Annotated in this window: 95 protein-coding genes and 5 tRNA genes (2 of these 100 cut by a window edge); 35 read left to right on the top strand and 65 right to left on the bottom strand. The window is 72.1% G+C overall.

Annotated elements, in window-relative coordinates; translation table 11 throughout:
* The 4 genes in view from DNL27_RS05960 to DNL27_RS05945 are tightly spaced (each overlapping or abutting the next) and all read left to right on the top strand, a layout consistent with a single transcriptional unit that may run on beyond the window.
* On the top strand, positions 1-92 hold the final stretch of the coding sequence (locus DNL27_RS05960; RefSeq protein WP_112234988.1) for a pyridoxal-dependent decarboxylase. 1,384 nt of this gene lie to the left of the window's left edge; the window shows 92 of its 1,476 coding nt (coding positions 1,385-1,476); the start codon falls outside the window, past its left edge; the stop codon is at positions 90-92.
* The gene (locus DNL27_RS05955) at positions 89-2,353 is read left to right on the top strand and encodes a GNAT family N-acetyltransferase (protein WP_112234987.1); all 2,265 of its coding nucleotides are present in this window, start codon (positions 89-91) and stop codon (positions 2,351-2,353) included. The genes DNL27_RS05960 and DNL27_RS05955 overlap by 4 nt, the downstream gene beginning before the upstream one ends.
* On the top strand, positions 2,350-4,281 hold the full coding sequence (locus DNL27_RS05950) for an IucA/IucC family siderophore biosynthesis protein (protein WP_112234986.1): 1,932 nt from the start codon (positions 2,350-2,352) through the stop codon (positions 4,279-4,281). Before DNL27_RS05955 ends, DNL27_RS05950 begins: the two co-directional genes overlap by 4 nt.
* Positions 4,278-6,977: a GNAT family N-acetyltransferase gene (locus DNL27_RS05945; RefSeq protein ID WP_112234985.1), complete on the top strand. Its 2,700-nt coding sequence runs from the start codon at positions 4,278-4,280 to the stop codon at positions 6,975-6,977. The genes DNL27_RS05950 and DNL27_RS05945 overlap by 4 nt, the downstream gene beginning before the upstream one ends.
* A gap of 286 nt (positions 6,978-7,263) precedes the next feature.
* On the opposite strand, the gene DNL27_RS05940 is transcribed toward DNL27_RS05945, so the two are convergent.
* The 3 genes from DNL27_RS05940 to ssb all read right to left on the bottom strand — a co-directional run bounded on the left by DNL27_RS05940 (position 7,264) and on the right by ssb (position 10,514).
* Positions 7,264-7,644, bottom strand: coding sequence for a YciI family protein (locus DNL27_RS05940; protein WP_112235774.1), 381 nt, complete (start codon positions 7,642-7,644; stop codon positions 7,264-7,266).
* A gap of 260 nt (positions 7,645-7,904) precedes the next feature.
* Positions 7,905-9,587, bottom strand: a complete 1,683-nt coding sequence (gene ettA / locus DNL27_RS05935; RefSeq protein WP_012398161.1) for an energy-dependent translational throttle protein EttA — start codon at positions 9,585-9,587, stop codon at positions 7,905-7,907.
* A 222-nt stretch (positions 9,588-9,809) separates the two neighbouring features.
* Positions 9,810-10,514, bottom strand: a complete 705-nt coding sequence (gene ssb, locus DNL27_RS05930) for a single-stranded DNA-binding protein (RefSeq protein ID WP_112234984.1) — start codon at positions 10,512-10,514, stop codon at positions 9,810-9,812.
* Positions 10,515-10,748: 234 nt separating this feature from the next.
* Here ssb and DNL27_RS05925 point away from each other — a divergent pair.
* Positions 10,749-10,824 (top strand) — tRNA-Arg (locus DNL27_RS05925).
* Between the two features lie 208 nt (positions 10,825-11,032).
* Positions 11,033-11,629, top strand: coding sequence for a DUF2231 domain-containing protein (locus DNL27_RS05920; RefSeq protein ID WP_239494468.1), 597 nt, complete (start codon positions 11,033-11,035; stop codon positions 11,627-11,629).
* Positions 11,630-11,759: 130 nt separating this feature from the next.
* Here DNL27_RS05920 and DNL27_RS05915 read toward each other — a convergent pair whose 3' ends face one another.
* Complete coding sequence (locus DNL27_RS05915) at positions 11,760-14,831, bottom strand: bifunctional [glutamine synthetase] adenylyltransferase/[glutamine synthetase]-adenylyl-L-tyrosine phosphorylase (protein WP_204360336.1); 3,072 nt, start codon at positions 14,829-14,831, stop codon at positions 11,760-11,762.
* 7 nt (positions 14,832-14,838) lie between these two features.
* Positions 14,839-16,182, bottom strand: a complete 1,344-nt coding sequence (locus DNL27_RS05910; RefSeq protein WP_012398157.1) for a glutamine synthetase family protein — start codon at positions 16,180-16,182, stop codon at positions 14,839-14,841.
* A 189-nt stretch (positions 16,183-16,371) separates the two neighbouring features.
* Between DNL27_RS05910 and panB the strand changes: the two genes are divergently transcribed.
* Positions 16,372-17,211, top strand: coding sequence for a 3-methyl-2-oxobutanoate hydroxymethyltransferase (panB, locus tag DNL27_RS05905; RefSeq protein ID WP_112234982.1), 840 nt, complete (start codon positions 16,372-16,374; stop codon positions 17,209-17,211).
* Positions 17,212-17,361: 150 nt separating this feature from the next.
* Here the strand turns inward: panB and DNL27_RS05900 are convergent, their stop codons facing one another.
* A complete protein-coding gene (locus tag DNL27_RS05900; protein ID WP_112234981.1) occupies positions 17,362-17,538 on the bottom strand; it encodes an SPOR domain-containing protein in 177 nt (58 codons plus the stop codon).
* A gap of 183 nt (positions 17,539-17,721) precedes the next feature.
* Between DNL27_RS05900 and map the strand changes: the two genes are divergently transcribed.
* Positions 17,722-18,618: a type I methionyl aminopeptidase gene (gene map, locus DNL27_RS05895; RefSeq protein ID WP_012398154.1), complete on the top strand. Its 897-nt coding sequence runs from the start codon at positions 17,722-17,724 to the stop codon at positions 18,616-18,618.
* A gap of 97 nt (positions 18,619-18,715) precedes the next feature.
* A complete protein-coding gene (gene ppgK, locus DNL27_RS05890; protein WP_012398153.1) occupies positions 18,716-19,549 on the top strand; it encodes a polyphosphate--glucose phosphotransferase in 834 nt (277 codons plus the stop codon).
* A 328-nt stretch (positions 19,550-19,877) separates the two neighbouring features.
* Here the strand turns inward: ppgK and DNL27_RS05885 are convergent, their stop codons facing one another.
* From DNL27_RS05885 to DNL27_RS05875, 3 genes are read right to left on the bottom strand one after another with little or no spacing between them, the layout of a single operon-like run.
* Positions 19,878-20,783 (bottom strand): Sir2 family NAD-dependent protein deacetylase, encoded by a 906-nt coding sequence (locus DNL27_RS05885; protein WP_112234980.1) that lies wholly within the window; start codon positions 20,781-20,783, stop codon positions 19,878-19,880.
* A 1-nt stretch (position 20,784) separates the two neighbouring features.
* Complete coding sequence (locus DNL27_RS05880) at positions 20,785-21,246, bottom strand: redoxin domain-containing protein (RefSeq protein WP_058954895.1); 462 nt, start codon at positions 21,244-21,246, stop codon at positions 20,785-20,787.
* Positions 21,247-21,284: 38 nt separating this feature from the next.
* Positions 21,285-21,701, bottom strand: a complete 417-nt coding sequence (locus tag DNL27_RS05875) for a DUF3052 domain-containing protein (RefSeq protein ID WP_012398150.1) — start codon at positions 21,699-21,701, stop codon at positions 21,285-21,287.
* A gap of 362 nt (positions 21,702-22,063) precedes the next feature.
* Here DNL27_RS05875 and aceE point away from each other — a divergent pair, with 362 nt between their 5' ends.
* The 6 genes from aceE to DNL27_RS05845 all read left to right on the top strand — a co-directional run bounded on the left by aceE (position 22,064) and on the right by DNL27_RS05845 (position 30,052).
* Complete coding sequence (aceE, locus tag DNL27_RS05870; RefSeq protein WP_012398149.1) at positions 22,064-24,802, top strand: pyruvate dehydrogenase (acetyl-transferring), homodimeric type; 2,739 nt, start codon at positions 22,064-22,066, stop codon at positions 24,800-24,802.
* Between the two features lie 104 nt (positions 24,803-24,906).
* Positions 24,907-26,142 carry a CdaR family transcriptional regulator gene (locus DNL27_RS05865; protein WP_012398148.1) on the top strand — a complete coding sequence of 412 codons (1,236 nt, stop codon included), beginning with the start codon at positions 24,907-24,909 and terminating at the stop codon, positions 26,140-26,142.
* A gap of 91 nt (positions 26,143-26,233) precedes the next feature.
* Positions 26,234-27,145 (top strand): ACP S-malonyltransferase, encoded by a 912-nt coding sequence (locus DNL27_RS05860; RefSeq protein ID WP_112234979.1) that lies wholly within the window; start codon positions 26,234-26,236, stop codon positions 27,143-27,145.
* Positions 27,146-27,207: 62 nt separating this feature from the next.
* Positions 27,208-28,275, top strand: a complete 1,068-nt coding sequence (locus DNL27_RS05855) for a beta-ketoacyl-ACP synthase III (RefSeq protein ID WP_012398146.1) — start codon at positions 27,208-27,210, stop codon at positions 28,273-28,275.
* Between the two features lie 149 nt (positions 28,276-28,424).
* Positions 28,425-28,670 carry an acyl carrier protein gene (locus tag DNL27_RS05850; RefSeq protein ID WP_012398145.1) on the top strand — a complete coding sequence of 82 codons (246 nt, stop codon included), beginning with the start codon at positions 28,425-28,427 and terminating at the stop codon, positions 28,668-28,670.
* A 119-nt stretch (positions 28,671-28,789) separates the two neighbouring features.
* Complete coding sequence (locus DNL27_RS05845) at positions 28,790-30,052, top strand: beta-ketoacyl synthase (RefSeq protein WP_112234978.1); 1,263 nt, start codon at positions 28,790-28,792, stop codon at positions 30,050-30,052.
* Between the two features lie 411 nt (positions 30,053-30,463).
* On the opposite strand, the gene DNL27_RS05840 is transcribed toward DNL27_RS05845, so the two are convergent.
* The 20 genes from DNL27_RS05840 to ftsY form a co-directional block, all read right to left on the bottom strand.
* Complete coding sequence (locus DNL27_RS05840) at positions 30,464-30,967, bottom strand: DUF3145 domain-containing protein (RefSeq protein WP_112234977.1); 504 nt, start codon at positions 30,965-30,967, stop codon at positions 30,464-30,466.
* Positions 30,968-31,173: 206 nt separating this feature from the next.
* On the bottom strand, positions 31,174-32,022 hold the full coding sequence (locus tag DNL27_RS05835) for a tyrosine recombinase XerC (protein WP_305037664.1): 849 nt from the start codon (positions 32,020-32,022) through the stop codon (positions 31,174-31,176).
* A 259-nt stretch (positions 32,023-32,281) separates the two neighbouring features.
* Positions 32,282-33,610 carry a DNA-processing protein DprA gene (locus DNL27_RS05830; RefSeq protein ID WP_112234975.1) on the bottom strand — a complete coding sequence of 443 codons (1,329 nt, stop codon included), beginning with the start codon at positions 33,608-33,610 and terminating at the stop codon, positions 32,282-32,284.
* Entirely contained in the window at positions 33,607-35,166 is a 1,560-nt protein-coding gene (locus DNL27_RS05825) for a YifB family Mg chelatase-like AAA ATPase (RefSeq protein WP_012398140.1), read from the bottom strand. The genes DNL27_RS05830 and DNL27_RS05825 overlap by 4 nt, the downstream gene beginning before the upstream one ends.
* A 350-nt stretch (positions 35,167-35,516) precedes the next feature.
* Positions 35,517-36,749 (bottom strand): hypothetical protein, encoded by a 1,233-nt coding sequence (locus DNL27_RS05820; protein WP_112234974.1) that lies wholly within the window; start codon positions 36,747-36,749, stop codon positions 35,517-35,519.
* Positions 36,750-37,056: 307 nt separating this feature from the next.
* The gene (locus tag DNL27_RS05815; protein ID WP_012398138.1) at positions 37,057-37,491 is read right to left on the bottom strand and encodes a YraN family protein; all 435 of its coding nucleotides are present in this window, start codon (positions 37,489-37,491) and stop codon (positions 37,057-37,059) included.
* 327 nt (positions 37,492-37,818) lie between these two features.
* Positions 37,819-38,544 (bottom strand): ribonuclease HII, encoded by a 726-nt coding sequence (locus tag DNL27_RS05810; RefSeq protein WP_239494467.1) that lies wholly within the window; start codon positions 38,542-38,544, stop codon positions 37,819-37,821.
* Complete coding sequence (gene lepB / locus DNL27_RS05805) at positions 38,541-39,317, bottom strand: signal peptidase I (protein WP_112234972.1); 777 nt, start codon at positions 39,315-39,317, stop codon at positions 38,541-38,543. Before lepB (DNL27_RS05805) ends, DNL27_RS05810 begins: the two co-directional genes overlap by 4 nt.
* A gap of 75 nt (positions 39,318-39,392) precedes the next feature.
* Positions 39,393-40,028 carry a signal peptidase I gene (gene lepB / locus DNL27_RS05800; RefSeq protein ID WP_112235772.1) on the bottom strand — a complete coding sequence of 212 codons (636 nt, stop codon included), beginning with the start codon at positions 40,026-40,028 and terminating at the stop codon, positions 39,393-39,395.
* 65 nt (positions 40,029-40,093) lie between these two features.
* Positions 40,094-40,456, bottom strand: coding sequence for a 50S ribosomal protein L19 (gene rplS / locus DNL27_RS05795; RefSeq protein WP_012398134.1), 363 nt, complete (start codon positions 40,454-40,456; stop codon positions 40,094-40,096).
* Between the two features lie 175 nt (positions 40,457-40,631).
* Entirely contained in the window at positions 40,632-41,627 is a 996-nt protein-coding gene (trmD, locus tag DNL27_RS05790; RefSeq protein WP_112234971.1) for a tRNA (guanosine(37)-N1)-methyltransferase TrmD, read from the bottom strand.
* A gap of 2 nt (positions 41,628-41,629) precedes the next feature.
* Entirely contained in the window at positions 41,630-42,205 is a 576-nt protein-coding gene (gene rimM, locus DNL27_RS05785) for a ribosome maturation factor RimM (RefSeq protein ID WP_112234970.1), read from the bottom strand.
* Positions 42,206-42,332: 127 nt separating this feature from the next.
* Positions 42,333-42,575 (bottom strand): RNA-binding protein, encoded by a 243-nt coding sequence (locus DNL27_RS05780; RefSeq protein WP_041297340.1) that lies wholly within the window; start codon positions 42,573-42,575, stop codon positions 42,333-42,335.
* A gap of 2 nt (positions 42,576-42,577) precedes the next feature.
* On the bottom strand, positions 42,578-43,006 hold the full coding sequence (rpsP, locus tag DNL27_RS05775) for a 30S ribosomal protein S16 (RefSeq protein WP_019308972.1): 429 nt from the start codon (positions 43,004-43,006) through the stop codon (positions 42,578-42,580).
* Positions 43,007-43,198: 192 nt separating this feature from the next.
* A complete protein-coding gene (locus DNL27_RS05770; protein WP_112234969.1) occupies positions 43,199-44,068 on the bottom strand; it encodes a hypothetical protein in 870 nt (289 codons plus the stop codon).
* On the bottom strand, positions 44,065-44,559 hold the full coding sequence (locus tag DNL27_RS05765; protein WP_012398128.1) for an NUDIX hydrolase: 495 nt from the start codon (positions 44,557-44,559) through the stop codon (positions 44,065-44,067). The genes DNL27_RS05770 and DNL27_RS05765 overlap by 4 nt, the downstream gene beginning before the upstream one ends.
* Before the next feature lie 6 nt (positions 44,560-44,565).
* The gene (gene ffh, locus DNL27_RS05760) at positions 44,566-46,131 is read right to left on the bottom strand and encodes a signal recognition particle protein (RefSeq protein WP_112234968.1); all 1,566 of its coding nucleotides are present in this window, start codon (positions 46,129-46,131) and stop codon (positions 44,566-44,568) included.
* A 185-nt stretch (positions 46,132-46,316) separates the two neighbouring features.
* Positions 46,317-46,655 carry a P-II family nitrogen regulator gene (locus tag DNL27_RS05755; protein WP_112234967.1) on the bottom strand — a complete coding sequence of 113 codons (339 nt, stop codon included), beginning with the start codon at positions 46,653-46,655 and terminating at the stop codon, positions 46,317-46,319.
* Positions 46,652-47,968, bottom strand: coding sequence for an ammonium transporter (locus DNL27_RS05750; RefSeq protein ID WP_058954763.1), 1,317 nt, complete (start codon positions 47,966-47,968; stop codon positions 46,652-46,654). The genes DNL27_RS05755 and DNL27_RS05750 overlap by 4 nt, the downstream gene beginning before the upstream one ends.
* A gap of 265 nt (positions 47,969-48,233) precedes the next feature.
* Positions 48,234-49,352 (bottom strand): signal recognition particle-docking protein FtsY, encoded by a 1,119-nt coding sequence (gene ftsY, locus DNL27_RS05745; protein WP_112234965.1) that lies wholly within the window; start codon positions 49,350-49,352, stop codon positions 48,234-48,236.
* Between the two features lie 31 nt (positions 49,353-49,383).
* Here ftsY and DNL27_RS05740 point away from each other — a divergent pair, with 31 nt between their 5' ends.
* Both DNL27_RS05740 and DNL27_RS05735 read left to right on the top strand, forming a co-directional pair.
* Positions 49,384-50,712 carry an MFS transporter gene (locus tag DNL27_RS05740; protein WP_112234964.1) on the top strand — a complete coding sequence of 443 codons (1,329 nt, stop codon included), beginning with the start codon at positions 49,384-49,386 and terminating at the stop codon, positions 50,710-50,712.
* Between the two features lie 91 nt (positions 50,713-50,803).
* Positions 50,804-51,370, top strand: a complete 567-nt coding sequence (locus DNL27_RS05735) for a hypothetical protein (protein ID WP_162627102.1) — start codon at positions 50,804-50,806, stop codon at positions 51,368-51,370.
* A 57-nt stretch (positions 51,371-51,427) separates the two neighbouring features.
* Here DNL27_RS05735 and smc read toward each other — a convergent pair whose 3' ends face one another.
* Entirely contained in the window at positions 51,428-55,072 is a 3,645-nt protein-coding gene (gene smc / locus DNL27_RS05730) for a chromosome segregation protein SMC (protein WP_112234962.1), read from the bottom strand.
* 261 nt (positions 55,073-55,333) lie between these two features.
* Here smc and DNL27_RS05725 point away from each other — a divergent pair, with 261 nt between their 5' ends.
* Genes DNL27_RS05725 through DNL27_RS05715 form a run of 3 tightly spaced genes read left to right on the top strand, consistent with a single transcriptional unit; the run spans position 55,334 to position 60,509 of the window.
* Complete coding sequence (locus tag DNL27_RS05725; protein WP_102613693.1) at positions 55,334-56,359, top strand: 3-oxoacyl-ACP synthase III; 1,026 nt, start codon at positions 55,334-55,336, stop codon at positions 56,357-56,359.
* A 26-nt stretch (positions 56,360-56,385) separates the two neighbouring features.
* Positions 56,386-59,115 carry an alpha/beta fold hydrolase gene (locus DNL27_RS05720; RefSeq protein ID WP_112234961.1) on the top strand — a complete coding sequence of 910 codons (2,730 nt, stop codon included), beginning with the start codon at positions 56,386-56,388 and terminating at the stop codon, positions 59,113-59,115.
* Positions 59,112-60,509, top strand: a complete 1,398-nt coding sequence (locus DNL27_RS05715) for an NAD-dependent epimerase/dehydratase family protein (RefSeq protein ID WP_370447110.1) — start codon at positions 59,112-59,114, stop codon at positions 60,507-60,509. Before DNL27_RS05720 ends, DNL27_RS05715 begins: the two co-directional genes overlap by 4 nt.
* Positions 60,510-60,596: 87 nt before the next feature.
* Here DNL27_RS05715 and DNL27_RS05710 read toward each other — a convergent pair whose 3' ends face one another.
* From DNL27_RS05710 to coaD, 6 genes are all read right to left on the bottom strand, one after another.
* Positions 60,597-61,097: a phosphotransferase gene (locus DNL27_RS05710; RefSeq protein WP_204360335.1), complete on the bottom strand. Its 501-nt coding sequence runs from the start codon at positions 61,095-61,097 to the stop codon at positions 60,597-60,599.
* A 381-nt stretch (positions 61,098-61,478) separates the two neighbouring features.
* Complete coding sequence (gene mutM, locus DNL27_RS05705) at positions 61,479-62,408, bottom strand: bifunctional DNA-formamidopyrimidine glycosylase/DNA-(apurinic or apyrimidinic site) lyase (RefSeq protein WP_112234960.1); 930 nt, start codon at positions 62,406-62,408, stop codon at positions 61,479-61,481.
* Positions 62,409-62,415: 7 nt separating this feature from the next.
* Positions 62,416-63,120, bottom strand: a complete 705-nt coding sequence (rnc, locus tag DNL27_RS05700) for a ribonuclease III (RefSeq protein ID WP_012398115.1) — start codon at positions 63,118-63,120, stop codon at positions 62,416-62,418.
* Between the two features lies 1 nt (position 63,121).
* Positions 63,122-63,325, bottom strand: a complete 204-nt coding sequence (rpmF, locus tag DNL27_RS05695) for a 50S ribosomal protein L32 (protein WP_012398114.1) — start codon at positions 63,323-63,325, stop codon at positions 63,122-63,124.
* A gap of 2 nt (positions 63,326-63,327) precedes the next feature.
* Positions 63,328-63,918, bottom strand: a complete 591-nt coding sequence (locus DNL27_RS05690; protein WP_012398113.1) for a DUF177 domain-containing protein — start codon at positions 63,916-63,918, stop codon at positions 63,328-63,330.
* A 163-nt stretch (positions 63,919-64,081) separates the two neighbouring features.
* A complete protein-coding gene (gene coaD, locus DNL27_RS05685) occupies positions 64,082-64,552 on the bottom strand; it encodes a pantetheine-phosphate adenylyltransferase (protein WP_012398112.1) in 471 nt (156 codons plus the stop codon).
* Between the two features lie 112 nt (positions 64,553-64,664).
* Here coaD and DNL27_RS05680 point away from each other — a divergent pair, with 112 nt between their 5' ends.
* A complete protein-coding gene (locus DNL27_RS05680) occupies positions 64,665-65,906 on the top strand; it encodes an aminotransferase class I/II-fold pyridoxal phosphate-dependent enzyme (RefSeq protein WP_112234959.1) in 1,242 nt (413 codons plus the stop codon).
* A gap of 196 nt (positions 65,907-66,102) precedes the next feature.
* Here DNL27_RS05680 and DNL27_RS05675 read toward each other — a convergent pair whose 3' ends face one another.
* Genes DNL27_RS05675 through thiL form a run of 4 tightly spaced genes read right to left on the bottom strand, consistent with a single transcriptional unit; the run spans position 66,103 to position 71,039 of the window.
* Complete coding sequence (locus DNL27_RS05675) at positions 66,103-66,735, bottom strand: RsmD family RNA methyltransferase (RefSeq protein ID WP_012398110.1); 633 nt, start codon at positions 66,733-66,735, stop codon at positions 66,103-66,105.
* A complete protein-coding gene (locus DNL27_RS05670; RefSeq protein ID WP_239494466.1) occupies positions 66,732-68,993 on the bottom strand; it encodes an ATP-dependent DNA helicase RecG in 2,262 nt (753 codons plus the stop codon). The genes DNL27_RS05675 and DNL27_RS05670 overlap by 4 nt, the downstream gene beginning before the upstream one ends.
* Positions 68,990-69,937, bottom strand: a complete 948-nt coding sequence (locus tag DNL27_RS05665) for a DAK2 domain-containing protein (protein WP_112234958.1) — start codon at positions 69,935-69,937, stop codon at positions 68,990-68,992. Before DNL27_RS05665 ends, DNL27_RS05670 begins: the two co-directional genes overlap by 4 nt.
* Positions 69,927-71,039, bottom strand: a complete 1,113-nt coding sequence (gene thiL, locus DNL27_RS05660) for a thiamine-phosphate kinase (RefSeq protein ID WP_012398107.1) — start codon at positions 71,037-71,039, stop codon at positions 69,927-69,929. The genes DNL27_RS05665 and thiL overlap by 11 nt, the downstream gene beginning before the upstream one ends.
* A 186-nt stretch (positions 71,040-71,225) precedes the next feature.
* Here thiL and DNL27_RS05655 point away from each other — a divergent pair, with 186 nt between their 5' ends.
* Positions 71,226-71,744 (top strand): DUF3515 family protein, encoded by a 519-nt coding sequence (locus DNL27_RS05655; protein WP_112235769.1) that lies wholly within the window; start codon positions 71,226-71,228, stop codon positions 71,742-71,744.
* 91 nt (positions 71,745-71,835) lie between these two features.
* On the opposite strand, the gene DNL27_RS05650 is transcribed toward DNL27_RS05655, so the two are convergent.
* The 6 genes from DNL27_RS05650 to leuC all read right to left on the bottom strand — a co-directional run bounded on the left by DNL27_RS05650 (position 71,836) and on the right by leuC (position 78,549).
* Positions 71,836-72,987: a D-alanine--D-alanine ligase family protein gene (locus DNL27_RS05650; protein WP_012398105.1), complete on the bottom strand. Its 1,152-nt coding sequence runs from the start codon at positions 72,985-72,987 to the stop codon at positions 71,836-71,838.
* The gene (locus DNL27_RS05645; protein ID WP_112234957.1) at positions 72,984-74,054 is read right to left on the bottom strand and encodes an NAD(P)H-dependent glycerol-3-phosphate dehydrogenase; all 1,071 of its coding nucleotides are present in this window, start codon (positions 74,052-74,054) and stop codon (positions 72,984-72,986) included. The genes DNL27_RS05650 and DNL27_RS05645 overlap by 4 nt, the downstream gene beginning before the upstream one ends.
* The gene (locus tag DNL27_RS05640) at positions 74,051-74,857 is read right to left on the bottom strand and encodes a 1-acyl-sn-glycerol-3-phosphate acyltransferase (protein WP_112234956.1); all 807 of its coding nucleotides are present in this window, start codon (positions 74,855-74,857) and stop codon (positions 74,051-74,053) included. Before DNL27_RS05640 ends, DNL27_RS05645 begins: the two co-directional genes overlap by 4 nt.
* 115 nt (positions 74,858-74,972) lie before the next feature.
* Positions 74,973-76,292, bottom strand: coding sequence for a UDP-N-acetylglucosamine 1-carboxyvinyltransferase (murA, locus tag DNL27_RS05635; protein WP_012398102.1), 1,320 nt, complete (start codon positions 76,290-76,292; stop codon positions 74,973-74,975).
* 97 nt (positions 76,293-76,389) lie between these two features.
* Positions 76,390-76,989, bottom strand: a complete 600-nt coding sequence (gene leuD / locus DNL27_RS05630; RefSeq protein ID WP_112234955.1) for a 3-isopropylmalate dehydratase small subunit — start codon at positions 76,987-76,989, stop codon at positions 76,390-76,392.
* Between the two features lie 123 nt (positions 76,990-77,112).
* Entirely contained in the window at positions 77,113-78,549 is a 1,437-nt protein-coding gene (gene leuC / locus DNL27_RS05625; RefSeq protein ID WP_112234954.1) for a 3-isopropylmalate dehydratase large subunit, read from the bottom strand.
* Between the two features lie 151 nt (positions 78,550-78,700).
* Here leuC and DNL27_RS05620 point away from each other — a divergent pair, with 151 nt between their 5' ends.
* The gene (locus DNL27_RS05620; protein ID WP_112234953.1) at positions 78,701-79,513 is read left to right on the top strand and encodes an IclR family transcriptional regulator; all 813 of its coding nucleotides are present in this window, start codon (positions 78,701-78,703) and stop codon (positions 79,511-79,513) included.
* A gap of 27 nt (positions 79,514-79,540) precedes the next feature.
* On the opposite strand, the gene DNL27_RS05615 is transcribed toward DNL27_RS05620, so the two are convergent.
* The 13 genes from DNL27_RS05615 to DNL27_RS05555 form a co-directional block, all read right to left on the bottom strand.
* Entirely contained in the window at positions 79,541-81,205 is a 1,665-nt protein-coding gene (locus DNL27_RS05615; protein ID WP_112234952.1) for a GTPase, read from the bottom strand.
* Positions 81,202-82,956, bottom strand: coding sequence for a dynamin family protein (locus DNL27_RS05610; RefSeq protein ID WP_112234951.1), 1,755 nt, complete (start codon positions 82,954-82,956; stop codon positions 81,202-81,204). Before DNL27_RS05610 ends, DNL27_RS05615 begins: the two co-directional genes overlap by 4 nt.
* 249 nt (positions 82,957-83,205) lie before the next feature.
* Positions 83,206-83,278, bottom strand: a tRNA-Glu gene (locus DNL27_RS05605).
* Between the two features lie 161 nt (positions 83,279-83,439).
* Positions 83,440-83,511 (bottom strand) — tRNA-Gln (locus tag DNL27_RS05600).
* Between the two features lie 151 nt (positions 83,512-83,662).
* Positions 83,663-85,183, bottom strand: a complete 1,521-nt coding sequence (gltX, locus tag DNL27_RS05595; RefSeq protein ID WP_112234950.1) for a glutamate--tRNA ligase — start codon at positions 85,181-85,183, stop codon at positions 83,663-83,665.
* Positions 85,184-85,229: 46 nt separating this feature from the next.
* Positions 85,230-86,003, bottom strand: a complete 774-nt coding sequence (locus DNL27_RS05590) for a fumarylacetoacetate hydrolase family protein (RefSeq protein WP_112234949.1) — start codon at positions 86,001-86,003, stop codon at positions 85,230-85,232.
* 95 nt (positions 86,004-86,098) lie between these two features.
* Complete coding sequence (locus DNL27_RS05585; RefSeq protein ID WP_112234948.1) at positions 86,099-87,196, bottom strand: branched-chain amino acid aminotransferase; 1,098 nt, start codon at positions 87,194-87,196, stop codon at positions 86,099-86,101.
* Between the two features lie 106 nt (positions 87,197-87,302).
* On the bottom strand, positions 87,303-88,382 hold the full coding sequence (locus DNL27_RS05580; protein ID WP_112234947.1) for a 3-isopropylmalate dehydrogenase: 1,080 nt from the start codon (positions 88,380-88,382) through the stop codon (positions 87,303-87,305).
* Positions 88,383-88,735: 353 nt separating this feature from the next.
* Complete coding sequence (metG, locus tag DNL27_RS05575; RefSeq protein ID WP_112234946.1) at positions 88,736-90,289, bottom strand: methionine--tRNA ligase; 1,554 nt, start codon at positions 90,287-90,289, stop codon at positions 88,736-88,738.
* Positions 90,290-90,517: 228 nt separating this feature from the next.
* On the bottom strand, positions 90,518-91,543 hold the full coding sequence (gene ilvC / locus DNL27_RS05570) for a ketol-acid reductoisomerase (protein ID WP_112234945.1): 1,026 nt from the start codon (positions 91,541-91,543) through the stop codon (positions 90,518-90,520).
* Positions 91,544-91,658: 115 nt separating this feature from the next.
* Positions 91,659-92,168: an acetolactate synthase small subunit gene (gene ilvN / locus DNL27_RS05565; RefSeq protein WP_012398090.1), complete on the bottom strand. Its 510-nt coding sequence runs from the start codon at positions 92,166-92,168 to the stop codon at positions 91,659-91,661.
* A 3-nt stretch (positions 92,169-92,171) separates the two neighbouring features.
* Positions 92,172-94,049: an acetolactate synthase large subunit gene (locus tag DNL27_RS05560; RefSeq protein WP_112234944.1), complete on the bottom strand. Its 1,878-nt coding sequence runs from the start codon at positions 94,047-94,049 to the stop codon at positions 92,172-92,174.
* A 268-nt stretch (positions 94,050-94,317) separates the two neighbouring features.
* Positions 94,318-95,289, bottom strand: coding sequence for an NAD(P)-dependent oxidoreductase (locus DNL27_RS05555; protein ID WP_112234943.1), 972 nt, complete (start codon positions 95,287-95,289; stop codon positions 94,318-94,320).
* Positions 95,290-95,453: 164 nt separating this feature from the next.
* Here DNL27_RS05555 and DNL27_RS05550 point away from each other — a divergent pair.
* Positions 95,454-95,529: transfer RNA gene (locus DNL27_RS05550), tRNA-Lys, on the top strand.
* A gap of 268 nt (positions 95,530-95,797) precedes the next feature.
* Here DNL27_RS05550 and DNL27_RS05545 read toward each other — a convergent pair.
* Entirely contained in the window at positions 95,798-96,346 is a 549-nt protein-coding gene (locus DNL27_RS05545) for a MarR family winged helix-turn-helix transcriptional regulator (RefSeq protein ID WP_112234942.1), read from the bottom strand.
* A 242-nt stretch (positions 96,347-96,588) separates the two neighbouring features.
* Here DNL27_RS05545 and bcp point away from each other — a divergent pair, with 242 nt between their 5' ends.
* The 8 genes from bcp to DNL27_RS05505 all read left to right on the top strand — a co-directional run bounded on the left by bcp (position 96,589) and on the right by DNL27_RS05505 (position 104,612).
* Positions 96,589-97,062: a thioredoxin-dependent thiol peroxidase gene (bcp, locus tag DNL27_RS05540; protein ID WP_112234941.1), complete on the top strand. Its 474-nt coding sequence runs from the start codon at positions 96,589-96,591 to the stop codon at positions 97,060-97,062.
* A 111-nt stretch (positions 97,063-97,173) separates the two neighbouring features.
* Positions 97,174-97,255: transfer RNA gene (locus tag DNL27_RS05535), tRNA-Leu, on the top strand.
* 66 nt (positions 97,256-97,321) lie between these two features.
* Positions 97,322-98,917 (top strand): ABC transporter substrate-binding protein, encoded by a 1,596-nt coding sequence (locus DNL27_RS05530; RefSeq protein ID WP_112234940.1) that lies wholly within the window; start codon positions 97,322-97,324, stop codon positions 98,915-98,917.
* A gap of 110 nt (positions 98,918-99,027) precedes the next feature.
* On the top strand, positions 99,028-100,512 hold the full coding sequence (locus DNL27_RS05525; protein ID WP_112234939.1) for a malate:quinone oxidoreductase: 1,485 nt from the start codon (positions 99,028-99,030) through the stop codon (positions 100,510-100,512).
* Positions 100,513-100,771: 259 nt separating this feature from the next.
* Positions 100,772-101,161, top strand: coding sequence for a MarR family winged helix-turn-helix transcriptional regulator (locus DNL27_RS05520; protein ID WP_105590612.1), 390 nt, complete (start codon positions 100,772-100,774; stop codon positions 101,159-101,161).
* Positions 101,162-101,368: 207 nt separating this feature from the next.
* Positions 101,369-102,454: a YihY/virulence factor BrkB family protein gene (locus DNL27_RS05515; protein ID WP_041297336.1), complete on the top strand. Its 1,086-nt coding sequence runs from the start codon at positions 101,369-101,371 to the stop codon at positions 102,452-102,454.
* Positions 102,455-102,834: 380 nt separating this feature from the next.
* Complete coding sequence (locus DNL27_RS05510; RefSeq protein WP_112234937.1) at positions 102,835-103,932, top strand: S-(hydroxymethyl)mycothiol dehydrogenase; 1,098 nt, start codon at positions 102,835-102,837, stop codon at positions 103,930-103,932.
* Positions 103,929-104,612, top strand: coding sequence for an MBL fold metallo-hydrolase (locus DNL27_RS05505; RefSeq protein WP_112234936.1), 684 nt, complete (start codon positions 103,929-103,931; stop codon positions 104,610-104,612). Before DNL27_RS05510 ends, DNL27_RS05505 begins: the two co-directional genes overlap by 4 nt.
* 325 nt (positions 104,613-104,937) lie before the next feature.
* Here DNL27_RS05505 and DNL27_RS05500 read toward each other — a convergent pair whose 3' ends face one another.
* Genes DNL27_RS05500 through DNL27_RS05490 form a run of 3 tightly spaced genes read right to left on the bottom strand, consistent with a single transcriptional unit; the run spans position 104,938 to position 110,694 of the window.
* A complete protein-coding gene (locus DNL27_RS05500) occupies positions 104,938-106,221 on the bottom strand; it encodes a hypothetical protein (protein WP_058954359.1) in 1,284 nt (427 codons plus the stop codon).
* A gap of 10 nt (positions 106,222-106,231) precedes the next feature.
* Positions 106,232-109,471: an AAA family ATPase gene (locus DNL27_RS05495; RefSeq protein WP_112234935.1), complete on the bottom strand. Its 3,240-nt coding sequence runs from the start codon at positions 109,469-109,471 to the stop codon at positions 106,232-106,234.
* Positions 109,468-110,694, bottom strand: coding sequence for an exonuclease SbcCD subunit D (locus DNL27_RS05490; RefSeq protein ID WP_112234934.1), 1,227 nt, complete (start codon positions 110,692-110,694; stop codon positions 109,468-109,470). Before DNL27_RS05490 ends, DNL27_RS05495 begins: the two co-directional genes overlap by 4 nt.
* A 649-nt stretch (positions 110,695-111,343) precedes the next feature.
* On the opposite strand from DNL27_RS05490, the gene DNL27_RS12130 reads away from it, so the two are divergent.
* The 3 genes from DNL27_RS12130 to DNL27_RS05480 all read left to right on the top strand — a co-directional run bounded on the left by DNL27_RS12130 (position 111,344) and on the right by DNL27_RS05480 (position 114,003).
* On the top strand, positions 111,344-111,766 hold the full coding sequence (locus DNL27_RS12130) for a DUF6318 family protein (protein WP_162627101.1): 423 nt from the start codon (positions 111,344-111,346) through the stop codon (positions 111,764-111,766).
* Between the two features lie 338 nt (positions 111,767-112,104).
* Entirely contained in the window at positions 112,105-112,884 is a 780-nt protein-coding gene (locus DNL27_RS05485) for a hypothetical protein (protein WP_112234933.1), read from the top strand.
* A gap of 72 nt (positions 112,885-112,956) precedes the next feature.
* A complete protein-coding gene (locus DNL27_RS05480; protein ID WP_112234932.1) occupies positions 112,957-114,003 on the top strand; it encodes an ADP-ribosylglycohydrolase family protein in 1,047 nt (348 codons plus the stop codon).
* An 80-nt stretch (positions 114,004-114,083) separates the two neighbouring features.
* Here the strand turns inward: DNL27_RS05480 and DNL27_RS05475 are convergent, their stop codons facing one another.
* Both DNL27_RS05475 and DNL27_RS05470 read right to left on the bottom strand, forming a co-directional pair.
* Positions 114,084-114,665 carry a 3'-5' exonuclease gene (locus DNL27_RS05475; RefSeq protein ID WP_112234931.1) on the bottom strand — a complete coding sequence of 194 codons (582 nt, stop codon included), beginning with the start codon at positions 114,663-114,665 and terminating at the stop codon, positions 114,084-114,086.
* A 41-nt stretch (positions 114,666-114,706) separates the two neighbouring features.
* Positions 114,707-115,343: the 3' portion of a phosphotransferase family protein gene (locus DNL27_RS05470; protein ID WP_012398072.1), read on the bottom strand. 224 nt of this gene lie beyond the right edge of the window; 637 of the gene's 861 nt are visible here — the last part of the coding sequence; the start codon falls outside the window, past its right edge; it ends in the stop codon at positions 114,707-114,709.

Below are 115,343 nucleotides of genomic sequence, written 5' to 3'. Positions count from 1 at the left end.
CCGTGGAGGACGTCCGCGAGGTCCTGGACCTGGTCCACACCACCGCCCTGCACCTGACCACCCGCGAGCACACCGGAAAGGCTGTCGCATGACCCCCCGTGAATCCGCCCCGTTCCCGACCGACGACGCCGCGCCATCCCGCGCGGCCCACGCCGCTCCGGACCGCAGCACCCTGGACCGCGGCACGCCGGAGGACCCCCTGGACCTGCTGTGCGTGGGTGTGGGCCCCTTCGGCCTGGGTCTGGCGTGTCTCGCCGACCCCCTGACGGACGTGCGCGCCGCCTTCCTGGACGCCGCGGACGGCTTCGACTGGCACCCCGGGCTGCTCTTCGAGGACGCCACCCTGCAGGTGCCGTTCCTGGCGGACCTCGTGACCATGGCGGACCCCACGTCCCGGTTCTCGTTCCTGCAGTGGCTCAAGGAGACGGGCCAGCTCTACCCGTTCTACGTGCGGGAATCCTTCTACCCGTTGCGGCGGGACTACAACGCGTACTGCCGCTGGGCCGCCGAGCGCGTGCGCGGGGTGCACTGGGGCCACCGGGTCGTGGAGGTCACCCGGCCCGCCGGTGAGGGCCCGTGGTGCGTGGAGGTCGACGCGCACGGCGAGCGCCACGTGTGGTGGGCCCGCCACCTGGTGGTGGGCACCGGCACCGTCGCGCAGCTGCCCGCGCAGCTCTCGGAGGTCTCCGGGGCCACGGTGCACGCGGGTGAGTACCTCACGCGGCGCGAGGACCTCGTGAGCCGGGAGCACGTGAGCGTGGTGGGCTCGGGGCAGTCCGCGGCCGAGGTGTTCCTGGACCTGGTCACTGCCCCGGACGGTCCCGCGGTGGACTGGATCACACGCTCGCCGCGCTTCTACCCCATGGAGTACTCCAAGCTCTCCCTGGAGCTGACCTCCCCGGACTACCTGGACCACTTCCGGTCCCTGCCGGAGGCGGAGCGGGACCGGCTCAACGCGTCCCAGCCGCAGCTGCACCGCGGGATCTCGGACGACACGGTGGACGCGATCCACGAGGCGCTCTACGTGCGCCGCGGGGACGCCCACGCGGCTCCGGTCCGTCTCGTGGCGGCCACCGAGCTGACCGGTGCGTGGCACGAGGCCGGGCGCACGGTGCTGCAGTGGCGCCACACGGAGAACCACCGGGTGCGCGAGACGGTCACGGACGCCGTGGTCGCCGCCACCGGCTACCGCCCGGCGGCCCTGGACTGGCTCGAGCCGGTCCGCGAGCAGCTCGCCCTGGACTCGGCGGGGCGGCTGAGCCCCGAGCGCCACCACCGGGCGAGTGCGGACGGCACCGTGCACGTGCTCAACCACGGGGAGCACACCCATGCCCTCACCGCACCGGATCTGGGCATGGGCGCGCTGCGCAACGCCCACGTCCTGGCGCACGTCACCGGACGCACCCCCTACGCCACCGAGGCGCACACCACGTTCCAGAGCTTCGGGATGATCCAGCAGGCCGCCTCCGTGCCCCGGGTGGACCCCTCCCAGTGGCACGACGGCGCTGCAAGCCTCCGCGCGCAGGGCCGCTCGTTCTCGCTGCGGCCCGTGGACGTGGACGCCGATCTGCCGCTGCTCCACGCGTGGCTCAGCGCCCCGCGCGCCCACGCGTGGGAGCTCGTGGGCGCGTCCCCGGAAGACGTTGCGCGCGAGTACCGCCGGATGGCCGCGGCCCCCGGTGAGGACGCGTGGCTCGTGAGCGAGAACGGTGAACCCCTGGCCCTGCTCGAGACCTACGACCCCGCCCGCAGCCCGCTCGCCGCGGTGTGGCCCGTGCGCGACGGGGACGCCGGTCTGCACCTGTTCGTGGCTCCGTCCACCCGTCCCGTGCCCGGCACCACGCGCGCGGTGATGGCCGCGTCCCTCCGGTTCCTGTTCGCGGACCCGGCGGTGCGGCGGGTGCTCGTGGAACCGGACGTGCGCAACGAGAAGATCCGCGCGATCAACCGGTGGGCCGGGTTCCGCGAGGTCGGCGAGTGCCGGCTGCCGGGCAAGACCGCGTGCGTGAGCGTCGTCGACCGCGCGTACCCCGCCCCCTGGAAGGACGGGGAGGACGACGCCGCCCGCGAGCGCCGCAGTGTCCCCTCCTCCCCGGGCGACGACGTCAGGAACTCGCCCGCTCCCGGCGGCCCGCGCCCCGCGGCCGCAGACAGCCGCGAGCGACGCCCTGCACCGCACTCCCCGGGCGTCGGAAGCCATGGCGCCGAGGACGCGCCCGCACCCAGCGGTCCCCATCCCCCGGCCGCCACCGCCCGGGACGGTTCGGCACCGACCCCGCAGGAGCGGACCGCGCCCTCCACGGCAACCACCCGGCTCGCCGCCGAGCACCGCAGCACGGAGGTGACCCGATGACGGACCTCGGTCAGCGGCAGCACCCGACCGACGGCGCCCGGCGCACCGCACCGCACCCCACGCGGGCGCCCGGCCTGAACCGGGAGGCGGCGCGTGCACTGCAGCGGGACGTGCTGGCCAAGATGTTCTCCGAGTTCAGCCATGAGCGGCTGCTCAGCCCCGTGCCGCATGGCGCCGGGTGGACGGTGGCGGACGCCTCCGGTGCCCCGCGCTGGTTCTTCGAGGCCACCCGGCACCCGCTCGAGCATTGGGAGGTGGACCCGGACTCGGTGCGCCGCCTCGACCCCGAGCACGCACCGGACGGCTGCCCCGGCGACAGCGATGCTGCGTCATCGGCCGCGCCGGGACCGGGCGTGGTCGTGCCCGCGAGCGCGGACGGCCGGGAGACGGGCGGCACCGCGCCGGACGCCCAGCAGGCCGTGCTGGATCTTAGGGACGCGCTGGGGCTCAGTGACGAGATGCTGCCGCTGTACCTGGAGGACCTCTCCGCCACCATGTACTCGATGGCGCGGCGTCGTGCGGCTCCCGCGCCCACCGCGGCGGAGCTGGCCCACAGCGAGCTGCCCGAGGTGGAGCGTTTCCTGGACCGCGGACACCCCGGGTTCGTCGCGAGCTCCGGGCGCGTGGGCCTGGGCGCCGCGGAGGCCGAGGCCTGGGCGCCGGAGGCCGCCGAGCCCACCCCGCTGACGTGGCTGGCCGCGCGCCGGTCCCTGTGCACCGTGTCCCTGGGCGTGGAGCTGGACGACGAGGAGCACGTGCGGCGTCACCTCACGATCGGCGAGCGCGAGCGCTTCCGCGAGGTGCTCCGCGACGCCGGTGAGAACCCGGACGACTACACCGTGATCCCCGTGCACCCGTGGCAGTGGGAGCACCGCATCCTGCCGGGGATGCTCCCGGACGTGCTGCGCCGGGACCTGGTCCTGCTGGGAGAGGGTGACCACCTCTGGCGGGCCCAGCAGTCCCTGCGCACGTTCCTGGACGTCACCGACCCGCACCGGGACTACGCCAAGACCGCCATGGGCGTGCACAGCATGGGTTTCCTGCGGGGACTCTCCCCCGCGTACATGCGCGCGATGCCCGCCATCAGCGACTGGCTGCACACGATTACCGAGCAGGACGAGTTCCTCCGTGAGCGCGGCATCCGGGTACTGCGGGAGCACGCCTCGGTGGGCTACACCGGGGACGCGCACCACCGCAGCGGGGTGCGCTCGGACCACACGAAGCAGCTGGCCGCCCTGTGGCGCGAGTCCCCGCTGCCCCTGCTGGCACCGGGTGAGCACGCCGCGAGCCTCGCCGGCGTGCTGCACACGGACCGCGCCGGGCGCCCGCTGGCCGGGGCGTGGATCGAGCGCTCGGGAGTCCCTGCGGAAGACTGGGTCCGGGCGCTGCTGGACGTGTACCTCGTGCCGGTGGCCCACCTGCTGCTGTCCCAGGACACGGCGATGATGCCCCACAGCGAGAACGTGATCCTGCGGCTGCGCGACGGCTTCCCCGTGGGGGCGTTCTGGAAAGACCTCGGCGAGGAGGTCGCCGTGCTCAGCAACCGTCCGCTGCCCGCAGAGATCGAGCGCGTCCGGGCCGTCACGGACCCGGAGGAGCGCGAACTCGCGGTCCACACGGACGTGCTCGACGGCGTGCTGCGCCACCTGGCCGTGCTGCTGCACACCACCGGGATCCTGGACGAGACGCGGTTCTGGCGGATCGCCGCCCAGTCCCTGGACGAGCACCGCGAGCGGTTCCCCGAGCACTGGCGGGAGCTAAACCTGTTCCGGGAGAGCTTCGCGCACTCGTGCCTGAACCGGCTGCAGCTGCGCAACCCCCAGCGCATGGTGGACCTCGCGAACCAGTCGGAGTCCCTGACCTACGCGGGCCGGCTGGAGAATCCGCTCGCCGCGTTCCGCGACCACACCCGAGGAGGAGTTCGATGATCGAGGGACAGGGATGGCGGGTCTTTCGTGATCCCGCCGGCGTGCCGCACGTCCAGGCCGAGGACCTCACCGCGCTGGCCCACGGCCACGGGTACGTCACCGGTCTGGACCGCGCGTGGTACGCGGAGGTGCTGCGCCGCCGGGCCGAGTCCCGGTCCGCCGAGCTGCTGGGCCCGGACGCGTTCGAGGCGGACGCGCTGAGTCTCGCCGCGGACGTCGTGGGCACCGCGCGGCGCTGGTGGGAGGCGGCGTCGTGGCCGGACCGGGAGTTCTTCGCGGCGTACGCCCGGGGGATCTCGGAGGCGCTCGCGCGGGTCTGGGCCGAGACCCCCGATGTGCGCGAGGCGGGCCTCGCGCAGGAGCCCCCGCGCCCGTGGGACCCGTGGACCCCGATCGCGGTGCACCTGGACGCCCACCTGCTCACCGGCAGCCTCCCCGAGCAGCTCTGGCGACGCCGCGTGCGCCGCGTGCTCGGTGAGGCGTGGGTTCCCGTGCTGGACGCGGAGTCCCCCGCGGGCGCGGGCTCCAACGCGTGGCTCGTCCCCGGGGAGCTCTCCGTGAGCGGCGCGCCGCTGCTCGCGGCGGACCCGCACCGGATCGTCGAGGAGTCCGGGCCCTACCAGCCCGTGTGCCTCTCCGCTCCGGGGCTCCGCGTGCGCGGTCTGGCCCTCGTGGGCCTGCCCGGCGTGGCGCACTTCGGGCGCACCGAGACCGCGGCGTGGGCCATCACCGCGGCCATGACCGCGACCGAAACGCTCACCGAGCTGCCCGTCGAGGCGCGGGACGGAACGTGGCACGTCACGGGCACGGGCGAGCCGCTCGCGGTCCGCCACGCCGTGCTGCGGGCCCGCGACGGTGTGGAGCGGCCCGTCACCGTCCGTTGCTGCGGGGCCGGCTTCGTGCTGCCCGGCACCGAGGCAGAGCAGGCCCTGCTCGACGACGCCGCCCCCGGTGCCACCGCGACCGTCACCGTGGTCTCTCCCGCCCCCGTGCCGGAGCCCTCCCGGGCGCTCGCCGCGTGCCGGGAGCTGCTCGGTGCCCGGACGGCGGAGGACGTGATGGCCGCGCAGTCCGGGTGGGCCGTGCCGTGCAACGACGTGCTCGCCGCGGACTCCGAGGGGCGGTGCCGCCACACGGTGGCCGGGGCGTTCCACGGGACCGCTGAACCACCCCGTGAACCGCGCGGGATCACGGTGCGGGCCAACCAGCGCCCCTCGGACGCCGAGGGCTCCGCGGCGCGACTCGCGTGTGCCTCCCCGCACCGGGCGCACCGGGCGGCCGCCCTGCTCGACGCCGCCGTGGCCGAGCACGGGGTCGTGCGCCACGAGGACCTGCTGGCCGCGCAGCTCGATACCGCGGCACCCCACTGGCCCCGGCTGCTGCGGAGTCTCTTCGCCGAGCCGGTACGCGCCGCCGGGGGCGCGCCCGAGGACGACGCACCCGTGGCGGGTCGCCCCGCCGCGCCCGGGCGACGGCTCTCCCACACCGCCTCCTGGGTGCGGGCCCGGCTGCTCGCGTGGGACGGGGACATGGCCACCGGGTCCACCGTGGCGTCCTGGTTCGCGGTGTGGCGCGACGCGTTCGTGCGCGAACTCGTGGACCGCACCGAGCTGCGCGCGCTGACCGGACCCACGGGCATGCCGGCACTGTGGGACCCGTACCTGGACGGCACCGGACGGGTGGGTCTCGCGGTGGAGAACATCGTCCGCCGCGGACCGGGCCTGGGAGTGGACGTCACCGGGTGCGCCCTGGAGGCCCTGGAACGGGTGGCTGAGCAGCACCTGGGACCGTCCGGGTCCTTGCTGCCCCCGTGGGGGACCCTGCACGCGTTCGCCCCGTGGCGCGCGGACCCCGCCATGACACCTGCCACGCCGGTGGCCGTGGGCGGGGACACCGACTGCCTGCTCGCCGCAGGCACCCTGCCCGGCTCGGGGCCCGCGTGCCTGCGGGTGCCCGCGGCCCGGGTGCTGTGGGACCTCGCCGACCCCGCGGCGTCGTGGTGGATCACCCCCGATCCCGTGGACCGCGGCCGGCTAGACGAGGCCCCCGTGCACCGCTGGGCGCGCGGCGAGATGGACCAGGCGCTGCCGTTCGTGCCCGCGGGAGCGGTGGGCACCCCGGGCAGCGTGATCGACCTCGGCACGATCCCGGCAGACGCGGCGGACGCCGGAGCGCACGCTCGGCTGCGCGCCGTGGATCCCGCGCACGACGCCGCCGTGATCCACGAGTGGGTCAGTGCACCCCGCGCGCGCTTCTGGGGCATGACCGGGCTCACCCGCGAGCAGGTCGCGGAGGTCTACGGGTACCTGGCCGACTCCCCCACCCACCACGCGTGGCTGCTGGAGCTCGACGGGACCCCCGCCGGAATCTTCCAGACCTACGAGCCGCACGCCGATCCCGTGGGTGCCGCTTACCGGGTGGAGCCCGGGGACCTGGGGGTCCACGTGCTGCTCGCGCCCACGCGGCAACGCGCGCCGGGATTCACCGGAGCGTTCGGGCGCGCGGTGCTCAAGCAGATCGTCCGCCACGGCACCGCACGGCGCATCGTGGCCGAACCGGACGTGTCCAACGACCGCGCCCTCGCCCGGCTGGAGGCCACCGGCTTCGAGCTCGGCCCCGCCATCGAGCTGCCGGGCAAGACCGGGCGGCTCGCGTTCCTGCGCCTCGACGGATCAGCCGCCCACGCCCAGGGCTGACGACGCCCGCTGCCCACAGGCGCTGGAGGGTGTGAGCCCACCCCGGTCGTCGTTTGTCGAAGGGTGACCGGGGTGGTGCTGCCGCGGTGGCCGCCCACGCCCCGGGAGCACCGGGCATCGTCGCGACCGGGGACAATGTCGCGATGACCGGACCGTCGTCGTGACGGGGACCAGCCTCGTGCTGGCCGGCCGGGCTGCCCCGGGGCACGAATCCTGGGAGAGGCTCTTTCCGTGCCGCGCCGAGGCTGCCGCTCGCCCGATCGACGTCCGGGGCCGGCCCCCGGACTCACTCCCCGGGGGTCATGACCGGGCGCAGCTCCACGGTGTCCCCGGGGCAAAAGAACGCGGCCGCGAGGTGCTCCGCACGCTCGCGAGACGTGACGTCGATGACGAAGAAGCCCGCGAGGTGCTCCCCGTTCCCGGAGTAGGGTCCGTTGGTGGGAACGGGTTGCCCGTCGTGGACGTAGACGCGTGCGGCGGCCGGGTCGCCGAGCGGGCAGGCGAACACGACCTCCCCGTTCGCCTCCGCCTCGCCCACCACGCGGTCCCACGTGGCGCCGAGCTCGTCCTTCTGCGCCTGCGGTAGGGCCTGGTACTCACGGGTGTGCTCGCTCGTGGGGTGCGCCCACGGCTGCGGGTTCGAGTGGATCAGGATGACGAACTTCACGGCGGTGCTCCTCGTCTCGGTCCAGCGCGGGTGCCGGACGTGCACGGTCCACAGGTGCGCCACTCCAGTGTCCCCGGTGGCCGCCGACCGTGCACGGAACCTCGCACCCCACCGGGCCCGACATGAACGCCACGTGCATCTCATCCGACGACACGATCCCCGCAGCTCCTTGACATTCAGGGTGCTGCGGGGATCGCTGGAACCCGCCCTGGTGCGGGCGGTGACCGGGGCGTCGTCGTGCGGCGGACCGGGCAGAGCCGTCAGTCGCGCGTGAGACGACGGTGCGTGAGGCGCTTGGGCCGAGCGGCGTCGGCGCCGAGTCGCTCCACCTTGTTCTCCTCGTACGCGTCGAAGTTGCCCTCGAACCAGTACCAGGTGTCCGGGTTCTCCTCGGTGCCCTCCCACGCGAGGATGTGGGTGGCCACGCGGTCCAGGAACCACCGGTCGTGGGAGACCACCACGGCGCAGCCCGGGAACTCGAGCAGCGCGTTCTCGAGCGAGCCGAGGGTCTCCACGTCGAGGTCGTTGGTGGGCTCGTCCAGCAGCAGCAGGTTGCCGCCCTGCTTCAGCGTCAGCGCCAGGTTCAGGCGGTTGCGCTCACCACCGGAGAGCACGCCGGCCTTCTTCTGCTGGTCCGGGCCCTTGAAGCCGAACGCGGAGACGTAGGCGCGGGACGGCATCTCCACCTTGCCCACGTTGATGTAGTCCAGCCCGTCCGAGACGACCTCCCACAGGGTCTTCTCCGGGTCCAGGTTCTCGCGGTTCTGGTCCACGTAGGAGATCTGCACGGAATCGCCGATCTTCAGCTCGCCGCCGTCGAGCGGTTCGAGACCCACGATGGTCTTGAACAGGGTGGACTTGCCCACGCCGTTGGGACCGATCACGCCCACGATGCCGTTGCGCGGCAGCGAGAACGAGAGCCCGTCGATCAGGGAGCGGTCCCCGAAGCCCTTCTTGAGGTCGCTGGCCTCGATGACCTGGTTGCCCAGGCGGGGCCCCGGTGGGATCTGGATCTCCTCGAAGTCCAGCTTCCGGGTCTTTTCGGCCTCGGCCGCCATCTCCTCGTAACGCGCCAGACGGGACTTGGACTTGGTCTGGCGGCCCTTGGCGTTGGAACGGACCCATTCGAGTTCGTCCTTGAGACGCTTGGCCTGCTTGGCGTCCTTCTTGCCCTGGATCTCCATGCGCTTGGCCTTGGTGTCCAGGTAGGTGGAGTAGTTGCCCTCGTACGGGTAGAGGCGACCGCGGTCCACCTCACAGATCCACTCCGCCACGTGGTCCAGGAAGTACCGGTCGTGGGTCACGGCCAGCACCGCACCGGGGTAGCTCGCGAGGTGCTGCTCGAGCCACAGCACGGACTCGGCGTCCAGGTGGTTGGTGGGCTCGTCCAGCAGCAGCAGGTCCGGCTTCTCCAGCAGCAGCTTGCACAGTGCCACGCGGCGGCGCTCACCACCGGAGAGGACCTTCACGTCCGCGTCCGGCGGGGGGCAGCGCAGGGCGTCCATCGCCTGCTCGAGCTGGGAGTCGAGATCCCACGCGTTGGCGGAGTCGATCTCCTCCTGCAGCTTGCCCATCTCCTCCATGAGGGCGTCGAAGTCGGCGTCCGGCTCGGCCATCTCCGCGGAGATCTCGTTGAAGCGGTCGAGCTTGGCCTTGATCTCGCCCACGCCCTCCTCCACGTTGCCGAGGACCGTCTTGTCCTCGTTCAACGGGGGTTCCTGCAGCAGGATGCCCACGGAGTAGCCGGGGCTCAGCCGGGCCTCACCGTTGGAGGGCTGGTCCAACCCCGCCATGATCTTCAGGATGGTCGACTTGCCCGCGCCGTTCGGGCCCACGACGCCGATCTTGGCGCCCGGGAAGAACGACATGGTGACGTCGTCCAGGATGACCTTGTCGCCCACTTTCTTGCGGGCCTTGTTCATGGTGTAGATAAATTCCGCCATGCCCTCCAGGCTACCGCGCCGCCGTGCCCCCGCGAGCCACGATCCCGGTGGGCACCGCGGTGGTGTGGCCGGTGCCACCGTGGGCGGGGAGGCATTCCGGCCGGACCCGGAACACCCCCGTGTGTGCGGTGGCCCCGCGGGCTCGCACGCGCCCCGCGAACGGTGCACCCGCTAAAGCCCCCGCCCACCCGGAACGCGTCTGGGCGCTCGGCCGCGGGCCACTCACGAGGCGGCCGCTGCCGGCTCCCTGTCCTCGGACGTGGAGCTCTCCCCCGCGGTGTCCTCGTCGTCCCCACCGGCGTCCCGGGTCCCACGGGTCTCGTCAGTGCCATCGCCGTGGGCTCCCAGACCGTCGAACGTGTGGTCGTCCGCGTCCACGGCGATCACCGCGCCGGAGGTCACGTCCACGTACCCGTCCTCGCTCAGGCCCAGGGACTGCGCGCCCCGGTACCGGGCTCCGGTTCCCGCCTCGTCCTCGCCCCGGACGACGCCGCTCGCGCCGTCCGCGGAACCGTCACCGGTGTCCTCCCGGGCCTGTGCGCCCTCGGCGTTGCCGGAGCGCTGGGCCCGCCCACCCGAACGGGAGAAGTTGGCCGTGCCGAAGCTGAGGTCGTGGCCCACGGCGGCGGCGTCCACCTGGACCACCGTGCGGGGTCCGGTCTCCGACTGCCACTCGTTGATGCCCAGCTTGCCGGTGACCACCACGGGGTGCCCGCAGCGCACGCTGGCCATCACGTGCATCGCCAGGGTGCGGAAGCAGCGCACCGTGTACCAGTTGGTGGACCCGTCCTGCCACGTGTTGCTGGCGGCGTCGAAGCGCCGGGTGGTGGTGGCCAGGCGGAACCTGGCCACCATGGTGCCGTCCTCGAACAGCCGTGACTCCGGGTCCTTGCCCACGAATCCGCGCAGGGTGATGTGCTCGCTCATGAGGTGCTCCTCGTCTCGTGACCTCCCGGGGCGTCCCGGTGCGGTCGGTGAACCCCGGTACGGGGTGCTCCCACTGTCCGGCGCACCGGGGCCGCCGCGAGCGCCGCGCACCGGATCTGGGGAGATCGCCCGGCCGGGCGGCGTCGTTGTCGGGGCTGTGCAGGACGCACCGCACGGGCACGCGCGGCGGGCAGTCGACGCGTTGCTAAACTGGGTGATCGCTGCGCGCGGCACGCCCCAGTAGCTCAGTGGATAGAGCAGGAGCCTTCTAATCTCTTGGTCGGGGGTTCGACTCCCTCCTGGGGCACCACCACGTGTTCGGCGAGCTGGCCTGGAGAACGGCCTCGTCCGTGCGGGACCGTTCTCCCACGGCTCCCGCGCCGTGGCCATGGCTGGATGACGCCGGGGCGGGAGCCACGACAAGTGATGAGGGATCCGCACCGCATCTGCAGGGGTGTTCGCCGAGCCGCGACGGTGCGAAAATGACCTCACACTGTCAGCGACGAGAGGCACCCACCATGACCACGTCCCAGCACGTCCACACCTCCACCACCCCCGAGAGTTTGCTGACCCCGCCTATGCGGGCGCTCGAGAATGCGGGTGCCCTGGATCCCGTGGTCACCGCGGCCGATGCGCTCTCCTCCGTGATCACCGGCAACGAGAGCATTCGCGATCTGCTGCGCGGCAAACGGCTGGGGCACGCCCTGCACCCCCTGATCATCGAGGTCCCCATGGGCACCTGGATGAGCGCCCTCGTGCTGGACACCCTGGGCGGCAGTGACGGCCGCCGGGCCGCGCGTTTGCTCACGGGCGTCGGTGTGCTCTCGGCCGTGCCCTCCGCTCTCACCGGCTGGGCCGAGTACTCGGGGCTGCAGCAGCGCGACAAGCGCGTGACCGTGGTGCACGCGGGGGCGAACGGTGCGGCCGCCGCGCTGCAGGCCGGTTCGTGGTTCGCCCGCCGTGCGGGCCGCCACGGTCTGGGCCGCGTGCTGGCACTGGGTGGCATGTCCGCGGCCGGTCTCGGCGGGTACCTCGGCGGACACCTGTCGGTGTCCCGTCAGGTGGGTTCGCGCGACGCCGCCTACGACGACGGCACCAACGGGCGCGAGCACTGAGGCCGCGGGGGGCTTCCGCCGCCGGCGGTGCACCACCGAACTGCCCGCCCACGGTGACCGAGCGGCGAATGAAGCCCACGCGGACGGGAGGCGACGGCACCGTCGCACCCGTGCGCCCCGTGGGGGCGGCTCAGCGGCCGTAGAACAGCCGCTCAAAGACTGAGCGCGACTGCCGCTTGATCCGCAGGTAGTCCTCTTCGAGCTGGGTCGCGGAACCGGGTTCGTACCCGATCCACCGTGCGACGGCCTCGAGATCCGCCCGCCGGGACGGCACAGAGTCGGAGGCGCGCCCGGAGCGCAGCACGTTGCCGTTGCGGATGTCGGTGGCGAGCTTCCACGCGTGCTCCAGGACGGAGGCGTCTTCAGGCCCCACGAGCTCCGCGGCCACCGCCGCGTGCAGCGCCGGCAGCGTGGACGTGGTGCGCAGCTCGGGAACCTCGTGGGCATGCTGCAACTGCAGCAGCTGCACGAGCCACTCGACGTCCGAGAGACCGCCACGCCCCAGCTTGACCTGCCGCAGCGGATCCGCCCCGCGCGGCATGCGTTCGTTCTCCACGCGCGCCTTCATGCGGCGGATGTCCACGAGCTGACGGTCCGTGAACTCGGCCGGGTACCGGTGGCGGTCCGCCACGCGGAAGAACGCGTGGGCGACCTCCTCCGAGCCAGCCATGTAGCGGGCCCGGGTCAGGGCCTGGGCCTCCCACGTCTCCGCCCAGCGCTCGTAGTACTCCGCGTAGGACGCCACGGAGCGCACCCTCGCACCCGAGCGGCCCTCGGGCCGCAGGTCGTTGTCGATCTCCAGCACGCGCTCGGCCACGATCGGCGGGGTGCACGGCTGCTTGAGCAGCTTGACCATCCGGGCCAGCACGCTCTCGGCGGCAGCCTGGGCGGCCCCCGGCTCCGCGCCCTCCGCGGGTTCGTAGGCGTACATGACGTCCGCGTCCGAGCCGAAGCCGATCTCCCGGCCGCCCTGCCTGCCCATGGCGATCACCAGCACGTGCGCTGGCGCCGGCTCGCCGTTCTCGGTCTCCCACTCCTTCTGGGCCAGGTGCAGCGCGGCCATCACGGTGGCCTGGTCCACGTCCGACAGGCCCCGGACGGTGGCCTCGACGTCGGCGACGCCGCTCGTGTCTGCGAGCGCGATGCGCAGCTGCTCGCGGCGTCGGATCTGGCGGACGGCGCGGATCGCGTCCGCGGGCTCCCGGTGCCGGGAGAGCTGGGAGCGCATCTCCGTGCCGAGGTCCTCGAGGCTGCGCGTGGCCAGGGTCGAGTCGTCCCCGAGCCACGCGGTGGCCTCGGGCGAGACCTCCAGCAGGTCCGAGACGTAGCGGGAGCTGGAGAGAATGTGGCACAGCCGCTCGGCCGCCGCGTTGGAGTCCCGCAGCAGCCGCAGGAACCACGGTGTGGTGCCCAGGGACTCGCACACGCGCCGCAGGTTGAGCAGCCCGGCGTCCGGGTCCACGCCCTCCGCGAGCCAGTCCAGCAGCACGGGGAGCAGCGTGCGCAGGATCTCCGCACGCCGGCTGACGCCGCGGGAGAGCGCCTCGATGTGGCGCATTGCCGCCCTGGTGTCCTGGTAGCCGAGGGCCGCCAGGCGGTCCCGTGCCGAGTCCGTGGTGAGGGTGGTGTCCGCCGGGGCGTTGGCCAGGGCGGCGAGCATGGGCCGGTAGAAGATCCGTTCGTGCATCGAGCGCACGCTGCGCTTGAGCGCGCTCCACTGCTCCACGAGCCGTGCGGCGGTGGGGTGGGAGCCCTCCCGGGCGCCGTCCACCGAGCGGGCGATCACCGCCAGCTCGCGTTCGTCGCGCGGCATCAGGTGCGTGCGGCGCAGCCGGAACAGCTGGATCCGGTGCTCCAGCAGCCGCAGCCACCGGTAGTTGCGTCCGAACTCCTCGGCGTCCTTGCGGCCGATGTAGCCGCCCGAGGACAGCGCGGTGAGTGAATCCGTGGTGGCGCGGGTCCGCACGGTCTCGTCCCCGCGCCCGTGGACCAGCTGCAGCAGCTGCACGGTGAACTCGACGTCCCGCAGCCCGCCCGGGCCGAGCTTGATCTGACGGTCCCGGTCCGCCTCCGGGATGTTCTCGGTGACACGACGGCGCATGGCCTGGACCGACTCCACGAACCCCTCGCGCTCGGCGGAGGACCAGATGAACGGGGCGATGGCGTCCTCGTAGCGCTCCCCCAGCTCGCGGTCCCCCGCCACGCAGCGGGCCTTGAGCAGCGCCTGGAACTCCCAGGACTTCGCCCAGCGCTTGTAGTAGCGCACGTGCGAGTCCAGGGTGCGCACCAGGGGCCCATCCTTGCCCTCGGGGCGCAGGTTCGCGTCCACCTCCCACAGGGCCGGTTCGGGGCCCGTGGCCATCACGGTGTGGGCGAGCACGTGGGCCAGCTCCGTGGCGATCTCGGTGGCCGTGCTCTCGTCCGGGACCTCCCCGGACTCCGCCGGGCGGGTCTCCACGACGTACACGACGTCCACGTCCGAGATGTAGTTCAGCTCGCGCGCGCCGCACTTGCCCATGCCGATCACGGCCAGGCGCACCTGCTCCACCAGCGCCTCGTCCCAGCGCTCGTACGCCTGGGCCCGGGCGACGGCGAGCGCCGCCTCGAGTGCCGCTCCCGCGAGGTCGGCGAGCTGGCGGCCCACCGCAGGCATGTGCTCCACGGGGTCCAGGGCGCCGACGTCGCGCACGGCCACACGCGTGAGCCCGCGCCGGTAGGCGGTGCGCAGGGCCTTCTGAGCCTCCGCGCCCGTGAGCCGTGCCACGGGGGTGTCGGCCTCGGGGTCCGCCCCCACGGACTCCAGCAGCGCGCGCCGCAAGGCCTCGGGCTGCTCCGCGCCCGGGCGGTCCTGCGGGCGGATGTCCAGCAGGTCGAGGTTCTCCGGTGCCCGCAGCAGGAACTCCCCGAGGGCCTCCGAGGCACCGAGCAGCCGGTACATGGTCTCGGCATCCGCGGGATCGCCGTTGATGCGCTCCGCGATCTGCGGGTGCTGCTCGATGAGCCGCACGATCAGCTGCAGCGCGACGTCCGGCGACGCCGCGTGGCTCAGTCCCGTGAGCAGCGCGGCGAGGTCCACGGCGTCGAGCTCTCCGAAGCCCAGCCAGCGGCGCGCGTTGGTGACGTCCGCGAACCCGATGGCGATCAGGTCCTTCGCGGAGATCCTCTCGGCCCGCTCCCGCGCGGTGCCCGCCGTGTCGCTCACCGGGCGCCTACAGGATGCCCAGGTTGGTGCGCAGCTCGTACGGGGAGACCTCCTGGCGGTACTGGTCCCAGTCGCGTCGCTTGTTCCGCAGGAAGTACTCGAAGACCTGCTCCCCGAGCAGCTCCGCCATGAACTCCGACTCCTCGGTGAGCCCGATGGCGTCGTGCAGGCTCGACGGCAGGGGCTTGTGTCCCACAGCGCGGCGTTCAGCGCTGCTCATGGAGAAGACGTCGTCCATCTCCACGGGCGGCAGCTCGTACTCGTTCTCGATGCCCTTGAGCCCCGCTCCCAGCAGCGCCGCGTAGGACAGGTAGGGGTTGGTTGCGGAGTCGATGCCGCGGTACTCGATGCGCGAGGACTGCACCTTGTCCGGCTTGTAGAGGGGCACGCGCACGAGCGCGGAACGGTTGTTGTGCCCCCAGGACATGTAGGAGGGGGCCTCGTCCCCGGCCCACAGCCGCTTGTACGAGTTCACGAACTGGTTGGTCACGGACGTGAACTCCGGGGCGTGGCGCAGCAGCCCGGCAATGAAGTGCCGTCCGGTGTCCGAGAGCCGGAACTCCGCCCCGGCCTCGTAGAACGCGTTGGTGTCCCCCTCGAACAGGGAGAAGTGGGTGTGCATCCCGGAACCGGGGTGGCGGGAGAACGGCTTGGGCATGAACGTGGCGTAGATGCCCTGGGACAGTGCCACCTCACGGATCACGGTGCGGAACGTCATGATGTTGTCCGCGGTCTGCAGCGCGTCCGCGTAGCGCAGGTCGATCTCGTTCTGCCCCGGCCCGGCCTCGTGGTGGGAGAACTCCACGGAGATCCCCACGGCCTCGAGCATGCTCACCGCGCGGCGCCGGAAGTCCTGGACCACTCCGCCCGGGACGTGGTCGAAGTAGCCCTCGTAGTCCACCGGCACGGGTTCACCGGTGCCCGGGTCCAGCTCCGGGGAGCGCAGCAGGTAGAACTCGATCTCGGGCGCCGTGTAGCACGTGAACCCCATGTCCGAGGCCTTGGCGAGCACGCGCTTGAGCACACCGCGCGGATCCGCCGCAGAGGGCTCACCGTCCGGGGTCTTGAGGTCGCAGAACATGCGCGAGGTGGGCTCGTCCTCACCGCGCCACGGCAGCAGCTGGAAGGTCGAGGGGTCCGGCTGCAGCAGCATGTCCGACTCGAACACGCGGGACAGGCCCTCGATCGAGGAGCCGTCGAAGCCGAGCCCCTCCTCGAACGCGGCCTCCACCTCCGCCGGGGCCAGCGCGATGGACTTGAGGGTCCCCACCACGTCCGTGAACCACAGCCGCACGAAGCGCACGTCCCGGTCCTCGATGGTGCGGAGGACGAATTCCTGCTGACGGTCCATGGGTCCACCTCGGCTGGGGTCGGGGGTGCTGCACAGCATTACTCGGCTCCGGCCCGGACGCGACGCCCGGGTGGAACCACCAGGCCACTGTATCCGGCCGCGTCGACATACTGGAGGCGCGTGCGCGGGGCGACCGTGCGGCGTCGTCCCCGGCGGCGAGGGTCGTGCGGCGGCCGGTACGCTGGGACGATGAGCGACACCCAGCCCGCAGCCCCTTCCCTCCCGGACGTGAAGCGCGTGCGGACCGTGCACCTGCAGCGCGCCAAGGACATCGGGGAGAAGTTCTCGATGCTCACGAGCTACGACGTGCTCACCGCCGGGATCTTCGACCGCGCGGGCGTGGACGTGCTGCTGGTCGGGGACTCGCTGGGCAACACGGTGCTTGGCCACGCGTCCACGCTGCCGGTCACGGTGGACGACATGGTCACCTTCGCCGCGGCGGTGGTGCGCGGAGTGCGGCGCGCGCTCGTGGTCGTGGACCTGCCCTTCGGCAGCTACGAGGAGTCCCCGGCGCAGGCGGTGCGCAGCGCCGCGCGGATCATGAAGGACACCGGCGCCCACGCCGTGAAGATCGAGGCCGGCCAGGACCTGGCCGAGCACATGGCCGCGGTCGTGCGCGCGGGCATCCCCGTGATGGGCCACGTGGGCTTCACCCCGCAGTCCGAGCACGCGCTCGGCGGCTTCCGGATCCAGGGCCGGGGTGCGGCGGCGGAGCAGCTGCTGCGCGATGCCCGGTCCGCGCAGGACGCCGGGTGCTTCGCCGTGGTGCTGGAGATGGTCTCCGCGGACGCCGCCGGGCAGGTGGAGTCCGCCCTGCACATCCCCACCGTGGGCATCGGCGCGGGCGGCGTGACCACGGGCCAGGTGCTCGTGTGGCAGGACATGCTGGGGCTGCGCACGGGCACCATGCCGCGCTTCGTCAAGCAGTACGCGGACCTCGCGGGCACCGCGCAGGACGCCGTGGCCCGCTACGTCGCGGATGTGCGCTCCGGCGCCTTCCCCGCGGAGGAGCACACCTACCGGGGCTGAGCCCGTGCGCGGGCGCCTCCCCCGGCGAGCGGGCGCCCGGGCGAACCAGCGCTGCCGCGGGCCCGGGCGCCGTCGTGGACGGCCAGCGCCCGCAGGACCCTGCGCGGGCCGCACGCCCCGGGCCACGACGCCGCCCGCGGGCTCCCCGCGTCAGTCGCCGTTGAAGGCGGCGTCCTCGTCGTCCCACCGCTTGGTGTTCTCCGCGGCGTGCTCCAGTGCCCGCGCGGCCTCCTCACGGGTGCCGTAGGGCCCCATCAGCTGGCGGTAGTCGTCCTTGGGGCCTTCCTCGACCTGCTTGGTGTAGAGGTTGTACCAGTACTCGGCCATGTCCGTCCTCTCTCTCCGCCGCGCCGCGGCGTCTGCCCGCCGGAAGCGGCGGGTGGTGGTCCGCCCGGGCGGAACGAGCCCGGGACCCAAGGTTTAGGCTAGTTGGTGGACCAGGTGTTCGGCGCGCCGCCGCGCAGCCGCATCACGTCATCGCGTGACCGCCCCAGGAGGCATCGACCCATCGTGACCAGCCACAACCTCGCTCCCGCCCCCGGTTCCACCGCCCCGATCGGTGCACTGAGCGCCGGTTCCCTCTCGCCCCTGCGGCCCGTGCCGCGCGGCATCGAGCGACCGGAGTACGTGGGGCGCACCGAGCCGGACGAGGGCAGCGCGTCCAACGTGTACTCCCCCGAGGAGATCGAGCTGGTGCGCGAGGCCGGCCGGATCGCCGCGCGCGCGCTGCAGGCCGCCGGTGCGGAGGCGAAGCCGGGCGTCACCACGGACGAGCTGGACCGGATCGCCCACGAGTACATGTGCGACCACGGGGCCTACCCCTCGTGCCTCGACTACCGAGGGTTCCCCAAGTCCATCTGCACGTCCCTCAACGAGGTCATCTGCCACGGCATCCCGGACTCCACGGTGCTCGAGGACGGGGACATCATCAATCTGGATGTCACCGCCTACAAGAACGGCATGCACGGGGACACCAACGCCATGTTCCTCGTGGGGGACGTGGACGAGGACTCCCGGCTGCTCGTGGAGCGCACGCTGGAGGCCACCAACCGCGCCATCAAGGCCGTACGCCCGGGTCGGCAGATCAACGTGATCGGCCGGGTCATCGAGAAGTACGCCCAGCGCTTCGGCTACGGCGTGGTGCGGGACTTCACCGGCCACGGCGTGGGCCGCGAGTTCCACACCGGGCTGATCGTCCCGCACTACGACGCCGCCCCGTCCTACAGCACCGAGATGGTCCCCGGCATGATCTTCACCATCGAGCCCATGCTGACCCTGGGCTCCATCGCGTGGGACCAGTGGGAGGACGACTGGACCATCACCACCCACGACCGCATGCGCACCGCCCAGTACGAGCACACCATGGTGGTCACCGACGACGGCGTGGAGATCCTCACCCTCCCGTGATCGGGCACCCGCTCCCCGTAAACTCGGACGCAGGGGGTCTGCGGGGCGATCTCGCGGACCCGGCACAGCGTCAGACCGTGAACCGAAGGGACTGTCCATGAGCTCAGGTACTCCGCAGGGTGTCGTCTCGCAGTACGGCATTGGAATCGACATTGGTGGTACCGGCACCAAGGGCGGGATCGTGGATCTCACCACCGGCCAGCTCGTGGGCGAGCGCTTCCGCATCCCCACCCCGCAGCCCGCCACCCCGCAGGCCGTGGCCGGTGTGGTGCGCCAGATCGTGGACGAGCTGCAGTCCCGCCCGGAGGCCCCGGCCCCGGACAGCCACGTGGGCATCGTGTTCCCCGCCATCATCAAGAACGGTGTGGCACTGTCCGCGGCGAACGTGGACAAGTCCTGGATCAATACGGACGTGGACGCCCTGATGACCGAGACCCTGGGGCGCGAGGTCGAGGCCCTCAACGACGCCGACGGCGCCGGGCTCGCCGAGGCGCACTACGGTGCCGGCCGGGGCAAGGAGGGCCTGGTCATGGTGATCACGCTCGGCACCGGCATCGGCTCCGCGATGATCCTCAACGGCCAGCTCGTGCCCAACGCGGAGCTCGGCCACCTGGAGGTCGACGGCCACGACGCCGAGACCAGGGCGTCGGCCGCGGCCCGCGAGCGGGAGCAGCTGCCGTGGAAGAAGTGGGCCACCAAGCGGCTGCAGCGCTACTTCTCCCACGTGGAGTTCCTGTTCTCGCCGTCCCTGTTCGTGATCGGTGGCGGCGTGTCCAAGAACTCGGAGAAGTTCCTGCCGTACCTCGAGCTGCGCACCCCCGTGGAGATCGCCGCCCTGCGCAACAACGCCGGGATCGTGGGTGCCGCCCTATGGGCACAGCAGTGCCGGGACGCACAGGCCGCCAAGCCCGTGATCGACCCCGTCGACTGAACCGAGCTGCCACGGCCCGATGCACGAGGCCCCGCATTCCGTGGAATGCGGGGCCTCGTGCATGGCGGGGCGCAGGCAGGGGATCCGAGATCCGGTGGGCACCCCGTGGGGAGTGTGACGGGGTGCAACGCCCCGGAATGACGCAAGACCCCGGTGGTGTCCGCGGCTTCCCCTCCGCAGACCCCCGGGGTCTCGCACTTGGAGTCTATGCGCTCGCCCTCCCCCGGGCAAGCACCTGATCACGCACGGGTCGGACCCCGCCGCATGGTCCTCACGCGCGGCGTCCGAGGGCCTGACGTCCCGCGTGCCGCGGGGCCCGGGGCGCCCCTCAGGGGCACAGCAGGGCGGCCAGCTCCGTGAGGAACTGCCCCACGGGCGCGTCGATCTTGAGCGCGGCGAGGTCGTCGGCACCGGTGACCCCGTGGTTGACGATCACCACGGGTGTGGCGTCCCGCGCCGCCTGCCGCACGAAGCGGCGTCCCGAGTTCACGGTCAGGGAGCTGCCCGCCACGAGCAGCGCGTCCGCCCGCCCCACCATGCGCCGGGCGAGGGCCACGTTCAGGGTCGTGGCGTTCTCCCCGAAGAACACGACGTCCGGTTTCAGCACCCCCTGGCACACGGGACAGTCCCACACGCGGAACCCGCCCGTGTCCTCGATCGTGGCGTCCGCGTCCGGGGCGTACTCGATGTCGTCCGCGGAGGAGATGCCGTCGTAGAAGCCCGGGTTGAGCTCGTCCAGGTAGCGCGAGACCTGCTCGCGAGGGAACCGCGACCCGCAGGACGTGCACACGACCCACGCGTAGGTCCCGTGCAGGTCCACCACGGCCAGGGAACCCGCCTTCTGGTGCAGCCGGTCGATGTTCTGGGTGATGATCCCGTCCACCACCCCGGCGGCCTCCATGCCCGCCAGCGCCGTGTGCGCGGCGGAGGGGCGGGCGTGGGCCACGAAGTGCCAGCCGTACTGGTTGCGCGCCCAGTAGTGCCGTCGGTTGGCCACGCTGCCCATGAACTCCTGGTACGTCATGGGTGTGCGCGTCTTGGCCCCGGGGCCCCGGTAGTCGGGGATGCCGGACGGGGTGCTGACCCCGGCGCCCGTGAGCACCGCGATCCGCCGGCCCACCAGCAGCTCGTGCGCGGGCTGCAGACCGGCGCGGGCGTCCAGGGCGTGAGGGTCCGGGAAGAGGCTCTCGTCCACCGGCGCCCCGTAGCCGGCACGGATCACGCGCAAGGGCATCTCAGGACCGGGTGAGGTCCGCGAGGACGTCGTGCAGCCGGTCCCACTCGCGGGGCTCGGTCATCTCCGCACGGCTCACGTCGCGGATCACACCCTCGGCGTCCACCGTGACGGTGTGGCGCAGGGAACAGCCCTCCCGCTCGTCGAACACGCCGTAGGCGCGGGAGACCTCCGCGTGGGGCCACCGGTCGGAGAGCAGCTCGAAGTCGTAGGACTCCTGGCGGGCGAAGGCGTCCAGGCAGTAGTGGCTGTCCGTGGAGATGCACACCACGGAGGCCCCGAACTGCTCGAACGTGTCCGTGTGGTCCTGCAGGTGGCACAGCTCGTCGGTGCAGACCGGCGAGAACGCGAACGGGAAGAACACGATCACCAGGGGCGCTCCCCTGTACTCGGCGAGCGACCTGGTCCCACCGTCCTTGGTGGTCAGCGTGAACTCGGGTGCCGGTGTTCCGATGGCGCTCATCTCGCCCTTTCCCGCGGCGCGCTCGGCGCGGCGCACGGTCAGAAGTTGCGTTTGGGGACCAGCCGCGACACGGACCAGTCCGAGGAGACGCGGGCCGCGCTCGTGACGTGCAGCCCGGCGGTGGAGGCGGCCTCCTGGATGTCCGCGGGGGACACGTGGTCGTCGCGTCCTGCCTTGGGAGTCAGCAGCCAGACGACGCCGCCGTCGTCGAGAGTGGTCTGGACGTCCACGAGCTCGTCCACGAGGTCGCCGTCGCCGTCGCGCCACCACAGCACCACGGCGTCCACGACCTCCTGCGCGTCCTCGTCGAAGAGCTCCGAGCCGATGGCTGCCTCGATCCGCTCCCGCAGGTCCGCATCGACGTCGTCGTCGTAACCGAACTCCTGGACGTAGTCGCCGTCCTTCAGCTCCAGTTGCTCCGCAATGCTCTCCTCGGGGGCTTTCGCCTCGCTCACCGTGTCTCTCCTTCTCAGCCGAGTCGCGCAGGTTCCGCGGGTCCGCCGGGCGGCGGAGCGGCCACGCGCTCACCGCGGCGGGACCGCCGACGGTGCGTAATAAAGACAACACTGCTTTAGCCCCACGTTCAAGCCACCGCACGGCCAGCGTGGCAATTCGACCCCCTCCGCGCCCGCGTGTGACGCGCGGCGCGCGCGCAGGTGTGACGTGGAAGACCCTGTTGCCGCGGCCCCCCGGGCCGTAGCCTGTGACACCATGAAAGGACGACGGGAGCGCACTTGTTTCCGCCTACCCGACGCCTGACACACCGCTCCGCCACCGGGGAACCCGAGCACACGGAGCTGACGATAGAGAGGTTCTCGTGTCTTCTGACAGCAATCACCACATTTTGAGCGGGTTGACGAACAATCTCCAGGACGCGGACGCGCAGGAGACCCAGGAGTGGATCGAGTCCTTCGACGCGTTGATCCAGGCGCAGGGAACCGAGCGGGCGCAGTACATCATGCGGGCGCTGCTCCAGCACGCCGGCACCCACTCGGTGGGCGTGCCCATGGTGACCACCTCCGACTACGTCAACACCATCCCTGTGGACCAGGAGCCCGAGTTCCCCGGCAACGAGGAGATCGAACGCCGCTACCGTGCGTTCCTGCGCTGGAACGCGGCGGTGATGGTCCACCGCGCACAGCGCCCCGGTGTGGGCGTGGGCGGGCACATCTCCTCGTACGCCGGTGTGGCCACTCTCTACGAAGTGGGTCTGAACCACTTCTTCCGCGGCCCCGAGCACCCGGGCGGTGGCGACCAGGTGTTCTTCCAGGGCCACTCCTCCCCGGGCAACTACGCCCGTGCCTTCCTCGAGGGGCGTCTCACGGAGGAGCAGCTGGACGGGTTCCGCCAGGAGAAGACCAAGGCCCCCAACGGGCTGCCCTCCTACCCGCATCCGCGCAGCCTGCCGGACTTCTGGCAGTTCCCCACCGTCTCCATGGGCATCGGGCCCATGAACGCGGTCTACCAGGCGCAGTACAACCGCTACCTGCACAACCGCGGCATCAAGGACACCTCCGAGCAGCACGTGTGGGCGTTCCTGGGCGATGGCGAGATGGACGAGCCCGAGTCGCGCGGCGTCCTGCAGCTGGCCGCCAACGACAAGCTGGACAACCTCACCTTCGTGGTCAACTGCAACCTGCAGCGCCTCGACGGCCCGGTGCGCGGCAACGGCAAGATCATCCAGGAGCTCGAGGCGTTCTTCCGCGGCGCCGGGTGGAACGTCATCAAGGTGGTGTGGGGCCGTGAGTGGGACGCCCTGCTCGAGGCCGACCACACCGGCGAGCTCGTGCGCATCATGAACGAAACCCTGGACGGGGACTACCAGACGTTCAAGGCGGAGTCCGGCGGGTTCGTCCGCGACCACTTCTTCGCCCGCTCCGCGGCCACCAAGGAGCTCGTCGCCGACTACACGGACGAGCAGATCTGGAACCTCAAGCGCGGTGCGCACGACTACCACAAGGTCTACGCGGCCTACAAGGCGGCTCTCGAGCACAAGGGTCAGCCCACGGTGATCCTCGCGCAGGGCGTCAAGGGCTACGGCCTGGGCCCGCACTTCGAGGCCCGCAACGCCACCCACCAGATGAAGAAGCTGACCCTGGAGGACCTCAAGGCCTTCCGGGACCACCTGCGGATCCCCATCACGGACGAGCAGCTGGAGGCGGACCTCTACAACGCCCCGTACTACCACCCGGGCCCCGACTCCCCCGAGATCAAGTACCTGCTGGAGCGGCGCAAGGAGCTGGGCGGCTTCCTCCCGGACCGGCCGCACGCGCAGCCGGAGATCACCCTGCCCTCGGACCGTGCGTACGCGTCCGGCAAGAAGGGTTCGGGCAAGCAGATGGCCGCCACCACCATGGCGTTCGTGCGCATCCTCAAGGACCTGATGCGCGAGAAGGACTTCGGCCACCGCATCGTGCCGATCGTCCCGGACGAGGCCCGCACCTTCGGCATGGACTCGTTCTTCCCGACCTCCAAGATCTACAACCCCAACGGGCAGAACTACCTCTCCGTGGACCGCGAACTGATGCTCGCCTACAAGGAGTCCGCCCAGGGCGTGATCCTGCACCCCGGGATCAACGAGGCCGGCGCCACCGCCGCCTTCACCGCCGCAGGCACGTCCTACGCGACCCACGGCGAGACCATGATCCCGGTGTACATCTTCTACTCGATGTTCGGCTTCCAGCGCACCGGGGACGAGTTCTGGGCCGCCGCGGACCAGATGGCCCGAGGGTTCATCATCGGTGCCACCGCCGGGCGCACCACGCTCACCGGTGAGGGGCTGCAGCACGCGGACGGGCACTCCCCGATCCTCGCCTCCACCAACCCCGCGGTGATCCACTACGACCCCGCCTACGGCTACGAGATCGCGCACATCGTCAAGCGCGGCATCGAGCACATGTACGGCACGGGCGACGAGGACCACAACGTCATGTACTACCTCACGGTGTACAACGAGCCGATCCACCAGCCCGCGGAGCCGGAGAACGTGGACGTGGACGGGATCGTCAACGGCATCTACCTGCTCAAGCCCGCCGAGACCGAGGGCCCGCGTGCGCAGCTGCTGGCCTCCGGTGTGGGTGTGCCGTGGGCGCTCGAGGCGCAGCAGATCCTCGCCGACGAGTGGGGCGTCTCCGCGGACGTCTGGTCCGTGACCTCGTGGACCAACCTGCGCCGCGACGCCATGGCTGCCGAGCAGGAGGCGTTCATGGATCCCGAGGCCGGGGCCCGCACCCCCTACATCGCCCAGGCCCTGGCCGGGGCCACGGGACCCGTGGTGGCCACGAGCGACTACGCCTCCCAGCTGCCCGACTCGGTCCGGCAGTACGTGCCGAACGACTGGGCCTCCCTGGGAGCGGACGGCTTCGGCTTCGCCGACACCCGCGCGGGTGCCCGCCGGTTCTTCACCATCGACGCCCACTCGATGGTGGTGCGCACGCTGGAGATGCTCGCCAAGCGCGGTGAGATCGACTGGTCCGCTCCGGCCGAGGCGCTGACCCGCTACCAGCTCGCCAACCCCGAGGCCGGCACGTCCGGCAACACGGGCGGCGACGCCTGAGCCAGCCGCACCACGACGCCGCGTCCGCACCTGCTGCGGGCGCGGCGTCGTCGTCCGTGCGGCAGCCCGCGGAGGGTCCGGGCGCGATCGACTACCCTCGACTCATGCCCACCGAGTCCGCCGGGTCCGCTCCCCGCAAGTCCCGTTCCTCCCGTCGCGTGACCTGGCCGCTGCGCAGCCGGCAGCAGGGGGCACCGCACCCGCGGACCCTGGAGAACCTCAAGGCCAGCACGGGGCAGGTCTCCACCGTGGCGGTGCAGCGGCTGGGGTCCTCGTTGCCCTGGTTCGCGCAGCTGCGCGCGGACGAGCGCTCCGAGCTGGGACTGCTGGCCCAGCGCGGCATCGCCTCCTTCGTACGCTGGTACGAGAACCCCCAGGAACCCGTGTGGGTGCTCACCGAGATCTTCAAGCAGGCTCCCACGGAGCTCACGCGCTCGATCACGCTGCAGAACGCGCTGCAGGTGCTGCGCATCGTGGTGGACGTGGTCGAGGAGAAGGTCCCCGAGCTCGCCCAGCACAATGACGAGGTGGCCCTGCGCGAGGCCGTCCTGCGGTTCTCCCGCGAGGTCGCGTTCGCCGCGGCGGACGTCTACGCCAAGGCGGCCGAGAACCGCGGGTCGTGGGACGCCCGGCTGGAGTCGCTCGTGGTGGACGGCATCCTGCGCGGGGACCACTCGGACTCACTGCGATCCCGGGTCTCGGCCCTCGGGTGGACGGACCAGGGGGACGTCACGGTGATGGTCGGGCGGGCCCCGTCGACCACCGGGCCGGCGGGCGTGGAACGGATCCGCCGCGTGGTGGAGCGTCACGCGGACGAGTGCCTCGTGACCATCCAGACGGACCGGCTCGTGCTGGTGCTGGGCGGGCTCAAGGACCGGGTGCGCTCCCTCACCAAGCTCGCGAGCGTGTTCGGGGACGGGCCCGTGGTCCACGGGCCGCCGGTCGGGTCCGTGTTCGAGGCCAAGCACTCGGCGGACCGCGCGAACGCCGGGCTGCGGGCGGCGTCGGCGTGGCCCCAGGCACCGCGGCCCACCCCCTCGGAGGACCTGTGGCCCGAGCGCGCGCTCAACGGGGACCCTCTGGCGCTGCAGGCCATGGTCGACGCCGTGTGGGCGCCGCTCGCGGCGTCCTCCACCGGGCTCGTGGACACCCTCACCACCTACCTCAGCGTGGGCCACTCCCTGGAGGCCTCCGCCCGGGAGCTGTTCGTGCACGCCAACACGGTGCGCTACCGGCTCCGGCGCGTCAGCGACATCACCGGGTGGGACCCCCTGCTGCCCCGGGACGCGTTCGTGCTGCACTGCGCGGTGCTGGCCGGGCGGCTCAACAGCCGCGCATGACATGGTCTTGTAGAAAAGCCACAAATCCCCTCCCTCGGCTTCGTGCGCCCGGCCAGCCCCCACGAGCCCCGCTCCTTGGTGGAATGAACGGGTGATTGCAGTCGTCTGCCCCGGTCAGGGGTCACAGAAACCAGGATTCCTCAGCGAGTGGCTGTCCGCCCCGGGCGCCACGGAGCACCTCGCGCGGCTCTCCGACGCCGCCGGTCTGGACCTCGCCCACTACGGCACCGAGGCCGACGAGGAGACCATCAAGGACACTGCCGTGGCCCAGCCGCTCATCGTGGCCGCCGGACTGCTGGCCGGCCGCATGCTCGCGCCGCAGCTCGAGGGCCGCGACGACGTCGTGCTCGCGGGCCACTCCGTGGGTGAGATCACGGCGGCGGCGCTGGCCGGTGTGCTCAGCGAGGCGGACGCCATGCGCTTCGTGCGCGTGCGCGCCACGGCGATGGCCGAGGCCGCGGCGGCAACCCCCACGGGCATGGCTGCCGTGCTGGGCGGCACCCCGGACGGGGTGGCCGAGTCAATTGCCGCGGTGGGTGCCACAGCCGCGAACGCCAACGGCGGCGGTCAGGTGGTGGCCGCGGGAACGGTCGAGCAGCTCGACGCCCTCGCCGCGAACCCCCCGGCACGTGCCAAAGTGGTGCGCCTGAAGGTGGCCGGAGCGTTCCACACGGAGCACATGGCCCCGGCACTCGAGCCGCTGCGGGAGCTCGTGCCCGAGCTGAGCGTGCAGGACCCCTCCCACACCCTGCTCAGCAACCACCGCGGCACCCGGGTCGAGGACGGCCGCGCTTTCCTGGACTCCCTCGTGGAGCAGGTGTGCCGCCCGGTGCGCTGGGACGCGTGCATGGACACCATGGCGGAGCTGGGCGTGTCCCGGATCGTGGAGCTGCCGCCGGCCGGCACCCTGGTGGGTCTGGCCAAGCGCGGGCTCAAGGGCGTGCCGGCCCAGGCCGTGAACACCCCCGAGGACCTCGAGAGCGTGCGGAGTACGCTGGCCTGAGAAGGGTGTGATCCACCCGCACCACTCGCTGTGATCTGCACCAGGTTAGGAGTCGGCCTCCCGTGGCGACCATCAAACAGAACATTCCCCACGCCCACACCCGCATCCTGGGCATCGGCGCGTACCGACCGTCCGAGATCGTCACCAACGACGACGTCTGCCAGTGGATCGAGTCCTCGGACGAGTGGATCGTCAAGCGCACCGGCATCCACACCCGCCACCGCGCCCCCGAGGACGTCTCCGTGCTGGACATGGCGGAGCACGCGGCCCGGGAGGCGCTGGAGAACTCCGGACTGACCGGGGAGCAGCTGAGCACCATCATCGTCTCCACGGTGTCCTTCCCGTATCTCACTCCCTCCCTCGCGGCCAACCTGGCCGACCGTCTGGGGGCCACCCCGGCGGCGGCCTACGACATCTCCGCCGCGTGCGCCGGGTACTGCTACGGGGTGGCCCAGGCGGACTCGCTCGTGCGCTCCGGGGACTCCACCAACGTGCTCGTGATCGGTGTGGAGAAGCTCTCGGACGTCATCGACAACCACGAGCGCTCCATCTCCTTCCTGCTCGGCGACGGCGCCGGCGCCGTGGTGATCGGCCCGTCCGAGGTCCCCGGCATCGGTCCCTCCGTGTGGGGCTCGGACGGCTCCAAGTGGGACGCCATCCGCATGACGCACCCGCTCACCGACATCCGCACGGTCGAGCGCGGCGGTCAGCGCACCTTCGCCAAGGACCTCGTGGACCCGGAGACCGGTGAGATGGACCCGGACGCCACCCTGTGGCCCACGCTGCGCCAGGACGGCCAGACCGTCTTCCGCTGGGCGTCCTGGGAAGGTGCCCGGGTGGCCCAGGAGGCGCTCGACGCCGCCGGGCTGGCCCCGGAGGACCTCGCGGCCTTCGTTCCGCACCAGGCGAACATGCGCATCATCGACCAGATGGCCAAGGTGCTCAAGCTGCCCGAGTCCGTGATCATCGCGCGCGACATCGCCGAGGCCGGCAACACCTCCGCCGCGTCCATCCCCCTGGCCACCCACCGGCTGCTCGCGGAGCACCCGGAGCTCTCCGGGAAGCCCTCCCTGCAGATCGGCTTCGGCGCCGGTCTGGTGTACGGCGCCCAGGTGGTCCTGCTGCCCTGATCCTCCCCTCCGGGTGTCGTAGGGTTAGACCGCACACCTCTTGTCCAAGGACCGGCCCGAGCGATCGGGCGGCCCGCGCGGGGGTTCTCCCGAAACCCCGCGGTCACCAGTACGGTTGCACTGCGCGACCTCAACGAAAGGAAGCCGACATGGCGAGCAAAGACGAGATCCTGGCCGGCCTGGCAGAAATCGTGAACGAAGAGACCGGCCTCGAGACCGAAGCCGTGCAGCTCGAGAAGTCCTTCACCGAGGACCTGGACATCGACTCCATCTCCATGATGACCATCGTGGTCAACGCGGAGGAGAAGTTCGACGTGACCATCCCCGACGAAGAGGTCAAGAACCTGAAGACCGTCGAGGACGCCGTCAACTTCATCGACAACGCCCAGGCCTGATGCCCCGGCGCACGGTGGCGGGCCCCTGACCGGGGGCACGCCACCGTCGCCACACCAGGTGGCTGGTTAGCAGCAGCTCCTGGAACACCTGCGATTTCGGACACGAGGAAGTGCAGAACATGTCCCGCAAAGTAGTGGTCACCGGACTGGGCGCCATCACGCCCATCGGTGAGAACGTCCAGGAGACCTGGAAGAGCGCCCTCGCGGGCGTCTCGGGCGTTCACGCCCTCGAACAGGACTGGGTGGAGAAGTACGACCTGCCCGTGCGCATCGGCGCACTGTCCCCCAAGCCGTCCGAGGACGTCGTGTCCCGGGTGCAAGCCAAGCGGCTGGACCCCTCGGGGCAGCTCTCCGTCGCGGCCGCGCGCGAGGCGTGGACCGACGCCGGGTTCTCCGGCACGGACGCCGACACCAGCAACGAGGTGGACCCCACCCGCCTGGGAGTGGCCTTCGGCACCGGCATCGGCGGGGTCTGGACCCTGCTCGACGCGTGGGACACCCTCCTGGAGAAGGGTCCGCGGCGTGTCAAGCCGATGACCGTTCCCATGCTCATGCCCAACGGCAACGCCTCCTCCGTCAGCATGGAGTTCAAGGCCCGCGCGTGCGCCATCACCCCCGTGTCCGCGTGCGCGTCCGGCACCGAGGCCTTTTACCAGGGCTTGCACCTGATCCGCTCCGGCAAGGCGGACGTGGTGATCGTCGGTGGCGCCGAGAGCGCCGTCCACCCCATGACGATCGCGGCGTTCAACTCCATGCAGGCGCTCTCGCGCCGCAACGACGAGCCCGAGCGCGCCTCCCGACCCTTCGACGTGGACCGGGACGGCTTCGTGATGGGTGAGGGTGCCGGTGCCGTGATCCTCGAGTCCGAGGAGCACGCCAGGGCCCGCGGTGCCCGCATCTACGCCGAGCTGGCCGGTGCCGGTCTCAGCGCGGACGCCCACCACATCACCGCGCCCGCCACGGGCGAGGACGGCGGCCCGGCCCGCGCGCTGCGCGAGGCCATGGAGTCCGGGGACATCGCCCCCGCCGACATCAAGCACGTCAACGCCCACGCCACGTCCACCCCGGTGGGCGACGTCCCCGAGGCCGGTGCCCTGCGCGCTGCGTTCGGGGACGCCGTGGACGAAATGGCCGTCTCCGCGACCAAGTCCATGACCGGGCACCTGCTGGGCGGTTCCGGAGCAGTGGAGGGTGTGCTGGCCGTGCTGGCCCTCACCGAACGCACCGCGCCCTGCACCATCAACCTGGAGAACCAGGATCCGCGCATCGACCTGGACGTGGTGACGACCGCCCGCCAACTGCCCTCAGGGGACATGGTGGCCATCTCCAACTCGTTCGGCTTCGGCGGGCACAACTCCGTGGCCGCGTTCCGCTCCGTGTGAGGCGTGGCGGCCCGGGAGCCGATCGCGCGGGGCCCACGGCCCCGGCCTGAGTATTTGCCCCGAGCCGCAGCCCGTGGACGACCGAACCCCGGTGCTCTCCTCAGAGAGCACCGGGGTTCTGCTGTCCTGACGTTGCTCACGGACACCGCCCATGGCGGCGTCGCCGCGGGGTGCCTCCGGATCTCACACCGACAGCAGACCCACGACGCCGCGCCGGTCGCGCCCCTGGACGGAGTGGGGGTCTGGCCACACGAACGGTGCAGGGTCGGCTCAGGAGGGCGAGCCCGCGGGGTCTGCTCGGAGTGACGGAGGGGGCGGAACGGGAAGTCGACCGCGGCCCGGGTGCTCCCCTCGTGCTCGGCGACGGACCGAGCACCAGAGTGCTCGCGGGCCTACCCGCGCGGCAGAGCGTCAGCCGACGCGGTGCAGCCAGCGGACGGGAGCTCCCTCAGCAGCGTGACGGAACGGTTCGAGCTCCTCGTCCCACGCCTCACCCAGGGCGAGCGAGAGCTCACTGACCACGGCGGAGGGGTCGCCCCCGGCGGCCTCGAACGCGTAGCGGATGCGGTCCTCGCTCACGCAGATGTTGCCGGCCACGTCCGTGGTGGCGTGGAAGATCCCGAGGTCGGGGGTGAAGGACCAGCGAGAGCCGTCACTGCCCTGGCTCGCATTCTCGGTGACCTCGAAGCGCACGCGGCCCAGCGTGCGCAGCGCCGACGCCAGCAGTGCACCGGTGCCGGCCCGCCCGGACCACTCCAGCTCCGTCCGCACGCAACCGGGCTCGGCGTTCTGCGGGGTCCACTGCAGATCCGTCCGCCGGTGCGACACGGATTCCAGGGCCCACTGGATGTGGGGGCAGAGCGCCTGGGGCGCGGAGTGCACGTACAGCACACCGCGCGTGGTGGGTGAAGACATAGCCTGTTCCTCCGTCGTGTAGGTACGTCTTCCCCAACGTCCTGCTCGGAGGCCCAGTGCTTGTTCTCCTGGCGCCCGTATGAAGTTGATGGCAGTGCTGGACCGTGCGCCCGGCATGGATTCGAGGCCGTGAGGACGTGCGGTCGGTCTCATTGTCCAGCAGGGGTCTCCGAGGGTCAACCCGGAGATCACGTCCGCGCTGAATGTCAAGCGCGGGGATGGGCCTGGGAGTACGCACGCTTGATCCGTTCCACGGACACGTGCGTGTAGATCTGGGTGGTGGCCACGGTGGCGTGGCCCAGCAGCTCCTGCACGGTGCGCAGGTCCGCTCCCCCGTCCAGGAGGTGGGTGGCCGCGCTGTGGCGCAAACTGTGCGGACCCCGTGCGGAGGTGTCGGGGACATCGTTGAGCGCGTCGGCCACCACGCGGCGGGCCACCCGGGGGTCGATCCGCGCCCCGCGCGCCCCGACGAACACGGCGTCCCCGGCCCGCTCGGTGGCCAGGGCCGGGCGACGGTGCTCCCACACGGCCAGGGCGTCCCCGGCACGTTCTCCGTAGGGCACCCGGCGCTGCTTGTCCCCCTTGCCGGTGATCGTGAGGACGTGCTGGGCGCGGTCCACGTGGACGCGATCGAGACCCACGAGTTCGCTGATGCGGGCCCCCGTGGCGTAGAGCAGCTCCAGCAGCGCCCAGTCCCGGGCCGCGAGCGCAGCGTCGCTCTCCTCCTCGTGCGGGCCCAGGGCGACGTCCCCGAGTGCGTCCAGCATCTCGGCGAGCGCGGTGGCGCCGACGACGTCGGGCAGGTGCCGGGCGGGTCGGGGCCCCCGCAGCCCCGCGGCGGGATCGTGGCGCAGCCCCTGCGTGTCCACGGCCCAGCGGAAGAAGGTGTGCACGGCGGCGATCCCCCGGGACACGGAGCTGCGGGCGAGCCCGCGCTGGTGGCGCTGGGCCAGCCATCCGCGCAGGGCGTCACGGTCCAGCAGGTCCGCGCCGTCGATGCCGTGCTCGAGCATCCACCGGGAGAGGTCCGCGACGTCGGAGGTGTAGGAGCGCACGGTGTTCTCGCTGCGCGAGCGTTCGAGGCTGAGGTGGGCGCGGAACTCGGGGAGGTACGGGGCAAGTGGCCCGACGGGCAGGGTTGAGGAACCGGTGTCCTCTGAGGTTCGTGCCGGGGGACGGTGTTGCGCGGCGTGCTGTGCAGTGCGTCCAGGTCCTGCGGGTCGCTCTGCGGACAGGGCCGGTTCCGTGGGGTGCGGCGCGCCGGTTCCGGAGTCCAGGGGTTGCCACGTCGTGGTCCCGTGGGGGACGTTGCGTTCAGCGCTGATCTGCCCCGGCTCGTCCATGGTGTGAGCCTACCCGCCGCCATCCCAGCATCGAATCCGTGGCCAGCCCGGCGTCCCGCAGGGTGACGAGCCCGGAGAGCACTTCCGCTGGGCTCAGGCCGGAGACCGCGCAGAGGTGGGACGGGTCGGCGTCCCGGTGCAGGGGCAGCGCGTCGAACAGGCGCAGCAGCACCGGGTCCAACGTGTCCTCCGGGCGGCGGTGCCCGAGCCGAGCCTCGCGCGCGAACTCCTCGGCGGCGTCGTTGCCCAGTGGCTCCACCAGCTCCAGCACCTCCGCGCCGTTGCTCACGAGCACGGCGTGGTCCTCCCGGATCAACCGGTGGCACCCGGCGGAGCCACCCACGATCACGTCCCCGGGCACGGCGGCGACGTCGCGGGAAAGACCGGCCGCGTGCCGTGCGGTGTTGAGCGCCCCGGAACGCCATGCGGCCTCCGTGACCACCGTGGCGCACGTCAGGGCGGCGATGAGCCGGTTGCGCTGCAGGAAGCGGTACCTGGTGGGCGCACATCCGAGGGGCACCTCGCTCAGCACCAGGCCCCGCTGCCGGATCCGTTCGAGCAGCTCGGCGTTCGCCGCGGGATAGGCACGGTCCACGCCGCAGGCCAGGACCGCCACGGTGGCCCCGGATGCTGGACCGGTCTCGAGCGCGGCGGAGTGCGCCACGGCGTCGATCCCGAAGGCCCCGCCGGAGACCACGCAGCGGTCCGCCGCCACGAGACCACGGGCGATTTCCCGGGTCACAGCGCCCCCGTACGCGCTGGCACTGCGGGAGCCCACCACGGCCACGCTGCCACGCAGGCACCCCAGCAGGGAGCGGTCTCCCCGGCCCCACAGCAGGATGGGCTGCTGCAGACCGAGGTCCGTGAGCTGGGCGGGCCAGTCCGGGTCCTCGGGGATCACGGTCCAGGCCCCGAGCTGCGCGGTGTGACGCTCCTCCACCCCGGCTTCGGGAACCGGCAGCCGCCCACGCCATGCGGCGAACCGCGCGCCCAAATCAGGAACCCTGCTGCCGGGAAGCTGGTCCTGCGCGGCCGTGGCCAGGACGGAGCGCAGTGCCGGTGTGGGGTGCTCGAGTTCGCAGATGCTGCGCCACAGGACCTCGGGTCCCAGCGCGTGCAGCAGGAGCAGACCGGCCGTGTCGCTGGGCTCGATGAGCCGCGCGAGAGCCATGCGGCACCCGCGGACGTCCCGGACCGTCTCCCGGTGCGGCGTGCGCCCCCGATGCGGGGCGCTGCGCGGGCAGGACACGGGAGGGTCCGTGAACTCGTGGCGGTCCGGCGCGGAGTGCGAGGGGGTCATGACGTCACCGTGGTCTTGAAGTAGAGGGCCAGTTGCACGTGCTCGGGACTCGGAGCCGTGGCTCCGGCGAGGTCCGCGAGCGTCCACGCCACGCGAAGCACCTTCACGAAACCCCTGGCGGTGAGGGTCCGACGGTCCATGGCGGCACGCAGCGGCTGCACCGCGCGCATCCCCGGGGACAGCGTGCGGTGCAGGAGGGCCCCGGGAACGGACGAGTTCAGGCGGCAGCCCAGTGGCCCCAGCCGTTCCTGCTGTGCCGCCCTGGCCTCGGCGACCCGGCGGGCCACGGTGGCGCTGCCCTCCGGGGGCTGCCCCGAGACCGCGCTGAGCTCTTGGTAGGTGACGGCGGGCACGCGCAGCTGCAGGTCCACCCGGTCCAGCAGGGGGCCCGAGAGCTTGGTGAAGTAGCGCCGGCGCTGCACCGCGCTGCACGTGCACGCCTGGCCCGTGCCGCCGGCGTTGCCGCACGCGCACGGATTCGCGGCCAGCACCAGCTGGAAGCGGGCGGGATAGTGGGCGACGGACTGCGCCCTGGCAATCGTGACCGTGCCCGATTCCAGGGGTTGGCGCAGCGCATCCAGGACACGGCGCTCGAACTCGGGGGCCTCGTCCAGGAACAGCACTCCCCGGTGCGCCAGGGAGATGGCGCCGGGTCTCGGCATGCCGCTGCCCCCACCGCACAGCGCGGGCATGGTCACACTGTGGTGCGGTGCCTGGAACGGCGGTCGCCGCAGCAGCTGCGAGCACGGGCCGTCACCGCGCAGCGAGTGCACCGAGGTGACCTCGAGCGAGTCCTCGTCCGGCAGGTCCGGCAGGATCCCCGGAAGCCGTTCCGCGAGCATGGTCTTGCCCGCCCCGGGCGGTCCCACCATGAGCAGGTGGTGACCGCCCGCCGCCGCGATCTCCAGAGCTTGCCGACCCTCCACCTGCCCGACGACGTCCCGCAGGTCACGAACCGGGGTCTCCGCGGTGCCCGTGCTCCCGGTCGCCTCCGCAGGGGGCTCCGCGCAGGACGCGGGCGACGTCGCCCGGGACAGGATCTCGGGGTCCGCACCGAAGTCCACGAGCAGCTGTGCCAGGTGGCCCGCGGACGACACCGAGGCCCCGGAGACCAGCTCTGCCTCGGCCCGGTTCCCCTCGGCCACGACCACCCGGGGGAAGCCCGCGCGCACCGCCGCGAGAACGGCGGGCAGGACACCCCGCACGGGACGCAGGGAGCCGTCCAGCCCGAGCTCCGCGAAGAACACCGTGTCCAGGGGCACGCGCACGACCCCCTGTGCCGCGAGCACGGCCATCACCACTGCGGCATCGAAGTGGGACCCCCGTTTCGGCAGCGTGGCGGGCGAGAGGTTCACGGTGATCTTGCGGGGTGACAGCGGAACCCCCGCGTGGCGCGCGGCGGAGCGGATGCGCTCCTTGGACTCGTTGACCGCCTGGTCCGGCAGCCCGATGATCGTGAAGCCTGGCAGGGACTGCCCGATGTCCGCCTCCACGTCCACCACGTGGCCCTCGAGGCCCACCAGGGCCACACTGCGGGAGCGGGCGAAGCCGTTCACGGGGTGCCCTCCGAGAGGGCGGCGGGCGTGGCGCGGAAGGAAGAAGTCATGCCCCCAGACTGTCTCCCGGGGCCTTCTCCCTGCTATGGCCCGGGGGCACTGTGCAGGCCGCTCGCCGCGGGCCCGCCCGCCGAGCCCGGTGTGGGGTGGCGCAGACAGCCTCGCGTGGTGCGGGGCCGCCGACCACGGCACCGAGTCCGACCCAGGGGCGGCGCCCGGCCCGTTGTCAGGCCCCGCGCCGGACCCAGCCGCAGACATTGCCCCGGGTCGAGGACGAGCCACGTCCCCGGAACGCGCGCAGGCGATGGCGTCGGCCCACGGTCGGCGACGGGTGAGGGTGTTTCCCAACGTCAGGCGGCAGGCACCGTGCTGGACTCGGGATCGGCAACGGGCGAGCAGGACGCCCAGCGTGCCGACCGGGGATCATCCCCTGAGGTGCGCCCGGCATCTGAGGGTGACGTCAGCTCGAGGTCCGAGAGCTCAGGCCCGCTCACCACGTCCGGAGACCCGGGCGGCCGAGGGATCGTGGGTGTCCGGAGCACCACGGCGGCATCCGGGACCGCGCGGGCCGGAGCGCTGCGGGGCTCAGGCCCGCTCGGCACCAGCGGAGACGCGGGGGTGCCGGGAACCGGGGTTCCCGGATCGGGGGTGCTCGGCTGAGACGCCCCTGCGCCGGGCACCACGGGGTCCTCGGGCCCCGGGGTCGGAACCACCGGGTCCGGCACTACGGGGCCGGGCCCGCCGGGATCGGGAACCACCGGCCCGGGAACCACCGGATCCGGAAGGACCGGGCCGGGCACCACAGGCCCGGGCAGCACGGGCCCGGGCGGCACGGGATCAGGCTCGACCGGAGCGGGCACCACCGGTTCCCCCGGTGAGGGCCCCGACGAGGGCTTCCGACCTGCCGTGTCCGGGTCACCGGAGTCGTCGCCGCCCGTGCCGCGTCCTCCGGGGTCAGGGGAGAGGTCGTTGCCCCACGTCGTCCGGCCGTCTGCCCGGTCGTCGGTGGGGTCGCCGCTCGCGTGCCCGGCCCGCACCCGGACGGGCGCGACCTCCCGGTCCCCGATCACCGGGACCAGTTCGAGGCTCGTGAAGTGGTCGGGCACCGCGGCGAGGTCACCCATGAGCAGCGCGCGACCGCGGGCCCCCGCGGCCACGTCGCCCTCAGCGTCGTGCTCGGCGCGCTGGATGCGCAAGCGGAGGTTTTCGGCGGTCTGCGCGGAGAGCAGCGTCCCGTCGGGTGCGCGGTCCTCGCCATCGGAGGTACGGGGCCTCCAGGCCCGCACGGCACGCGCGACGTTCTCGAGCCGGTAAGTCCCGCCGTCGCGGGCGGTGAGGACCAGGCGGCTCACGGTCACCGGTGAGGATCCTCGGGTGTTGTCGATCTCCACGCTCGCGTACGTGGCGCGGGTCACCCCGGCCTCCCGGCGCAGCCGCTCGAGCTCGTGGCCCGGCGGAAGGACCGCGGGCACGGTGATTTTCGCCGTGGCCCCGTTGGGCAGGCCGGTACGGAAGACACCGGGGTGCAGGTCCCCGTCCGCGGCCACCTCGGATGTGGTGACGGTGGGGTCCGTGCCCGGCAACGGACCGGGCTGGGCACAGGAGGTGAGAAGCGCGACCGCCAGGACCGGGACAGCGGCGGAGGGCAGCGTTGCGCGCCACCACGTCCCCGCCCTCATCCGATCCCCCGTCCACCGCCGGACACACTCTGCTGGAACAGTACGGTGGCACGAGACACAGTGAACTGCCTAATGCTTCGTCCACGACCTGAAACATCACGGCCGGAGTGACGGCGCCCGGAGCACCGCCGGGACGGGCCCGGACAGGGCGGTCACTCCCCCGCCGGAGCACGTTGGCCCCGGGGCGGGCGCGCCGCGCACCCGGGTGGGCTCACAGCCAGCCGATGGACCCCACGTGCTCGACCCGCGGGGAGGCGTCGCGGGGCCAGTGGACGGCCACCACGTCCACCGTGGGGACACGCGGATCCCGGTGCTCCCTGGCCCACGCGCGGGCCAGCACGTGCAGCCGGCGCAGCTTCTCGGCCCCCACGGCCTCGCACGGGTGGCCGAAGTCGGCGCCAGAGCGGGTCTTGACCTCAAACACGGTCACGACGCCGCCGCGCTCGGCCACGATGTCGAGCTCACCGCGCGGGCGCCCCGGCCCCGGGGCAGGTCTCCAGTTGCGGTCCCTCACGGACCATCCCGAGCGGGCGAGCAGGTCGGCGATGAGGTCCTCCCCCGCCCGCCCGACGTCCAGAGCGGTGGGTGCGTCGGGGGTCGGAACCGCCGAGGAGCGGGAGTCGGTGGAGGCAGTAAAAGCGGTCATGGCTCCACGGTGGCGGCCCCTCGGCGGTGGTGCAGCTCTGGGCCGGGAGTGTGGAGGACGGATGGCGTGCCCCGCCGCCCCGTCGAGATCGCCCGAATGCCGCCCTCCCGCGTCTCCGGGCCGTCCCTATCCGGACGATCCCCGCTCCGCCGGGTTCCGGACGATCCCCGGTGCGCCGGGTTCCGGACGATCGCCGGTGCCTCCCCTCGCCGAGCCGCGCCAGAGCGACGTCGAAGCGGTGCCAGAATGAGGCCAGAACGGGGCCAGAACCGCGCCAGAAAGGCGCCGGAGCGCTGCCGGAGCAGTGCCGGTGCATCCCCGGGACCGTTACGAGACGCCCAGGTTCCAGCTGCGCCGGTGGTGCCGCGTGGTGCCGTGCGTGACAAGCGCCGCCCGGTGGGCCGCACTGCCGTAGCCCTTGTTGGCTCCCCACTCGTAGGCGGGGTGCTCCTGCCCGAGCTCGACCATGAGCGCGTCGCGCTCGACCTTCGCCACGATCGACGCCGCGGCCACACTCACGCACCGGGCGTCCGCCTTCACGAGGGTCCGCACGACCGGCGGCAGCGCCACAGGGTCCTCCTCCTGGCCGAGCACGGCGGGGGCCTCCAGCCAGTTGTGGGACCCGTCGAGGATGAGTGCATCGACCGGGGTTCCACCGGAGGTCACGGCGGCCAGCGCCCGCAGCCCCGCCAGCCGCAGGGCCGCAGTGATGCCCAGGGCGTCGATCTCGTGCGGCTGCGCGTGGCCCACCGCAGTGCCCGCGGCCCAGGTGGCCACCCGTGGCGCCAGGACGGCACGCCGCGCAGCGCTGAGCGCCTTGGAGTCACGCACCCCGTCCCACGCCGGCACGGAAACCGGCGCGGGGTCCGGGGCGGCGGCGTCGTGCCCGGAACCGGCGAGCAGGCGGGGGACATCGAGGACCACGAGGCCCACGCTGGCGGGTCCCGCGAGGGCGCCGCGACCCACCTCGTCCATTCCGGCGACGAACCGGGCACCCGAGCTGGCCAGCTCGGTCTCGAGGTCCAGTCCGGGCCGCGGACGCGCGGGGCTCACCGGCTGCCGGGCGCGGGGACGTCCTCGAACGTCTCCTCGGGGTTGTGCAGGAACTGGAAGCGGTCCAGCGGCCATGCGATCACGAAGGCCGTGCCCACGATGTCCTCCTCGCTCACGAACTGCGTGTTCGTCTCGATGTGGAACCGCGAGTCCGCGGACGCGTTGCGGTGGTCGCCCAGCACGAACACCTTGCCCTCGGGCACGGTGACGTCGAAGGGGAAGTCGGACGGCGCGGCTCCGGGGTAGAGGTAGGGCTCGTCGAGGGCCTTGCCGTTCACGGAAACCTTCCCGGACGCGTCGCAGCACGTCACGTGATCCCCGCCCACGCCGATCACGCGCTTGACCAGCGCCTGCTGGCTGCTGTCCGGGAGCAGGCCCACGAACTCCATGCCCCGGCGCACCGGGTTCGTGCGCGCGGCCGGGGCCTCGGGCAGCCAGCCCTGGGTGTCGTCGAAGACCACGATGTCACCACGGTCCACGTGCCCGGTGCGCGCACCCAGCACGTTGACGAAGATGCGGTCGTCCAGCTCCAGGGTCTGCTCCATGGAGCCGGACGGGATGTAGTAGCCGCGCACGAGGAACGTCTTGGCCACGAACGCGATCACCACCGCCAGCACGGCGACGATGAGCACCTCCTTGACGGCACCCCACGCGGAGCCGGGCTCGGAGCCCACCCCACGACCGCGACGCCGCGCGGCGCGGGAGCCCTCGGAGCGTGCGGACCCCGCGGGGTCGGGGGTGCCGGCGATGCCTGGATCCTGCTGCTCAGCCACTGCGCATTCCTTCTGTCGGTTCTCCCGGTCCGTGACCGGGGAGGTCGGGCCCGCGGTCGTGGGCGCCCGGTGGGCTCAGTGCTCGAGCGGGCGTGCCCGGTCCAGCGGCCACACCACGCGCTCGGCGGTGCCGACGATGCGCTCGGTGCGGATCAGTCCCCCGCCGGGGGCGCCCAGCAGGGAGCGGGAGTCCACGGACACGCTGCGGTGGTCGCCCATGAGCCACACGCGCCCCGGGGGCACGTGCACCGTGAACGGGATGTCCGACGGCGCATCCCCAGGGTAGACGTAGTCCTCGTGCTGGGGCTGGCCGTTGACAGTGAGCAGCCCGTCCGGGCTGCAGCACGCCACGGTGTCGCCGGCCACGGCCATCACGCGTTTGACGTACACGGTGTCCGAGCCGCGCAGCCCGAGCCACTGCCCGAGGGTGTCCACGGCCTGGCGGTGCCAGGGGTCGGAGGAGTGCAGGGGGTCCAGGGAGCCGCGGCCGTCGAAGACCACGAGGTCACCGCGCCGGGCGTCCTGCCCCGAGCTGAGCTTGTCCACGAGCACCCGGTCCCCGCCCTCGAGCGTGGGCTCCATGGACCCCGAGCCCACCCAGTAGACGTCCAGCACAAAGCCGCGCACGAGGGCGGCCACCACGAGGGCCGTGACGAGTGCCGCGGCCACCACGCGCAGCCACCAGCGGCGCGCGGAAACGGGCCTGCTCACGGCGGAGGACCCGGCAGCTGCCGGGCCCTCCGCGTGTTCCGTGTGCTGTGGCACCCGGTTGAGTCCTACTTGCTCGAGGCGCTCGACTCGCGCTTCTCGCGGATGCGAGCAGCCTTGCCGTGACGGTCGCGCATGTAGTACAGCTTGGCGCGGCGGACGTCGCCGCGGCTCACGAGCTCGATCTTGTCGATGATCGGAGAGTGCACCGGGAAGGTGCGCTCCACGCCCACACCGAAGCTGACCTTGCGGACCGTGAAGGTCTCGCGCACGCCGGAGCCCTGACGGCCCATGACGAAGCCCTTGAACACCTGGACACGGGAGCGGTTGCCCTCCACGATGTTCACGTGCACGTTCAAGGTGTCGCCGGGACGGAAGTCGGGGACGTCGTCGCGCAGGGACTTGGCATCAAGCTGATCAAGAATGTTCATGATGTGACTCCTCGTGATCGCCGCAGGTCTCTCACGTGTGGTTCGCGCGCCGCCCCGCGGGGTGGCAACGCTCCAGGTTCCGGGACAGGACGTGAAGTGGCCGTCCCGGGTGGTGCGCCGTTGGTCGCTCTCCCCCCTGCGGCAGGGGCGTGCCCGACGCACACACAGCCGCCCATTATGCCATATCGCGCGCGTGCTCCGGAGCCTGTTCCGACGGCGCGGGTGAGCACCGCTGCCACTGCCCGTCGCGCACGGTAAAGCCCTCCGCGGCCAGCACGGCGAGGTCGGCGCGATCCAGGGTGGCGGGGTCCAGGGCGAGGACCATGTCCGGGCGACGCCGCGCGGTGCGCTCGAGCTGCTGGTCCCGCCGCCAGCGCGCGATCCGCCCGTGGTGCCCGGACAGCAGCGTGTCAGGCACGGTGCGCTCGCGCCACTGCGCGGGCTTGGTGTACACGGGGTACTCCAGCAGCCCGCCCGTGTGCGACTCCTCGTCCAGGGACTCCGGGTTGCCGATCACCCCGGGGACCAGCCGGGTCACAGCCTCGACCATCGCCAGCACCGCGACCTCTCCCCCGTTGAGCACGTAGTCCCCCAGGCTGAGGGGGCGCACGCGCACCTCGTCCCGCGCCCACTCGATGAAGCGCTCGTCGATGCCCTCGTAGCGCCCGCACGCGAAGACGAGGTGCTCCTCCTCGGCCAGCTCGTAGGCGATCTCCTGGGTGAACACCTCCCCCGCCGGGGACGGCACCACCAGCACGGGCCGCGACGACGCCGCACGGCCGGCTCCAGGCGTCCCACCGGTCCGCGCGTGGTCCGGGGCGGCGGTGCCCTGGGCCGCATGTCCCGGCTGCGCGGCGTCGTCGTCGGAAGTGTGAGGGGTGGCCTGCTGTGCGGAGGTGGACGTGGCCGCCGTGCTGCCCGAGCGGGCGGTGGTGTCCGAACCCGCCCGGAGCACCGATTCCAGTGCCCGCGCCCACGGCTGGGGCTTCATGACCATGCCCGCGCCGCCACCGTAGGGGGTGTCGTCCACCGTGCGGTGGCGGTCCGTGGCGAACTCGCGCGGATCTGTGACCTGCAGCTGCAGCAGGCCGTCCGTGACGGCCTTGCCGATCAGGGAGAGCTTCAGGGGCTCAAGGTACTCGGGGAAGATGCTCAGGACGTCGATGCGCATGCTCACTCGCCCTCGCCGAGCTCGAGCAGTCCGGGGGGCGGGCTCACGAGCACGAGACCGCGGTCCAGGTCCACCTCCGGGACGATCTCTTCGACGAACGGGACCAGCACCGTGCGCCCGCCGCCCTGCGGGGTGATCTCCAGCAGGTCCTGCGCGCTGCCCTGGATGAGCGCCTTGACGGTGCCGATCCGGGCCTCGCCGCGGGTGAGGTCCACGGCCACAAGGCCCAGGAGGTCATCCTGGTGCCACTCGTCGTCCTCGAGCGGGAGGTCCGCGACCTCCGCGAAGAGTTCGAGACCGCGGGCGGCCTCGGCGGCGTTGCGGTCCGAGATCTCCTCGAAGCGCGCCACGAGGACGTCCTTGTTCCACCGGTGGCCCGTGACGGTGAGGCTCTGCACCGCGAGCGGCTCGCGAGCGTCCGCCGCGGACCCCTGGCCCCGCCGACCGCCCCGCGCCTGCTGGACGCTGAGCACCGAGCCCGGCGCGAAGCGCGCCTGCGGATCGTCCGTGAACAGCTCCACGGTCACTTCACCCCGCACACCGTGCGGCTTCCCGATCCGGGCGACCCGAACGCTCATGTCTTCTCCTCGAGGGACGTCCTGCTGACTGCTGCGCGGTCCGTGACCGGGGACCGCTGCCGGTATGCACACGGCCCCCGTTCTCCTGCGAAGGGAGAACGGGGGCCGTGAGGGGTGCCGCGTCCGCTCAGCGGCGGCGGTCGGTGTCGACCACGTCCACGCGGACGCTCTCGCCGGAAGCCAGTGCCGAGACGACGGTGCGCAGGGCCTTGGCCGTGCGTCCCGAGCGTCCGATCACGCGACCCAGGTCATCCGGGTGCACGCGCACTTCGAGCGTCTCCCCGCGACGGTTCTCGCGCGAGCGCACGGAGACGTCCTCGGGGTTGTCCACGATGCCGCGGACCAGGTGCTCGAGAGCTTCGGCGAGCATGCTCACTCGGCCTTCTCGGCGTCGTCCTCTGCGGGAGCGGCGTCCTCGGCGGGTGCCTCCTCGGCCTTCTCGGCCTTGGGGGTGATGGCCTCGGGGATGATCACGGAGCCGTTGTCCGGGGCCACGAACGGGGTCTTGCCCTCGGGCTGCTTCAGCGTGCCCTCGGCACCCGGCAGGCCCTTGAACTTCTGCCAGTCGCCGGTGATCTTCATGAGAGCGAGCACGGCCTCGGAAGGCTGCGCGCCCACACCGAGCCAGTACTGCACGCGATCGGACACCAGGTTGATGTACGAGGGGTTCTCGGTCGGCTGGTACACGCCGACCTCCTCGATCACGCGACCGTCGCGCTTCTTGCGGGAGTCGACGACCACCACGCGGTAGCGGGGATCGCGGATCTTGCCCATACGCTTGAGACGAATCTTGACTGCCACTTGTGTGGTTACTCCTGTTTCGAATGGAATCGGTCACCGCACACGCCGGCCCGTGGGGCGGGCAGCACGTGGGTGTCCTGTGGACACGAAGACACGCGCGGTGAGAGGGTCCGCACGGTTCGAGTACCCGTCCATTGTGCCACAGGTGTCAAACCGCACCGACCGGACCGCGAGCCGTCGCCGCGGGGTGGGTCAGCGCTTCTTGCGCCCGCGCACCGATGCCCACAGGGCGGTCTGCAGAGCGGCGTCGGAGAACATCAGGGCCGATGCCGAGCCAAGGGCCCTCGAGCCGCGTCCACCGCGCGCGGCCAGCGCCGCGAGTCCGGTGCCGAGAGCCAGCTCGACCCCACCCAGGGCGAGCAGCAGCGCGGGGCGGCGCACGTAGGCGCGCTGGATGCGGGAGAGCACGTCCGCACCGCTCGGTTCCACGCTCGCGGAATCCAGCAGGGACAGCCCCGCGCGGCGCGGCTCGTACACGGCCACACCGGTGACCTCGTCGAGCTCGTGCTGACCCTCCACGATCTTCGCCGCGATCACGGGCAGGCCCAGCAGCTGCAGCACGGACTCCAGCAGCAGCGCGGAGCTGGGCGTGCGCGCGTAGTTCCCGAGCCGGGCCGTGGCCGCGGGATCCAGGTCGCACAGGGACGCGATGGAGGCAACCGACCGTGCAGCCACCCTGAGGTCCGTCGCCCCGGGATCCGTGGCATCGTGGTCCACTGCACCGGTGGGCTCGGGCTCGTCGCCGGACCACGTGATGGTGGTGTCCCGGGCCAGCTCGGCGAGCTGGGAGCCCCAGTCCCGGTGCGCGTCGAGGGCCGTGACGGGCGGGTGGACGCGCAGCCGACGCTGCGCGCCGTCGGAGAAGACCTCCACCGCGATCCGCGAGGGGTCCCCGGCGGCGGCCACCGCAGCGGCGTCGACGCCGGGCGGCAGCACGACCGCGGACCACCCGTCCCGGGAAACCGCGGTGAGCGGGGTCCCGAGCGCGGAGGCCACGAACGGCAGTCGCGGTGCGTCCGCGCGCACCAGCACCACGGTGCGGGGGGCGGGCCGCTCGGTCATGAGCGGGAGCCCCCGTCCATCACGCGCTCCACCACGGTCCCGGACTCGAGGGCCTCGATGGCGGCCCGCAGGTGGGCGGCCATGCCCGGGCTCATCACGGTTTCCAGGTCCTCGGGAGCCACCCAGCGGTAGGACAGCAGCTCCTCCTCCTGGACCGTGATGGGGGTGTCCGAGGGCACGCGGCCGCCGTCGTAGAGGAACGAGACGGAGTCCCCCCACATGCCCATGGACACGCCGTGGGTCACCGCGATCAGACGGCCCTCGGGGAGGTGGAGGCCGACCTCCTCGACCACTTCCCGGAAGCACCCGGTGCGGGGATCCTCCCCCGCCTCCACCGTGCCGCCGGGCAGGGTCCAGCCGTCCTTGTAGTTGGGTTCCACCGCGAGCACCCGCCCGTTCTCGTCACGGATGACCGCGGCCGAGGCCAGCCGCCGGGTGGGCAGCGTGGCGATGAACTCGCGCAGCTCGTCGTCGGGGAGGTACGAACCCATGGATGCCTACTTTCCGAGGAACTTCTCGAAGCCCTTGGGCAGGTTGAGCGACTCGGCATCCAGGTCCTTGCCCTGGGCGCCGAACGCGCTGCCCTTCGCGGCGGGCTTCTGCCCGGACGCCAGGGCCGCCTGCTCCTGGGCGCGCTTGGCGGGGTTGCCCGAGCGCGAGCCCTTCTTCTTGGCCTTGCCCTTCTTGGCGGCGCCGCCGCGGCCCATGCCGGGGATCCCCCCGGGCATGCCAGGGACGCCCTGGCCGGAGGCCAGGCGCTTCATCATCTTCTGGGCCTGCGCGAAGCGCTCCATGAGCTGGTTGACCTCGGAGACCGTGACGCCGGAGCCGTGGGCGATGCGAGCGCGGCGGGATCCGTTGATGATCTTGGGGGCCACACGCTCGTGCGGGGTCATCGAGCGCACGATGGCCTCCACGCGGTCGATCTCGCGCTCGTCGAAGTTCTCCAGCTGCTCCCGCATGCCGGCGGCGCCGGGCATCATGGCGAGCATCTTCTTCATCGAGCCCATCTTGCGCAGCTGCTGCATCTGCGCCAGGAAGTCCTCGAACGTGAAGTCCTCCTGGTCGGTGAACTTCTTGGCCATCCGCTCGGCCTCGGTCTTGTCCCACTGCCGCTCGGCCTGCTCGATGAGCGTGAGGACGTCACCCATGTCCAGGATGCGGGAGGCCATGCGGTCCGGGTGGAACTGCTCGAAGTCGCTGACGCCCTCGCCCGTGGAGGCGAACATGATGGGCTTGCCGGTCACCGCGCGCACGGACAGGGCCGCACCGCCGCGGGCGTCGCCGTCGAGCTTGGAGAGCACCACGCCCGTGAAGTCCACGCCCTCGTCGAAGGCCTTGGCGGTGTTCACGGCGTCCTGGCCGATCATCGCGTCGATCACGAACAGGACCTCGTCCGGGTCCACGGCGTCGCGGATGTCCCGGGCCTGGTTCATCAGGGCCTGGTCGATGCCCAGGCGTCCGGCGGTGTCCACGATCACCACGTCGTAGAGCTTGGAGCGCGCGAAGTCCACACCGTCCCGGGCGACCTTGACGGGGTCCCCCGTGGGGTCGTCGGACTCCGAGGTGGCACCGGGCTCCGGCGCGAACACGGACACGCCCGCGCGCTCGCCCACCACCTTGAGCTGGGTCACCGCGTTGGGGCGCTGCAGGTCGGAGGCCACCAGCACGGGCTTGTGGCCCTGGTCCGTGAGCCACTTGCCCAGCTTGCCCGCCAGGGTGGTCTTGCCGGCACCCTGCAGACCCGCGAGCATGATCACGGTGGGTCCGGTCTTGGCCAGGTTGATCCGCCGGGTCTCACCGCCGAGGACGTTCTGCAGCTCCTCGTTGACGATCTTCACGACCTGCTGGCCGGGGTTCAGCGCCTCGGAGACCTCCGCGCCCAGCGCGCGCTCCTTGACGATCGCGGTGAACTCCCGCACCACGGGAACGGCCACGTCCGCCTCGAGCAGGGCACGGCGGATCTCCCGCACGGTGGCGTCGACGTCCGCCTCCGAGAGCCTGCCCTTGCCGCGCAGGTTCTTGAAGGTCGCTGTGAGCCGGTCGGACAGTGAATTGAACACGGGGTGGTCGCTGCTTTCGTCTGACAACGGATGAATTCAGTGTCCCAGGTTAGCAAGCGGGCGCGGGCCCGCGCGCACCGAACGGCGGCCCCCGGTGCGGGGGCCGCCGTGGGCTGCCCGTGGCCGCGGCACGGGCGGAGCGGTCGTGCGTGGCCGGGGCACGGGGCCGCCGGCCGCACGGGGGCTCAGAGGGCGACGTCGCCCAGTTCCCCGGTGCTCACACGCACCGTGTGCTCCACGGGGGTGACCCACACCTTGCCGTCGCCCGGTTCACCGGTGCGCGCGGCGCTGACGACCACGGTGACGATGTCCTGGGCGGCGTCGTCCTCCACCACGGTCTCGATGCGCACCTTCTCGAGCAGGTCCACGGTGTACTCCGCGCCCCGGTAGACCTCCCGGTGCCCGCGCTGCCGGCCGTAGCCGTGCACCGTGAGCACCGTCATTCCCTGCACCCCGTAGGCCTCCAGCGCGTCCTTGACGTCGCTGAACTTCTCGGGGCGCACCACTGCGGTGATGAGTTTCACTGGTTGCTTCCTTTCGTGGTGGGCACGGGGGCTTCGGCGGTGCCGGGCAGCGCCCGGTGCGGGGCCTGGCCCGCGAAGTAGCCGGTGGCCTCGTCCTTGAGCGAGTAGGCGGACTCGGCGTGCTGCGTGAGGTCCACCCCGATGACCTCGTCCCGGCGCGTGATGCGCAGACCCATGGTGGCCTTGAGCGCCAGGGCGATCACCAGCGTGAGCAGCCCGGTGTAGAGGGCAACGAACGCCGTGGCCGCCAGCTGCGTGCCCATGAGTCCCCAACCGCCGCCGTAGAACAGGCCGGGGCGGCCCTCGGACGGGATCGCGAGGAACCCGAGGGCCACGGTGCCCACGATGCCCGAGACCAGGTGCACGCCGCACACGTCCAGCGAGTCGTCCAGCCCGATCCGGTACTTGAGGCCCACCGCGAGCGCGGAGCACACCCCGGCCACGGCCGAGAGGGCGATCGCGCCCAGCGGCGTGACGTTCGCGCACGCCGGGGTGATGGCCACCAGACCGGCGACGACGCCGGAGGCCGCCCCGAGCGACGTCGCGTGCCCGTCCCGGATCCGTTCGGTGAGCAGCCACGCGAGCATGGCGGCGGCCGGGGCCACCAGCGTGTTCGCCCAGATAAGCGCCGCCTGCTCCGCGGTGGTGGCGGCCCCGGCGTTGAAGCCGAACCAGCCGAACCACAGGATGGCCGAGCCGAGCATCACGAGCGGGAGGTTGTGGGGGCGCTGGCCGGAGTCCCGCCCGAAGCCGCGGCGGGCACCGATCAGCAGGATGAGCACCAGGGCCGCGATGCCGGCGTTGATGTGCACGGCCAGCCCGCCCGCGAAGTCGATGGGCTCGCCGAAGATCCTCCCCAACGCCCCCGTCTCGGAGAACAGCCCGTCACCCCACACCATGTAGGCCAGCGGGAAGTACACCAGGGTGACCCACACCAGGGTGAACACCACCCACGTGCCGAAGCGCGTGCGGTCCGCGATCGCACCGGAGATCAGCGCCACCGTGATGATCGCGAACGTCACGGAGAAGTTCGAGCCCAGCAGGTCCTCCGAGCCGATCAGCCCGGCCAGCCCGGCGTGCGTGAACGGGTTGGCGGTGAGCCCTCCCAGCACGGGGTCCCCGCTGAGCATCGAGGCGCCCCACAGCACCCACACGATGCTCACCACGCCGAGCGCCGCGAAGCTCATCATCATCATGTTCAGCACGCCCTTGGCCCGGGTCATGCCCCCGTAGAACAGTGCGAGCCCCGGGGTCATGAAGAACACCAGTCCCGCGGCCACCACCATCCACACGTGTCCGGCGGTCAGTTCCATCCGGATCACCTCGTCCCTGTCTCGTGCGGGCACATCGTTTGCGCCCCTGGGAACAGTCAAGACACCCGGTGTTACCGGTGAGTTGGCCAGGGTGTAACAAGCGTGTTTCGAATGCGTCGATCGTGTGACGCACACGTTAAACCGGGGTGCCGCATCTCACATGGTGGGCACGGGCGGGCCCCGGGGAACGGTCCGCACAGTATGACGGCGCCCGCCCCCGGGTAGGGAGCGGGCGCCGTCGTGGTCCGTGCGTGGCGGCTGCGCGTCAGTCGATGATCGCGTCCACGAACTGCTCCGCGTTGAACGGGGCGAGGTCGTCCGGGCCCTCCCCCAGGCCGATGAGCTTGACGGGCACGCCGAGTCCGCGCTGGATGGCCACCACGATGCCGCCCTTGGCGGTGCCGTCCAGCTTGGTCAGCACGATGCCGGTGATGTCCACGGCCTCGGCGAAGACCCGCGCCTGGGTCATGCCGTTCTGCCCGGTGGTCGCGTCGATCACGAGCAGCACCTCGTCCACCGCGGCGGCCTTCTCGATCACGCGCTTGACCTTGCCGAGCTGGTCCATCAGACCAGCCTTGTTCTGCAGCCGGCCGGCGGTGTCCACGAGCACGACGTCGGACTCGTGCTCGATCCCGGCCCTGACGGCGTCGTAGGCCACCGAGGCGGGGTCCGCGCCCTCCTGCTCGGAGCGCACCGTGGGCACACCCACGCGGGAGCCCCACGTCTCGAGCTGGTCCGCGGCCGCGGCGCGGAACGTGTCCGCGGCACCGAGCATGACGTCCTTGTCCTCGGCCACGAGCACGCGGGCGAGCTTGCCCACCGTGGTGGTCTTGCCCACGCCGTTGACGCCCACCACGAGCACCACGGCGGGCTTGCCGGGAGCGGACTCCGTGCGCAGCGAACGGTCCAGGGTGGGGTCCACGAGCGCGAGCATCTCCTCGCGCAGCATGGCCTTCAGCTGCGAAGGGTCCTTGGTGCCGTCCACGCGCACGCGCTTCTTGAGGTTCTCCACGAGCTCCAGGGAGGCGTCCGTGCCGAGGTCCGCCATGAGCAGCGTGTCCTCGATCTCGTCCCACGTGTCCTGGTCGATGCGCTCGCGCGAGAGCAGCACGAGCAGGCCCTTGCCGAGAACGTTGTTGGACTTCGCGAGCCGACCGCGCAGCCGCGCCAGGCGACCACGGGCGGACTCGGGGCGCTCCAGGGTGCTGACGGGGCGGTCCTCGACCACCTCGCCCTCGTCGAGGCCCGGGACGTCGTCGATGTCCCGGGTGTCCTGGTACCCGCCCTTCGGGGCCTTGGGCCTGCGCAGCAGCAGCACGCCGAACACCACGAGCAGCACCACCACCGCGGCGGCTATCACGATCCACATCAGTTCAGGAGTCATCACCCGTCTAATCTCCCATAAACTGCCAGGCGTGTCCCACCCCTCCCCGCGCGCTCCCGGCTCCGCCGACGACGACGCCGCACGGCCCGTCCCGGCCTCCTCTCCCCCTCCGTACGCCCCCGGTTCCACGGCCCCGGCACCCGACCGTGGCGCACCTGCCGCGCAGAAGGTCCCCGAGCCCATCAAGGTCCTGATCGCGGCGGCCTTCGTGATCGCCCTGGGCTACGGCCTCGTGGCCCCGGTGCTGCCCCAGTTCGCCGCGAGCTTCGGCGTGGGCGTGGCCGCGTCCTCCGCGGTGATCAGCGCGTTCGCCCTGTGCCGGCTCGTGTTCGCGCCCGCGAGCGGTGCGGTGGTCAACCGCATCGGCGAGCGCCCCACGTATTTGATCGGGCTGATCGTGGTGGCGCTGTCATCCGCGGCCACCGCGTTCGCGCAGACCTACTGGCAGCTGCTCGTGTTCCGCGGCCTCGGCGGGATCGGCTCCACCATGTTCACGGTGTCGGCGATGGGGCTGATCGTGCGGCTCGCCCCGCGCACGATGCGCGGACGGGTCTCCGGCTACTACGCCACGGCGTTCCTGCTGGGCGGGATCCTGGGTCCGGTGCTCGGCGGCTTCCTGGCCGGGCTGGGCATGCACGCACCGTTCCTGATCTACGCGGGCGCCCTGGTCGCCGCGGTGCTCGTGGTGTGGCTGCGGCTCAAGGACGAGACCCTCGGGGCCAAGCGGACCGGTGCTGCCCAGCCGCCCATGCGGGTCCGCGAGGCGCTCGACGCCGGCGCGTACCGTGCCGCGCTCGCTTCCAGCTTCTCCACGGGGTGGACGGCCATGGGAGTGCGCGTGGCCCTGGTGCCGCTGCTCGCCGCCCAGGTGGTGGGCGAGGGGCCCGCCGTCGCCGGTCTCGCGCTGGCGCTGTTCGCGGTGGGCAACGCCGCCGCTCTCACGGTCACCGGGCGCTTGACGGACCGGCTCGGCCGCAAGCCCCTGGTGCTCACGGGTCTGGTGGTGTGCGGGCTCGCGACCATCGGCGTGGGGTTCAGCACCTCCGTGGTGGCCTTCGCGGTGCTGTCCCTGCTCTCGGGCGTCGGTTCCGGAACGCTGAACCCCGGCCAGCAGGCGGCAGTGGCGGACGTGATCGGCCCGGACCGCGCGGGCGGCAAGGTGCTCTCCCGGTACCAGATGTGCGCGGACGCCGGTCAGATCGCGGGCCCGGTGATTGCCGGGGCGCTGGCGGACGCCGCGGGCTTCGGCTGGGCCTTCGGGGTGTCCGGGGCGCTCATGCTGCTCGCCGCGCTCGCGTGGCTGCCGGTGCGGGAGACGCTGCCGGAGGCAGCACGCACGGGCACCGGCACGAGAGGGTGAGGACATGACGAGGACGAGGCCTTCACGGTCGAGACGAACGGTGTACTGGCTGGCGGCGTGATTCATCGGCTACATCGTGCTCACCCCCCTCATGATCTTGGTGTTCCGGAGCCTGGACTTCCCGCTGCTCGTGGAGCTGCTGATCCTCGCCACCATGGTGCTGCTGGTCTTCGTGGCGCTGCGCTGGGTGATCCTTCCCCGGCTCGCCCGCAAACCCTCGCGGTATGCCAGGACCGCGCGGACCGACGAGTGGTCGTCCCCCCAGGCACCTGCGGCGGCACTCGCACTCATCGAGGAGTCGCTGCGTGAGCACGATCCGAAGGTGCGGACGCAGATCGACGAGCCCGTTGGCGAGCTCCGCACATCCTTCGGCTCGGACGCTGTGTTCCGCTTCAAGGGCTCGGGCTCGCGGAAGGGCTGGGCCGCCCTGCCGCTCGCGGCGACGTTCCGTGTGGCACCGGACGGGGAGGGGTCGCGGGTCATCGGTGAGATCCGTGACGACTTCGGCTGGAGCGTCGTCGAGCCCCCGCAGTTCGTGGCCACCGAGGTGAAACACCGCGCGGCCACTGTGCTGCGTCGCGCCCGCGAGGTCACCACCGAGACGGAGACCACGGCCGGGACCGGGGCCAGCACGGAGTCCCCGGACCACCGCCGCTGAGGACTGAGTCTCTCGGGTGACACCCGGACGAGGCGTCGTCGCCCTCGGCCCGTGCCCCTAGCGCAGCTCCGAGAGCTGCTGGCCCACCACCAGGCTCACCCCGTCCCCGCGCATCGACACCCCGTAGAGGGCGTCCGCGATCTCCATCGTGCGCTTCTGGTGGGTCACGATGATCAGCTGCGAGCTCTCCTTGAGCTGCTCGAAGATGGTGAGCAGCCGGCCCAGGTTGCGGTCGTCCAGGGCGGCCTCCACCTCGTCCATCACGTAGAACGGGGACGGCCGGGCCTTGAAGATGGCCACCAGCAGCGCCAGGGCGGTCAGCGAGCGCTCGCCGCCGGAGAGCAGGGAGAGCCGTTTGATCTTCTTGCCCGCGGGGCGCGCCTCCACCTCCACGCCGGAGTTGAGCAGGTCGTCCGGGTCCGTGAGCCGCAGCCGACCCTCGCCCCCTGGGAACAGCGTGGCGAACACGGACACGAACTGCTCGGCGGTGTCCCGGTAGGCCTCCGCGAACACCTCCTCCACGTGCTGGTCCACCTGGCGGATGATGTTGCGCAGGTCCGTGCGCGAGTTCTTGACGTCCTCCAGCTGGGTGACCAGGAACCTGTGCCGCTCCTCGAGGGCCGCGAACTCCTCAAGTGCAAGCGGGTTCACCTTCCCCAGCGCCCTGAGCTGCTTCTGCGCCCGCTGCAGCCGGGTCTCCTGCTCCTCCCGGCGGAACGGGGTGCCGGGATCGGTCATGCTCGGCAGGGCGAGCTGCACGGAGCCACCGGACTCCTCCGCGGTCTGGGCGGACTCGATCGCGGCGTCCGCGTCCGGCACCGGCAGGTGGGGACCGTAGTGGTCCACCAGGAAGTCCGGCGTCATCCCGAGCTCCTCGAGCGACGTGGCCTCCAGCCCCTCCAGCCTGGCGCGGCGCTGCGCGAGGTCCAGCTCCGCGCGGTGCAGCTTCTCCGTGAGCTCGGCGAGCTCCGCGCCCACGCGGTCACGCTCGGTGCGCAGCCGCTGGGCGGCCTCGTCCAGTCCGGCGCGGCGCGTCTCGATCTCGTCCCGCTCGGCAGCGGCCTCCCTGGCCGACGCCTCTGCGGACTCTCGCAGGTGCGCGGCAGCGGTCTCGACGGCGCGCGCCACGGCGGCCTGCACCCGGCGCCGTTCGGCACGCCGGGCCGCCTCCGCGCGTGCCGCTCGCTCGGAGCGCGCCGCCCGTGCCTGGGCCTCCGCGCGGGACACGATGTGCCGGTGCTGCTCCTCGAGCCCGCGCAGCGCGAGCCGCGCCTGCGTCTCGGCCTCCCGGGCCGCCTTGGCGCGCCCCTCGGCGCGGTTGCGCTCGGCGGTGGCCTCGAGCTGCTCCCGTTCGAGGCTCTCCTCGTCCCCGGTCTCCACGGCCTCCGAGCGCCGCAGCGCCTCGTCCAGCTCGGCGGCACGCCGCGCGAGCCGTTCCTCGGCGGTCGTGAGCACCTCCCGGCGCCGTGCCAGCTCGGAGTCCGCCGACGACGCCGTGGCCTCCGCCCTGCTCGACGCCGCGCCTGCCGCGGCGGCCTCCTTCTGCGCACGCTGCAGGTCCCGGGTGGCCTCACGCGCCTCCTGGACGGCGGCCGTGCTCTCCTGCTCGGCGCTCCGGGCGGCCTCCGCGGCGCCCTGCGCCGCCGTCTCCAGCGCGGCGGTCTCCGCCTCGGCCTGGTCGAGCAGCGCCATGATCTCGAGGTTGCCCGCCGCCTCCGTGGCCCCGCCCTGCACTCGGTGCCCGCCGTAGACGTCCCCGTCCCGGGTGACCGCGCGCACGCCGTGACCCGCGTTGCCGAGGGCGCGAGCGGCGTCGAGCACGGTGAGCGCGGCGGAGGCGTCCGGGACCAGGACGGTGGTGGCCAGCTCGGCACGCACGGCGGCCAACACGCGGTCCGCGGCCGCGGCGTCGTCTGTCACCGCGGCAGACAGCACCTCCCGCGCGAGAACGCAGCCCTCCGGCAGTGCGAGCTCCGGGAGCCCCGACGCCTCCGCCGCGTCCGCGACCAGCAGGTGCACCCGCCCGGAACCGGCATCGGCGAGGTGCGCGAGGATCCGTGCGGCGCCCGTGTGGGAGGCCACCGCGAGCGCGTCGGACCACGGCCCCAGTGCGGCGGCCACCGCGCGCTCCCATCCGGGGGCCACGCGCACGGAGCGGGGGACGTCCCCGAGGACGGGCACCACATCCGCCACGGAGGCGGAGCCGTCCGGCTGGCGCAGGGACTGCCGCAGGGTGTCCAGGCGCACGGTGTGGGTGTGCAGCTCGCTCGCGGCCTGCTGCCGCCGGGCATCCGCGGCGCGGGAGCGCGCTCGGGCGGCGTCGGCCCTCTCCTCGGCGTCACGGGCGCGCTCCGCGGCCTGCTCAGACCGGGCCGCCGAGCTCTCGGCTGCCTCCTGCAGGGACGAGGTCTCAAGGCGGGCCCGCTCCGCGCGCTCCACCACGTCCGAGATCTCCCGGCGCACGCGGTCCACGTCCGCCTCCGCCGAGCCCACCCCGGAGCGCGCCGCGGTCACGGCGGCCGCGAGCCGCGCCTGACCCGCGCGCCGGTCCGCGGCCTGCCGCACGAGCTCCGCCGAGTGCTTCTCGGCGGCCCGCGCCTCGTCCTCGGCCTCAGCGCGGGACTGCTGGGCGCGCTCCAGACCCTGCTGGGCCTCGGTGACCCGCTCGGCCAGCTGCCCGGCCTCCGCACGGGTGCGCGCGGCCTGCTCCTCCAGGGCGTCCGCGTCCCGCCCCTGGGCGGGGGCCTCCTCGGTGCTGCCCAGCAGTCGACGCCGCTCCTGGGCCAGCGCGGCCAGGGCGCGGAAGCTGTCCCGTACCGTGCTCAGCTCGTACCAGCTCGTGCGCGCCTCGTTCAGTGCCGGCGCGGTGCGGGCGGCGGCCGCCTCGGTCTCCTGCAGACGACGGGCCAGCTCTGCCGTGGTCTTCTCCAGCTCGTCACGACGCCGCCGGGCCCCGGCACTGGCCTCCTGGTCCGTGTCCATGCCCGCACGGGCGGCCACGACGTCGTCCGCGAGCAGCCGGGCGCGGGCGTCCCGCACGTCGTACTGGATGCGCCGGGCCTTCCGGGCCGTGCGGGCCTGGCGCCCCAGCGGCGTGAGCTGGCGCTCGATCTCGCCGGTCAGATCCTCCAGCCGGTCCAGGTTGGTCTGCACCGACTCCAGCTTGCGGAGGGTCTTCTCCTTGCGGCGGCGGTGCTTGAGGATCCCGGAGGCCTCCTCGATGAACCCGCGGCGGTCCTCCGGGGTGGCCTGCAGGATCCGGTCCAGCTGGCCCTGGCCCACGATCACGTGCATCTCGCGGCCCAGCCCCGAGTCCGAGAGCAGCTCCTGGATGTCCAGCAGGCGGCACGAACGGCCGTTGATCGCGTACTCGGAGCCGCCCGAGCGGAACAGGGTGCGCGAGATGGTGACCTCGGAGTACTCGATCGGCAGGGCGCCGTCGGCGTTGTCGATGGTCAGGGACACGTGCGCGCGGCCCAGAGCGGAGCGGGCGGAGGTGCCCGCGAAGATGACGTCCTCCATCTTGCCGCCGCGCAGGGACTTGGCCCCCTGCTCCCCCATGACCCACGCGAGGGCGTCCACCACGTTGGACTTGCCGGAGCCGTTGGGGCCCACCACGGCCGTGACACCCGGTTCGAAGTGGAACGTGGTGGCGGAGGCGAAGGACTTGAAACCACGCACGGTGAGGGTCTTCAAGTGCACGCGGGGGAACTCCTGTGGTCGGCGGGGGTGACCCCTGAGTCTACCCGGCGACCGGTCCGCGACCCCGGTCCGGAAACGGGTGGCGCGGTGCGGGTGGCGCACCGGCCCGGGAGCGCGGCGGCGGGCGCGGGGCGCTGATGGTGCTGTCAGATTGGGCCGCTAGACTGGGCCGGTCCAGCCCGCTTGTTCACCCGAGCGCCGAGGTCCATCACACGATCGATTCCTTGACGGTACGGGTGGCGTCTGATCGAAAGCGCCACATTGACCGGTAACTCCACCATCAGAAACCGAAACGCCGCCGTCCTGTCGGTGACCAGGACGGAAGCGGACGTGGTGATCCCCTCCACCCGGTTCGATGAGGAGTTGGCCCACACGTTCAAGCGGCTGCGGCTTCCCAAGGGGCTTCTGGAGCGCCTTGCGGGTATCAAGGAGCGCCGTGGCTGGGCACCCGGGCGCCACTTCACGGACGGCGCCACCGAGGCCGGGCAGGCGGCACTGGAGCAGTCCGGGATCCGGCCCGAGCAGATCGGGCTGTTCATCAACGCCTCGGTGACCCGCGACAACTACGAGCCCGCGGTGGCCGTGGGCATCCACGAGCGCCTGGGCCTTCCCAGCTCCGCCCTGAACTTCGACATGACCAACGCGTGCCTGGGCTTCGTGAACGCCCTCACCGTGGCGTCCTCGATGATCGACGCCGGTGCCATCGAGTACGCGCTCGTGGTGGCGGGCGAAGACCCCTCCCCGTGGCACGAGGCCGCGATCGCCCGGCTGCGCGAGGACGACATCACCCGCGAGCAGGTGGTCCAGGAGTTCGCCACCCTGACCCTGGGCTGCGGTGCCGCGGCCGCCGTGGTGGGTCCCGCGGACCGCCACCCGGACGGCCACCGGATCGTGGGTTCCGTGACCCGTGCCGGCACGGAGTTCAGCCGGCTGTGCATCGGCGGCGGGGACGGGATGTTCACGGACGCCACCGGGCTGCTCAACCACGGTGTGGGCCTCGTGGTGGAGGCCTGGCTGGACGCGGAGCGCGACGGCTGGGACTGGCGGGACATGGACTCCTACGTCACCCACCAGGTGTCCAACTCCCACACCAACAAGCTCATCGAGGACATGGGCATCGACGCCGCCAAGGTGCCCCTCACGTTCCCCTACTGGGGCAACGTGGCCGCCGCCGCGCTGCCCATGACCCTGGCCCTCGAGGCCGAGCGGCTGGAGCCCGGGGCGCGCGTGCTGTGCCTCGGCGTGGGCTCCGGTCTGAACACCACGCTCATGGAGATCGCCTGGTGAGCGCCCCGCACCCCGCAGGAGGATCCGTGTCCCCGCAGCACTCCGGCGCCGAGCGCCTGCCCTTCACCGAGACCCCCCTGCCGGGCATCAACCCGGCGTGGTCCACGGTACTCACCGTGGCCTCCACCGCCCCGGTCGAACCGGTGGCCGGGCGCAGGCGCCGATGGCACGTGCTGGACAACCGCGAGCAGCTCGAACGGGCGGGGCTGCGCCCGCGCGGCGTCATCCTGGCCGTGCACGGCAACCCCACGTGGTCCTACCTGTGGCGGGACGTGCTGCGTGCCGCGGCTCACCCGCAGCGCCCCTGGCGCGTGGTGGCCGTGGACCAGCTGGACATGGGCTTCTCCGAGCGCACGGGACTCTTCCGCCGCCTCGAGGACCGCGTGCACGACCTCGGCGACCTCACCGCCGCCCTCGGACTGGACGACGCCGGGCTGCCGGTGGTCACGCTCGCCCACGACTGGGGCGGGCTGATCTCCCAGGGCTGGGCCCAGGAGCACCCCGCCATCCACGCGGCCACCGTGCTGACCAACACCGCGGTGCACCACGACAACGCCGAGCCCATCCCCTCCGCGCTGCGCCTGGCGCTGAACAGGGCGGTGCACGAGCCCCTGACCTCCGGGAGCACCGCGTTCCTGGACACCACGCTCGCACTGTGCGACCCGGCGGCCTCCAAGGAGGTCAAGCGCGCCTACAAGGCCCCCTACGGCTCCCGGGAGCGCCGCGAGGGCATCGCCCACTTCGTCGCGGACATCCCCGCCCCCGAGGACCACCCGTCCCACGCCGCCTACGAGCGGATCGCCGGGCGGATGAGCGCGCGCGAGGTCCCCACGCTGCTGCTGTGGGGCACCGGGGACCCGGTCTTCCAGCAGCGCTACCTGGACGACCTCATGCGCCGCGCCCCGCACGCGGACGTGCACCGCTTCGAGGGCGCCAAGCACCTGCTGCCCGAGGCCCGGGACATCGCCACCCCGCTGTTCACGTGGCTCGAGGAGCGCTTCGGGGACGCCGAGCCCGTCGTCGAGACCCACCGCGAGCAGCGGGCCCGCGGCCGCGCCGCGTTCGTGCCGTTCTTCGCGGAGCTGGACGCGCGGCGTCGTGACGACTCCCCCGCCGTGGTGGACATGGGTCCGGTGGCCGCCACCGTGGACGGTTCCGCCCCCGCACTGGACGTCGAGCGCAGCGTGAGCTGGGCGCAGCTCTCCGCCTCCGTGGACCAGCTGGCCGTGGCGCTGCTGCGCACCGGGGTGCGTCCCGGGGACCGTGTGAACCTCATGGTGCCGCCCGGGTCCATGCTCACCACCCTGATCTACGCGTGCCTGCGGATCGGCGCGGTGATCGTGGTCGCGGACCAGGGGCTCGGGCGCAAGGGCCTGACCAGGGCGCTGCGCGGCTCCTCCCCGCGCTGGTTCATCGGCATCCGCAAGGCCCTCGTGGGCGCGCGCGCCCTCGGCTGGCCGGGCACGCGGATCGCCGCGGACGCCCTGGACCCGGTGTCCAAGAAGCTGCTGGGCGTGGCCCACACGGTGCCCGAGCTGATGGACTCCGTGACCACGGTGAACCCGGACGAGATCCCCGCCGTGGACCCGGACGCCGAGGCCGCCGTGCTGTTCACCTCCGGCTCCACCGGCCCCGCCAAGGGCGTGGTGTACACGCACCGGCAGATGGCCGGGATGCGCGACACCATCCGGGACACCTACGGGCTGCGCGCGGGCACGGGCCTCGTAGCGGGCTTCGCGCCGTTCGCCCTGCTGGGCCCCGCCCTCGGCGCGGCCTCGGTGACCCCGGACATGGACGTCACCAGCCCCAAGACGCTCACCGCCCGAGCGCTGGCCGAGGCCACCATGGCCATCCACGCGAGCGCCGTGTTCGCCTCCCCGGCCGCGATCGCCAACGTACTCGCCACCGCGGACGAGCTCTCCCCCGCCGAGCGGGACGCCCTGGCGCGCGTGGAGCTGATGCTCTCCGCGGGCGCCCCGATCCCCGAGGAGCTGCTGACCCGGCTGCAGGAGCTCATGCCCGCCGCCGAGCTGCACACGCCCTACGGGATGACCGAGGCGCTGCCGCTCACGGACGTCAGCCTGGACGTGATCCGCGCCGCCCGCGAGGACGCCCAGGCGGGCGTGGAGGGCGCCGGGGGCGGCGTGTGCGTGGGCACCCCCGTGGAGGGTGCCGAGCTGGGTGTGCTGCCCCTGCGCGCGGACGGTTCCGTCTCCCCGGAGATCGTCACCACCCCGGGCGTCACCGGTGAGATCGTCGCCCGGGCACCCCACGCCAAGGACCACTACGACCGGCTGTGGATCACCGAGCGCGCCTCGGACGAGACCCCAGGCTGGCACCGCACGGGCGACGTCGGGCACTTCGACGCGCGCGAGCGGCTCTGGTACGAGGGCCGGCTGGCCCACGTGATCACCATGTCCGACGGCCCGGTCTCCTCGGTGGCCGCCGAGCACGCCGCGCAGACGGTGCCCGGCGTGGGCCGCGCCGCCGTGGTGGGTGTGGGCCCCGCGGGCTCCCAGTCCGCCGTGGCGGTCGTCGAGACCGATCCGCCCGCGAGCATCCCGGCCCTGGCCTCCGCCGAGCTGAGCGAGCGCGTGCGCGCCACCGTGGAGTTCGCCACAGGACTGCCCATCAGCGCCGTGCTGGTGATCCCCGAGCACCCCACCGACATCCGTCACAACTCCAAGATTGACCGAGCCGAATTGAGTGACTGGGCCGAGCGCGCCCTGGCCACCGGAAAGCTGAGTGCACTGTGAGCGACGATCCCCGCGACACCTCCGCGCAGCCCGGGCGCACCGGGCGCCACCGCGCTCCGGCCGCCGACGACGCCGCCCGCCCGGCTGCGGCGTCCCGGCCCACCTCCTCGGCGTCCTCGCCGTCGTCCGAGCCGTCAGCCCGGCCCAGCTCCCCGGACGCCGGCGACGCCGGCTCCGTGCAGACCGCGGACCCGGACCGCGGCGGTGCCACGGTGACCCACGGCGAGCTCGACGGCACGGGCCGCACCGTCCTGGTGACGGGCGCGTCCGGGATGCTCGGCGGCGACGTCGCCCGCGTGCTGCTCGCGCGCGGCTGGAAGGTGCGCGTGTTCCAGCGCGGCCACGCTCCCGTGGCGGAACGCGAGGGCGTGGACGAGGTGCTCGGCTCGGTGACCGATCCCGAGGACGTGGCCCGCGCGCTGGACGGCGTGGACGACGTCGTGCACCTGGCCGCCAAGGTCTCCTTCACCGGGGACTGGTCCGAGTTCGTGCGCGTCAACGTCACGGGCACGCGCATCCTGCTGTGCCAGGCGCAGAACGCCGGGGTGAAGAACGTGGTGTTCGTGTCCTCCCCCTCCGTGGCCCACACCGGGGTCTCGATCGAGGGCGCGGGTGCGGAGCCCGCGGACCCGCAGAAGGCGCGCGGCAACTACGCCCGTTCCAAGGCCGCGGCCGAGCTGCTGGCCCTGAGCATGGACGGGCAGCGGGACCTCAAGGTGGCCGCCGTGCGCCCGCACATCGTGTGGGGCCCCGGGGACACGCAGCTCGTGGAGCGCGTGGCGGACCGTGCGGCCGCCGGGCGCATGCCCAACCTGGACCACGGTGCCGCGATGATCGACACCACGTACATCGACAACGCCTCCGAGGGCATCGTCCGGGCGCTGCAGCGCATCGACCACGTGCACGGCCGGGCCCTGGTGCTCACCAACGGCGAGCCGCGCCCCGTGGGCGAGCTGATCGCCCGGATGTGCCAGGCCACCGGCTCCCCCGCGCCCACCCGATCGGTCCCGGGCAAGGCGGCACGCCTCGCGGGACGCGTGATCGAGACCGTGTGGCCGCACCTGCCTTCCAAGCTGCGCGCGGGCGACGGCGAGCCGCCCATGACCGAGTTCCTCGCCGAGCAGCTGTCCACCGCGCACTGGTTCGACCAGCGCGAGACCCGTGAGCTGCTGGACTGGACGCCGTCCGTGAGCCTGGACGAGGGCTTCTCGCGCCTGGCCGCGTACTACCAGGACCACCCGCGCCCGCACCAGCACACCGGTTCGGTCTCCCTGGAGCGCGTGGAGGACGTCGCGGACGAGCAGCGCGCCCGTGCGGAGGACTCCTCCGTGGCCTCTGACCGCACGACCGGCAATGCCACCACGGACCTGCAGAGCGTGCGCTCGGTGCACTGAGCCCCGCCCACGGACGGTGCCCCGGGCCCACCCGGGGCACCCTGGGCGAGGTTCCAGAGTTCCCTGTAGTACCCGATGCGCTGCGGATCAGGCTCGACCCCCGTAGGCCCTCCAGAAGACGGACTCGTCGTAGGCGCGGTAGTTCCAGGCCAGGGACATGGACATGACGGACAGATCGGCCCACCGATCCGCCACTCCAAGGCGTCCAAGGTCGACGTGGGCGAGGAACGACCCGTCCCTCGCGGGCAGCGTGTTCGGGGCACAGGGGTCTCCCTGGCAGAGGACCAGCCGATCAACATCCGGAGCATCACCGAGAACTCGCGCGTCAGCACCCGCCAGGCGGATCCGGGAGTCGACGTCCCACGCGAAGGGGCAGTCGTCAACGGCCACGTCGTGCAGTTCACGCAGTCCGGTGCCGAGGGCCTGCAGCGCTGTGTCCGGGTGCTCCCGCCATCGTGCTGAGACCGCAGACTCGCCGGGCAGAGCTTGAGTGAGAAGCACCTTCTCGCCCCCGTCGGCGATGAGCTCCACCACGGTGGGCGCAGGGTGGCGGCCCTGTATCCACCGCATCCGCTCCGCTTCGTCCACGAGCGACTCCCCCGACCCGGACGGATTCCACTTGGCGTAGTCGTCGGCCGGGCTCCCGGGACCACCGCTCGCCACGGTGAACGTCAGACCGCCGACCCCGTTCTGTCACACCGCGCTGGCGCACGCCTCGGAGAGACCGCGGGCAGCCAGGACTCTGCGCAGGAGATCGGGCAGCGCCGGGTTGACCGGAGGCGGCCCGGCAAGATCGGAGGGAACACCCCTGGCTCACAGTCTGCCGGACACACCAGGGGTCACGGAGGAGAACCGTTTTGACGGGCCATGGCACCGCGCCCGTGGACAGCGCGGGCAACCACGGCATGAGCGGCTCGCCGAGGAGTCCCGCTCGATCAGGGGTGAGCGGGTGCTCATGGGTGGGCCTCCTCAGACCCGCGCCCGCCGCGGCTTCCTCTGGCACCGCGAGCACCGGTACGAGGAACGGTTCGCGAACTGCTCGCGCACGATCACACCGTCCAGGCCCGCAGCCTCGCAGCGCGGGCACGGCTGCCCGGCCCGGCCGTAGGCGTTGAGCGAGCGCGAGAAGTACCCGGACTCCCCGTTCACGTTGACGTACAGCGAGTCGAAGCTCGTGCCGCCCGCCTCCAGAGCGCGGCGCATGACCTCCTGGCACGCCGCCACCAGCTCGCGGGTGCGGGGCGCGGTCATCGTCTCGGTGGGGGCGGCCCAGTGCAGCTTGGCGGCCCACAGGGCCTCGTCCGCGTAGATGTTGCCGATCCCCGAGATCAGCCCCTGGTCCAGCAGCGCACGCTTCAGGCCCGTGCGGCGGCGTCGCAGGGCGATGTGGAAGGCGTCCACGTCGAAGAGCGGGTCCAGGGGGTCGCGCGCGATGTGCGCGGCGTGTTCCGGCACCGTGCCGTGACCGTCCGTGGTGGGCACGAGCGGGTCGAGCAGCATGCCTCCGAAGATCCGCTGGTCCACAAACCGGGCCTGCTCCGGGAGAGCGGCACCGGCGTCGTCGTGGGCCGGAGAAAGCGCGAGGCGGATGCGCTCGTGGCGCGGCTGCGGCTGGTCCGCGGAGGCCACCAGGAGTTGGCCGCTCATGCCCAGGTGCACGAGCAGCGCCTGGGACGGCTCGCTACCGGTGTGCTCGCGCAGCGGGAGCCACAGGAACTTGCCGCGCCGCTGCGCGGACTCCACGGTCAGCCCGGCCAGGCGCTCCTGGAAGTCCAGGACACCGGCCGTGTGGCGGCGCAGGGACCGGGCGTCGAAAACCTGAACGGACTCGACGGTGCGGCCCACGACCCAGCGTTCGACGCCGCGGCGGACCACCTCGACCTCGGGGAGCTCGGGCACCGTGCGTTCAGCCCTTCGCGGGGAATCGCGCGGCCAGCGCCTCGCACGCGTTGGCGGCGGCGGCGCGTTCGGCGGCCTTCTTGGAGGTGCCCTCCCCGTGGCCGAGCACGTTCCCGTCCACCACGGCGTCCGCGGTGAAGTGGCGTTCGTGGTCGGGGCCGGTGCCCTCCACCTCGTAGCGCACCGTGCCCAGACCGTGCTGGGCCACGAGCTCCACGATGTGGGTCTTCCAGTCCCGGCCCTCGTGCAGCACGCGGGTGTCCTCGAGCAGCGGGACCATCATCCGCAGCACCAGGTCACGGGCGGGCACGGGCCCCAGGGACTCGTACACGGCGCCGATCACGGCCTCCGTGGTGTCCGCGAGGATCGAGGCCTTGTCGCTGCCGTGGGTGCGGACCTCGCCCTTGCCCAGGCGGATGTGCGGACCAAGGCCCAGGGAACGGGCCACACCGGCCAGCGCGCGGGCGGAGACCACCGAGGCGCGCAGCTTGGCCAGGCGCCCCTCGTCCCACTCCGGGTAGCGGTGGTAGATCTCGTCCGTGACCGCGAGCTGCAGCACGGCATCCCCCAGGAACTCGAGGCGCTCGTTGTGCACCTCCCCCGGGTGCTCGTACGCGTAGGAGCGGTGCGTCAGCGCAATGCGAAGCGTCTCGGTGTCGAGATCGACACCGAGACGCTCAAGCAGTTCGCCGGGATCCGGCAAAGCGGTCACCTTACGCGTCAGCGACCTTGCGGCCCTTGTACTCGTAGAACAAGGGGGTGCCGGCGGAATCGGAGACCAGCTTGGCCTGGTGCGGCAGGCTGTAGCTGACCTTGCCGTTCTCCACGGTCTTCACCAGTTTGGGGGCCTGAGCCTTCCACTGGGACCGGCGCATCCGGGTATTCGCACGGGACATTTTCCGCTTGGGAACAGCCACGGCTATCTCTCTTCTCTCGTGTCGGTTGTCGGCTCCGACGGTTCAGGGTCCTCCGAGTCGGTCAGCAGCCCTGCGAGGGCGGACCAGCGGGGATCCTTCACGTCGTGGTGGTGGTTCGGGTCGTTCTCGAGCCGTGCGCCGCACTGGGCGCACAGGCCCGGGCAGTCGGCCCGGCACACCGGTTGGAACGGCAGCTGTGTGATCACTGCGTCCCGAAGCATCGGTTCGAGGTCGATCTCCTCGTCCCGCACCTCATACACTTGCTCGTCCTCGACGTTCTCGTCGCCCTGCGGGGACGGTTCGAAGACGAAAAGCTCCTGCACGTCGACCGGTAGTTCGTAGTCGATGGGATCGAGGCATCTGCTGCACTCCCCGTGAACACTGACGATCACGGTTCCGGAGACCAGGATACCGTCGTGGACGGATTCCAGGCGCAGCTGCAGCTCCATGGGCGCGCCCTCGGGCGAACCGATGAGCGCCGTACCGAAGTCCTTCGGTGCGGGTGCCTCGACCTCCAGGGTGTCCATGGTCCCCGGGCGGTGTTGCAGCTCCCTGACGCTGTACGCGAGGGCTGAACTGTTGCGGTGATTCACGGAACTCCTGGCTAACGACACTGGCCGACAGAACATCCTAGCACGCGGCGGCCCCGTGGATCATCCCGGTGCCCTGCCGCGCGCGGGCCGGGCACGGCGTCGTCGTCCGCGCATCCCACCCCGGCAACGACGCCGCCGGGGGCCCCGCGCACGGTGCGGCGCGTCACTCGTCCTCGAGGGCGCGCAGCACCTCGGGCGGCACGAAGGACGTGACGTCCCCGCCGAGGGCGGCGACCTCCATGACCAGGGACGAGGACACGTGCAGCAGCGAGGGCTCCCCGGGCAGGAACACGGTCTCCACACCGGTCAACGAGCGGTTCATGGTGGCCATGGGCAGCTCGTAGTCGTAGTCGGCGCCGTTGCGCAGGCCCTTGACCAGCGCCACGGCCCCGCGACGCTCGGCGTAGTCGGCGATCAGCCCGGACTCCAGCGGTTCCACGACCACGGCGGGATCGTCCGCGAAGACCTCCCGGACCAGCTCGATCCGCTGCGCCTCGCTGAAACGGTGGGTCTTGTTCGGGTTGGTGGACACCGCCACCACCACCTCGTCGAACAGCAGCGTGGCACGGCGGATGACCGCGCAGTGACCGAGGTGCAGGGGGTCGAAGGAACCCGGGCAGATGGCGCGTCGCATGGGCCCACCCTAGCGGCCCCGGAGCTCCCGTGGGGCCCGCTCCTGAGGCCACGGGAGGGTGCGCTCCGCCCGGACCGGGATGCCGCGGGGCCGGAGTTCCTAGACTGGGTCCATGACATCCGCAGCTGAGAACATCTCCTCCCCCACGTCCACGGCCCGCGCGCCCTGGCAGCGCATGGCCGCCGGCGGAGGGCTGCTGGACGCCGCCGGGGGCCTGCGCTCCACGGTGTTCGAGGAGATGACGGGCCTGGCCCGGCGCACCGGGTCCGTGAACCTGGGCCAGGGTTTCCCGGACTTCGACCCGCCGCAGCCGATGCTCGACGCCGCGGCGGCCGCCCTGCACGCCGGTCACCACCAGTACGCCCCCATCATCGGGGTCCCCGCCCTCCGGGAGGCGATCGCCGCGCACCAGGGCACCCACTACGGTCTGGACCTGGACCCGGACACGGACGTGCTCGTGTGCGCCGGGGCCACCGAGGGCGTCACGGCGGCCCTGCTGTCCCTGCTGCAGCCCGGCGACGAGGTGGTGCTCTTCGAACCGCGCTACGACCTCTACGGTGCTGTCGTGGAGTTCGCGGGCGCCACCGCGGTCCCCGTGCCGCTGCTGCCGCCCACGTTCACCCCGGACCCGGACGACGTGCGCGCGGCGTTCTCCCCGCGCACCCGCGCCGTGGTGCTCAACGACCCCCACAACCCCACGGGCACGGTGGCCTCCCGGGAGTTCAAGGAGCTCCTCGTGGAGCTCGCCACCGAGTTCGACGCCGTGGTCATCACCGACGAGGTCTACGAGCACCTGCACTTCGACGGCCCCCACCGGCCGCTGAGCACCCTCCCCGGCGCGGCGTCCCGCACGCTGAGCGTGTCCTCGGCGGGCAAGACGTTCTCCGCCACGGGGTGGCGCGTGGGCTGGGTGACCGGACCGCGCGAGCTGCTGCGCGGCGTCGTGGCCGTGAAGACCTACCTCTCCCACAGTGCGGCGGCCCCGCTGCAGCACGCGGTTGCCGAGGCCCTCGCGCTGCCTCCGCAGTTCTTCGAGGGCCTGCGGGAGGACTACCGCGAGCGCCGGGACGTGGTGGTGTCCGGGCTGAGCGCCGCGGGCCTCACCCCACCCGAGCCGCGGGGCACGTTCTTCGCCGTGGCGGAGGTGAGCGACCACTACCCCCTGGCCGGTGTCAGTGACGCCGCGGGGCTCGCCCAGCACTGGGCGGAGCACGCCGGCGTGGTGGGCATTCCGGTCTCCGCGTTCGCCGGCCCCGCGAACCAGGCGCTGTACGCGGACTGGCTGCGGCTCGCATTCTGCAAGCGCACGGACGTGCTGCGCGCGGCAATGGCGGGGCTGGTCGCGGCCGTCTGACGCCCGCCGGGCCCTGAGCGGGGGCATGGGTCTAGGCCCCACAGCAGCCGGGGCAGCACGCGCCAGATCGAGCGTGAGCACCGCGGCGCTCCGCCTGGCGATGCCTGCAGCCTCGGGAGACGGTCCCGCAGTGCGCACCCCAAGGTTGCAGCGGAGCCCCGGTCGTGGGCGGCAGTGCCTGTCCGTCGGCGGCCCGTCAGCCGCGCGCGGCCTCGTCCTCCGCCCCGTCTTCCGTGGTCGTCGTGGCCGACTCCGGGGCCGATTCCTCGTCCGCCTCCAGGTACCAGATGACGGTCTCCCCGTGCGCGCTGCTCTCGAAACGCCGCAGGCCCCGCGGCCACACCGGCTCCTCGGTGCGCGCGGAACGCTCGACCGCGACCACCCCGCCCGGGCCCAGCCGTCCCCTGAGCAGGGACAGCATCCGCACGAGCTCCTCGTTCTCCAGGGGGTACGGCGGATCCGCGAGCACGAGGTCCCAGCGGTGGAACGGGGCCCGGCCCAGGTAGCCCGCGACACCGGCGTGCACGGTGGTGATCTTCGTCCCGGGGCACGACGCCGCCAGCAGCGCCGCGTTCTCCCGGCACACCCTGGCCGCGGCCCCGGCCTTCTCCACGAGCGTGACCGTGGCGGCTCCCCGGCTGGCGGCCTCCAGACCGAGGGCCCCGGAGCCGGCGAAGAGGTCCAGCACGCGGGCGTCCTCGCACATCCCCCACGCGTCGAGCCGCCCGAACAGGGACTCCTTGACGCGGTCCGTGGTGGGCCGGGTGGCCGAGCCCGGCACGGCCTTGAGGTGCTGTCCTCCGGCGCGGCCGGCAATGATGCGTGTCATCCTCGCTCCAGAAATGCTTGTCGGTCCTCGTCCAGCACACGCCCGATGCTCTCCCGCAGCACGGGGTGGTCCGTGAGCTGCGGGTCCTCGCGGACCACGGCCTCCGCGGCGGCCCGGGCGCGGGCCACGAGGGCCTCGTCCCGCAGGGCACCCACCCAGCGCAGCCCGGAGCGGCCACCGGACTGCGAGGCCCCGAGGATGTCCCCCTCCTTGCGCAGCTTCAGGTCCGCCTCCGCGAGCTCGAAGCCGTCCGTGGTGGCGGCCACCGCGTCCAGGCGGGCCCGGGCGGGGTGCTCCGACGCCACGCGGGTGACCAGCAGGCACGTGCTCGCGTGCTCACCACGCCCGATCCGGCCGCGCAGCTGGTGGAGCTGGGAGATCCCGAACCGCTCGGGGTCCACGACCACCATGAGCGTGGCATTGGGCACGTCCACGCCCACCTCCACCACGGTGGTGGACACGAGCACGTCGATCTCCCCGGCGTCGAACGCCGCCATGGTCTCGGCCTTGGTCCCGGCGTCCTGGCGCCCGTGCAGCACCGCGGTCCGCGCGGAGCGCAGTTCGGGCTGGGCCGCCACGAGCTCCGCGAGCCACGCAACGGTGGCGGGTTCCGGCTCCTCCGGCTGGGCCTCCAGGGAAGCGCACAGGGACGTGAAGGGCGGCAGGGCGGCGTCGTCGCCGATCTTGGGGGCCACCACGTAGACCTGCCGCCCGGCGGCGACGTGCTCCGCCGCGAGCGTCCAGACCCGGCGTTCCCACGAGGGCCCGTGCTCCGCGAGGCCCACCACGTGCGTGGCGATGGGGCGGCGGCCCCCGGGCAGCTCGCGCAGGGTGGACACGTCCAGGTCCCCGAACACGGTCATGGCCACGGTGCGCGGAATGGGGGTGGCGGTCATCACGAGCGTGTGCGGGGTGCTGCCGGCCTTGCCCCGCAGGGCGTCGCGCTGCTCCACGCCGAAGCGGTGCTGCTCGTCCACCACGGCCAGCCCGAGATCCGCGAACTGCACCGTCTCCTGGATCAGGGCGTGGGTGCCCACCACGATCCCGGAGGCCCCGCTCGCGATGTCCAGCAGGGCCTTGCGTCGGGCGGGCACGGACATGCTGCCCGTGAGCAGGGTGACGCCGGTGGCACGAGGGTCCCCGCCGAGCACCCCGGGTTCCGCGAGGGGCCCGAGCGCGGAGGTGATCTTCTCGTAGTGCTGGGTGGCGAGCACCTCGGTGGGAGCGAGCATGGCGGCCTGACCGCCGTTGTCGACCACCTGCAGCATCGCCCGCAGGGCCACCACCGTCTTGCCGGACCCCACGTCACCCTGCAGCAGCCGGTTCATGGGGGCGGTTCCGGCGAGCTCGGAGGAGATCTGCTCCCCCACTTCGCGCTGCCCGGGGGTGAGCTCGAACGGCAGGGACGCGTCGAAACGGGCGAGAATTCCGTCCGCGCGCGGCGGACGCGGATCCGCCGGGTGGGACGCGTGCTCCGCACGGCGGCGCACGAGCTCGGTCTGCAGCACGAAGGCCTCCTGGAAGCGGAACCGCCGCTGCGCCCGCTCGTAGGCCTCGACCGTCTCGGGCAGGTGCAGGTCCCGGTAGGCCCGGCCCAGGGGCGGCAGGTCCTCCGCCTTGCGCAGCTGCGGGGAGAGCGGGTCCTCGAGCCCGTCCAGGTCCACGGTGAGCAGCAGCTGCTGCACGGCCTTGCCGATCCGCGGCGTGGTGAGCTTGCCGGCCTCCGGGTACACCGGAATGGGCAGCAGCTCACCGCTCTCGGACGTGGACCCCGCCACGGCGTCGGGGGTGTCCACGGGGGCGTAGTCCGCGCCCGTCATGGACAGCTCGCCCCGGTAGAACTCGGGCTTGCCCGTGAACAGGGCCAGGGACCCCACCGGGAGGTCCTTCTGCGCGGAGTAGGCGTTGAAGAACGTGATCTTCAGCTGCGCCCCGGAGTCGTCCGCGACCACCACGTCAGTGAGGCTGCGCCGGGGGTCGCTGCGCATCCGGCGGGTGCTGGAGGACTCCACCCGGGCCACGAACGAGGTCCGCTCCCCCGCCACGAGCTCCGTGAGCGCCTGGATCCGGCCCCGGTGGATGTAGCGCCGCGGCGCGTGGTCCAGCAGCTGGCCCACGGTGGTGATCCCGAGGTCCTTGGCGAGCAGGGCCACGGTGGAGCGCGGGGAGGTGCCCGGGATCCAGCGCGTGAGCGGCTGGTCCAGGAGCCCGGCGAAGGCCGGCAGCCCCGCCTCCCCGGCAGCGCTCGCGCAGCTCACCGGGGCTCCGCCGTGAGGGTGGTGACCGTGACGTTGCGGGCCGACCCGCGGGCGCGCATCAGCTCGAGGGCCGTCTCCGGGTCCGCCACGTGCACGTGCACCCGCCACGTGTAGCCGACCTCGTGCTCGCCCACCGCGCTGACGATCACACTGTGCCCGGCGTCGTCGAGCTCGTGGCGCAGCTCCGCGGCGTCCAGGGCGGAGAGGTCCATGGTGCCCATCACCTCGTAGCCCTCCTGGGGGGCGGAGGCCGTGGCCGAGCGGGGGTGGGTGTGGTCCCGGATGATCTCCGCCACGGGATCTGCGCCCGAGTCCTCCCCGCCCAGTTCGCGCCGCATGGCCGTGAGGATGATGAGCATCCCCAGGGCCCCGGAGTCCACCGTGCCGCGCTCGGTGAGCACGGGCAGCTGGGAGACCGTGTGGACCACGGCGCGGGCGGTGGCGGTGACCATGTCCTCCAGCCACTGCGCCAGCTGCTGGTTGGAGCCGTCCGCGGAGGTCTCGGGCACGGGAACCTCGCCCGCGGCCTCGAGCACCGAGATCACGGTGCCGGGCACGGGCTCGGTCAGCGCGGAGGAGCACCTGACCCGGGCGGCCGTGAAGCCGTCCCTGAGCTGCTCCGCGGTGAGCCGGGAGCTGCCCTCCACGGCGCCACCCAGCGCGGTGAGCGTGAGCGCGGCGAGCATCCCGGAGTTGCCGCGGGCCTCCTCGAGCGCGGCCTGACCCGCGTAGAGCAGCAGCTCCCCGACGTCCCGGCCCTCGATCAGGTGCCCGGCCTGCGCGGCGCAGCCCAGGGTGGTGGTGAGGTTGGCCCCGGTGTCCGCGTCCGCCACGGGGAACACGTTGAGGTTGTCCAGCACGTCCGTGTGGCGGCGCAGGTCCCGGTGCGCGGCGTCGAGCCACGCACGCACCTCGGTGGTTGAGGAGCCGGGCTTATGGCTCAAAGTGATCCCATCCTTCAACGACGTCGCGTCCGAACCACTGCGCGGGGCTCCGCCCGGCAACGGTCACGGCGGGTCCGGAGGCCGCGTCCCGGGGCTGCTCGCCCCGGTGCCCGCCGCTGCCGTGCGGTGCCCCCGGGGGGCCGGCGGGCGCACACGAGCCTATCGCACGGACCCCGGGAGGCAGCCGGGAATCCACAGGCAGCACCGCGAGCAGGCCGTGGTCCTCCCCGCCCGTGAGCACCCACTGCCACGGGTCCGTCCCGGCGGCGTCCGCGGCCCGTGCCAGCCGTGCGACGTCGGGTGCCAGGGCGTCCGGGTCGAGGTCGATGCGCACACCGCTGGCGCGGGCGATCCGGCGGGCGTCCCGCAGCAGGCCGTCCGAGACGTCGAGCATGGCCGTGGCCCCCGCGCGGGCAAGAGCGGGCCCTGCGGGAACGGGGGGTTGCGGACGCAGCTGCGCCTCCACCAGCATGCGTCGTTCGGGGCCGGTGAGGGCGCCCGACGCCTCCGGGACGGCCCCCTCGAGGACGGCGAGACCGGCCGCGGCGAGGCCCAGCACCCCGGCGTGCACGAGCACGCCCCCGGCTCCGGCCCCGCTGCGCAGCACGGGCGCTGTCTCGCAGCGCCCCAGCACGGTGGCCGTGATGGACAGCTCCGCACCCCGGCCGAGGTCCCCGCCCACGAGCGCGCACTCCCAGGCTCCCAGGGACTCGAAGGCCCGCGAGAGACCCCGCGCGAAGTCGGTGACCCAGGCCACCGGGGTGTCTCCGGGCATGGTGAGGGACACGACCACGGCGGTGGGAACGGCCCCCATGGCCGCGACGTCCGCGAGGTTCTGGGCCGCGCACTTGTGACCCAGGTCCGCACCGGTGGTGCGCACACCGTCCGGCCACACCGCCCGGAAGTCCTGGTCCACGGTGAGCGTGTCGGTGGTCACCACCACGCGCCCCCCGGGTGTGTCGACCACCGCGCAGTCGTCCCCCGGCCCGACCGCCACGTGCGGACCCTCGGTGGTCGCCACCGGGAGGAACGCCTCCAGCAATCTGCCCTCACCCACCTGGGACACCGTGGGGCCCGGATCTCCCGCGTGCTCGTGCGTCATGGCTGCACCATAACCACCCGTTCCGACGCGCACACGCACCCCGATCCCACCGTGGCGACAGGCGCGGTCAACTATCCTGGGGCCATGCTCATGCCGCCCCCGCACACCGTCCCGTCCGCCGCGCCCACCGTCTCCGAGGAGGCGCCGCACCCGTCGACGGCTGGGCGACGAGGGGGCGTGTCGCGCATGGCCGGGTGGGCGGCGTCGTCCTCCCGGGCACGACGCCGCCTGGCCGCGGGCGGGGCGGCCCTCACGAGCGCGCTCGTGCTCACGGGGTGCGGGTCCGCCGTGGCCGTGGACGGCGCGCCGGACGGGGCCAACCCGGACTGTGCGCCCGTGATGCTGGCCATGCCCGCGGACGTCAGCGGGATGGCGCAGCGGGAGACCTCGAGCCAGGGCACCACCGCGTACGGGGACCCCTCGGCCATGATCGTGCGCTGCGGCGTGGCCGAACCGGGGCCCACCACGCAGCCGTGCACCGACGTCAACGGGGTGGACTGGCTGATCTCCGAGGTCCCGGACCAGAAGAACCAGTGGCGTGCCGTGACCTACGGCCGCTCCCCCGCCGTGGAGGTGCTCTTCGACGGGGACCGTGTGCCGTCCTCCACCGCGCTGGTGGACACCGGATCGGCCGTGCAGAACATCGCCCAGACCCGCCAGTGCGAGTCCGTCAAGGACACCCTGGACCAGCAGGGCCGCTCCTGAGCCCTAGCCTGGTACGCCGTTGCGCTCGCGGCGCACGGCGCCCGCGCGGACCGACATGCGCCGGCCCAGGTCCCCCGACCGGGGGCGCGGCTCAGCGCAGGCCCACGGGCCGTTCGAGCGCGAGGGTGATGAGCTCGTCGATCAGCGCGCTGTAGTCGATCCCGGACGCCGCCCACATGCGGGGGTACATGGAGATCGGGGTGAACCCGGGCATGGTGTTGATCTCGTTGATGAGCACCCGCTCGTCCGCAGTGACGAAGAAGTCGCAGCGGGAGAGCCCCTCGCCGTCCACGGCGTGGAATGCGCGCACGGCGTCCCGGCGCAGCGTGTCGATCACGTGCTCCGGCAGCCGCGCCGGGCACGAGAGCGTGGCGCCGTCGGACTCCACGTACTTGGCCTCGAAGTCGTACAGGGCGTGGCCGTGCACCTCGATCTCCCCGGGCAGGGACGCCCGTGCCTCGTCCGTGCCGTGCCCGCCCAGCACGGCGCACTCGATCTCCCGCCCGTCGATGCCGGCCTCGACCACGAGCTTGAGGTCGTGCTCGCGCGCGGTGGCGATCGCGGCGTCGAGCTGGGAGGGCTCGTCCACGCGGGTGATGCCGAAGGAGGAGCCCGCACGCGCGGGCTTGACGAACACCGGGAAGCCCAGCTCAGCGACGGCCTCGCGCACACCCAGCGGGTCGGTGCGCCACGTGCGGTCGTGCACCACGGTGTACGGGCCCACCTCCAGCCCAGCGGCCTGGAATGCGAGCTTCATGAAGTGCTTGTCCATCCCGATCGCGGACGCGGCCACACCGCAGCCCACGTAGGGCAGGTCCGCGAGCTCGAGCATGCCCTGCAGGGTGCCGTCCTCGCCGAACGGCCCGTGCAGCAGGGGGAACACGGCGTCGATGTGGCGCCCGCGGGACAGCGGGGCCCCGTGCTCGGAGGTGTCGTGGATCAGCAGCCGGCTGTCCCCGGTCTGCAGCGGCAGACTCACGCGGTGGACGCCCACGGGCAGCTGCGCCATGGGCTGATCGTCCAGCAGCGCCTCGAGCTCCTCCTGGGAGCACAGGAACCACGCACCGTCCGTGGAGATCCCCACGCTCACCACGTCCCAGCGGTCCCGGTCGATCGCGCGCAGCACGGACCGGGCTGTGATGAGCGAGATGGAGTGCTCGGACGAGCGGCCGCCGAAGACCACCGCGATGCAGGGCTTGTCGCCCTCAGCCGTGGCCTCCGGGGTCTCGTGGGTGGTGCTCATGCGTGGTTCCCTTCGGATTTCAGGTCTCGACCCAGCAGTCGGGGGGCGAGTTCGTGCACGGGGGCCTCACCCCGCAGCACCCCCACCACGGCCTCCGTGATGGGCATGTCCACGCCGTGGCGCCGCGCGAGCTCCAGCACGGCCGGGGCGGACTTGATGCCCTCGGCGGTCTGGGTCATGGCGTCCTGCACCTGCGCGAGGGTCAGGCCCGAACCCAGGAGCCTACCGGCCGTGTGGTTGCGCGAGAGGGAGGACGAGCACGTGGCCACGAGGTCCCCCATGCCGGAGAGCCCGGACAGCGTGGCGGTGCTCCCGCCCAGGGCGAGGGCGAGCCGGGTGGTCTCCGCGAGCCCGCGGGTCATCACGGAGGCCTTGGAGTTGTCCCCGTAGCCGCGGCCGTCGCAGATGCCCACGCACAGGGCGATCACGTTCTTCACGAGACCGCCGATCTCCGTGCCCACCACGTCGGTGTTGGTGTACGGCCGGAAGTAGGGTGCGGCGCAGCAGCGGGCCACCCACGCCGCGGTCCCGTGCTCCGGGGCGGCCACCACGGAGGCCGTGGGCTCCTCCCGGGCGATCTCCATGGCCAGGTTGGGCCCGGAGAGCACACCCGTGCGCCGCGCCCACTCCAGCTCGGGGACGCCCGTGCCCTCCGCGAGCACCTCGGCAACCACCTGGGTCATCCGCAGCCCGGTGCTGGACTCCAGCCCCTTGGCCAGGGACAGCACCACGGCGTCCGGGGCCACGTGGGGTGCCGCGAGCTCGAGCTGCGCGCGCAGCGACTGCGCGGGTATCGCGGCGACCACGAGCTCGGCGCCGTGCAGGGCGTCCGGCAGCTCGCTCGAGTACGTCAGGGCCGCGGGCAGCTCGATCCCGGGCACGTAGCGCTCGTTGCGCCGCTCGCGCGCCATGCCCGCCATGGCCTCCGGGTTGCGGCCCCACAGGCACACGGTGCGTTCGGCACCGGCGTCCACGGCGGCGTCGGCGAGCACCTTGGCGAACGTGGTGCCCCACGAGCCGGCGCCCAGCACCGTGATCTTCGCCGGGCCCCGTCCGGGGGCGCTCACGGCGCCACGCTTCCGCCGGCGTCCCCGAGATCCTCCGCGGGTGCGTCCTCCCCGGTCGACGACGACGCCGCACGCCGCCCCCGCGGGTCCATCAGCTCCGGGGGTGCGGGCTCGCTGCGCAGCTCACCCAGCAGGCCCGCGACCGCGTCCATGATCGCGGAGGTGGCGAGCGCGAGCTCCTCCGACGAGGGGTGGCCCGGGTGGCGCAGCCCGCCGGGCACGAGGTCCTCGGCGTCCAGCGGCGCCCCGATGATCCCGTGCACCCGCTTGGGCGGGAAGAGGTCCACGGTGCGCTTGCCCTGCGGATCCCGGTAGAGGATCTCCTGGTCGCCCCAGTGGGCCACGGGCACCACGGGCACCCCGGCCTGGAGTGCGAGCCGGGCGGCCCCCGTGCGTCCGCGCATGGGCCACATCCGCGGATCCCGGGTGATGGTGCCCTCGGGGTAGACGATGATCGCCCCGCCGCTGCGCAGCTCCTCGAACGCGGCGGTCAAGGAGTCCTTGGCGCGCGAGGTGCCCCGGTAGACGGGCACCTGGCCGATCCGGCGCAGCAACGCCCCGAGCACGGGCACGCGGAACAGCGACTCCTTGGCCAGGAAGCGCGGCATGACCCCGGCCTTGTACACCGGGTAGGCCACCGTGATGGGGTCGATCTCCGTGAGGTGGTTGGCCACCACCACGAAGCCCCCCGAGGCCGGGACGTTCTCGGTCCCGCGCCACCGCGGTGTCGCGAGACACCTGTAGACGGGGATCACCATGGCGGCGATCACGCGGAACGTGGATCGCTGGGAGGTCCTGCTCATGCGGACAACCACTCCTCGGGCGACGGTTCGCGGACACGGCGGGACGCCCACGCGCGGGGGACGACCCGTGGGAGGGCCCGCGGTGCGCGGGCCCGGGAACGGGTAGGGGCGGGACTCACCGCTCGGCGACGTCGAAGGTCGCGCCCAGCCCGCTCAGCTTGTCCGTGAAGTGCTCGTAGCCGCGCTTGATGAGCTCCACACCGGTCACGGTGGACACGCCCTCCGCGGAGAGCGCGGCGATCAGGTGGGAGAAGCCGCCGCGCAGGTCCGGGATGTTGATGTCCGCGGCGTGCAGCGGGGTGGGCCCGGAGATCACGGCGGAGTGCAGGAAGTTGCGCTGCCCGAAGCGGCACGGCACGGAGCCCAGGCACTCGCGGTGCACCTGGATCACCGCACCCATCCGATTCAGGGCACGGGTGAAGCCGAAGCGGTTCTCGTACACGGTCTCGTGCACGATCGACACGCCCTTGGCCTGGGTCAGCACCACCACCAGGGGCTGCTGCCAGTCGGTCATGAACCCGGGGTGCACGTCCGTCTCCACGATCAGCGGGTTGAGGTCCCCACCGGGGTGGAAGAAGCGGATGCCGTCCTCCCGGATGTCCAGACCGCCGCCCACCTTGCGGAAGGTGTTGAGGAAGGTCATCATGTCCGCCTGCCTGGCGCCGGCCACGAAGATGTCGCCCCCGGTGGCCAGGGCCGCCGAGCCCCACGAGGCCGCCTCCATGCGGTCCGGCAGGGCGCGGTGCACGTAGCCCTGCAGCTCGGGAACGCCCTCGATGCGGATCACGCGGTCCGTCTGCACCGTGATGAGCGCACCCATCTTCTGCAGGATGGCGATCAGGTCCATGATCTCGGGCTCGGTGGCCGCCCCGCGCAGCTCGGTGTGGCCCTCGGCGCGCGTGGCGGTGAGCAGCACCTGCTCGGTGGCGCCCACGGACGGGTACGGGAGGTCGATCTTGGCGCCCTGCAGCCCGTGCGGGGCGCTCATGCGGATCCCGGACTCGAGCTTCTCCACCTTGGCGCCGAAGTTGCGCAGCACCTCCAGGTGGTAGTTGATGGGGCGGTCGCCGATCCGGCAGCCGCCGAGGTCGGGGATGAACGCCTCGCCCAGAGCGTGCAGCAGCGGACCGCACAGCAGGATGGGGATCCTCGAGTCACCGGCGTGGGCGTCGATGTCCGCGTGGCGGGCCCGTGTGACGTTGGTGGGGTCCAGCGTGAGCTCGCCCAGGGCGTCGTCCCGGGTGACCTCCACACCGTGCAGCGCCAGGAGGTCCGTGACCACCTTGACGTCCTTGATCTCCGGCACGTTGCCGAGCGTGGACGCGGTGGAGCCGAGCAGCGCGGCGACCATGGCCTTGGGGACGAGGTTCTTGGCGCCGCGTACCGTCACCTGACCCGACAGCGGAACTCCGCCGGTGATGCGCAAAGAAGTCATGACCTACCGATCTGGGGGAAGTGAGCTCCCGCGCGCGGAACACGCACGGGACCTCGACATTCTACCGGCCCGCACGGGTGCACGGTCCAGCCGCCGCTCAGGATCGTGCGGGAAGGGTCGTGGGCTTGAACGACGGGCGAGCCCCCTCGTACGCCTCGATGTCCTCCTCGTGCTGCAGGGTCAGCCCGATGTCGTCCAGGCCCTCCATGAGGCGCCAGCGGGTGTAGTCGTCGATCTGGAACGGGACGCTGACACCCCCGCAGGCCACGGTGCGGGACTCGAGGTCAACCTCCAGTTCCACGCCCGGCTGCTCCTCCATGAGCTTCCACAGCAGCTCCACGTCGGACTGCTCCACCTGGGCGGCCAGCAGCCCCTGCTTGCCCGAGTTGCCGCGGAAGATGTCCGCGAAGCGCGAGGAGATCACCACGCGGAAACCGTAGTCCCGCAGGGCCCACACGGCGTGCTCGCGGGAGGAGCCGGTGCCGAAGTCGGAGCCGGCCACCAGCACCGAGGCGCCCTCGTACTCGGGGCGGTTGAGCACGAACTCCGGGTCCCTGCGCCAGCCCGCGAACAGGGCGTCGTCGAAGCCGGTCTTGGTGATCCTCTTGAGGTAGACGGCCGGGATGATCTGGTCGGTGTCCACGTTGGACTGCCTCAGGGGTGCGCCCACTCCGCAGTGGGTCGAGAACTTCTCCATGCTGGGTCCTTTCGGGTGCGCGCGAGCGTGCGCGCGGGGGTGCTGGCGGGGTGCGCGTCGACCGGGTGCGGTGACACGCTGCGGCGGCCGTGCGGCGGCGTCGGCGGTGCCGTGCGCGCCGGCTCAGGCCACCGGGTCGAGGTCGGAGGGGGCGCTCAGCGTGCCGCGCACCGCCGTGGCGGCGGCGACCACCGGGGACACCAGGTGGGTGCGCCCGCCCTTGCCCTGGCGGCCCTCGAAGTTGCGGTTGGACGTGGAGGCGCAGCGCTCCCCCGGTGCGAGCTGGTCCGGGTTCATCCCCAGGCACATCGAGCAGCCCGCGAAGCGCCAGTCCGCGCCGAACTCGCGGAACACCCGGTCCAGCCCCTCGGCCTCGGCCTGCAGCCGCACCTTGGCGGAGCCCGGGACCACCATCATGCGCACGGTCTCCGCCTTGGAACGGCCCTTGAGGATCTCGGCCGCGGCCCGCAGGTCCTCGATCCGCGAGTTGGTGCACGAGCCCAGGAACACGGTGTCCACGGGGATCTGCTTCATGGGGGTCCCCGCCTGCAGCCCCATGTAGCTCAGGGCCCGCCGGGCGGCGTCCTTGGCGTCGTCGTCCCCGGCGTCCTCGGGGTCGGGGACGGCCCGGGACAGCGGCACGCCCTGACCCGGGTTGGTTCCCCACGTGACGAACGGCTCGAGCTCGTCCGCGTCGATGACCACCTCGCGGTCGAACTGCGCGCCCTCGTCCGTGCGCAGCCCGCGCCAGTACTCCACGGCGGCGTCCCACTCCTCGCCCTGCGGCGCGTGGGGGCGGCCCTGCACGTAGTCGAACGTGGTCTGGTCCGGAGCGATCATCCCGGCGCGGGCACCGGCCTCGATGGACATGTTGCACATGGTCATCCGTGCCTCCATCGACAGCGAGCGGATGGCCGAGCCCCGGTACTCCAGCACGTAGCCCTGTCCCCCGCCCGTGCCGATCTTGGCGATCACGGCCAGGATGATGTCCTTGGAGCTCACCCCCGGCTTGAGGGTGCCCTCCACCGTGATGGCCATGGTCTTGAACGGGGCCAGCGGCAGCGTCTGGGTGGCCATCACGTGCTCCACCTCGGAGGTGCCGATGCCGAACGCAAGCGCCCCGAACGCGCCGTGCGTGGAGGTGTGGGAGTCACCGCACACCACGGTCATCCCGGGCTGGGTCAGCCCCAACTGGGGGCCCACCACGTGCACGATGCCCTGCTCGGCGTCACCGAGGGAGTGCAGCCGCACGCCGAACTCCTCGCAGTTGCGGCGCAGCGTCTCGATCTGCTTGCGGGAGGTCTCGTCCGCGATGGTGGAGAAGATGTCCTCCGTGGGGGTGTTGTGGTCCTCCGTGGCGATCGTGAGGTCCGTGCGGCGCAGTCCGCGCCCGGCCAGGCGCAGCCCCTCGAACGCCTGGGGGCTGGTGACCTCGTGGAGCAGGTGGAGGTCGATGTAGAGCAGGTCCGGGTGTCCGCCCTCGCCGCGGCGGACCAGGTGGTCGTCCCACACCTTCTGCGCGAGCGTGCGCGGTGCGGCCGTCTGCGTGGTGGTGCTCATCTCATCACTCCTGCTCGTGCATGGCTGCCCTGCCGAGGGCGAGGTGGGTCCGCGGGGTGCGCGGGCTCGTGAGGACCATCGTCACGAGTGCGCGGCGCGTGCGCCACCCCGGGGACTTGCTTCTCGCATTTTGAGACTGCAGTATCAAAGCATGGACACGCCGCATGCGATCGACCCGACCGGTGCCCCCCTGGGCTCGCCCCTGGGCGGCCACGGCACCGGCTCACGGCTCAGCGAGAAGTCCTCGCACTCCTCCTCCGGGGTGGGGGTGATCGACAAGGCCTCCCTGATCCTGGACGCCCTCGAGGCCGGTCCGGCCTCCCTCGCGGACCTCGTGGACGCCACGGGCCTGTCCCGGCCCACCGCGCACCGCCTCGCCGTGGCGCTGGCCCACCACCGTTTCGTGGGCCGGGACGTGCAGGGCCGCTTCGTGCTGGGCTCCCGCCTGGTGGAGCTCGCCTCCGCCGCGGGCGAGGACCGCCTGATCTCGGCCGCCGCGCCCGTGCTGCTGCAGCTGCGGGACAGCACGGGTGAGTCCTCCCAGGTGTTCCGGCGGCAGGGCGAGTGGCGCGTGTGCGTGGCCTCGGCCGAGCGCCCCATCGGGCTGCGGGACACCATCCCCGTGGGCACGCAGCTGTCCATGAAGGCAGGCTCGGCGGCGCAGGTGCTCGTGGCGTGGGAGGACCACGCGCGGCTGATCGAGGGACTGCAGCACGCCCGGTTCTCGGCCACCACGCTCGCCGGGGTCCGGCGCCGGGGCTGGGCCCAGTCGATCGGCGAGCGCGAGGCCGGCATCGCCTCGGTCTCCGCCCCGGTGCGGGGCCCGTCGGGGCGGGTGATCGCGGCGGTCTCGATCTCCGGGCCCATCGAGCGGCTGTCCAAGCAGCCCGGCCAGAAGCACGCGGACGTGGTGGTCCAGGCCGCGCGCCAGCTCACGGAGGCGGTGCGGGTCAGCGCCGCGTGAGCCCGCCGCCCGTCCCGCACGCCGCTCTCAGGCCACGGACGACGCCGCCCGCTCGAGCCCCGCGGTGAACTCCCGGTGGGCGGCGAGCTCGTGCTCAACCGGCACCTCGACCTCCGCGTGGGCGGTCTCCCGCACGGAGCGCAGCAGGCGGCGTCGTACCGTGCGCGCTCGCGCCCGGGAGGCCAGCGAGGCGAGCACCGCGCCCGTGAGCGCCAGGAACAGGGCGAGCGCCACACCCGCCGCGACCATGAGCGTGGGCACGGGCAGCGGGAAGCCCTCCACCGTGGGGGGCGGCGGGAGCTGGAGCTGGAAGTAGTCGGCGAGGAACAGCCCCAGCAGCCACAGCAGACCCAGCACCGTGACGGCCATGGCCAGCCACTGCAGCACGTCCACGGCGATCCACCACCACGAGGCGCTGCGGGCCGAGAACCTGGTGCGAGCCACCGCCTGGTCCAGCGCATCGGGCAGGCGCTGCTCGTGGCGCCGCGCCGCACCGCGCACGCTGCGCCGCCACGGCTCCCCCGCACCGCGGGAGACCTCGTCCGCGAAACCCCGCACGGCGGAGTCCGCCGCGGCCTTCTGGGACGCGTTCATGGGCGGCAGGGACGTGCGGTGCACGCCCGGGTCCGCGAACTTGTCGTGGCTCTCGATGTGCAGCCGCTTGAGCGGGTCCTTGCGGAACCGGGAGAGCCAGCGCGTGGCGATCCACCCCGTGTGCCTGCCCGCGCGCAGCCGGTAGGAGCGCGCGGCGGCGTCGGCCACCATGTCGATGCCCGCGGCACGGGCGAGGCCCTTGGTGAGGCGCTCGCTCGCCGCCGGGTCGATCCCGTGCGGATCGCCCTCGCCCGCGGCGCGTGCCAGCTCCTCGGCCGCGTGGACCACGTCCGCCTCGAGCCGGGCTCCCGCGGCGGCGCGCCCGGCCGCGACCTCGTGGATCCGTCCCCGCAGCTCGGCCACCCCGTCCCCCGTGCGCGCGGAGACCGCCACCGGAGCGCTGGGGCCGGTCGCGGGCAGCCCGTCCTGGGCCAGCAGCTCGCGCAGCGATCCCAGCACGGAGGGGACGTCGGCCGGGGCGAGGCGGTCCGCCTGGTTGAGCACCACCATGGTCACGGCGCCGTGGCGGGACAGCGGCTGCACGAAGTCCTGGTGCAGCACCGCGTCCGCGTACTTCTGCGGGTCCACGACCCACACGACCACGTCCACGAGCCCCACCATGCGCTGGACGATGTCTCGGTGCTCGCGGGTCACGGAGTCGAAGTCCGGCAGGTCCAGCAGCACCAGACCGCCGGTGGCCGTCCCGGCACGGCGGCCGCGCCCGGTGGCCACGCTCAGCGCCGGGCCCACCACGTGGCGGTCCGCGACGTCCAGCCAGTCGAGCAGCGGGCGGCTGCCCTCGTCCCCCCACACGGCGGCCAGGGGCGACGAGGTGGTGGGCCGCCGCACCGCGGTGCGGGCGAGGTCCTGGCCCACCACGGCGTTGAAGAGGCTGGACTTGCCGGAGCCGGTGGCCCCGAAGAAGCCCACCACCGTGTGGTCCGCGGACAGGGCGCGGCGCTCCCCCGCGCGGTGCAGCACCTGGCGCGCCTGCTGGACCGCGGCGTCGTCCAGCCGGCCCTGCGCGATCTCGGTGGCCTGGGCGAGGCCGGTGATCCGTTCGGAGAGCGAGGCCGCGCCGCGCGCCCGGGGGCTCACAGGGCCTCACTCTCCCGGCGCACGCGCTCGGCCGCGGCGCGCAGCTGCTCCGCGGAGGGGTGCTCACCGAGCTCGTCCACGGTGTCCAGGAACATCCGGGCCCGGCGCTCCAGCAGCGCGCGGATGCGGGTCTCGAGGTTGCCGCGCGCCTGCTCGCTCATGCGCCGCACGGCGTCCTCGCCGAACACCGCCTCGAGCAGCTTGGTGCCCAGCACCCCGGAGCCTCCCGCGATGCCCACCTCGAGCCCCGTGAGCCCGCCGGTGGTGGAGAACACGGCGATCATCAGGATCACCGCCAGCGCGTTGACGCCCAGGGACATCGCGCGGGCGCGCGTGCGCTTGCCGGCGCCCTCCTGCTGGATCATGAGCATCACGTCGGACTGCCACGCCCGGATGCTCTCCGCCACGTCCGCCGGGAACTCCGGCGGCAGTGCGGCCACGTCCCGGCCCGCGAGCAGCACCTGTCCCGCGGGCTCGTCCCGCCAGCGCCGCTCGGTGAGCTCCGCGGCCCGCGCCGTGCTCTCCACGATCACGGCCTGAAGGCCCGTCTCGATGGCCTCCTCCACGCGCACCTCGGGTGCGGGCCTGCCCGTGAAGAACGCGGTCATCCGGTCCCGGGCCCGGCCGATCCCGGCCTCGAGACCGCGGAAGAACTCGCCGGTGCCCACGAAGTCCTGCCAGCGGGCGAGGACCTCGCCGCGCAGCAGGGTGCCGTCGCGCGTGGAGTCGACCACCGCGCGCAGGGCCTCGTCGAAGGACGTGGTGACCTCCCGCCGCAGGTGCTCCTCCGTGCGCTGCTGGGCGGCGGCCGCCTCGGCGGTGCGCTCGGTGACGTGCGCGAGCTCGCGCACCGCACCGCCCAGGGTGCGGGCGGCGATCTCCGAGCGGGCGGGCGCGTCCGCACCGAGCGTCGCGAGCCAGTCCCGCAGGGGTTCCACCGCGGCCCGCGGCAGCATGCCCAGCTCGTTGAGCGGGGACTCCTGGACCACGAAGACGGGCGCGTCTCCCAGACCCTCCGCGCCCAGCATGCGCCGCAGGTCCTCCTCGATCTCCGCCGCCGACGCCGCCTGGACCCGGTCCAGCACGACCGCCACGGTGATGTCGCGCCCCGCCGCGCTGCGCAGCAGCTGCCACGGCACGGCATCGGCGTAGCGGTTGGCCGTGGTCACGAACAGCCACAGGTCCGCAGCGGAGAGCAGCTGCGCCGCGAGCGCCCGGTTGTCGTCGGAGACGGAGTCCACGTCCGGGGCGTCCAGGATGGCGAGCCCCTCGGGGATGCTCTCGTCCCGCAGCAGCACGAGGGACCCGGTGTCCTCCACGGGACCCCCGCCGGGTGCGGTGCCCGCCGGCGTCTGTGCGGAGTCCGTCAGGGTGCCGCGGACGCGCGCGAGGTGCGGCAGCACGCGCTGCGTGGTGAACGCACCCGCGTCACGGGGGTGGTGGATCAGAAGCGGCCGGCGGGTGGTGGGGCGGATGGCGCCGGAACGGGTCACGGGGTGGCCCACCAGGGCGTTGACCAGCGTGGACTTGCCCGCGCCGGTGGAACCGCCCACCACGGCCAGCAGGGGCGCGTCCAGGGAGCGCACGCGCGGGAGCACGTAGTCCTCCAGCTGGGCCACCGCGCGTGCGGCGTCCTCGCGCTGCTGCGGTGCACTGGCCGTGGCCAGGGGCAGCGTGGTGGCCCGCAGCAGGTCCCGGGTGTCCTGGAGCGCGTCGAGCAGCGGCACGGTGGAAGGGGTCTCGGTGTTCACACGGTCATTGTGCCAGGGCTCACCCTCACTGGGTGTGCCGCGCGGTGTGCGCGCGACGTCGGGCGGCCTGGGGGCCACGCGGTGCGGGTTCGAACAGCACGGGCCCGGGCGGTCCGGGCGCGTGCGGTCTGGGCGCGTGCGAAGTGGGCCCGCGCGGCGAGGATCCGGCGCGCTCGGGGCCCGACCGTGTGAAAAACCCCGGGCATGCGAAAAGCCCCGGCTTCCGAGGAAACCGGGGCTTTCACTGCGTGACCCCAGCGGGATTCGAACCCGCGTTACCGCCGTGAGAGGGCGGCGTACTAGGCCGCTATACGATGGGGCCGTGTACTTTCTCCGATGGTCTGGACGACGTTCCTCGTCCTGACCCGCGTTGACGCACCAAACAGTAACATCAACGCTGTTGTGGTCCAATTTCACCGTGGTGACCGGAGGACCAACCGTGCTGACACCAGAATCGGCGTGAACGCCGTGTTCTGTGAAGCGCTGGGATACCAGGACTCGAACCTAGAATGACGGTACCAGAAACCGTTGTGTTGCCAATTACACCATATCCCAATGGTTCTGCTGCCCGGCGGGCTCTCGCGGTGCCGCGCAACGAGCAACAACTATACCCACTCGGGGCTCGGGTGCCAAACCCGCCGCCGTGGAGAGGTCCCGGCGCGAACCGGGAGCCCTCCACGACGGCGGGCGGGCGGCGTGGGGTGCCTCAGTTCGCGGCGAGCTCGGCGCGCAGGGCGGCGATGCGGGCGAGCGAGGACTCCCGTCCCAGGATCTCGAGGGACTCGAAGAGCGGCGGGGAGATCCGCTGGCCGGACACCGCGGTGCGCACGGGGCCGAAGGCCAGTCGGGGCTTGATGCCCAGGCCGTCCACGATGGCCTCGCGCAGGGCGGTCTCGATGGCCTCCGCCGTGAAGTCGTCGAGGGGCTCCAGCGCGGCCAGGGCGGCGTCGAGCACCTCGGGGGCGCTGTCCTTGAGCTGCTTGGCGGCGTCGGGGGCCACCACGATCTCGTCGTCGCCGCGGAACAGGAAGCCCAGCAGACCCTCCGTCTCCCCCAGCAGGTTCATGCGCTCCTGGACGAGCGGGGCCGCACGGTCCAGGATCTCGTTCTCACGCGGGGTGAGGGTCTCTCCCACGAGGCCGGCGGCGCGCAGGTACGGGACCAGCCGGTCGCGGAAGTCCTGCGGGTCCAGCATGCGCACGTGGGTGCCGTTGATGGCTGTGGCCTTCTTCACGTCGAAGCGGGCGGGGTTGGCCAGCACGTCGTGGATGTCGAAGTTCGCCACGAGCTGCTCGACCGTGAAGATGTCCTCGTCCGCGGACAGGGACCAGCCCAGCAGCGCGAGGTAGTTGAGCAGGCCCTCGGGGATGAAGCCGTTGTCCCGGTGGTGGAACAGGTTGGACTCGGGATCCCGCTTGGACAGCTTCTTGTTGCCCTCCCCCATCACGTACGGCAGGTGTCCGAACTCGGGGATGAACTCGGCCACACCGATGGCCACGAGCGCGCGGTAGAGCGCGATCTGGCGCGGGGTGGAGGAGAGCAGGTCCTCCCCGCGCAGCACCTGGGTGATTCCCATGAGGGCGTCGTCCACCGGGTTCACCAGCGTGTACAGTGGCTTGCCGTTGGCCCGGGCCACCACGAAGTCCGGCACGGAGCCGGCCTTGAACGTGATCTCCCCGCGCACGAGGTCCGTGAAGGAGATGTCCTCGTCCGGCATGCGCAGCCGCAGCACGGGCTGGCGGCCCTCGGCGCGGAACGCGGCCTTCTGCTCGTCCGTGAGGTCGCGGTCGTAGTTGTCGTAGCCGCGCTTGGGGTCCTCACCCTTGGCGCGGTGGCGCTGCTCGACTTCGTCCGGGGTGGAGAAGTCCTCGTAGACGTACCCGCTGTCCACGAGCTTCGCCAGGACGTCCTGGTAGATCTCGCCGCGCTGGGACTGGCGGTACGGCTCGTGGGGTCCACCCACGTTCACGCCCTCGTCCCACGTGATCCCGAGCCAGTCCAGGGCGTCGAGGATCTGCTGGAAGCTCTCCTCGGAGTCGCGGGCGGGGTCGGTGTCCTCGATGCGGAAAACCAGGGTGCCGCCCGTGTGGCGGGCCCACGCCCAGTTGAACAGGGCGGTGCGGATCAGACCCACGTGCGGGGTGCCCGTGGGTGACGGGCAGAAGCGCACGCGCACGGGTGCATCGGCGGGGACGGTGGGGTGCAGAGTGGAGGCGTCGTCAGTCATGATGAGCCCATTCTACGGGTAGCGCACCCGTGGCCCCGGGCGGATGCTACCGGCGCAGTACGGTGGTGAGCTCGCCGATCCCCTCGATCTGCACCGAGAGCCGGTCCCCCTCGTCCACGGTGCCCACCCCGGCCGGGGTCCCGGTGAGGATCACGTCCCCGGGCAGCAGCGTGAACGCCTCGGACACGTAGGAGACCAGTGTGGGGACGTCGAAGATCATGTCCTGGGTGCTGCCGTCCTGCTTGAGCTCACCGTTCACGGACGAGCGCACGGACAGCGCGGAGGTGTCCAGCTCGGTCTCCACCCACGGGCCCAGCGGGCACGCGCCGTCGAAGCCCTTGGCCCGGGCCCACTGCCCGTCGCTGCGCTGGGCGTCGCGGGCGGTGAGGTCGTTCGCGGCCGTGTAGCCGAAGACGACCTCGGGCACGCGCTCCACGGGCACGTCCTTGCACATGCGCCCGATCACCACGGCCAGCTCGGCCTCGTAGGAGACCTCCTCGGTCCACGCCGGCAGCGTGACCGGGTCCCCCGGGCCGGAGACGGCGGTGTTGGGCTTGAAGAACAGCAGGGGCCGGGTGGGGACGTCGTTGCCCATCTCGGCCGCGTGCTCGGCGTAGTTGCGGCCCACGCACACGATCTTGGAGCGCGGGATCACCGGGGCCAGCAGCCGGGCCTCGGAGACCGCCACGGTGCGTTCGAGCTCCTGGACCCCCACGTAGAACGGGTCCCCCGAGAGGTAGCGCAGGGTCTCCTGCCCGGGCTCCCCGTGGACGGTGCCGTAGTGGATCTCGTTGTCGTGTGTGAACCGTGCGATGCGCATGCACACAGGCTACACAGCCGCCCCCGGTCCGTTCACGGCGGACCGGGGGCGGCTGCAGGGTCCAGGGCCGGCGCGGGCCCGGAGGCGGGTTCGACTCAGACCAGGCGGGTCAGCCAGCCGTGGGTGTCCTCGGCCCGGCCGGTCTGCACGTCCAGCAGCTGCTGACGGATGGCCATGGACACCTCACCGGGCTTCTCGTCCTCGGAGCCGATCACCTCGTCGTGGCTCAGCAGCCGGCGCACCGGGGCGATCACGGCGGCGGTGCCGCACGCGAAGACCTCGGTGAGGTGCCCGGAGCTCTTGCCCTCGCGCCACTCGTCCAGGGTGAACGCACGCTCCTCGACCTGCAGTCCGCGGTCCTTGGCGATCTGGATGACGGAGTCGCGGGTGATGCCCTCCAGGATGGTGCCGGTGAGCTCGGGCGTGACCAGGCGACCGTCGTCGAAGACGAAGAACACGTTCATGCCGCCGAGCTCCTCGACCGCTCCCCCGCGCTGCTCGTCAAGGAACAGCACCTGGCTGCAGCCGTGGGCGTCGCCCTCCATCTGGGCGATCAGCGACGCCGCGTAGTTGCCTCCGCACTTGGCGGCACCCGTTCCGCCCCTGCCCGCCCGGGCGTACGTCCCGGAGAGCCAGATGTCCACGGGCTCCACCGTGCCGAAGTAGTTGCCCGCCGGGGACGCGATCACGGAGAATAGCGCCTCCTTGGAGGGGCGCACCCCCAGGAACGGCTCGGTGCCGATCATGAACGGGCGCAGGTAGAGGGACTCGCCGTCCCCGGACGGCACCCACTTCCGGTCCTGGGACACGAGCTCGCGGATCGCGTCCACGAAGGTCTCCTCCGGCAGCGCGGGCAGGGCCAGGCGCTGGGCGGAGCGGTTCAGGCGCGCCGCGTTGGCCTCGGGGCGGAAGGTCCACACGGAGCCGTCCTCGTGGCGGTACGCCTTGAGACCCTCGAAGATCTCCTGGCCGTAGTGCAGCACGGAGGTGGAAGGGTCCAGGCTGAGCGGGCCGTAGGGCTGCAGCCGGGCGTTGTCCCAGCGGCCCGTGCCCTGCTGCACGTCACCCTGCCAGTCGATGCAGATCATGTGGTCCGTGAAGAACTTGCCGAAGCCCGGGTTCTGCAGGACGGCCTCACGCACCTCGTCGGTCGCGGGGTGCGGGTTGAGCTGCCTGACGAATTCTGTGCTCACGGTGGTTCTCCTTCGAGCGGGTTGCTGTGTCCGCGAGCCGGGGTGACGGCGCGGACGTGACGTGTGTCTCACCAGTATGCAGGGCGGCGGGGTTCGCGCCGGACAGCTACGCGCCCAGGCGCGCCACCACGTCGTCCCCCACCTGGGAGGTGGACCGCGCGGTGGTGCCGTGCTCGCGCAGGTCCTCGCGGACGGCGCGGTCGATGCGCGCGGCGAGCTCCGGGTGGCCCAGGTGCTCAAGCATCATGGCCCCGGCCAGGATGGCCGCGGTGGGCTGGGCGGTGCCGGTCCCGGCGATGTCCGGGGCCGAGCCGTGGACGGGCTCGAACATGGACGGCGCGGTGCGCTCCGCGTTGATGTTGCCGCTGGGCGCGAGACCGATTCCGCCCGTGACCGCGCCGGCCTGGTCCGTGAGGATGTCCCCGAAGAGGTTGTCGGTGACGATCACGTCGAACCGCGCCGGGTTCGTGGTCATGAAGATCGTGGCGGCGTCGATGTGCATGTAGTCCACCGTGACGTCCGGGTAATGCTGCCCGATCTCGTCGACCGTGCGCTGGTAGAGGCGGCCCGCGTTGACCAGCACGTTGTGCTTGTGCACGAGCGTGAGCTTCTTCCGGTCCCGGCTTTGCGCCAGCTCGAACGCGTAGCGCACCAGGCGGCGGACGCCGTGGGCCGTGTTCACGGAGACCTCCGTGGCGATCTCGTGCTCGGTGCCGGTGCGCAGGGTTCCACCGTTGCCCGCGTACAGCCCCTCGGTGCCCTCGCGGACCACCACGAAGTCGATGTCCCCGGGCTCGGCGAGCGGACTCGTGGTCCCCGGGTAGAGGGTGGCCGGGCGCAGGTTGATGAAATGGTCGAAGCCGAAGCGCAGCTTCAGCAGCAGGTCCCGCTCGAGGATCCCGGAGGGCACCCGCTTGTCGTTGGGGGCGGCACCCACGGCTCCGAAGAGGATCGCGTCGTGGGCGCGCAGCCGTTCCATGGTGTCGACGTCGAGCACCTCGCCCGTGGCCAGCCAGTGCTCGGCCCCCAGTGGGTACTCGGTCCTCTCCAGCGTGACACCCGCGGGTGCGGTCACGGCATCGAGCACCTTGACGGCCTCGGCCACCACCTCCGGGCCGATCCCGTCCCCGGGCAGGACGGCGATGGAGTGGCTGCGGGGACTCTCGGCTGCGGTGGTTTCACTCATGCGCCCAGGCTAGGGCCGTGATGCACCGAACATCCACATGATGAACGCTCGTTCCGCATGGTGAGACGGCAGGGCGGTCCCGGGGGGGGGGGACCCTCAGATGCCCCGCCGGGTTGACGACGACGCCCGCTCGCGCTGCGCGGACGCGGCACCTGCGGATGCGGTGCCGTCCATGGATGCGGTGCCGCGCGCGGGCACGGCCCCGTCCACGCGCAGAGTTCGGACCGCTCGCCGAGGCCCTCCTCCATGGCGATCGGCTGGATCCCGTCCCCGCGTGGAGTTCGGACCGCCCGCAGGCTGCCCCACCCCACGCAGGGTTCGGAGGTGCGCAGAGCTGGGACCGCGAGCGAGGCTCAGTCCGCGAGCGCCGCCGGCTCCTCGTAGCGCGGGAACACACCGCTGGGCTTGGGCAGCACCGTGCCGGGAGCCAGGCGCGTGCCCAGGGCGGAGAACATCCGTGCCTCGCCCTCGGGCTGGCCCAGCTGCTCCAGCAGGCGGGCCATGGAACCGGGCATCACCGGCTGCACGAGCACGGCCACGATGCGCAGCACCTCCGCGGTCACGTACAGCACCGTGGCCATGCGCTCGGGATCGGTCTTGCGCAGCACCCACGGCTCCTGCGCCGTGAAGTAGCGGTTGGCGGAGGCGATCACACGCCACACGGACTCCAGCCCGCGGTGGAAGGCGAGAGCCTCGAACGCGGACCGGTACTCGGCCACCACGTCCTCGGCCTGGGCGAGCATCGCGAGGTCCTCCGCGGTGAACTCCCCGGGCTCGGGGACCTCGCCGCCCAGGTTCTTGGCGACCATCGACAGGCTGCGCTGGGCCAGGTTGCCGAGGTCGTTGGCGAGGTCCGAGTTGATGCGCCCGGCGATCGCGTCGTGCGAGTAGTTGCCGTCCTGACCGAAGGGCACCTCGCGCAGCAGGAAGAACCGGAGCTGGTCCAGCCCGTACTCCTCGACCATGGCGTGGGGGTCGATCACGTTGCCCACGGACTTGGACATCTTCTCGCCCTGGTTGAACAGGAAGCCGTGGGCGAAGACCTTCCGGGGCAGCTCGATCCCCGCGGACATCAGGAACGCCGGCCAGTACACGGCGTGGAAGCGGGCGATGTCCTTGCCGATCAGGTGCACGGACGCGGGCCAGAACTCGCGGAACAGGGGTGCGTCCGTGTCCGGGAAGCCCAGCCCGGTGAGGTAGTTGGTCAGGGCGTCCACCCACACGTACATCACGTGGTCCGGGTTGCCCGGCACGGGCACGCCCCAGTCGAAGGTGGTGCGCGAGATCGAGAGGTCCTGCAGTCCCCCGCCCACGAAGGACGCGATCTCGTGCGAGCGGGTCTCGGGCTGCACGAAGTCCGTGCGGTACAGCTCCAGCAGGCGGTCCTGGTAGCGGGAGAGCCGGAAGAAGTAGCTCTCCTCCTCGGTCCAGGTCAGCTCCGTGCCGGTGCCGATCGAGTAGCGCTGCCCGTCCGCGCGCACTTCGGTCTCGTCCTCGGCGTAGTAGGCCTCGTCCCGCACGGAGTACCACCCGGCGTAGGTGTCCAGGTAGATGTCACCGTTCGCCGCCATCCGCCGCCACAGCTCCTGGGACGCGGCATAGTGGTCCTCGTCCGTGGTGCGGATGAAGCGGTCGTAGCCGATCTGCAGCTCGTCGTCCATCACGCGGAAGCGCTGCGAGTTGGTGTCCGCGAGCTCGCGCGGGGTGACGCCCAGCTTCTCCGCGGTCTGCTGCATCTTCTGGCCGTGCTCGTCGGTGCCGGTCTGGAACCGGGTGGCGAAACCGTCGAGGCGCTTGAAGCGCACCAGGGTGTCCGCCGCAATGTGCTCGTAGGCGTGGCCGATGTGCGGCGCCCCGTTCGGGTAGGAGATGGCCGTGGTCGCGTAGAAGGGGGTCTGCTCAGTCACCCCTCCACTCTATCGACACGCGCCCGTCCTCCCCGCCCGCTGCTCCGCTGCGCGCCAGCGCCGGACCCGGCGCCACCGCTTTCGACACCCCTGGGTTCGGCGCCACCGCGTTCGACTACGCCGGGTACGACGACGCCGCGGTGCGCGTCCCGTGGGAGGCGCACCGCGGCGTCGTCGTGGGGTGTGGCCTGACCCGCCGCCGCGGGCGACGGGTCACGCGGGCGCGGATCAGCGCGCGGCGGTGCCCTCGGTGTAGTCGGCGTCCGTCTGCTCCCACGCGAACAGCGAGCGCAGCTTGCGGCCCGTGGTCTCGATGGGGTGCTTCTCCTCCTTGGCGCGCAGCTCCTTGAACTCCTTGGCGCCGGAGGCCTGGTCCTTCATGAAGCGGTCCGCGAAGGCGCCGTTCTGGATGTCCGCGAGGACCTCCTGCATGCGCTCCTTCACGGAGGGGTCGATCACGCGGGGGCCGGAGACGTAGTCGCCGTACTCGGCGGTGTCCGAGATGGACCAGCGCTGCTTGGCAATGCCGCCCTCGACCATCAGGTCCACGATCAGCTTGAGTTCGTGGAGCACCTCGAAGTACGCGATCTCGGGCTGGTAGCCGGCCTCGGTCAGGACCTCGAAGCCGTACTGGACCAGGTGGGACATGCCGCCGCACAGCACGGCCTGCTCACCGAAGAGGTCCGACTCGGTCTCCTCGGTGAAGGTGGTCTCGATCACGCCGGCGCGGGTGCCGCCGATGCCCTTGGCGTAGGACAGGGCGAGCTGCAGAGCGTTGCCGGAGGCGTCGACCTCCACGGCCACCAGGTCCGGCACACCGCGCCCGGCCTCGAACTCGCGGCGCACGGTGTGGCCCGGGCCCTTGGGAGCCACCATGGCCACGTCCACGCCCTGGGGCGCCTCGATGTAGCCGAAGCGGATGTTGAAGCCGTGGGCGAAGAAGATCGCGTCGCCCTCCTCCAGGTTGTCCTTGATGGACTCCTCGTAGACCTGCGCCTGGACCTGGTCCGGGGTCAGGATCATGATCACGTCCGCCTCTTTGGCGGCCTCCGCGATGCTCATCACCTGCAGCCCCTCGGCCTCGGCCTTGGCGCGGGATTTCGAGCCCTCGTTGAGCCCGATGCGGACGTCCACGCCGGAGTCGCGCAGGTTCAGGGCGTGCGCGTGGCCCTGGGAGCCGTAGCCGATGATCGCCACGGAGCGGTTCTGGATGATCGAGAGGTCGGCGTCGTCGTTGTAGTAGATCTTTGCCATGAGCTTGCTCTGTCTCCTTGGGTAGCGGGTGGGGTTCTTGCGGGCCGCGGCGCCGTCGGACGGGCACCGCGGCCGGGTCTCGTGGGCCCGTTCGCCGGCGCGAACGGGCGGTGGGTCAGTGCCGCAGGGCGCGGTCGGACATGGACTTGGGGCCGCGGCCCAGGGCCACCGTGCCGGCCCGGACAATCTCCCGGATGCCGAAGGGCTCCAGGACATCGAGCAGCGCGTGGATCTTGTCCCGGGAGCCCGTGGACTCGATCACCACGGACTCGGTGGAGACGTCCACGATGGTGGCGCGGAACAGGTCCGCGGCCTGCGTGACCTGCAGCCGGGTGGAGGCGTCTGCACGGACCTTGACCATGATGTGGTCCCGCTGCACGGAGGCCTCCGGAGCCAGCTCCACGATCTTGATCACGTTGACCAGCTTGTTCAGCTGCTTGGTCACCTGCTCCAGCAGCTCGCCGTCCGCGTCCACCACCACGGTGATCCGGGAGATCCCGGGCAGCTCCGTGGGGCCCACGGCGAGCGAGTGGATGTTGAAGGCGCGGCGGGCGAAGAGCCCGGCCACCCGGGTCAGCACGCCCGGCTTGTCCTCCACCAGAACGGAAAGAGTGTGTCGGCTCATCGATCAGTCCTCCGTCTTCCACTCGGGAGTCATGTTGCGGGCGATCTGGATCCGGTCGTTGGAGACCCCCGAGGGGACCATGGGCCACACCATGGCGTCCGCCGAGACCACGAAGTCGATCACCACGGGGCGGTCGTTGATCTCCAGCGCCTGTTGGATGGTGGCGTCCACGTCCTCGTCGCGCTCGCAGCGCAGGGCCGCGCACCCGTAGGCGTCCGCGAGCTTCACGAAGTCCGGGATCCGGCGGGAGTTGTGACCGGTGTTCAGCTCGGTGTTGGAGTACCGGCCGTCGTAGAACAGGGTCTGCCACTGCCGCACCATGCCCAGCGAGGAGTTGTTGATCACGGCCACCTTGATGGGGATGTCGTTGATCACGCACGTGGCCAGTTCCTGGTTGGTCATCTGGAAGCAGCCGTCCCCGTCGATGGCCCACACCACGCGGTCCGGCTGGGCCACCTTGGCGCCCATGGCCGCGGGGACCGCGAAGCCCATGGTGCCCAGCCCGGCAGAGTTCAGCCACTGCCGGGGGCGCTCGTAGTCCACGAACTGGGCGGACCACATCTGGTGCTGCCCCACCCCGGAGGCGTACACGGCCTCGGGTCCGGTGAGGGCGGAGATCCGCTCGATCACGTGCTGCGGGCTGCCGTGGCCGTCGTCGGTGCGGGTGTACCCCAGGGGGTAGGTCTCCCGAAGCGAGTCCAGGGCCTGCCACCACGTGCTCAGGTCCGGCGCGCCGGTCTCCTCGAACTCCTGGCGCACGGCCTGGGTGAGGTCCGGGATCACCGTGGCCAGGTCCCCCACGATGGGCACGTCCGCGAGCCGGTTCTTGGAGATCTCGGCGGGGTCGATGTCCGCGTGGATCACGGTGGCATGGGGGGCGAACGTGTCCAGCTGCCCGGTCACGCGGTCGTCGAAGCGCGCACCCAGGGTGATCAGCAGGTCCGCCTGCTGCATCGCGTAGACCGCCGGCACCGTGCCGTGCATCCCGGGCATGCCCAGGTTCTGGCGGTGCGAGTCCGGGAAGATCCCGCGGGCGGTCAGCGTGGTGACCACGGGGGCTCCCGTGAGCTCCGCCAGCTCCATGAGCTCGGCCGGGGCGTCGGCGCGCATGGCCCCGCCGCCCGTGTACAGCACCGGACGCTGGGCCTCGGCGATCAGCCGTGCGGCCTCCTTGATCTGCTTGGAGTGGCCCCGAGTCACAGGACGGTAGCCGGCGAGCTCCACGTGCGGCGGCCAGCTGAAGGTCATCTCCCCCTGCTGGGCGTCCTTGGCCACGTCCACCAGCACCGGGCCCGGGCGGCCCGTGGACGCCAGGTGGTAGGCCTCGGCGAGGACGCGCGGGATCTCCTGCGCGTCGGTCACCAGGTAGGAGTGCTTGGTCACGGGCATGGTCATGCCCACGATGTCCGCCTCCTGGAAGGCGTCGGAGCCGATCGAGGAGCTGGCCACCTGGCCCGTGATGGCCAGCATGGGGATGGAGTCCATGTTGGCGTCGGCCAGGGCCGTGACCAGGTTGGTGGCTCCCGGCCCCGAGGTCGCGAGGCACACCCCCACGCGGCCCGAGGCGAGCGCGTAGCCCTCCGCGGCGTGTCCGGCGCCCTGCTCGTGGCGCACCAGCACGTGGTTGATCTTGTCCGTGTCCAGCAGGGGGTCGTACGTGGGCAGGATCGCCCCGCCGGGCAGCCCGAACACGTCCGTGACACCGAGCATCTCGAGCGAGCGGATGATGGCCTGCGAGCCCGTCATCTGCTCGGGGGCGACGGCGTCGGCGGCCGTGCCGGTGAGACGCACCCGGTCCGAGTCCGCGGACTGGGCCGTGGGTCCGGACGGCGTGCGCCGCTGGGCCATCACCGCCGGTGAGATCGGCTGGTCCTTGCTCATGGTGCTGTGTCCTTTGCGTGCGTGGTGGCGACTGTGCCGGTCGGGGTGGTGTCCGGCGAGGGGCGGGGGTGGTGCCCCGGTACATGAAAAAGGCCCTGTCCACGGGTTCCGTGGGCCGAGGGCCTTGGCGGTGTGCGCGTCGAAGCTCCTCAGGCCGGTCGTCCGATGAGGACGACCAGTACGAGGTCCCGAATGATGCGCTGTGCCGAATTCATGACCTCATCGTGTGACGCAGCCAACCCCCGTGTCAAACTGCGGACACCCCGTCTCACATCGTGAAACCCCCGCGCTTCACCAGGAACTGCGGGGCGCGCCCCTGCCGGATCAGCTCCAGCTGCTCCAGGATCAGCCGCCGGACGCGCGGCCGGTAGGACACGTTGGAGCCGCCCACGTGGGGCAGCACGATGGAACCGGCCGCGCCCATGAGCGGGTGGTCCCCCGGGAGGGGCTCCGGGTCCACGACGTCCAGGGCGCAGCGCAGCCGGCCCGCGAGCACCTCGGAGGTCAGGGCGTCCGTGTCGAGCACCGGTCCGCGGCCCACGTTGACCACCAGGGCGTCGTCGGGCAGCAGCCGCAGCAGCCGCTCACCCACGAGCCCCGCGGTGGAGTCGTTCAGGGGCAGCGCGAGCACCAGGATGTCCGTGCGGGGAAGGATCCCGGGCAGCCCGGCGATGCCGTGCACGTGGCCGGAGGCGTCGTCGCGGGCGGTGGAGGCCACGCGGGTGAGGTCCACCTCGAAGGGCTCGAGCCGTGCGGCCACCGCACGCCCGATCTCCCCGACCCCCACCAGGGTGACCCGGGAGTCGGCGACGGCGCGGGAGAAGAAGGACCTGTACACGCCCTCGTGCTGCTGCAGCACGGCACGGTCCAGGTGGCGCTGGGCGGCAATGATGAGCCCCAGTGCGATCTCCGCCGTGCCGGCCGCGTGCACCCAGCCGGCCGCGGCGAGAGCGGTGCCGTCCCCGAGGAGCTCGGGCACGCCGTCGTAGCCCGTGGACTGCAGCTGGAGCAGGCGCACGTGCTCCAGGACCGAGGGGTCCCTGCGCCAGCGGCTGCTGTAGTAGGGGGCCACCGCGATGTCCACGTCCTCCCGGGCGCAGCCCTGCGGCTCCCCCTCCAGGTCCCACAGCACGCACCGGAAGTCCTCGGTCACGGCACTGATCTCGTCGAAGAGCCGCTGCTCGGGGAGCGAGATCACGCGCAGCGGGGACGAAGGGGCACGGGAGGTCGAGTCGCTCATGGGCCCGATTCTACGGTGGGCGGCCCCGCACGGACGCCGCCCGTGAGCCGCCCCCACCCCCTCGGAGACCGGATTTGACTCCCCCCGCCGGACTGCTAAAGTTGTCTCTCGTTGCGAGGGAGAAAGCAACGGCGAGAGCCGGAGCAACCACCCGAACAGCACCCGCGCCTCTAGCTCAATTGGCAGAGCAATTGACTCTTAATCAATGGGTTCAGGGTTCAAGTCCCTGGGGGCGCACCACCTGGAAGCCGGATCGCTGCACGCGGTCCGGCTTCCGTCATGTCCGGACACCATCCGGTGCAGGAACCGCGTGCCGTTCGACCGCGAACGCCACCGTTCTGTGCAGCGCGGGTGGGGCCCCAGACGGGCGGCACGTCTCGGCGCGCCGGTGCAGCGCAGCGAAGGGGCGGAATGCGCGGGCGAAAACTGTCGCGACCCCGCCGTGGTGGAAGAGACTCGCACCCGGGGCGTGGCCACGGCGGTCAGTGCGATGCCGCGGCGGCGCCGGTCAACGAGCTGCGGTGCCCCGCCCCTCAGTCTCCTGAGCCCCGGCACCTCGGGCGCCAGCATCCTGAACACCGGTCTCCCCCGAGGCGTCCGCACCGCACGCGGTACGGTCCTCCTGGACCTCCATGCGCCACCGTGCACCGCCGAGGGTCGAGATGATCTCCATGAGCCGGCACCGGAACTGCTCGTCCGAGCCGTCATCCCCTCCGAGCAGGTCCTGCTCGATGCTCGCGGCGTCCGCGAGCACCTGCTCCCCCGCCGGCGAGATGCTCACCACGTGGGAGCGGCGGTCCCGTTCGCTCCGGGACCGGGTGACGTGGCCGTGGGACTCGAGCCGGTGCAGGGTCTTGCCCATGGTCTGCGCCTGGACCCGCACCTGGTGGGCGAGCTGGGCCTGGGTCATGCTGCCCTCGCAGCGCAGGACGTCCAGTGCCATGACTCCCGCGTGGGTCACCCCGAGCGAGGCGAGCTCCTCGTTCCACGCGTGCTCCACAAGTCGTGCCGCCGTGGACAGCAGACGGTTCGTGGGCCACGGGTTCCTGTGGGGCATGTGCTGATTGTATCCACTCGGTGTGCTTCGGTTGCATTACAGTACAGTGGCGATTTAGTCAACTCCGGGCGGGTGCACACCTCTCGGCGTCACCGTCGGTGTCGCGCCGCTGCGGCGCCCGGCACGCCCCCGCGTGCGGAGCATCCCCCGTCCCGGACGTGACAAGCTCGTCCTGCACCCCTGCACTGTACGCGAGGACGCGTCCATTAGGGAACATCTGTCACCAGAGGAAGGACCCCACCATGACCTCTCGCCTGAGCCCCGGCGACACCGCCCCCGACTTCACCCTCCCGGACGCCCACGGCGGGCACCTGTCGCTGGCCGACCTGCGGGGCGAGCGCGCCGTCCTGCACTTCTACCCGCGGGCCGCCACGCCCGGCTGCACCACGCAGGCCTGTGACTTCCGGGACAGTCTGGCGTCCCTCGGTGCCGCCGGGTACCGGGTGGTCGGCATCTCCGCGGACGCCCCCGAGGCCCTCGCCCGCTTCTCGACCGAGCACGACCTCGGCTTCCCCCTGCTCTCCGACCCGGACCACCGCGTGGTCGAGGCCTACGGGGCGTGGGGCGAGAAGAAGAACTACGGCAAGGTCTACGAGGGCCTGATCCGCTCCACCGTGGTGCTGGACGAGCACGGCACGGTGGACCTCGCGCAGTACAACGTGCGCGCCAAGGGGCACGTGGCCAAGCTGCGACGGGACCTGGGGCTGGATTCCTGAGGCCGCGGCGTCGTCGTCCCCCGCGAGCACCCGCGGCGGGCGCGCCCCGACTGGTTAGGATGGGGGACGATCTCGGGGCCGCGGGCGCTCGCCCGCCCGTGCCCCAGGACTGCGCGAGTGGTGGAACTGGCAGACACGCAGGATTTAGGTTCCTGTGCCCCAGGGCGTGCGGGTTCGACTCCCGTCTTGCGCACGACGACGCACGGGGTGCCCGACACCGCCGGGCACCTCGAGGAGACGGCGGCAGAAAGGGCGTGCGGTGATCGCTGAGAACGCTTTCGGGCGGCGCACGTTCCTGGCCGCCGCGGGTCTCGGCCTCGCGCTGGCCGGGTGCGGCGAGCGCGGCGGCAGCCCGTCGGTGCCGAACGGCACGTTCGTGCTCGCCCACGCCGCGGCGCCCACCGGGCTGGACCCGTCCCGGCAGAACTCGCAGGAGACCTCACGGATCTCCACGCAGATCCTCGAGGGCCTCGTGAGCGCGGACCGTTCCACGGGCGAGCCCGCGCCAGGACTCGCCGAGTCCTGGGAGATCGCGGACGACAAGCGCTCCGTGACGTTCACCCTGCGGGACGACGTCCGCTTCCACGACGGCACCGAGCTCGACGCTGCCGCGGTCAAGGCCAACTTCGACAAGTGGCGGGCGCAGGCCGAGTCCGGCGAGCCGTGGGCGCACCGCAGCGCGTTCGCCACCACCTTCCGCCACGGCTACACGGATCCAATGGTGTCCACGTCCTACGCCAGCGTGGAGGTCCGGGACGAGCGCACCGTGGTCCTCACGCTCACCCGCCCGTACAGCCCCCTGCTCTCCGCGCTCACGCAGCCGGCCTTCGGCATCGCCTCCCCCGGCAGCATCGAGGCGGGCACCGAGGACGAGCACCCGGTGGGCACGGGCCCGTTCCGCTTCGACTCCGCCTCGGGGACCTCTGTGAAGCTGGTGTCCAACGAGCGCTACTGGGGGGACCTCGGCCAGGTGGGTTCCCTGGAGATGCGGGTGATCCCGGACGCCGAGGTGCGCTGCGCGGCCCTGCTGGGCGGAGAGGTGGACGCGTACGACCTGGTCGGCCTGGACGACTTCGCCCCCCTCGCCCGGGAGGGCGTGCAGGTGCTCTACCGGGACCCCTACGCCGTGTCCTACCTGGGGCTCAACCAGCGCGTGCCGGCCCTCAGGGACGTCTCCGTCCGCCGCGCCGTCGCCGCGGCGATCGACCGCCGCGCCCTCGCCACCTCCCTGTTCCCCAACGGCACCAACGTGGCGGACCAGTTCGTGCCCGCGCGCTTCAACGTCAACGGCGAGCACCTGCAGCTGCCGGGCTACGACCCCCAGCACGCCCAGGACCTGCTCCGGGGCAGCGCGTACAAGGGTGAGCGGCTGAGGTTCTGCTACCCCCGCAACACCTCGCGCATGTACCTGCAGGAGCCGGAGCGCGTCTACGCCCAGATCTCCGCGCAGCTCACGCGCGCGGGATTCCGCATCACCCCCGTGCCCGTGGACTGGGAGGACGGCTACGTGGAGACCGCCACCGACCCCGGGGCGGACCACGCGCTGAGCCTCCTGGGCTGGAGCGGCAGCTTCCGGGACCCGGACAGCTTCATGGGGCCCCTGCTGGGCTCCTCGCAGGCACGGCTGGGCTGCGACGACGCCGGGCTGAGCACCGCGGTCAACCGCGCCGCCGCCATGGCCCAGGGAGATCCGCGCACCGCGTCCTACAAGGCACTCAACGACCGCGTGTCCGAGGTGGTCCCTGCGGTCCCGCTGTCCCACCCCGTCTCCGCGGTGGCCGTGAACTCCCGCGTGGTGAACTTCCCCCTGACCTCCACGGGCTTCGAACGGTTCAACGAGATCCAGCTCTCCTGAGGCGCCCGAGGCCCCCGTCGCACGTTGGGAGTTGGCCGGGGCTGGGGATACCCTGGACGACGAACACCGGGGCGCAGTGCCGCGCCCACCCTGCACGCACGGGAGAAACAGTGACATCACCTCAGCCCACCGAAACCGCCGACGTAGTCCTCGTGGGCGCCGGCATCATGAGCGCCACGCTGGCCACGCTGCTCAACGACCTCCAGCCCGAGTGGAGGATGCTCGTGCTGGAGCGCCTGGACGCCGCCGGGCTCGAGAGCTCCAACGCGTGGAACAACGCCGGCACCGGCCACTCGGCCCTGTGCGAGCTCAACTACGCCCCGCAGGCCGCGGACGGCACCGTCAGCGCGGAGAAGGCGCTGACCATCAACGAGCAGTTCCAGGTGACCCGCCAGCTGTGGAGCTCCCTCGTGGAGAACGGCACGCTGGAGGACCCGAACACCTTCATCAACCCCGTGCCGCACGTGTCCATGGTCTTTGGCGACGACCACGCCGACTACCTCCGGGCCCGCTACGACGCGTTCAAGCCCAACAAGCTCTTCGAACGCATGGAGTTCACCGAGGACCGCGACCTCATCGCCCAGTGGGCGCCCCTGACCATGCACGGTCGCGGCGCCGGACGCGTGGCGGCCACCTTCGCTCCCGAGGGCACGGACGTGGACTTCGGCGCGCTGACCAACCAGCTGCTGAACCACCTGCAGGGCCGCAACATCACCGTGGAGTACGGCCAGGAGGTCACCACCCTGGACCGCCAGAGCGACGGCTCCTGGCTCGTGTCCGTGGTGGACCGCCTCAACAGCGACAACAACCGCGTGATCCGCGCGGGCTTCGTGTTCCTGGGCGCGGGCGGCGGCGCCCTGCCGCTGCTGCAGAAGTCCAAGATCAAGGAGGCCAAGGGCTACGGCGGCTTCCCCGTGTCCGGGCTGTTCCTGCGCAACACGGATCCCACCGTGACCGCCCAGCACAACGCCAAGGTCTACGGCCAGGCCTCCGTGGGAGCCCCGCCCATGTCCGTGCCCCACCTGGACACGCGCTACGTCAACGGCCGGCGCGCCATCATGTTCGGCCCGTACGGCGGTTTCAAGCCCAACTTCCTCAAGCACGGCTCCCTGCTGGACCTGCCCAAGAGCGTGCGCGCGCACAACCTGTACCCCATGACCCGCGCGGGCATGGCCAACCTGGACCTCGTGAAGTACCTGGTGGGCGAGCTGACCAAGACCCGTTCGCAGCGCATCGACGCCCTCCACGAGTACTACCCCACCGCGGAGGAGTCCCAGTGGGAGCTGATCGAGGCGGGCCAGCGTGTGCAGGTCATGAAGTCCGATCCCCAGAAGGGTGGCGTGCTGCAGTTCGGCACGGAGCTGGTCACCAGCGCGGACGGCTCCATCGGCGCGCTGCTGGGGGCCTCCCCCGGTGCCTCCACCGCCGTGCCGATCATGCTGAACCTGCTGTCCAAGTGCTTCCCCGCCAAGATGTCCGAGTGGGAGCCCCGGATCAAGGAGCTCATCCCCGCCTACGGCCGCAAGCTCAACGACGATCCCCGCCTCGCGGACGAGATCATGGGCCACACCGCCTCGGTGCTCGGCATCAAGTAGCACCCAGACCGACCGTCTCCACGCGGGGGTCGTTGCGCATCGTGCGCGACGGCCCCCGCGTCGTCGTGTGCCCCCTTGGGTGGACAGACCCGGGTGGTCCGGCCAGAAGTGTGGACACCCACGGCCGGAAATGCACGGGGGCGCGCTCGTAACATGTAGATAACGTTCATAGGGGGTGAACGTTGCTACTAGGGGGAAATGTATGTCGTCAAGGGGGAGTATCGAGGCGTGGGATGCTTTGAGCCGCTGTCATGTGTCGGTGACCCGGCAGCTGCAGCGGGACGTGGACCTGCAGGGCCTGTCGCGCCGTGAGTTCGAGGTGCTGGCCACGCTGCACGGCGCCGACCGCGGCGGGCTCAGACTGCGGGACCTCAACAGCCACGTGCTGCTGACGCAGTCCAGCCTGTCCCGGATGCTCGAACGCCTCGAGAACAAGGGCCTCGTGACCCGCCGCCAGGACTCGCAGGACCTGCGGGGCGTGCGGGTGGCCCTGACCGAGGCCGGGGGCCGGCTCTACGAACGGATCTCCGCGGACAACGACCAGAAGGTCGCGGACGTCATGAGCACCGCTCTCGACGCCCAGGAGATCAGAGTGCTCACGCGGCTCAGCGAGCGCATACACCAGTACGCGCTCTCGCTGTCCCGCTGAGCGCCGGCTCGGCCCGCAACGGGCCGGCCGGGCCCGAGTCCCGTCCGCTCACCGCCCACCCGCGCCGCACTGCGGCACCGCACCGCGCCCGTGAACCGTTCACGGGCGCGGTGCTGCATCCGGAGGTGTTCGAGGGACCGCGGGGCGGGAAGTCAGTACACTGCTCGGAGCACCTGCGTCCAGCAGACACCCCTCGAGAGGACCCCCATGACCGACCAGCACCTGGAGTCCACCGCGGCCCGGGACGACGCCGCGCCCCACCCGGACCACGACTCCAAGCCCGACTCCCCCGGCAAGCTCAAGGGCCAGTCCTGGGGGTACGTGTTCAAGCGCGCGCTGTCCGAGTTCACCAAGGACGGCTGCACCGATCTCGCGGCGTCCCTGACCTACTTCGCCGTGCTCTCCGTCTTCCCGGCCCTGCTGGCGCTCGTCTCGCTGCTGGGCGTGTTCGGCCAGGGCGAGGCAACCACCAAGGCCATCCTGGACTTCCTGAACCAGTACGCCCCGTCCGCGCTCGTGGAGCTGCTCTCCGATCCCATCTCCCAGCTCACCACGCAGTCCGGAGCGGGACTCGCGCTGGTGGTCGGCATCGTGGGCGCCCTGTGGACCGCGTCCGGGTACACCGGGGCGTTCTCCCGGGCCCTGAATCGCATCTACGAGGTCTCCGAGGGGCGCCCCTTCTGGAAGCTCAAGCCCGTGATGCTGCTCGTCACCCTGATCGTGGTGCTCATCGTGGCCGCCGTGATGGTCATGGTGCTGCTCTCTGGCGACCTCGCCCAGACCCTGGGTGACGCCGTGGGGCTGGGCTCCACCGCCGTGACCGTGTGGAACTGGGTCAAGATCCCCGTGGTGCTGCTCCTGCTGGTGCTGCTGATCGCCATCCTGTTCTACGCGACCCCCAACGTGCAGCAGCCCAAGTTCCGCTGGATGAGCCCCGGTGCGGCCATCTCCCTGGTGTTCATGATCGTCGCCGGTCTGGCGTTCGCGTTCTACGTGGCGAACTTCGCCAAGTACAACGCCACGTACGGGGTCATCGGCTCCGTGATCATCCTGCTGCTGGGGCTGTGGATCATGAACAACGCGCTGCTGTTCGGGGCTGAGGTGGACGCCGAGCTCGAGCGCGGCCGCCAGCTGCAGGGCGGGATCCGCGCCGAGGAGACCATCCAGCTGCCCCCGCGTGACACCGCCCAGGTGGAGAAGCTGCGCGCCAAGGAGGAGAAGCTCGAGGCCGAGGGTCGCAAGATCCGGCTGCACACCGAGCACGTGGACTACTCCAAGCCCTCGCAGGACTGACACCCGGCCGGTCGGCCCGCCACCCACGCGGTGCGCCGACCACGGACGGGGCGTGACAGGGGCCCGCACGGTCGAGACCGTGCGGGCCCCTTCGCGTGTCCCCGGGGGTGTTTCCCCGAGCGCCCGCCGCCTCGGGAGCGGGTTGGCGCCCGCCCCGGGCTTTCGCGTGCACCGGGGCCCCTCGCGTGCCAGGCCCTCCCGCGCACCCTGGGCTTCTCGCATGCCAGGTGCCCCCGCGTGTCGACGCCGCCCGGTGCCGGACCCGGGTCGGCCGCGGTGTTCGCCGGTCGGCGAACCGCGCGGGGCCCGGGTGCCGCGAAACCGGGCACCGCGCATACTGGGAGGGACAACCAACCGAGCACCCTGACGGAGGCAATCGCATGCACAAGGTCAAAGGCGTAGTGGCGCTGGAGAAGGACGCCCCGGCGTCCGTGGAGACCATCCTGGTCCCGGATCCGGGGCCCGGGGAGGCCCTCGTGGACGTCCTCACGTGCGGGGTGTGCCAGACGGACCTGCACTACAAGGTGGGCGGTGTCGGGGAGGACTTCCCGTACCTGCTGGGCCACGAGGCCACCGGCGTGGTCAGCGCCGTGGGTGAGGGCGTCACCGAGGTCTCCGTGGGCGACCACGTAATCCTCAACTGGCGGGCCGTGTGCGGCGAGTGCCGCGCGTGCCGCCGGGGTGAGCCCTGGTACTGCTTCGACACCCACAACGCCACGCAGAAGATGACCCTTGAGGACGGCACCGAGCTGGAGCCCGCGCTGGGGATCGGCGCGTTCGCCGAGAAGACCCTCGTGGCCGCAGGCCAGTGCACCCGCATCGAGACCCCCCTCGAGGACGAGCAGTACGCGGCCGTGGGTCTGCTGGGCTGCGGCGTGACCGCGGGCATCGGCGCGGCCATCAACACCGGCGCCGTGAAGCGCGGGGAGTCCGTGGCCGTGATCGGCTGCGGCGGTGTGGGCACCGCGGCCATCGCGGGTGCCGCACTGGCCGGCGCCACCACGATCATCGCCGTGGACGTGGACGACGAGAAGCTGCGCACCGCCCAGCGGCTCGGCGCCACGCACACCGTCAACTCCCGCTCCGCGGACGCCGTGGAGGGCATCCGCGAGCTCACCGGCGGGTTCGGGGCGGACCTCGTGATCGACGCCGTGGGTGTCGCGGACACCTTCATGCAGGCGTTCCGGGCCCGCGACCTCGCGGGGCGTGTGGTGCTGGTGGGGGTTCCGAACCCGGGCACCACGGTGGACCTGCCGCTGGACGAGGTGTTCTCCCGGGGAGGCTCCGTCAAGTCCGCGTGGTACGGGGACACGTTGCCCTCCCGCGACTTCCCGATGCTCGTGGACCAGTACGTCCTCGGTCGTCTGGACCTCGACGCCTTCGTGTCGGAGCGCATCGGCCTGGAGGACGTCGAGGCGGCGTTCGACACCATGCGCTCCGGCAAGGTGCTGCGCTCCGTGGTGGAGCTGGCACGGTGAGCGCCCACCCGGAGACCGTCCTCACCGATCCCAGCGGTGGCGTGACCGTCCAGAAGTGCGTGACCGAGGGGACCTTCAACCTCGACGGCGGCTGCTGGGAGGTGGAGAACAACGTGTGGATCGTCGGTGGCGCCGCCGAGTGCGTGGTCATCGACCCCGCGCACGACCCGGACGCGGTGATCGCCGCGGTCGGTGAGCGCACCGTGACCCACGTGCTGCTCACGCACGGCCACGACGACCACATCAAGGCCGTCCGGGACTTCGTGGAGCAACTGGGCACGGACGCCCCGGTGCTCATGAGCCACGAGGACCTCATGCTGTGGCATGACGTCCACCCGCAGGGTCCCGAGCCCGAGCCGCTGCACGACGGTCAGCAGCTGGTGACCGGGACCGTGGAGTTCACGGTGCTGGCCACGCCGGGGCACTCCCCCGGCTCCGTGGTCTTCCACGCCCCGCAGCTCGGGGAGCACGGCGTGATCTTCACCGGGGACACCCTCTTCCAGGGTGGTCCGGGCGCCACGGGACGCTCGTACTCGGACTTCCCCACGATCATTGCCTCGATCGAGAAGCGGCTCCTCACCCTCCCGGAGGACACCCTGGTGCTCCCCGGGCACGGCGACGCCACCACCGTGGGCGAGGAGAAGCCCCACCTTGGCGAGTGGATCGCCCGCGGCCACTGAGCCGACGCCGACGCGCCCCCGAGCGCGTCGGCCCGACCACCGGCCGGGTGGCGTTCCGGGCGTTGCCCGACGACGCCGCCGCGGAACCGCCGAGCGAGAACACGGTTCCGCGGCGGCGTCGTGCTGTGCGGAGGGGTTGGGCTGGGTTGTGCTGAGTGGTTGAGCTGGGCGCTGACGTCGCGGGGCAGTTGAACCCGCCGGATTGGTAGGGCCGGGCAGGGTGCTTGAGCCGGGCATCGACGTCATGCGGGGCGCACGCGTGCGCGGTGGCGTGACGCCGCGGCGGCATCGTGCCCAACCGCGGAGTGGCTCGGGTACCGGCCGCTCAGATCCTGGGATCGGGGCCGGGGGTGCGTCGCAGTCCGTAGCAGAACACGAGGGCGGACCCCAGCAGGGCCATGGCGGCGGCCACGGGGATCATCGCCGCGGACATGTAGTCCCACCGCACCCCGAGGTACGCGCACACGATCAGCCCCACGGCCGTGGCCGCGCCGGTGGCGATGTTCATGAGGGCCACGAGTCCGAGGTAGCCGCGGGCCATGTCCACCTGGCCCGCGCAGCTGTGGATGCACAGCAGGCACGGGCCGGAGAAGAAGCCGACCGCCATGAGCACCAGGGCGTAGCCGAGCGCGCCGGAGGGCCCGGACAGCAGCATGGAGGTCAGCAGCGCGCCGGTGGCCACGAGCACCCACATGTTGGCCGCCGTGACCCGGTGCCGGAAGCGCACGGCCAGCGTGGAGCCCACCGCTGCCCCGAAACCGAGCAGCGCGTACATGACCCCCATGCTTTCCACGGTGTCCAGGGACACCGAGTACACCGCAAGGCAGCCCTGGGCCGCGCCCAGCAGCGCGTTGAGTGCCGCGATCCCGTAGAGCACCCCGTGGCGCAGCCGGAACGCGGTGCGCCGCTGCGCGCGGGTGGGCCAGTGGTCCTGGCGCCACAGGTGCACGGGCATGTTGGCCTGCGGCTGACGCGCCGAGGGGTGCAGCACGAACAGCAGCATGATGAGCACGGACAGGATCGCCGAGGCCCGCAGCACGGACGAGGGGCCGGCCAGCACCGCCAGCAGTCCCGTGAGCGCGGCGCCGAGCACGGTGGCCAGGGCCTCGTTGACGGATTCGCGCCGCATCGCGGCCCCGAAGGCCCCGGGGCGCTCTTCCCCGGCGAAGACCGACGCCCACCGCAGTCGCGCGGCGAGGCCCATGGGTGCGAGCGACAGGCCGGCCACGAAGAACGGGGCGAACTGGCCCGCGGCGTCCCAGGTGGTGGAGACCGCGCTGACGTCCACGCGGGAGAGCTGCCACATCACGATGCCCTGGATCACGGAGATCGCCGCGAGCGCCCACAGCCGCCACCGGACCGTGGCGAACACGGCCATGCCCAGCCCGCACACGGCCATGCCCAGACACAGGGCCGCGGCCCCGAGCGCCGCGGCCCACGCAGAGGAGGCCGAGACGGCGAGCCACGTGAGCACGCCCAGCGGGGCCATGACCTGCGGAAGGCGCAGCAGCAGCGTGATGGTGCTCAGCTGGAGGTCGCTGCCGATCCGTCCGACGCGGGGAGCCCGGGCTGCGGAGGACGGCGCGCGGTCACGGGTGGTGGAGTTCACGAGCGTCAGCCTACGCGGGAGACCACGGGTCCGCCTCGATGCCGAGGTGGGAGCCCTGGGGGGTCTTAGTCACGACCAGTTGCGTGTCGATCCGCTGCTTCATCTCGCTGACGTGGGACACCACGCCGATCACCCGTCCGTCACGGCGCAGCCCGTCGAGGGTTTCCAGCACCTGCTCCAGGGTCTGCTCGTCCAGGGAGCCGAAACCCTCGTCCACGAACAGCGTGTCGATGTCCCGGCCACCGGCCTCCGCCCGCACCACGTCCGCGAGCGCGAGGGCCAGCGCGAGGGAGGTGAAGAAGGACTCACCCCCGGACAGCGTCTCGGTGCCGCGGCGCACACCGGTCCAGGAGTCGTCGATCTCGAGGCCGAGCCCCGACTTGCCGCCGCCCCGGGTCTGGTCCGTGTGCACCAGGGTGAAGCGGCCGGAGGACATGCGGCTGAGGTGCTCGGAGGCCACGGCGGCCACCTGCTCGAGCTTGGCCGCGAGCACGAACGAGGTCAGGGTCATGCGCAGGGAGTTCTCGGAGGACGTGGCGGTGGCCACGTCCGCGAGACCGCCGAGCGTGGCCGCGCGCTCCCGGATGCCGCGGTGGCGGGTGTCCTGGTCCGGGATCTGGCTCGCGGTGGCGGTGATGTCCTCGACGAGGGCGTGCAGACCCCCGAGCTGCCGGGTGAGCCGGTCACGCAGCATGTCCAGATCGTCGCGCGCGAGGGCCGCGCGGGCCAGGGCGGCGTCGGAGAGTTCCTCGCGTTCCGGCCCGTCGAGGGCCGCGGCGCGGCGCATCTCCTCCGTGGCGAGCTCGGCGTCGAGGGCGGCGGCATCCCGCTCGTGGGCCTCCCACCAGGTCCGGAGCTCCCGGGCCTCCCCCGGTTCCAGCAGTGCGCGGGAGACGTCCGCCGCGCCGTCGAACGGTGAGGCGGACACCGCGCGTTCCAGAGCGTGCGTGCTGAGTCGGGCGTGCTCCCGGGCCTGCTCGTGCGCCCTGTGGGCGCTCTCCCAAGCGTCGAGGTGCTCCAGCAGCTGCTCGGCGTGCTCCAGGAACCGCGGGGCGTCCCTGAAGCCTCGCAGGCTCTGCGCGAGCTGCTCGCGCTCACGGTCGCAGTGCTGCGCCGCCGCGTCCACCCGGATCCGTGCGCTGGCGGCCTCGGCACTCGTGCTCGCAGCACGTTCCTCCACCTCGGCGAGCGTCTCGCGCCCCGAGGCGACCGCGCGGGCGGTGCGCTCCGCCCGCTCGAGCCGCGCGACGAGCTCGGTCTCCTCCTCGGCGGCCCGCCGTGCGCGTTCCACCACGGCGTCGAGATCCTCCTCCGCCCCGCGTCCCAGGGCCTCGGCGGCGGCGTGCTGGGCCCGCTGCCACGTGGCGTGGGAGGCATCCGCGGTGTCCTGTGCGGCGTCCCGTGCGGCCCGGGCACGCTCCAGGTCCGCCACCGTGACCTCGTCACCCGGAGTCGCGGTGGCCGGTTCGGGGTGGCACGTGGAACCGCACACCGGGCACGGTGCCCCCGGTGCCAGCTCCTCGGCCAGCGCCGAGGCCGCGTGCTCGAAGCGCAGCGCCTCCAGCCGCTCCACGTGACGGGCGGCCTCCCGGCGGGCGGTCTCGTCCCGCTCGTAGTCCCGGCCCCGCTGCTCCGCCGTGGCCCTGGCGTGCTCGTAGTCCCGGCTCGCCTCCACCGCGGCCCGTGCACTGCGGGCCCGCTCTCGCACGAGGGCTTCGTCCCTGGTGTCCGAGCGCAGCTGCTCCAGGTCGTGCTCCCGTTCGGCGAGGGCCACGCGTTCGCCCTCCATCCGCTCCCGCAGCTGCTGCTCCGCCCCCTCCAGCTGCTGCAGGTGCCGGGTCTCGCGCTCCATGTCGGCCCGGTCCCGCTCCAGGGCCCCGGCCCGTTCGACGGCCCGGCGGGCCGCCTCCCGCGCGGCCACGGCGGCATCGCGCAACGACGCCGAGAACGTCCTCGCCGCCAGCTGCTCGTCCAGCAGCGGGGCGTGCTCCGCCAGCACCTGGCGGCCGGAGCGCCCCGGCGGGCTCTGCGGGGCGAGTTCGGTGCGGAGATCGCTGACGCGCTGCGCCGCCTCCGTCTCCTCCCGGGTGGCCGTGCGAGAGGCCTGGACGACGTCCTGGAGCTGGTGCGCGGCGTCGTGCTCCTGCAGCGTGCGGGCGGCGTCCTGCGCGCGCTCGTGCTCCTCGGACAGTTTTTCGCGCCGTCGGGTGAGGCTGTCGAAGTGGTCCAGCCGTTCCCGCGCGGCCTCGAGCCCGGCGGCCCTGCGCTGGGCCACCGTGAACTCCTCGGCGGCCCGCTGACGAGCGCGGTCCACCGCGTCCAGGAGCGCACCACCGGCCCCGGCGAGGTCCGCCCACCGGGCGGTGACGTCGCGGGCATCCTCCGGACCGCGGCCGTCGTCCTCACTGCCCGTGGCGCTCGGGGTCTCCCCCGTGGGGTCCGTCCACTGCGCGGGCCCGTCCGATGGCCCGGTCTCGTCCACCGCCTGTTCCCGCGGCGCCCACGACGCCGCCGGGGTCCCCTCGACCTCGTCCCGGGCTCGAGCGGGCAGCTCCTCCACGGCCGCGAGCAGCCTGGCGCGGAAGCGTTCCAGCAGCTCCTCGGTGCGCTGCGCCTCGGCGTCCGCGTCCCGCAGCTGCTGCTTGGCGTGATCCGCCCGGGCCTTGAGCTCGTCCTGGATCCCGGCGTACACATCGGTGCCGAACAGGGTTTCCAGCAGCTCCTCCCGTTCCTTGGACCCGGCCTGCAGGAAACGGGCGAAACGACCCTGGGGCAGCATCATGACCTGGGTGAACTGCTCGCGGGCCAGCCCGATCGCGTGGTGGATCTGCTGCCCCACGTCGTCCGGCCGGTAGCCACGCTCCACCCACTGGCCCTCGACCGACTCGCGCAGCAGCACGGTGGCGTGGCGTTCGGTCCATCCCGAGGCGGCGCGCGAGGAGGGCTCTCGCCACGCCGGCGTGCGGCTCACGTGCCAGCGGCGACCCCCGGCCGAGAACTCGACGTCCACCCGTGGCCCGGTGTGGGGGTCGGCGTGGTCGCTGTGCTGGGCCTTGCGTCCGCCCTTGGCCGCCGCGGTGGGTCCCGCTCCGTAGAGCGCGAAGCAGATCGCGTCCAGCACGCTGGTCTTGCCGGACCCCGTCTCCCCGTTGAGCAGGAACACCCCGGCGCGGTTGAGACGCTCGAAGTCCACGACCTCGTGGCCGGCGAACGGCCCGAACGCCGTGATCTCCATCCGGTGCAGTCTCATCGCCCGGCTCCCTTCTCGCACACGGCCGCCACCGCGTCGTCCAGCTCGGCGCCCTCGGACGGCGAGAGCGACCGGCCCCGGACGTGGTCGTAGAACCGGGCGCACAGCTCCCCCGGGCTGGCGACACCGGCGACTCGTGCGCTGTAGCCCAGCGGGGTGGCGGCCCGGCCCCCCTCCGGTTCCCAGCGCAGCTCCACGGTGTGGGGGAACCGGGTGCGGACCCGTTCCATGGCCGCGGCGGGGCGTTCGGCGTCCGTGAGCACCACCTGGCACCAGGCGTCCTGGGCACGGGTGTGCTCCGGCTCCGTCAGCAGCGCGTCGAGCTGTCCCCTGAGCCGGGCCAGGCGCATCCCGGACGCGTGGTCAAGGGGCGTCACCCCGTGCACGCCGTCGGACCGCACGTCCACGAGCCACGCACCCTTGGAGTGCTCCGCCTCCGAGAACGAGTAGGCCACGGGCGATCCGCTGTAGCGCACGGTCTCGGTGACGCGCTGCCGTCGGTGCAGGTGGCCCAGGGCGGTGTAGTCGTGCTCCGCGAAGATCTCCGCGGACGCCGTGCCCAGTCCGCCCGAGTCGACCACCCGCTCCGAGTCGGTGGGCTCGGCGCCCGTGACGAAGGCGTGGGCCATCGCCACGGTGGGGACCCCGGGACGGTTGCGGGCGTCGTCGTCGATCCGCGCCGTCACCGCACCCAGGACACCCTGGTGGGTGGGTGCACAGTCCAGGAGGGGCGCGGCGGCGCGCGGTTCGAGGTAGGGGATGCCGTAGACGGCCACCGTGGCGTCCTCCGCGGCGGCGACGGGGGAACCGGCGGAGGGCTCTCCCGCCGGCACTGCGCCCCGGGACACCGTGAGCCGACCGTCGCGCTGCGTGAACAGCACCGGCCGCCATGCGTCCTCAAGTGTGGTCAGCAGGTGGACGCCGCCATGGGACATGATCTGCGACCCGAAGCCGAGACGGGCCGGGGAGTCGTGGTTGCCGCTCGTGAGGACCACCTGGGCCCCGGCCTCACGGATCTCACCCAGTGTGCGGTTGAGCAGCTCCACCACCTCCGTGCGGGGCTGGGCACGGTCGTAGACGTCCCCGGAGACGAGCACCACCGAGACGTCGTACTCACGGACCCACGCGACGATCTCCGTCATGGCCCGAGCCTGGACGTCCAGGATGTCGACCCCGTGGAACGTGCGTCCCAGGTGCCAGTCGGAGGTGTGCAGCATCAGCATGGGCTCACCGTAACGGGGCCCTCGGACATCCACGAGCGGATCGGCACCCGGTGCAGATCGGACACCGGGCCGTGAGGGCAACGCCCCCCAAGTCCATGATTATGCATCGTTTCCAGGGCGCGGACGCCTGAAACATGATGAATTCTCCGCGGTGGTTGCGCCGTCGGCACCCCGCTGACCTGGCGTCATGCATGTGCATGTTCTCCGTCGTCCACAATTGCGCGAATGCGCCCCCTGCGGCGAGCGTTCCCGCTCTATGCTCTGGGAAATGTCCGGTGCATCACACCGGGTCCGCGACGCAGGGAGTTCACGGCACATGCAGCACGCACGGTCCGCACGAGTGGGGGCACGCGCCCTGGTAGTCGCCGGAGTCGCGGCACTCACGCTGAGTGGCTGCGGGGGTGGCCCCGCGGCGGACGGCTCCGTCTCCCCCCAGCCCACCGCGTCCAGCGCTTCCTCGCACGACGACGCCGCCTCGCCCAGCACCCCACCCGCCTCTGCCAGCGCCTCCACCACGGGATCGTCGTCCCCGCTGCCCGAGGACTGGCGCCCCCAGGAGCCCACCGTTCTCGCGACGGGCCAGAAGGTCCCGGACGACTACGAACCCGCCACCCTGGAGCATCCCGCCCGCAACGTGCCGAAACCGGTGATGCCCAAGGAGGCCGCGCAGGAGACAGAGGCCGGCGCGCAGGCGTTCCTGAACTACCGGGCGGATGCGCAGTGGTACGCAATGCAGACCGGGGATACCGCCCCCGTGCGCGAGGTGACAGCTACAGAGTGCGCGAATTGCACAGAACAATTTGATGATATAGATGAGCTCTATGAGAGCGGCGGCTGGGCTGTTGGGGGCTGGGAAGCCGTCAAGATCCCCGAGGGGAGCTTTCAAAAGCGAGCAGATGGAGGCTACAACTTGCCGGTATCTGTTGACAGCATGGGTTCGATGACCGTGGTTAATAAAGCCATTTCAGTGCGGCAAGAGCCCTTTAAGCGAACCGACCTCATCGATATCTATGTAGATTTCCGAGATGGCAAATGGACTCATGTCACTGCTTCACCAAGGGGATCATTGTGACCACCTCCCCCGATGATCGCAGGCACTCTCAGTTACTACTCATCGTAAGCGTGATTCTATTTATCTCAATCGCACTCCCTGGATTTTTTACTTCGAGAATGGCATTCGCATCCCAGGAATACCTAACTGGCGGCAGTGGATTAATTGGAGACTTCAACGGCGTTGAGCATAGAGCTAAGGGGCAGGGCGCGGATATCGCACTTAGCTTGAGAATTAAACTCTACGCTGGCACTACACCGAAAGGAACGCACCAAGCGGGCAATGGCTCCGGTGCTATCGGTGCCGCATGGGACCCCGATACCGACCCGGCGTTCCAGAAGGCCCTCAGGGATCGCCTGATGTCGAATGACGACTCCATCTTCTTCAACGCCCGCCTCATGGATACGGCCAAGAACCGGACCACGTACGGCCTGCAGGACCCGTGCACGGGTGAGAAGGGCGCCGCCCTGCGCGGGTGCCGCTCCCAGCAGGAGTGCACAGACGATTCCGGTGCGGCCGGCGTGAACATGGACATCGTGGTGGGCGGGGCCTCGGACGGTCAGCGATCGGCACGCGGCACGCAGATGTGCGTGTCCAACGCGCAGGCGGACGGCGCCGGGGAGGACGGCTTCGTGCCCCTGCCCGTCTTCACCATCCAGGACTTCCAGCGGCTGGCGGTGGCGCCCGCGGAGAGCCACGTGCAACCCGCACCCGACACCCTCAAGAACATGAACACCAACGTGTACGCGGTGGCCCAGCCCCAGACGTTCACCACCACCCTGGGCGGGTACCCCGTGTCCGTGCGCGCCTACCCCGTGCAGTACACCTGGAACTACGGCGACGGGGCCACCCTGGGCCCCACTCCGCTGACGGGCGCTCCCCTGGCCGACGGTCAGTGGGACGTTCCCACCGACACCTCGCACGTGTACCGCTCCACCGGTGACTTCTCCGTGGTGCTGACCACCTCGTTCTACGGCGAGTACGACATCGCCGACACCGGGTGGCAGCCGGTCATGGGCTACAACCAGGTCACCTCGCCCCCCGTGGGACTGAGCGTGTGGCGGGCCACCGTGCACAACGTGGCGGACGACTGCAGGATCAACCCCTCGGGCGTGGGCTGCCCGGGCTCGACCCGCTGACCCGTGCCGTCCCCGGCCGTGCCGTCTCTAGCCGTGGCTACCCCCGGCCCGCGGGCTTCCTAGACTGGGCCCATGACACGTGAGCACTCAACCGAACTGCTGGACCGAGACCACGGGCTGGACGCGGCGTCGGACTCCTATCCGGGGTCGGTGCGCGGCGTGGTCCTGGCCCCCTGGGTGGCCTCCGGTGGTCCGGGGCCCGACCAGTCCACCCAGCTGGCCGCCCGCACGGTCAGCGCACTGAACGAGGTGGCCCGCTGGGCCGCGGACGGGCAGAACGCCGATCCCACCGCGTGTGCGTGGTTGGCGTACCTGCGCTGGGCGGTCGAGAACGGCGCGCGGCTGCCAGAGGATGCACCCCACCCACCGTCCGACGGCTTCGACCGGGAGCACCCCACTCTCGCCGCGCCGGGTGAGCACGGCGGGGACACGTTCGATGCGCTGACCACCGGTGCTCTGGGCGAGGTCATGCGGCCCGTGCTGCCGCTCGCCGCCAGCCCCGAGCTCCTGGCCCGCACCGCCCCCTACGGTGTGCTGCCGGGCATCGGCTGGAAGCCTCTCGTGGCCCTCGCGGTCGATTCCGCGGCCATCACCCACGGCAGCCCGGAGGCCCAGACCGCCGCGGTGGGCATGGCGCTGGCGGTCCACGCCGCGGTCCGCGCCCGTGCGTCGGGGGCGGAACTGCGTGAGGTGGTGGCCGAGACCGCCCGCGTGTGCGGCCTGCTCACCCGCCCCGCCCCGCACACCCTGGACCTGCTGCACGCGTGCACAAACCCCGGGTCGCGCCGCGCACTGCTGGACCCCGCAGAACCGGCCCCCGCACCGGAGCACGCCGCGTCCACCGCCCTCGTGCGCGGACTGGCCGCCCTGCTCGAAGCGGCCGCTGGCACGGACGCCACGGCGCAGCACTCCGGGGACGACGTCGCCCGGTGCGCCTCCGACATGCTGCCCGGGCACGACACGGTCCAGGCAGCCGCGCGGGCCGTGACCACCACCGTGGCGGCCGCGCGCTGGGGACTCGACGGTCCTGGGGAGTCCGCGCAGGCCCCGGTGGCATTTACAACCCGCTCCGAGCTCCTCACGCTGGCCAAGACCTGGCTCTCACTCTGGCGGCCGTGACCCGCACGGGAGCACGCACCGCTGAGGTGCGGCCGCGGCAGCCCCTGCGCTGCGCGTGGTTCCGGATCAGATCGGGCGCGTCACAGCAGCGCCCGTTGGAGGCGCACACCGTAGTGGGCGGCGAGATCCGGCATCGTGTCCGCCCCGCTGCGCCGGGCGAGGTCCAGGACGATGCCCGCGCACGCCAGCGCGTCGCTGAGGGCGTTGTGGTGGTCCTCGACCTCCGCGCCCGCCGCCCGGGAGGCCGAGGGCAGGGCATAGGAGCGCAGCGTGTACGCCGCGCGCGCGAGGCGCAGCGTGCAGGCGTAGTCCCACGGCCTCGGGTCCCGACCGCACGCGCGGTTGGCGGCCTTGACCACGCCGGTGTCGAACACAGCGTTGTGCGCGACGAGCACGGCGTCGGGGTCCTCTGGCGTGATGTTCTCGCACATCCAGTCCCACAGCCTGTCGAACGTGGGTGCGTGCGTGACCTCGGCGGGCCGGATGCCGTGGATCCGGACGTTGCCGGGTTCGAAGGCGTCGTGGTCGGCCGGCGGCCGGATGAGGGAGTACCTGGTGTCGACCACCTGCCCGTCCCGCACCCGCACCACGCCCAGGGCGCACGCGGAGGCGAGGCTGCGGTTGGCGGTCTCGAAGTCGATGGCGGTGAAGCTGACAGGCACGTGTCCACCCTAGGGACGGGGTCCGACACGGGCACCGGGCCTCACGCGACGGCGACCGCCCGGGTCTCGTACCACGCGTCCGCCTTCTCCACGGCCTGGCGGACCTGCGCGGTGTCGAGCTCGTGGTGCAGCGCGTACGCCACGGCCTGCAGCGGGAAGATCCTGGCGTGCAGCCGGGCGCGCTCGAAGCACTCCTCGTCGGTGGCCGCACGCACGCTGGGCCAGCCGAACCACAGACCCAGGGACGCGACGTCGTAGGCGGGATCGCTCAGGCACGCGTGGTCCCAGTCGATCACCCCGACCAGGTGATCCCCCTGCCACAGCATGTTGGAGCCCATCAGGTCACCGTGCACGAGCCGCGGCGTCACGTTCTCCAGCGCCACGAGGTCCTGGATGGCGTGCAGGGCGCGGTCCCGGTTGCGGGGCAGCAGCCGGGGCAGCACCTGCTCCAGCAGCACGTGGCGCCGCCGGTGCCCGCCCCAGTGCTGACCGGGGCGGTCCAGCCATGGCTCGGCCGCTGATGCGTCCGCGTGGCGGATCTGCTCGAGCACCCGGTGCAGCTGCGCGGGGTCCACGGGGCCGGGATCCCGGGGTGCCCCGGGGATCCACGTCATGCCCACCGCGGTGTAGCGCCCGTCCTGGATCACGGGAGTCAGGGGGCGGGGCACCGCGAAGTCG

Source organism: Kocuria sp. BT304 (assembly GCF_003290245.1).
GTDB lineage: Bacteria > Actinomycetota > Actinomycetes > Actinomycetales > Micrococcaceae > Kocuria > Kocuria rhizophila_A.
This window is presented reverse-complemented; position numbering and strand designations above follow the sequence as displayed.

Bases quoted from the DNA above. Each gene is read 5' to 3' on its own strand.
- DNL27_RS05920 (WP_239494468.1), top strand. From the start codon at position 11,033: ATGACCACGTCCCAGCACGTCCACACCTCCACCACCCCCGAGAGTTTG.
- DNL27_RS05640 (WP_112234956.1), bottom strand. From the start codon at position 74,857: ATGAGCAGGACCTCCCAGCGATCCACGTTCCGCGTGATCGCCGCCATG.
- ilvN (WP_012398090.1), bottom strand. From the start codon at position 92,168: ATGAGCCGACACACTCTTTCCGTTCTGGTGGAGGACAAGCCGGGCGTG.
- DNL27_RS05680 (WP_112234959.1), top strand. From the start codon at position 64,665: ATGACATCCGCAGCTGAGAACATCTCCTCCCCCACGTCCACGGCCCGC.
- DNL27_RS05830 (WP_112234975.1), bottom strand. From the start codon at position 33,610: ATGACCCCCTCGCACTCCGCGCCGGACCGCCACGAGTTCACGGACCCT.
- DNL27_RS05620 (WP_112234953.1), top strand. From the start codon at position 78,701: ATGGACACGCCGCATGCGATCGACCCGACCGGTGCCCCCCTGGGCTCG.
- DNL27_RS05510 (WP_112234937.1), top strand. From the start codon at position 102,835: ATGCACAAGGTCAAAGGCGTAGTGGCGCTGGAGAAGGACGCCCCGGCG.
- DNL27_RS05840 (WP_112234977.1), bottom strand. From the start codon at position 30,967: ATGTCTTCACCCACCACGCGCGGTGTGCTGTACGTGCACTCCGCGCCC.
- DNL27_RS05950 (WP_112234986.1), top strand. From the start codon at position 2,350: ATGACGGACCTCGGTCAGCGGCAGCACCCGACCGACGGCGCCCGGCGC.
- DNL27_RS05770 (WP_112234969.1), bottom strand. From the start codon at position 44,068: ATGACCGAGCGGCCCGCCCCCCGCACCGTGGTGCTGGTGCGCGCGGAC.
- DNL27_RS05815 (WP_012398138.1), bottom strand. From the start codon at position 37,491: ATGACCGCTTTTACTGCCTCCACCGACTCCCGCTCCTCGGCGGTTCCG.
- DNL27_RS05650 (WP_012398105.1), bottom strand. From the start codon at position 72,987: ATGAGCACCACCCACGAGACCCCGGAGGCCACGGCTGAGGGCGACAAG.
- DNL27_RS05885 (WP_112234980.1), bottom strand. From the start codon at position 20,783: ATGCCCTTGCGCGTGATCCGTGCCGGCTACGGGGCGCCGGTGGACGAG.
- gltX (WP_112234950.1), bottom strand. From the start codon at position 85,183: ATGACTGACGACGCCTCCACTCTGCACCCCACCGTCCCCGCCGATGCA.
- ssb (WP_112234984.1), bottom strand. From the start codon at position 10,514: ATGAGCGAGCACATCACCCTGCGCGGATTCGTGGGCAAGGACCCGGAG.
- rimM (WP_112234970.1), bottom strand. From the start codon at position 42,205: ATGAGCGTTCGGGTCGCCCGGATCGGGAAGCCGCACGGTGTGCGGGGT.
- ettA (WP_012398161.1), bottom strand. From the start codon at position 9,587: ATGGCGGAATTTATCTACACCATGAACAAGGCCCGCAAGAAAGTGGGC.
- murA (WP_012398102.1), bottom strand. From the start codon at position 76,292: ATGACTTCTTTGCGCATCACCGGCGGAGTTCCGCTGTCGGGTCAGGTG.
- panB (WP_112234982.1), top strand. From the start codon at position 16,372: ATGAGCGACACCCAGCCCGCAGCCCCTTCCCTCCCGGACGTGAAGCGC.
- DNL27_RS05675 (WP_012398110.1), bottom strand. From the start codon at position 66,735: ATGACACGCATCATTGCCGGCCGCGCCGGAGGACAGCACCTCAAGGCC.
- trmD (WP_112234971.1), bottom strand. From the start codon at position 41,627: ATGCGCATCGACGTCCTGAGCATCTTCCCCGAGTACCTTGAGCCCCTG.
- DNL27_RS05515 (WP_041297336.1), top strand. From the start codon at position 101,369: ATGACCGACCAGCACCTGGAGTCCACCGCGGCCCGGGACGACGCCGCG.
- DNL27_RS05495 (WP_112234935.1), bottom strand. From the start codon at position 109,471: ATGAGACTGCACCGGATGGAGATCACGGCGTTCGGGCCGTTCGCCGGC.
- ppgK (WP_012398153.1), top strand. From the start codon at position 18,716: ATGAGCTCAGGTACTCCGCAGGGTGTCGTCTCGCAGTACGGCATTGGA.
- DNL27_RS05545 (WP_112234942.1), bottom strand. From the start codon at position 96,346: ATGCCCCACAGGAACCCGTGGCCCACGAACCGTCTGCTGTCCACGGCG.
- DNL27_RS05655 (WP_112235769.1), top strand. From the start codon at position 71,226: ATGGCCGGGTGGGCGGCGTCGTCCTCCCGGGCACGACGCCGCCTGGCC.
- DNL27_RS05590 (WP_112234949.1), bottom strand. From the start codon at position 86,003: ATGCGCATCGCACGGTTCACACACGACAACGAGATCCACTACGGCACC.
- DNL27_RS05580 (WP_112234947.1), bottom strand. From the start codon at position 88,382: ATGAGTGAAACCACCGCAGCCGAGAGTCCCCGCAGCCACTCCATCGCC.
- DNL27_RS12130 (WP_162627101.1), top strand. From the start codon at position 111,344: ATGCCCAAGGAGGCCGCGCAGGAGACAGAGGCCGGCGCGCAGGCGTTC.
- leuD (WP_112234955.1), bottom strand. From the start codon at position 76,989: ATGGAGAAGTTCTCGACCCACTGCGGAGTGGGCGCACCCCTGAGGCAG.
- DNL27_RS05485 (WP_112234933.1), top strand. From the start codon at position 112,105: ATGTCGAATGACGACTCCATCTTCTTCAACGCCCGCCTCATGGATACG.
- coaD (WP_012398112.1), bottom strand. From the start codon at position 64,552: ATGCGACGCGCCATCTGCCCGGGTTCCTTCGACCCCCTGCACCTCGGT.
- ilvC (WP_112234945.1), bottom strand. From the start codon at position 91,543: ATGGCAAAGATCTACTACAACGACGACGCCGACCTCTCGATCATCCAG.
- rplS (WP_012398134.1), bottom strand. From the start codon at position 40,456: ATGAACATTCTTGATCAGCTTGATGCCAAGTCCCTGCGCGACGACGTC.
- DNL27_RS05955 (WP_112234987.1), top strand. From the start codon at position 89: ATGACCCCCCGTGAATCCGCCCCGTTCCCGACCGACGACGCCGCGCCA.
- bcp (WP_112234941.1), top strand. From the start codon at position 96,589: ATGACCTCTCGCCTGAGCCCCGGCGACACCGCCCCCGACTTCACCCTC.
- DNL27_RS05480 (WP_112234932.1), top strand. From the start codon at position 112,957: ATGACACGTGAGCACTCAACCGAACTGCTGGACCGAGACCACGGGCTG.
- DNL27_RS05490 (WP_112234934.1), bottom strand. From the start codon at position 110,694: ATGCTGATGCTGCACACCTCCGACTGGCACCTGGGACGCACGTTCCAC.
- DNL27_RS05555 (WP_112234943.1), bottom strand. From the start codon at position 95,289: ATGAGCGACTCGACCTCCCGTGCCCCTTCGTCCCCGCTGCGCGTGATC.
- DNL27_RS05560 (WP_112234944.1), bottom strand. From the start codon at position 94,049: ATGAGCAAGGACCAGCCGATCTCACCGGCGGTGATGGCCCAGCGGCGC.
- DNL27_RS05850 (WP_012398145.1), top strand. From the start codon at position 28,425: ATGGCGAGCAAAGACGAGATCCTGGCCGGCCTGGCAGAAATCGTGAAC.
- DNL27_RS05780 (WP_041297340.1), bottom strand. From the start codon at position 42,575: ATGCTCGCCGAAGCTCTCGAGCACCTGGTCCGCGGCATCGTGGACAAC.
- DNL27_RS05880 (WP_058954895.1), bottom strand. From the start codon at position 21,246: ATGAGCGCCATCGGAACACCGGCACCCGAGTTCACGCTGACCACCAAG.
- DNL27_RS05945 (WP_112234985.1), top strand. From the start codon at position 4,278: ATGATCGAGGGACAGGGATGGCGGGTCTTTCGTGATCCCGCCGGCGTG.
- DNL27_RS05845 (WP_112234978.1), top strand. From the start codon at position 28,790: ATGTCCCGCAAAGTAGTGGTCACCGGACTGGGCGCCATCACGCCCATC.
- DNL27_RS05865 (WP_012398148.1), top strand. From the start codon at position 24,907: ATGCCCACCGAGTCCGCCGGGTCCGCTCCCCGCAAGTCCCGTTCCTCC.
- DNL27_RS05735 (WP_162627102.1), top strand. From the start codon at position 50,804: ATGATCTTGGTGTTCCGGAGCCTGGACTTCCCGCTGCTCGTGGAGCTG.
- leuC (WP_112234954.1), bottom strand. From the start codon at position 78,549: ATGAGCACCACCACGCAGACGGCCGCACCGCGCACGCTCGCGCAGAAG.
- DNL27_RS05750 (WP_058954763.1), bottom strand. From the start codon at position 47,968: ATGGAACTGACCGCCGGACACGTGTGGATGGTGGTGGCCGCGGGACTG.
- DNL27_RS05900 (WP_112234981.1), bottom strand. From the start codon at position 17,538: ATGGCCGAGTACTGGTACAACCTCTACACCAAGCAGGTCGAGGAAGGC.
- ftsY (WP_112234965.1), bottom strand. From the start codon at position 49,352: ATGACTCCTGAACTGATGTGGATCGTGATAGCCGCCGCGGTGGTGGTG.
- DNL27_RS05910 (WP_012398157.1), bottom strand. From the start codon at position 16,182: ATGGACCGTCAGCAGGAATTCGTCCTCCGCACCATCGAGGACCGGGAC.
- thiL (WP_012398107.1), bottom strand. From the start codon at position 71,039: ATGACGCACGAGCACGCGGGAGATCCGGGCCCCACGGTGTCCCAGGTG.
- DNL27_RS05765 (WP_012398128.1), bottom strand. From the start codon at position 44,559: ATGGGTTCGTACCTCCCCGACGACGAGCTGCGCGAGTTCATCGCCACG.